Origin of the sequence: Klebsiella sp. LY, assembly GCF_004010915.1 — a bacterium.
GTDB lineage: Bacteria > Pseudomonadota > Gammaproteobacteria > Enterobacterales > Enterobacteriaceae > Klebsiella > Klebsiella quasipneumoniae.
Genome location: NZ_CP022444.1, coordinates 2837262 through 2952604, shown reverse-complemented (window position 1 = coordinate 2952604; position 115343 = coordinate 2837262). Strand labels below are relative to the sequence as shown.

Below are 115343 nucleotides of genomic sequence, written 5' to 3'. Positions count from 1 at the left end.
AAGCAGAAAGCGAGCGGCGCGCGCGACAAACGCGCCTTCACGGGCATCCTCCTGCCAGGCAAGATTATGCACCCGGTTCGCGCACAGCCCCTGCATCAGCAGGTGCCAGGCGGGGTGGAAGCGAACGTCGTCCAGTCGGGCGCCGGTGGCGTCATAGCGCAGCAGCTCCGGCGGGTTGCTGTTGGCCAGGCGTCCCAGCTCCAGCGATTCTGCGGTCCCCAGTTGCTGGCCAATGCTGGCGAGCAGATCGCCATCCCAGCCGGCACCTTCGCGGACCACCGCTTCACGTAGGGCGGTATCGGACAGGAACAGATTGCTGTTATTCAGCGGGGTCGGTTGATTAAAAACGGTGTGGGTTTGCCAGTGCATCATGTCTCCCTCCATCAATGGCGATAAGCCTAAGTATGGTTATCCGGGGGGATACTCGCCCGCGAGAGCGGTCACAAAAAAGCCATCCCGAAGGATGGCTTTTTAGTTTCGTCAGCGGGTCAGCTTAGCTGCGCTGGCGTACCGCCTCAAACAGGCAGATGCCGGTGGCCACCGAGACGTTCAGCGAAGAGACGCTGCCCGCCATCGGAATGCTGATCAGCTCATCGCAGTGCTCGCGGGTCAGGCGGCGCATGCCTTCGCCTTCCGCGCCCATCACCAGCGCCATCGGCCCGGTCATTTTGCTCTGGAACAGCGTATGGTCGGCTTCACCTGCGGTTCCAACGATCCAGACGTTCTCCTCCTGCAACAGACGCATGGTGCGCGCCAGGTTGGTGACTCGGATCAGCGGGACGTTCTCCGCCGCGCCGCAGGCCACTTTCTTCGCCGTCGCATTCAGCTGCGCGGAACGATCTTTTGGCACAATCACCGCGTGCACGCCGGCAGCATCGGCGCTGCGCAGGCAGGCGCCGAGGTTATGCGGATCGGTCACACCGTCAAGGATCAACAGGAACGGCTGATCGAGCTGCGCCAGCAGATCCGGCAGATCGTTCTCCTGATACTGACGCCCCGGCTTCACGCGGGCAATGATCCCCTGGTGTACCGCGCCTTCGCTCTTCTCATCGAGAAACTGGCGGTTGGCCAGCTGAATCACCACGCCCTGCGCTTCCAGAGCGTGGATCAGCGGCAGCAGGCGCTTATCCTCACGGCCTTTCAGAATATAAACTTCCTGAAAACGCTCAGGTGCGCGCTCCAGCAGTGCCTGCACCGCATGGATGCCGTAAATCATTTCACTCATTGATGTACTCGTTTTAGGTTCTGTTATCCGCCCTTCACCCCGTCCTGCGTCAGCAGACTTCAGAATGAAGGGTGGTCAATCACTCGGCGCTCTTCTTCTTTGCCGCGCGCTTGGCTTTGGTGGCGGCGGCGATTTTCTGCGTTTTCGCCGACGGTTTTTTCGCTTTCTTCTCGCCTTTCGGCTTCGCTTTCGCCTGGTCTTTTTCTTTGCGGAACGCGCTGTCTGGCTCGAAGTTCACCTGCTTACCGACCTGACGACGACGGCCGCCCGGTTTGCCGGAGGTGCTCTTTTTCGCTTTCTCACGGGCGGTTTTGCCGACATTACGCGGCGCGCGCTCGCTGGAGATTAGGGTAAAGTCGATTTTACGCTCGTCCATGTTGACCGCTTCCACACGGACTTCCACGCGGTCGCCCAGGCGATAAGTCTGCCCGCCGGACTCGCCGATCAGACGCTGCCCCACCTGGTCGAAACGATAGTAGTCGTTATCCAGAGAGGAAACATGCACCAGGCCGTCGATAAACAGATCGTTGAGACGGACGAAGAAGCCAAAGCCGGTCACGCTGGCGATAACCCCGGAGAAGATGTTGCCTACCTGATCCTGCATGAAGTCGCACCTCAGCCAGTCGGAGACTTCGCGCGTCGCTTCATCAGCGCGGCGTTCGGTCATCGAGCAGTGCTCGCCCAGCTGCAGCATCTCTTCCATGCTGTAGTGCCAGCCGCCGGTCTCCGTGCTGTTGCCTTTATGCCCCTGCTCTTTGGCCAGCAGATATTTGATGGCGCGGTGCAGAGACAGATCCGGGTAACGACGGATCGGCGAGGTGAAGTGGGCATAGGACTGCAGCGCGAGGCCAAAGTGGCCGCGGTTTTCCGGATCGTAGACCGCCTGCTTCATCGACCGCAGGAGCATCGTCTGAAGCATCTCCGCATCCGGGCGATCGGCGATGGAGGTCAGCAGTTCGGCGTAATCGCGCGGCTCCGGCTTGTTGCCGCCAGGCAGTTCCAGCCCCAGCTCCGCCAGCACGCTGCGGAACGCGGTAATCGCCTCGGTGCTCGGCTTATCGTGAATACGGAACAGCGCCGGCTCCTGCGCCTTCTCAACGAAGCGCGCGGCGGAGATGTTCGCCAGGATCATGCACTCTTCAATCAGCTTGTGCGCATCGTTCCGCTGGGTCTGTTCGATACGCTCGATACGGCGCTCGGCGTTGAAGATGAATTTAGCTTCTTCACTTTCAAATGAGATACCGCCGCGCTCTTCGCGGGCGCCATCCAGCACCTTGTAGAGGTTATGCAGTTCTTCAATATGCTTCACCAGCGGCGCGTAGTGCTCGCGCAGCTCCTGGTCGCCCTGCAGTATATGCCACACCTTGGTATAGGTCAGGCGAGCATGTGAACTCATCACCGCTTCATAGAATTTATAACCGGTCAGACGGCCTTTTGACGAAATCGTCATCTCGCATACCATGCACAGGCGATCGACCTGCGGGTTCAGCGAGCACAGACCGTTAGACAGCACTTCCGGCAGCATCGGCACCACCTGCGACGGGAAGTAGACCGAGGTTCCGCGGCTGCGCGCTTCCGCGTCCAGCGGCGTCCCTGGACGCACGTAGTAGCTGACGTCGGCAATGGCTACCCACAGGCGCCAGCCGCCGCCGCGTTTCTTCTCGCAGTACACCGCGTCATCGAAGTCGCGGGCATCTTCGCCGTCAATGGTGACCAGCGGCAGGGAGCGCAGATCGACGCGCCCGGCTTTCGCCTCTTCCGGCACCTGCTCTTTCAGGCCGGAAACCTGATTTTCCACCGCCGGCGGCCAAACGTACGGAATTTCATGGGTGCGCAGCGCCATATCGACAGCCATGCCGGTACCCATGTTGTCGCCCAGCACTTCGACGATTTTCCCCACGGCTTTGGTGCGGCGGGTCGGGCGCTGGGTCAGCTCGACCACCACCACGTAGCCCATCCGCGCGCCCATAATCTCTTCCGGCGGGATCAGGATATCGAAGCTGAGGCGACTGTCGTCCGGGACGACGAAACCGACGCCAGCGTCGGTAAAGTAGCGGCCAACAATCTGGCTGGTTTTCGGCACCAGGACGCGGACGATGCGCGCTTCGCGGCGGCCCTTGCGGTCCGCGCCCAGCGGTTGGGCCAGCACCTGGTCGCCATGAATACAGGTTTTCATCTGCTCTGACGACAGGTACAGATCGTCTTTGCGCCCTTCAACACGCAGGAAACCATAGCCATCACGGTGACCAATAACGGTTCCTTTGAGGAGATCAAGGCGCTCCGGCAGCGCATAGCACTGACGGCGGGTGAAGACCAGCTGACCGTCGCGTTCCATCGCGCGCAGGCGGCGGCGCAGCGCTTCGGTTTGCTCTTCGCCCTCGATATTTAACTCGATGGCCAGCTCATCGCGGCTGGCGGGCTTTTCCCGTTTGGTTAAATGTTCGAGGATAAATTCCCGGCTCGGGATTGGGTTCGCGTACTTCTCAGCTTCGCGTTCCTGGAATGGATCTTGTGACATATCGGTTCCTCCGTTGTCATCTCCGGCAGAGTGGCGTCACTCCACCAGCAATAATTTATAAAGCGGTTGATTCTTCTCAACCAAATCAGCCAGCGTATAGTTATCCAGTTCCTTGAGAAAACTCTGCGCGGCTTCAGCTAGTGCCTGTTTCAGACGACAGGCTGGTGTAATGTGGCAAAACTCGCTGCTGCAGTTGACCAGCGATAAGGGTTCCAGGTCGCGTACCACGTCACCGACGCGGATCTGTCCAGCTGGTTTGCCGAGGCGAATGCCCCCGTTCTTCCCCCGCACGGCAGTCACATAGCCCATGCGACTTAACTGATTGATTATTTTAACCATATGATTACGGGAGACGCCATAGACCTCGGTTACTTCCGAGATACTGGTCATCCGTCCTTCCGGCAGCGACGCCATATAAATCAGCGCCCGTAGTCCGTAATCGGTGAAACTCGTTAACTGCACATAAACCTCAGGGAAAAGAAAACAGGGTATGTCGAGCGACATCATTATTATTGATGATAAACCAGCCAGCGCTCAGGCCGCTAATTTATTTAAAATGGGGCGGGCGAACAGCAAAAACAAGGGCGCCTGAACGGCGCCCCTTGCGAGTGATTATGCGTCGAACGGGTCGCGCAGAATCATGGTCTCGGAACGGTCTGGACCAGTAGAGATGATATCAACCGGTACGCCGGTCAGCTCTTCAATACGCTGGATGTAGTTCAGCGCTGCCTGCGGCAGGCCGCTGCGCTCTTTCACGCCGAAGGTGGTTTCAGACCAGCCCGGCATGGTTTCGTAGATAGGCTCGATACCTTCCCAGTTGTCGGCTGCCAGCGGAGTGGTGGTCACTTCGCGGCCATCCGGCATACGGTAGCCGACGCAGATTTTCACTTCTTTCAGGCCGTCGAGGACGTCCAGTTTAGTCAGGCAGAAGCCGGACAGGGAGTTAATCTGCACCGCGCGACGAACCGCGACGGCGTCCAGCCAGCCGGTACGACGACGACGACCGGTGGTGGCGCCGAATTCGTTACCCTGCTTGCAGAGGAACTCGCCGGTCTCATCAAACAGCTCGGTCGGGAACGGACCCGCGCCGACGCGAGTCGAGTAAGCTTTGATGATACCCAGAACGTAATCTACGTAACGCGGGCCCAGGCCGGAGCCGGTCGCCACGCCACCCGCGGTGGTGTTGGAAGAGGTTACGTACGGATAGGTGCCGTGGTCGATATCCAGCAGCGTGCCCTGTGCGCCTTCGAACATTACGAAGTCGCCACGTTTACGCGCCTGATCCAGCAGGTCGGAAACGTCCACCACCATGCCGGTCAGGATGTCGGCAATCGCCATCACATCGTCCAGCACTTTCTGGTAGTCAACGGCTTCTGCTTTGTAGAAGTTCACCAGCTGGAAGTTGTGATATTCCATCACTTCTTTCAGTTTATCGGCGAAGGTTGCTTTATCGAACAGATCGCCAACGCGCAGACCGCGACGAGCGACTTTATCTTCGTAAGCCGGGCCGATGCCGCGACCGGTGGTGCCGATAGCCTTCGCGCCGCGCGCTTTTTCACGCGCCACGTCCAGCGCCACGTGATAGTCAAGGATAAGCGGGCAGGCTTCAGAGAGCAGCAGACGCTCGCGAACCGGGATACCACGGTCTTCCAGGCCCTTCATCTCTTTCATCAGCGCAGCCGGAGACAGCACGACGCCGTTACCGATGATGCTGGTGACGTTTTCACGCAGAATGCCTGATGGAATAAGATGGAGAACGGTTTTTTCACCGTTGATTACGAGAGTATGGCCGGCGTTGTGACCACCCTGGTAGCGCACAACATATTTAGCCCGTTCTGTCAGGAGATCGACGATCTTCCCTTTACCTTCGTCACCCCATTGGGTGCCCAGTACGACGACGTTGTTACCCATTTTTCAAAATCACCGTTTGCTTAAAAATGGATTCTACCATCGCTTTTTCAGAGTTACAGCACTTTTTGCATCCAAAATAAGGCAAATCCGACCACTTTTTGATCAGCCAATCGATTTCCTCAACATGTAGTAGATCACAATCCCAGCAACCACAAGTCCGCCGCCAAAGCGCCGCAATAAATTATCCGGGAGCTGGCTCAGGCTGGCGACCATCTTGCGCCAGGCGCGCGGATAAAGTAGCGGGCCAAGCCCTTCGAGTACTAAAACCAGCGCCAGCGCCAGCCAAATGGTGGAGTTCATCGTCAACCCTAATTGAAAAGTATCATCGCCGCCTTCGCAGGCGTCATCGGCCAGCATAGTGAATGCATTCACTCAATTCACATTGTCCCGTATTTCCTCTTCATTATGAACCGGAAAGGTGAAACAAAATTCATAACCAGTTGTATTGCTGTCTATTTTTTAAATTGCAACTATGCCGTCGCGTACTACAACCCGGTACGTCTACATAATCAGGAAGATTATCATGAGAGAATTAACCGCATTTGAAATCGAAAATGTGAGCGGCGCAGGCTGGTTACAGGATGGCCTGGCCTCCTTAGGTAGTAAGGTCGGCGCCGCCGTATGGACGATGGGCACCGATGCCCTGAGCATCAACCTGCCGCTGCTTGGCACCATTAATCTGGCCGATCTGGCGCCGGACCTGGGCAAAACCCTGGGCGAAAGCGTTGGCTCATCTATCGGCGCCACCATCGAGAGTACGCTGGCGAGCCTGCCGGTGATCGGTGGCCTGCTAAACAAGCTGCTCGGCAACTAATTCACGCCGTCGTAGCATAAAAAAAGGCGCCTGTCTCAGGCGCCTTTTTGCATTAACCACTGTAGGTTACTGTCATCTTCGACTTATTTACGCACCGAATCCGGTGAACGCATATAGCGGAAGAAATCGCTATCCGGGCTCAGGACCATGACATCCTGATTGCTCTGGAAGCTCTTCTCATAGGCGCGCAGGCTACGAATAAAGGAATAGAAGCCCGGATCCTGGCTGAACGCGTCGGCAAACAGTTTTGCCGATTCCGCATCGCCTTCACCACGCAGGATACGGCCCTGGCGCTCGGCTTCCGCCAGCGTCTTGGTGACTTCATAGTCCGCGGTCGCGCGCAGTTTTTCCGCCTCTTCCTGGCCCTGTGAACGGTGGCGACGAGCAACCGCTTCACGCTCCGCGCGCATACGGTTGTAGATCGCTTCCGACACTTCCGCCGGCAGGTTGATCTGCTTGATACGCACGTCGACGACTTCAATACCCAGCGCCGCCATACTGTTCGGGTTGATCACCTGCACTTTGCCGTTGGTTTCAGCTTCCACGCGCTCTGCCGCTTTGGCAATCGCGTCGTCAGCTGCCGGCGTGCTAACCTCGTCTTCCGTACCGGCCGACCCTGAGTTCAGCGCATCACGCACTTCCAGCGTCAGGCGGCCACGGGAGTCGGTGACGATGTCTTTCACATCCAGACGGCCGATTTCAGAACGCAGACGGTCCGAGAATTTACGCTTCAGCAGCACCTCTGCCTGGGAGACGTCGCCGCCGCCGGTGGCCAGGTAGTAACGGCTGAAGTCGCTGATGCGCCATTTAATATAGGAGTCGACGATCAGGTCTTTCTTCTCTTTGGTGACAAAACGGTCAGCCTGGTTATCCATGGTCTGAATACGCGCATCCAGCATCTTCACCGATTCGATAAACGGGATCTTGAAGTGCAGGCCTGGCGCATAAACCAGCGGCTTGTTTTCGTCGTCGCGCAGAACTTTACCGAAACGCAGCGTGATACCGCGCTCGCCTTCCTTTACGACAAAGACAGACATGTAGAGCACTACCAGCACGATGACAATGATCGCGATAACAGATTTACGCATCGTTATTCCCCCTGACGCTGGTAGTCGTTACGCTGCGCGTTAGCGCGGCGTTGGTCCATAATGCTACCCCCGGTTGAGCTCGAGGTTGATGAGGTGCTGGCGCTGCTTGAGCTGGATGCTGGCGGCAGGCGCAGCAGATCGCTGGCGTCACTGCTATCGCTCTTTGCTGCCGGCGCAGCGGCGCCTTTCAGCATCTGGTCCAGCGGCAGAACCATCAGATTGCCGTTTTTGCTGTCATTAACCAGCACTTTACGGGTGTGGCTCAGCACTTTTTCCATCGTTTCGATGTACAGACGCTCGCGGGTAATCTCCGGCGCGGCTTTGTATTCCGGCAGGATCTTAGCAAAGCGAGCCACTTCACCCTGGGCTTCCAGGACGGTCTGGGTCTTATAGGCGCGTGCCTCTTCGAGGATACGCTGCGCCTGACCATTCGCGCGCGGCTGGACTTCGTTGGTGTAAGCCTCCGCTTCACGAATGTACTGCTGTTCGTTCTCACGCGCGGCAATGGCATCGTCAAACGCGGCTTTCACCTCTTCCGGCGGACGTGCCGTCTGGAAGTTGACGTCCAGCAGAGTGATGCCCATGTTGTACGGGCGAATCGTCTCTTCCAGCTCACGCTGAGTATCGCTACGGATCACGGTACGGCCTTCGGTCAGAATGCGATCCATAGTGTATTTACCGATCACCCCGCGCAGCGCGCTGTCGGTGGCCTGACGCAGGCTGTCGTCCGCGCTGGTGACGCTAAACAGATAGCGCTCCGGATCGGTGACGCGGTACTGCACGTTCATCTCAACGCGCACCACGTTTTCGTCAGAGGTCAACATGACGCCGGACGCCGCCAGTTCACGTACCGACTCCACGTTTACTGCCTGCACGTTATCGATAAAGGTCGGCTTCCAGTTCAGGCCCGGCTCAACCAGATGGCTGAACTTACCAAAGCGGGTGACCACGCCGCGTTCGGCTTCTTTAATAGTATAGAAACCGCTGGCCGCCCAGATAATCACTGCCGCCGCGGCAACGATGCCGACAATACGCCCGCCCATCGGTCCGCGAGGTCCCTGCGCGCTATTGCCGCCGCCCAGTCCGCCCTTGCCGCCGCCGAGCCCGCCAAGTTTTTTACTTAACTTGCGGAAGATATCATCCAGATCCGGCGGCCCCTGCTCGCGACCGCCTTTGTTGCCATTTCCCTCAGAGTTGCCGCCAGGTTTGCTGCTCCCCCACGGGTCGCGGTCCTGTCCGTTATTACCGGGCTGATTCCACGCCATGTATATGCTCCATATTTGTTTTTGATATCCCCACAGGGGTCAATATCTTCAGGCAAGCTGCAAGGTCAAACCACATAGTCAACAAGCGTTGGCTCTTGCTTACAGAGGCGCCGCCAGTCAACGATCGGCATGCGCACCTGCAGACTCACGCTGCCGTCATCCTCCATCCACTCTTTTTCTATCGCCTGAAGCTGATAGAAACGGCTTCTCAGTCGCCCTTCTTTCGGCGGTAAGCGCAGCGTATGCTGGGCCACTTCACCGGAAAGGCGCTCCGTTAACGCCTGAAAAAGCAGTGGTACGCCAACCCCGGTCTGAGCGGAAAGCCAGACCCGAATCGGTTTATTTTCATCGTCGCGATCGATGCGCGGTTCAAAATCGTCCAGCATGTCGATTTTGTTCATCACCAGCAGCGCCGGGATCTCATCGGCCTCAATTTCAGCGAGAACCGTATTTACCGCATCAATGTTTTCCTGCACGCGGACATCCGCAGCGTCAATCACATGCAGCAGCAGCGTCGCCTGACGCGTCTCCTGCAACGTCGCTTTAAACGCGGCCACCAGATCGTGCGGCAGGTGGCGAATAAAGCCGACGGTATCGGCCAGCACCGTTTCGCCGACGTCAGGGACGTCAATGCGGCGCAGCGTCGGGTCCAGGGTCGCGAACAGCTGGTTCGCGGCATAGACCTCGGCGGCGGTGATCTGGTTAAAGAGCGTTGATTTTCCGGCGTTGGTGTAGCCCACCAGCGACACGGTTGGAATATCGGCTTTCGCGCGCGACCGCCGCCCCTGCTCACGCTGTTTTTCGACTTTTTCCAGCCGCGACAGGATCTGCATGATGCGGTTACGCAATAAACGACGGTCAGTTTCGAGCTGGGTTTCACCCGGGCCACGCAAACCGATCCCGCCCTTTTGTCTTTCAAGGTGGGTCCAGCCGCGGACAAGGCGGGTCGCCATATGGCGCAGCTGCGCCAGCTCGACCTGCAGTTTCCCTTCATGGGTGCGCGCGCGCTGAGCGAAAATATCTAAAATAAGACCGGTACGATCGATAACCCGGCATTCGCACAGGCGTTCCAGGTTGCGTTCTTGCGCCGGACTCAGGGCATGATCGAAGAGCACGACCGAAGCGCCGGTCGCTTTAACGGCTTCCGCAATTTCGACTGCCTTACCTTCACCAACAAAATACTTCGGGTGCGGTGCTTTACGGCTACCGGTAATCACCTGCATTGCTTCGACACCGGCGGAAGAGGCCAGAGTTTCAAACTCCTGGAGGTCTTCCATATCTTTGTCTTGCGAAAAATAGATGTGTACCAGTACCGCCTGCTCACCGGCGTCATAACGGTCAAACAAGCGTAAACCCCTTATAAAATACCAGCGGGGAACGCAGAAAACCTGGCTCCCCGGCGTGGAAAAACAGCACTAGCCTTATTCGGCGTCGTCGCTGTCTTGTTGTGGCGCAGAAGAGCCCTGCGCGCTACCACCGTGGTGATAGTTACTGGAACCGCCGCCAGCATTGTTGCTGTGGTGAGACACCGGGCGAGACGGGACAACAGTAGAAATTGCGTGCTTATAGACCATCTGGCTGACCGTGTTCTTCAACAGGATCACGAACTGATCGAAAGACTCAATTTGCCCTTGCAGCTTGATACCATTCACCAAATAAATAGAAACCGGAACGCGTTCCCGACGCAAAGCGTTCAGGAACGGATCTTGTAAAGATTGCCCCTTAGCCATTCTCTCTTTTCCTTATATGTATGCTTGTTTTGTACTCAGAACCTTACGATTCTCAAAAAAAATTACGCACGATACCGTTTAATTGTACACGTTCAGTTCTGGCTCGCACCAACAACCTGTAATACTTTGTTGAGCGCTTGTTCGGGTTGTTCACTGTCTAACCAGTGCACACCTTCCCAACCGCGCAGCCAGGTGACCTGACGTTTGGCTAACTGTCTCGTGGCGCAAACACCTCGATAAACCATCTCATCATACGGGATCTCGCCATTGAGATATGACCACATCTGGCGGTATCCGACACAACGGATGGAAGGCATATCCGTATGCAAATCTCCGCGGGCAAAAAGCGCCCGTACTTCTGCTTCAAAACCTGAAGCTAACATCTGATGAAAACGCTGTTCTATGCGTTGATGGAGCAGTTCACGGCTCGCCGGGGCGATGGCGAACTGATGCACCTGATATGGCAGAGCGTCTCCTGACGTTTGCGTCAGTTCCGTTAAAGTTTTACCCGAAATGAAAAAAACTTCCAGTGCCCGGGAAAGCCTTTGCGGATCATTTGGATGAATACGCGCAGCCGCTACGGGATCGATCTCCTGTAACTGCTGATGTAACGCGTTCCACCCCTGCTCTGCGGCCTGTTGCTCAATCCGCGCTCTGACCTCTGGGTCAGCGGACGGTAAGGGCGACAATCCTTCCAGCAACGCTTTGAAATACAACATCGTCCCGCCGACTAACAGCGGAATTCGCCCGGCGGCGACAATTTCCGCCATCGCCGCCAGCGCATCGCGGCGAAAATCCGCCGCGGAATAGGCCTCTGCAGGATCCAAAATATCCAGCAGCCGGTGCGGCGCGGCGCTCAGCTCTGCGGCATCCGGTTTGGCGGTGCCAATATCCATTCCCCGATAAATGAGGGCGGAATCAACACTAATCAACTCTACTGGCAAAACTTTACGTAAGGCTATCGCCAGCGCGGTTTTGCCGGAGGCCGTCGGGCCCATTAAAAAAATTGCCTTGGGCAGGCTCGCCTCGGTTACATCATTCATCTTTCAGGGCATTCATCGCCGAATGGAGATCTACAGGTTGTAACAGGCCACCCGGCGGCGTTCTCACCAGCTGCGGGCAAAGACGCTCAACGTCCGCCAGCAGCGCAATCGCCTGCGCCATATTCCATGACGTCTGTTCGCTCGTCAGATTACGCGCCATCCATTGGGCGATATTGCCGACGTCGAATGCGTTTTGCTGCGCCAGGTAGCCTATCAGTTCAGGAATCAAGATTTGTAAATTTTGTTGTCTTAAGGGTAAAGGGACCGCGCGCACCGTCACGTGCAGGGCATCGGTATGCATATCGATCCCCAGCTGCGTCAGCGCCGACTGCGCGGCGACCAGCGCCTGCTTTTCCCCTTCCGTCACTTTTAACCGCAGGGGGATCAACAGTGGCTGGGCACAGACGGCCTCTGCTCCCGGGGTCAACTGCGCCTGGCGCAGCCAGCGCTCGGCAACGGTCAACGACAGCAGCGCCAGGCCGCCCTCGCGCTCCAGCAGCGCGCAGTCGCGGCTAACAATCGTCAGCACTCTGCCAAAGCTCTGACTGTGCCCGGCCAGTTCCGCCGCGCCCGGGGTCTGTAACGCGGGCTTTGGCGCCGTCGGCGTGTCGAGCAACTGACGATAAAGCGCCCCTTGCTGCTTCTGGTAACCCGGCTGCGCGTGCGGCCAGCTCGCGCCGCCCGGCCTGCCGCTGGAGGCCGCAGACTCACGCGATGGCGTGATGCTGAAACGGGTTGCCGGTTCACGCGCTTCCGACGGCCGCGCAAACTGGTTGCCGCCCGCCGCGATCCGGTTCTCCGGCATCGCACGGGGCGCCGGCGGGTCGTCTTTTTCCGCCAGCGGCGCGTCAAGCTGCTGCTGCAGCACGCTCAGTACGCCCTGGTAGATAAAGTCATGCACCAGGCGCGACTGATGGAAACGCACCTCATGCTTGGCCGGGTGGACGTTCACATCCACCTGATGGGGATCGATCTCCAGATACAGCACAAACGCCGGCTGCTGATCGGCCCCCAGTTTGTCTTCACAGGCCTGGCGGATAGCGTGGTTGATCAGCCGGTCGCGCATCATCCGCCCGTTAACATAGCAATACTGAATTTCCGCCAGCGCAGGGGTGGTATGCAGCGGATCGGCGACCCATCCGCGCAGGGTCAGATCGCCATGCTGCCACTCGATCGCCAGGGCATGTTCAAGAAAGGCGGCGCCACAGATGGTTCCCAACCGCCGCTCCCGCTGGCCATCCTGAGCGACTGCCCGATACTGGCGCATCACCTTGCCGTTATGGCTGAGGTTGATGGTGACGTCGAATCGCGCCAGCGCAATGCGGCGGACCACCTCGTCAATGTGGCCGAACTCGGTCTTTTCGGTGCGCATAAATTTGCGCCGCGCCGGGGTGTTGTAGAACAGATCGAGGACTTCAAGGGTCGTACCGACCGGGTGCGCCGCCGGCTTCACCGTCACCGCCTGCTCGCGGCCTTCGGCATACGCCTGCCAGGCTTCCTGCTGTTCCGCCGTCCGCGAAGTGAGCGTCAGGCGCGCCACCGAACTGATACTGGCCAGCGCTTCGCCGCGAAAACCGAGGCTGATAATGGCTTCGAGATCGTCGAGCGAGGCGATCTTGCTGGTCGCGTGGCGAGCCAGGGCCAGCGCCAGCTCGTCTTTTTTGATGCCGCAGCCGTTATCGCGAATGCGAATAAGCTTCGCGCCGCCGCGTTCGATATCAATATCAATCCGCGTGGCGCCCGCATCAAGGCTGTTTTCAACCAGCTCTTTCACCACCGACGCGGGCCGTTCCACCACCTCGCCGGCGGCAATCTGGTTGGCGAGCTGCGGCGGCAGAACCTGAATCGGCATCCCCTGCTCCTTAGTTAATCAACATCCCGCCCGGCGAGGCGGCGCTGGCGGTCTGCGCCGCCTCGCCGCGAGGCGCCGACTGCAGCGGATGCTGCATAAAGTAGTTGCGCAGACCGTTATAAATCGCCTCCGCAATCTGCTCCTGGTAATCATCGCTGCCCAGCAGCCGTTCTTCCCCGTTGTTACTGATGAAGCCCGTTTCCACGAGGATCGACGGAATGTCCGGCGAGCGCAGTACGCCGAGGCTGGCATGCTCCGGACGGCGTTTATGCAGATTGCCAATCCGCTGCAGCTGGCTGAGCACGTTGGTCGCGACATCGTAGCCGACGCGTTGGGAGTGACCGAACTGCAGATCCAACACCGCCTGGCTCAGGTAGGGATCGGCCTGGCTGTTCGCCAGCACATCGCCCGCGCCGCCGAGCAGTTCAGACTGTTTCTCATGCTGTTCCAGCCAGCCGGCCATTTCACTGTTGGCGCGACGGTTAGAGAGCACCCATACCGAGGCGCCGGTAGCGTCGCGGTTTGGCGCGGCGTCAGCATGGATTGAGACGAGGAAGTTGGCATTTTGCTTACGCGCCACATCCGAGCGTCCCATTACCGAAATAAAGTAATCCCCGTCACGGGTCAGCACCGGTTTAAACTGCGGATCGGCGTTCAGCAGCGCCCGCAGCTTGCGCGCGATGGCGATAGTCACGTTCTTCTCTTTGGTGCCATTCGGGCCAATCGCGCCAGGATCCTGGCCGCCGTGCCCGGCATCAATGGCGATAATGACTTTGTCATCCGCCGACACCGTGCGGGCCGCCGGACGGGTCACGGTCTGATTGTTGGTCATCGCCGGCTGAGAGGAGGTCATCACCGTCTGCCGTTCATGACCCGACGAGCTGAACGGATTGCGTCCCGCCGTCACCGTCCGGGAAGGCATCACCGGCGACGGGTCGGCCCGTTTCACCACCACAGGTGGCGGCGGCGGCGGCGGCGCGTCGGCGTTGATGGTAAAGACCACCGTGTAATTCGCCCCGTTCTGTTGCTTCACCGCCCGGGTTTTGCCATCTTCCGTCAGATCCACCAACAGACGCAGCGTCTGCGAATCCTGCGGCGTACCGGCACGAATGCTCTTCACCAGGTTGCTGCCGCTAAATTTCAGCGGCAGTCCCTGCAATACGCCGGTCTGTTTGATATCCAGCGCCACCAGTCGTTTGCCCTGGGGGGTAAAAGAGTACTCCGGTTCACCGACAAAGCTAAGAGTAATACGGGCCTGCTGGTCTCCGTTGGAGACCTGGATATCGGATAAACTCGCCGCAGTGGCGTGAAGACTCGACAGCATCAGCGCAGCGGCAAGCCAGGTGGTTATGCGATACTTCATCCCGTCATCCTTCAGGCTAAATGGCTAAACGTGCCAGTAAAGACTCACCCCGTGAGGAGATCGCGGTAATGCGCGCCTCACGCCCTTGTGCCTGGTAATCAAGGTGAATTTCAACGTCCGGGTCAGGCAGGACACCTGCGCCTTGCTGCGGCCATTCCACCAGGCAGATGGCATCGTCGGCAAAATAATCGCGGATCCCCATAAATTCCAGCTCCTCAGGATCCGCCAGGCGGTAGAGATCGAAGTGATACACCATCAGCTTGTCGAGGGTATACGGTTCCACCAGGGTATAAGTTGGGCTTTTGACATTGCCGCGGTGACCGAGCGCCTGTAAAAAGCCGCGGCTAAAGGTGGTTTTTCCCGCGCCTAAGTCACCATAAAGGTAAATCACGGTGGCGCCGGTACAGGCCTGCGCAATACGGTCGCCCAGGGCCAGCGTGGCCTGCTCATCGGGTAAAGGAATCACTCGGTTAATCATGGTCTACGTCAATCACATCCGGGTTAACAACACGCTTGAGCGTGGAAAAGAGATCGGTCGCCAGCATGCCGCGGGTGCCCTCGCGGGCGGCCAGTCGGTCGGCGGCATCGCCATGAGCGACGCACCCGGCACAGGCAGCATCATACGGCGTCAGGTGCTGTCCTAACAATGCGGCGATGATGCCAGTGAGCACATCGCCCATGCCGCCGCTGGCCATCCCGGCATTGCCGGCGTCGATAATGCCCATCGCCCCGCTTTCACTGGCCACCACCGTGCCCGCGCCTTTCAGCACGACCACGCCGCCATACCGTTTTACCAGACGCTGCGCAGAAAGTAAGCGATCGCTTTCAATTTCTGCCACGCTGATATTCAGCAGACGGGCCGCTTCGCCGGGGTGCGGCGTCAGCACGCGATTGTGACGTTTATCGGGATTGAATGCCAGCAGGTTCAGCGCATCGGCGTCCCAGACCATCGGTTTGTTAACCCTTTCCACCATGCGCAGGGCGCTGCGTCCCCACTCGTTCTGCCCCAGACCTGGGCCAATCGCCACCACCTCCGCCCATTCCAGCGCGGCTTTCAGGGTCTGCGGCGTCAGCTCATCCACCATTAATTCCGGCCGGGCGGTGATAATAGGCGCCACGTTCTCCGGGTGAGTAAGTACTCGCACCAGCCCTGCGCCGGCGCGTAAAGCCGCTTCACCGCACATGCGAATCGCGCCTGCCGTGCCGCGATCGCCGCCGACGATCGCCAGCTTGCCGTGATCGCCCTTATGGGAGGTGGCCCGGCGCGGCGGCAGCCAGTCGGCAAGGTGGGCGGCGCAAAACCGCGTCAGGGGGGTACTTTGCCCGGCGAGCCAGCGCTCAAGCCCCAGCGCATGATGGTGGAGCTGCCCGACGACATCCCGCGCCTTGCCGGTCAGCAGCCCCGGTTTGAGCGCGATAAACGTCAGCGTATGGTCGGCCTGAATGACCGCCCCCGGCGTCGCGCCGGTCTGCGCGTTCAGGCCGGAAGGGATATCCAGAGCCAGCACCGGCGCAGGATGGTGGTTCGCCTGGTGAATGAGCACCGCGACGGATTCACGCGGCGCACTGCGCAACCCGGTGCCGAGCAGGCCATCAATAATCAGTGAGATATCGTCTGGCCAGGGGACAGTGGCCGCATGGATCACGCCGCCGGCGTTAAGCCATGCCTCCCGCGCCGCCTGCGCCTCTTCCGGCAGCGGGCTGTCACTCTCTACCGCCAGCAGCGTCACCCTCCGCCCGGCGGCCTGGGCCAGACGCGCGACGACATATCCGTCACCGCCGTTGTTGCCATGCCCGCAGAGGATCAGCCAGTGCGCGCTGTCAGGAAAAGCGCGGCTGGCCAGTTGGAACGCCGCCTCGCCCGCGCGCTGCATCAGTTCAAACAGCGTCAGTCCCAGGCTGTCCGCCGCCTCTCGTTCGGCCAGGCGCAGCGCCTCCGCAGGCCAAATGTTGTATGGTATACTGTCAGGGTTTTTCGTCATTGTATGGTCCATCATGTCACAGCCCCTCGATCTCGTTCAGTTAGCGCAACAAATCAAACAATGGGGCACAGAGCTCGGGTTCCAGCAGGTCGGTATCGCCGATACCGACCTCAGCGCCAGTGAACCCAAACTGCAGGCATGGCTGGATAAACAATACCACGGCGAAATGGAGTGGATGGCCCGTCACGGTATGATGCGCGCCCGCCCCCACGAACTGCTGCCCGGTACGTTACGCGTCATCAGCGTGCGGATGAATTATCTGCCCGCCAACGCCGCCTTTGCCCGCACCCTGAAAGATCCCGCGCTGGGTTACGTCAGCCGTTATGCCCTCGGGCGTGATTATCATAAGCTGCTACGTAATCGCCTGAAAAAACTGGGTGAGAAGATTCAGGAACAGTGTGCTTCGCTCAATTTTAGACCTTTTGTCGATTCCGCGCCTATCCTGGAACGGCCCATTGCAGAAAAAGCGGGCCTTGGCTGGACAGGTAAGCACTCACTTATCTTAAGCCGCGACGCCGGATCATTCTTTTTTCTCGGCGAACTGCTGATTGACCTGCCCCTGCCGGTCGACAGCCCGGTCGCGGAGGAGTGTGGACGCTGTGTCGCCTGCATGACTATCTGCCCCACCGGGGCCATCGTTGAGCCCTATACCGTCGACGCCCGCCGCTGCATCTCCTATCTCACCATCGAACTGGAAGGCGCTATTCCGGAGGAGTTCCGTCCGCTCATCGGCAACCGGATCTATGGCTGCGACGACTGCCAGCTTATCTGCCCGTGGAACCGTTTCTCACAGCTCACCGATGAAGAGGATTTCAGCCCGCGCCAGGCGCTGCATGCCCCGCCGCTGGTGGAGCTGTTCGCCTGGAGCGAAGCGTGGTTTCTGAAGGTGACCGAAGGGTCGGCGATTCGTCGCATTGGTCATCTGCGCTGGCTGCGTAATATCGCCGTCGCGCTGGGCAATGCGCCCTGGGATGAAGCCCATCTTCGCGCACTGGAGAGTCGCCTGGGCGAGCACCCGCTTCTCGACGAGCACATTGAGTGGGCGATTGCCCAGCAACTGAAAAAGCGCAGCGTCGACGCCGTCGAAGTACAGCTGCCGAAAAAATTACGTCTGGTCAGGGTGGTAGAGAAAGGCCTGCCGCGCGACGCCTGATTCATTCACAGGCTGTGAATAAAATCTAAAACACATTGAGTTTCAAGGCGCAGACCGAGGTCAAGTGATCGGATTAACATTTCGAAATGAAATTTAATTGTTAAATTTCAATTAGATATAAAGATATTATTTACAAAGCGAAGCATTTACGCCGTCAGAAGCGAAACGACAACCTGTGGATAACTCTGTTTACAGTATTTCTGCAGACCAAACGAAAATCATCCCCGGCGCTGGATTGCACTGTGGATAAATAAGAGATGGAAGAAAATTTGGAGCGGGAAACGAGACTCGAACTCGCGACCCCGACCTTGGCAAGGTCGTGCTCTACCAACTGAGCTATTCCCGCTTAATCATCGTCATTCAAGCTACCGTGTAGCAACCTGAAAACTGCGACTGGTGTGGTGTGTCATTCAAATTTTGGAGCGGGAAACGAGACTCGAACTCGCGACCCCGACCTTGGCAAGGTCGTGCTCTACCAACTGAGCTATTCCCGCTTAATCTTCGGCTTTCGCCCCGCATCTGCGAGATGAAATCCTTTGATCAGGATGGTGCTTTCAAATTTTGGAGCGGGAAACGAGACTCGAACTCGCGACCCCGACCTTGGCAAGGTCGTGCTCTACCAACTGAGCTATTCCCGCGTTACTGCATTTTTTGCCATATTTCGATGGCGCCGTAATTTGCATTTCTGCGTCGTTACGGGAGGCGCATTATACGAGAATTCGATGCCCCTGCAACCCCCTGCTCATCACTTTTTTGCGTTTTTTGTTTAAATGGATATTTTCTCGCCACCTACGCTGCTGAATTGTATAAATAAGCGTCATTTCGGGCAAAATCGCTTTTTCCGCCCGCCTGAATGACGCAAAATCGCTCGCATCATACCGCGGTGGCGCGACGTAAAACGAAGCCACCACGCCGCCAAACAGGGAATTAGCATGAGAAAAGTCCTCACCGTCCTGCTGCTGAGCACGCTGGCCATCGGAACCGCGTCAGCCGAGACGCTCCATTTTGGCACCAGCACGGCCAATCCGCCGTTTGTCACCGCCAACGGCAAAAATCAGCCTGTCGGCTTCGATATCGATCTTGCCCAGGCCCTGTGCCAGCAGATGCAGGCGCAGTGCCAGTTCACGGCGCAGCGTTTCGATACGCTGATCCCGGCTTTACGCTTCAAGAAATTTGACGCGGTGATTGCCGGCATGGAAGTGATCCCGATGCGTGAGAAGCAGGTCGCCTTCAGCCGCCCCTATCGCCAGGCGCTCTCCGGGGTGGTGATCGTCAACAAAGATGTCGCCCATACCTTTGCCGACCTGAAAGCCAAAAAAGTCGGCGTGGTGAAAGGCACACTGCATCAGCACTATCTGCGTGATAAGCAGAAAGCCGTACAGGCTGTTCCTTACGACGACGTCGCCAGCGCCCTGGCCGCGCTGAAAGCCGGGCAAATAACCGGCGTCATGGGCGACTTTGCCACCCTCGACGCCTGGCAGCAGGAGAACCCTGACTACGCCATCATGGATGAACGGGCCACCGACCCGGCTTATTACGGTAAGCAGTATGCGATTGCGGTGCGCAAAGACGACCCGGAGCTGCTGAATGCGATCAACGATGCCCTGACCGCGGTCATGGCGACGCCTGACTTCCAGCAGATGCAGCAGAAGTGGTTTAAATAACGCAGAAAGGTGTACCGGGCCGCGCACAGGGCCCGGTCGCGGTTTACAGCTTAATGAAGTGTTCGCGGTAGTAAGCCAGCTCGGCGACTGACTCGCGGATATCGTCCATCGCCTGGTGGGTACCCTGCTTTTTAAAGCCGTCGAGAATTTCCGGCTTCCAGCGGCGCGCCAGCTCTTTCAGCGTGCTAACGTCCAGATAGCGATAGTGGAAATAGGCTTCCAGTTGCGGCATGTACTTAAACAGGAAGCGACGATCCTGGCCGATGCTGTTGCCACAGATCGGCGACTTGCCCGCCGGCACCCACTGCTTAAGAAACTCAATGGTCGCCAGTTCGGCGTCGTGCTCGCTGACGGCGCTGGCCTTCACGCGATCCACCAGCCCGCTGCCGGTATGCGTCCGCACATTCCACTCGTCCATCAGCGCCAGCTGGGCATCCGATTGATGCACCGCGATGGTCGGCCCCTCGGCCAGAATGTTCAGGTTGGCATCGGTCACCAGGGTGGCGATTTCGATAATGCGATCGCGCTCCGGATCCAGCCCTGTCATCTCAAGATCGATCCAAATGAGGTTGTTTTCATTTGCACTCATGCTATTTTCCACCCTTCTTGCGTGACTATATTCATCTAAAATAGCGTGTATCATAGAGGTTTTGCCCCATCAGGGCGACCAGGAGCCAGTTCGATTGAGTAAAAATAAACTCTCCAAAGGCCAGCAGCGCCGCGTCAAAGCCAACCACCAGCGCCGTCTGAAAACCACTGCGGAGAAGGCCGACTACGATGACAACCTGTTTGGCGACCCGTCGGAAGGCATTGTCATCAGTCGCTTTGGCATGCATGCCGACGTCGAATCCGCTGACGGCAGCGTGCATCGCTGCAATATCCGCCGGACGATCCGTTCGCTGGTCACCGGCGACCGCGTGGTCTGGCGGCCGGGTAAAGACGCCGCCGACGGCGTAAGCGTCAAAGGGATCGTCGAAGCGGTTCACGATCGCGCCTCCGTCCTGACGCGCCCGGATTTTTACGACGGCGTGAAGCCTATCGCCGCCAATATCGACCAGATCGTGGTGGTTTCCGCGATCCTGCCTGAGCTGTCGCTGAATATTATCGATCGCTATCTGGTGGCCTGCGAGGCGCAGGATATCGAGCCGTTAATCGTCCTGAACAAAATCGATCTGCTGGATGACGATGGCCTGCGCTTCGTCAATGAACAAATGGACATCTACCGCCACATCGGTTACCGCGTGCTGCTGGTCTCCAGCCGTACTCAGGACGGCCTCAAGCCGCTGGAAGCGGCCCTGACCGACCGCATCAGCATCTTTGCCGGGCAGTCCGGGGTGGGTAAATCGAGCCTGCTGAACGCCCTGCTGGGGCTGAATGAGGATCAGATCCTCACTAATGATGTCTCGGACGTTTCCGGCTTAGGCCAGCACACCACCACCGCGGCGCGCCTCTACCACTTCCCGCACGGCGGTGATGTGATTGATTCACCGGGAGTACGTGAGTTCGGCCTGTGGCATCTGGAAGCGGAACAAATCACCAACGGCTTTGTCGAATTCCATGATTATTTAGGCCGTTGCAAATATCGCGACTGTAAACACGATACCGATCCTGGCTGTGCGCTTCGTGAAGCGGTAGAGAACGGCAAGATCGCCGAGAGCCGTTTCGAGAACTACCACCGCATCCTGGAAAGCATGGCGCAGGTACAGGTAAAAACGCGTAAAAACTTTTCCTCGTCCGATGACTGACCATTAAGCTGAGTGTCACGTCAGGCGCTGCCGGGCAGCGGTGATGACGCAGCTTACGCGGATGCCATTTAGCGAGTTTTACGTATAGAATCGTCCCCCTTTTTTCAGGTCCCCGCCCGCGGGCGGGGTCAGGAACGACATATCATGGCCTGGAGGCTACTTTGTTAAACGATCTTAAACTTTCACTGCAATACATTCTGCCTAAACTGTGGCTCACCCGCCTCGCAGGCTGGGGTGCGAGCAAACGCGCAGGTTGGCTGACGAAGCTGGTCATCGATCTGTTCGTGAAATACTACAAGGTCGATATGAAAGAGGCGCAGAAGCCGGATACCGCGGCCTATCGCACCTTCAACGATTTCTTTGTACGCCCGCTGCGCGACGACGTTCGCCCGCTGAATACCGATCCTAACGTGCTGGTGATGCCGGCCGACGGCGTAATCAGCCAGCTTGGCGCGATTGAAGACGACAAAATTCTGCAGGCCAAGGGCCACAACTACAGCCTGGAAGCCCTGCTGGCCGGCAACTATCAGATGGCCGACCTGTTCCGTAACGGCAGCTTCGCCACCACCTATCTGTCGCCGCGCGACTATCACCGCGTGCACATGCCGTGCAACGGCATCCTGCGCGAAATGATCTACGTTCCTGGCGACCTGTTCTCCGTTAACCATCTGACGGCGCAGAACGTGCCGAACCTGTTCGCCCGTAACGAGCGCGTCATCTGCCTGTTTGATACTGAGTTTGGCCCGATGGCGCAAATTCTGGTGGGCGCGACTATCGTCGGCAGCATCGAGACCGTGTGGTCCGGCACCGTAACCCCGCCGCGCGAAGGCATTATTAAACGCTGGACCTGGCCCGCTGGCGACAGCGAAGGCTCCGTCGCCCTGCTGAAAGGCCAGGAGATGGGCCGCTTCAAACTGGGCTCCACCGTGATCAACCTGTTTGCCCCGGGCCAGGTGAAGCTGGTCGACACGCTGCAAAGCCTGTCCGTGACTAAAATCGGCCAACCGCTGGCGACAACGGTGGAAGCAACCACCGCCGCTGAACCGGCGCCGTTACCGGAAGAAGAGATCCGCGCCGAACATCGCGCCAGCCCGCTGGTTGACGATAAACAAGACCAAGGTTAATTCTTCAGCAAAAGGGTTATGCCGTGCGCCTGATATACACTTTCCTGTTGGCCTTGAGCCTCAGTTTCGGGGCGTACGCTGCGACAGCCCCGGATGCTAAACAGATAACCCAGGAACTGGAACAGGCGAAGGCGGCAAAGCCCGCCCAGCCTGAAACCGTTGAAGTTCTGCAGTCCGCCCTGAACGCGCTTGAGGAGCGAAAATCGTCTCTCGAGCGCGCCCGTCAGTATCAGGACGTTATCGACAATTTCCCCAAACTGTTTCAAAGCCTGCGCGCCCAGCTCAACAATCTGAGCGAAGAGCCGCGCCAGGTGCCAGTCGGCCTGACCGCCGATGCGCTGAACCAGGAGATCCTCCAGGTCAGCAGCCAGCTGCTGGAGTCAAGCCGTCAGGCGCAACAGGAGCAGGATCGCGCGCGTGAAATCGCCGACTCCCTGAACCAGCTGCCGCAGCAGCAAACCGACGCCCGGCGTCAGCTCAATGAGGTTGAGCGCCGCATCGGCACGCAAACCGGCAACAATGCTCTCGCCCAGGCGCAAAATCTTGCCCTGCAGGCGGAATCGGCGCGCCTGAAGGCGCTGGTGGATGAACTCGACCTCGCCCAGCTCTCCGCCAATAACCGCCAGGAGCTGTCGCGCGCCCGTTCTGAACTGGCGCAAAAGCAGAGCGAGCAGCTGGATGCCTATCTGCAGGCGCTGCGTAATCTGCAGAACAGCCAGCGCCAGCGTGAGGCGGAAAAAGCACTGGAGAGTACCGAACTGCTGGCGGAGAACAGTGAAAACCTGCCGCCGGACATCACCGCCCAGTTTAAAGTCAACCGCGAACTCTCCCAGGCGCTGAACCAGCAGGCGCAGCGTATGGATCTGGTGGCGTCCCAGCAGCGGCAGGCGACGAATCAAACGCTGCAGGTGCGCCAGGCGTTAAACACCCTGCGCGAGCAGTCGCAGTGGCTGGGCTCCTCTAATCTGCTGGGCGAAGCCCTGCGCGCCCAGGTGGCGCGGCTGCCGGAGCGCCCTCGCCCGCAGCAGCTGGATACGGAGATGGCGCAGCTGCGCGTGCAGCGTCTGCGCTTTGAGGATTTACTCAGTAAGCAGCCGCAGCTGCGGCAGATCCGTCAGGCCGACGGCGAACCGCTGACCAGCGAGCAGAACAAGATCCTGCAGGCGCAGCTACGCACGCAGAACGAGCTGCTGAACTCGCTGCTGCGCGGCGGCGATACCCTGATGCTGGAGCTCACCAAGCTGAAGGTCGCCAACGGCCAGCTGGAAGACGCGCTGAAGGAGATCAACGAAGCCACCCACCGCTATCTGTTCTGGACTTCGGACGTCAGCCCCATCGGCTTCTCCTGGCCGCTGGAGATCGTCCAGGATCTGCGGCGCCTGATCTCCCTGGATACCATCAGCGAGCTGGGTAAAGCCAGCGCGATGATGCTCACCAGCAAAGAGACCCTGCTACCGCTGTTTGCCGCCCTGCTGCTGGTTGGCTTCAGCATCAGCTCCCGGCGCCATTTCACCCGCTTCCTTGAGCGCTCCAGCGCTCGGGTGGGGAAAGTCACCCAGGATCACTTCTGGCTGACGCTGCGCACGGTCTTCTGGTCGATACTAGTGGCTTCGCCGCTGCCGGTGCTGTGGATGACGCTCGGCTATGGTCTGCAGTCCGCCTGGCCCTTCCCGCTGGCGGTGGCGATTGGCGATGGGGTCACCGCGACGGTGCCTCTGTTGTGGGTGGTGATGATCTGCGCCACCTTCGCCCGGCCAAACGGGCTGTTTATCGCCCACTTCGGCTGGCCGCGTAACCGCGTGGCGAAAGCGATGCGCTACTACCTGATGAGCATCGGACTGATTGTGCCGCTGATTATGGCGCTGATCATGTTCGATAATCTTAACGACCGCGAGTTCTCCGCCTCGCTGGGCCGCCTGTGCTTCCTGCTGATCTGCGGCGCGCTGGCGGTGGTCACCCTCAGCCTTAAGCATGCCGGCATCCCGCTCTACCTGGATAAAGAGGGGAATGGCGACAACATGGTGAACCGCCTGCTGTGGAACCTGATGCTTGGCGCGCCGCTGGTGGCCATGCTGGCGGCGGCCGTCGGCTATCTCGCCACCGCCCAGGCGCTGCTGGCGCGTCTGGAAACCTCCGTCGCCATCTGGTTCCTGCTGCTGGTGGTCTATCACATTATCCGCCGCTGGATGCTGATCCAGCGCCGCCGGCTGGCCTTCGACCGGGCCCGCCATCGTCGCGCGGAAATTCTCGCCCAGCGCGCCCGCGGCGAAGATGAGCCTGTTCACGTCAGCAGCCCGGAAGGGTCGGTGGAGACGGAGGTCAGCGAGGTCGATCTCGATGCCATCAGTACCCAGTCGCTGCGCCTTGTGCGTTCCCTGCTGATGCTGATCGCGCTGCTGTCGGTCATCGTGCTGTGGTCGGAAATTCACTCGGCGTTTGGCTTCCTTGAGAATATCTCGCTGTGGGACGTTACCTCAACGGTACAAGGAGTGGAAAGCCTCGAGCCCATCACCCTTGGCGCGGTGCTGATTGCCATTCTGGTGCTGATCATCACCACTCAGCTGGTGCGCAACCTGCCGGCGCTGCTGGAGCTGGCGATCCTCCAGCACCTCGATTTAACGCCCGGCACCGGCTACGCCATCACCACCATCACCAAGTATTTGCTGATGCTGATCGGTGGGCTGGTGGGCTTCTCGATGATCGGCATTGAGTGGTCGAAGCTGCAGTGGCTGGTCGCCGCGCTGGGTGTGGGTCTCGGGTTTGGCCTGCAGGAGATCTTCGCTAACTTTATCTCCGGCCTGATTATCCTGTTTGAAAAACCGATCCGCATCGGCGATACGGTCACCATCCGCGATCTGACGGGCAGCGTCACCCGCATCAATACCCGCGCCACCACCATCAGCGACTGGGACCGGAAAGAGATTATCGTGCCGAACAAGGCGTTCATCACCGAACAGTTTATCAACTGGTCGCTGTCGGACTCGGTCACCCGCGTGGTGTTGACGGTGCCGGCTCCGGTGGACGCCGATACCGAAGAGGTGACCAAGATCCTCATCGCCGCGGCGCATCGCTGTTCGCTGGTCATCGATACCCCGGCGCCGGAGGCGTTTCTCGTCGACCTGCAGCAGGGGATCCAGATTTTCGAGCTGCGTATTTTTGCCGCCGAGATGGGGCACCGCATGCCGCTGCGCCATGAGATGCATCAGCTGATCCTGGCGGGCTTCCGCGAGCATGGCATTGATATGCCGTTCCCTCCGTTCCAGATGCGTCTGGAAAGTATTGACGGCAGGCAAAGCAGTAAAACCATGACCTCGGCCGGAAAAACCAGCCGACGTACGGCTGGCAGCCTTTAAGCCATAGCCTGCCCGGCGGCACTGCCGGGCAGGTTCTTTAACTCTCCATCACCAGCGCGCCGGACGCCAGGCGCCGACGGTAGCTTTCGTAAATTCCCCACGCCAGCAGCGAGAAGAAGATCGGCCCGCCGACCATCCACAGCGTGCTGCTCCAGTCCCCGCTGTCGATGACCGGCTGAATGATGGTGAAGATATTGGCGAAGGTCACCATCAGCAACACCACGCCGGTCGCCAACAGCGTCGCCTGGCCTCATAAAACGAGCGCGGATAGTAGCAAAAGCACCGAAGGAGATTGTGGATATTCGGGCGAAAGCCGGGATAGCATGAGGGAGGGGGGATCAGGGCAGACCTGTCACCTCCCTCGCCCGCAGGCGGCGGGAGGTGACAGCGCCATCAGGCGCGGTCGACCGTAAAGGCGATCACCTCGCCGATGCTTTCAGCGCCCAGCGCCAGCATCACCACGCGATCAACGCCCAGTGCCACGCCGGAGCAGTCCGGCAGCCCCGCCTCCAGCGCCGCCAGCAGGTTGTTATCGATGGGCTGCTGCGGGAGACCGCGCGCGGCACGCTTGCGGTTGTCCTGCTCAAAGCGCAGGCGCTGCTCATGGGCGTCGGTCAGCTCGTGGAAACCATTTGCCAGCTCAATCCCTTTGTAATAGACCTCGAAGCGCTCCGCGACCCGATGATCTTCCGGGCTGATCTGCGCTAAAGAGGCCTGAGTCGCCGGGAAATGATAAATGAACGTCGGCCGATCTTTGCCGATGTGCGGCTCCACGCCCATGGTGAACAGCAGTTGCAGCAGCGTGTCGCGATCTTCTTCAGTATCGGCGATATTGCTCAGATCCAGCTTCGCCGCGACTTCGCGCAGCTGCGCTTTATCGGCAGAGAGCGGGTCAATATCCAGATGACGCTGGAACGCCTGCTGATAGGAGAGGCTTTCCGCCGGCTGGCACTCCAGCACCTGCTGCAGCAGATCGTCCACCTCGTTGATCAGACGATACATGTCATAGCACGGACGATACCACTCCAGCATGGTGAATTCCGGATTGTGATGCCGCCCCATCTCTTCATTACGGAAGCTGCGGCAAAGCTGGAAAACCGGGCCGCAGCCCGCCGCCAGCAGGCGCTTCATATGGTATTCCGGACTGGTCATCAGGTACAGATTGAGTCCCTGTGAGTGGCCCGGGCCGACGAAACGGGTTTCAAACGGGAACAAATGGATATCCGTTACCGTCGCCTGACTCATGCAAGGCGTCTCCACCTCCAGCACGCCGCGATCGGTAAAGAACCGGCGGATTTCCGCCATCACCGCCGCGCGTTTCAACAGATTGGGAATGGGTGCGCTCGGCTGCCAGGTTGCCGTCTCGCTCATGGTACTTTCTCCGATTGCAAACAAGGGCACGAAGTCTACTCGCAACCGGCGAGTGAAACAAATTTTGTGCAATCCCCGGCAGATTACATGCCATTAATCTATCGTTAACCTAAATGCATAAATATCACTGATAAATAACCGCACATATCGATAAAAAAATCGAACACGTCAATTTTCCATACTGACCCTACGGCTATACTCCTGTACCTATAAAGGAGCAGTGATACTTTTTCGCCAGCCCGGCGGCGAAATACACTAAAACTGGAGGAATGTCGTGCACACTTTTCAAGCCGATCTCGCCGTAATTGGCGCCGGCGGGGCAGGCCTTCGCGCCGCTATCGCCGCCGCCCAGGCCAACCCCAATGCCAAAATCGCCCTGATTTCTAAAGTCTATCCGATGCGCAGCCATACGGTCGCTGCAGAAGGGGGGTCCGCAGCCGTTGCCCAGGATCACGATAGCTTTGAGTACCATTTTCACGACACCGTCGCCGGAGGCGACTGGCTGTGCGAGCAGGATGTCGTCGACTATTTCGTTCACCACTGCCCGACGGAAATGACCCAACTGGAACAGTGGGGATGCCCGTGGAGCCGCCGCCCTGACGGCAGCGTTAACGTCCGGCGCTTCGGTGGCATGAAGATCGAACGTACCTGGTTTGCCGCCGATAAAACCGGCTTCCACATGCTGCATACCCTCTTCCAGACCTCCCTTCAGTTTCCCCAAATTCAACGCTTTGATGAACATTTCGTCCTTGATCTGCTGGTCGATGACGGCCAGGCCCGCGGCCTGGTGGCGATGAATATGATGGAAGGCACGCTGGTGCAGATCCGCGCCAACGCGGTGGTGCTGGCCACCGGCGGCGCCGGACGCGTCTATCGCTACAACACCAACGGCGGCATCGTTACCGGTGACGGGATGGGTATGGCGCTGGGCCACGGCGTGCCGCTGCGCGATATGGAGTTCGTTCAGTATCACCCGACCGGTCTGCCGGGTTCCGGGATCCTGATGACCGAAGGCTGCCGCGGTGAAGGCGGGATTCTGGTCAACAAAAACGGCTATCGCTATCTGCAGGATTACGGCATGGGCCCGGAAACCCCGCTCGGCGAACCGAAGAACAAATATATGGAGCTGGGCCCGCGCGACAAAGTGTCCCAGGCCTTCTGGCACGAGTGGCGGAAAGGGAACACCATTCCCACGCCGCGCGGCGACGTGGTCTACCTCGATCTGCGCCACCTCGGCGAGAAAAAGCTGCTGGAGCGCCTGCCGTTTATCTGTGAGCTGGCGAAAGCCTACGTCGGCGTCGACCCGGTGAAAGAACCGATTCCGGTACGCCCGACCGCGCACTACACCATGGGCGGCATCGAAACCGATCAACAGTGCGAAACCCGCATCAAAGGGCTGTTTGCCGTGGGCGAATGCTCGTCCGTTGGTCTGCACGGCGCCAACCGCCTGGGCTCCAACTCGCTGGCCGAGCTGGTGGTCTTCGGCCGCCTGGCCGGGGAACAGGCCATGCGGCGCGCCGCACAAGCGGGCGAAATGAACGGCTCCGCCCTCGATGCGCAAGCTGCCGATGTGGAGCGTCGTCTGAAAGATCTCGTCAACCAGGAGGGTAACGAAAACTGGGCGAAAATCCGCGACGAAATGGGGCTCTCGATGGAGGAAGGCTGCGGCATCTACCGGACGCCAGAGCTGATGCAGAAAACTATCGACAAGCTGGCTGAGCTGCAGGAGCGCTTTAAGCGCGTGCGCATTACCGACAACTCCAGCGTATTCAACACCGATCTGCTTTACACCATTGAGCTGGGACACGGTTTAAACGTTGCCGAATGTATGGCGCACTCGGCCATCGCCCGTAAAGAATCGCGCGGTGCGCACCAGCGTCTGGATGAAGGCTGTACCGAACGCGACGACGTCAACTTCCTCAAACATACGCTCGCCTTCCGCGAGGCTGATGGCACCACCCGCCTGGAATATGGCGATGTGAAGATCACCACGCTGCCGCCGGCGAAACGTGTTTATGGCGCTGAGGCGGAAGCGGCTGAGAAGAAGGAGACCACCCATGGCTGAGATGAAAAACCTGAAAGTCGAAGTGGTGCGTTACAACCCGGAGGTCGACACTGCACCGCACAGCGCGTTCTATGACGTGCCTTATGATGAACAGACCTCGCTGTTGGACGCGCTGGGCTACATTAAAGACAACCTGGCGCCCGACCTGAGCTACCGCTGGTCCTGCCGAATGGCAATCTGCGGCTCCTGCGGCATGATGGTCAATAAGGTACCGAAGCTGGCCTGTAAAACCTTCCTGCGGGATTACACCAAAGGCATCAAGGTTGAAGCGCTGGCCAACTTCCCGATCGAGCGCGATCTGGTGGTGGATATGACCCACTTTATCGAAAGTCTGGAGGCCATTAAGCCGTACATCATCGGCAATAACCGCACCCCGGACCAGGGACCAAACAAGCAGACGCCGGCCCAGATGGCCAAATACCATCAGTTCTCCGGCTGTATCAACTGCGGACTGTGCTATGCCGCCTGTCCGCAGTTCGGCCTGAATCCGGAGTTTATCGGCCCGGCGGCGATCACCCTCGCCCACCGCTATAACGAAGACAGCCGCGACCACGGCAAAAAGGAACGCATGGCGCAGCTTAACGGCCAGAACGGCGTCTGGACCTGTACTTTCGTGGGCTACTGCTCGGAAGTGTGTCCGAAGCACGTCGACCCGGCGGCCGCGATCCAGCAGGGCAAGGTGGAAAGTTCGAAAGACTTTCTTATCGCCACCCTGAAACCACGCTAAGGAGTGCATTATGACGACGAAACGCAAACCCTACGTGCGGCCGATGACCTCCACCTGGTGGAAAAAGCTGCCGTTTTATCGCTTCTACATGGTGCGGGAAGGCACGGCGGTACCGACGGTCTGGTTTAGCATTGTGCTGATTTACGGGCTGTTTGCCCTCAAGCACGGCGCCGAAAGCTGGGCGGGATATATCGGATTCCTGCAAAATCCAGTGGTGGTGATCCTCAATCTGATCACCCTGGCGGCGGCGCTGCTGCACACCAAAACCTGGTTCGAGCTGGCGCCGAAAGCCGCCAACGTCATCATCAAAGGCGAAAAAATGGGGCCAGAGCCGGTGATTAAAGGTCTCTGGGTGGTGACGGCGGTGGTCACCGTGGTGATCCTGTTTGTCGCCCTGTTCTGGTAAGGAGGCTGAGATGATTAATCCCAATCCGAAACGTTCCGATGAACCCGTTTTCTGGGGGCTGTTTGGCGCTGGCGGCATGTGGGGCGCGATTGTCGCGCCGGTGATGGTGCTGCTGGTGGGCATTTTGCTGCCGCTGGGGCTCGCCCCCGCCGACGCCTTCAGCTATGAGCGCGTGCTGGCCTTTGCCCAAAGCTTTATCGGCCGCGCGTTCATCTTTCTGATGATTGTCCTGCCGCTGTGGTGTGGGCTGCATCGTATTCACCACGCCATGCACGACCTGAAAATCCATGTGCCAAACGGCAAATGGGTCTTCTACGGTCTGGCGGCGATCCTCAGCGTCATTACTCTGGTTGGCGTACTGTTTATCTGATCCTGCAAGAGCCCGGCAGCAATTCTGCTACCGGGCTCGCTTCATAGAAAAATCTTGCCGCCTTTGCCCTGCCGGACTCTACACTTAGCTTAAAAGCCAGCAAGGAGCATACCATGCGTATCCTGCCGATAATCACCGCGGTCGCCGTCTCGTTCCTGTCTGTCGCCTGCAGCACCCCTGCCCCGCCGCCAGGCGTCACCGTGGTCACCCCCTTCGACGTTCAGCGCTATCTGGGTACCTGGTACGAAATCGCCCGCTTCGACCATCCTTTTGAAAGCGGGCTGGAAAAGGTCACGATCGCCTGGCAGCCGCGCGATGACGGCGGTCTGGACGTGGTCAATAAAGGCTATAACCCCGACCGCGGCATGTGGCAGAAAACGGACGGGGTGGCGTATTTTACCGGCGAACCCAGCCGCGCCGCGCTGAAGATCTCCTTCTTCGGCCCCTTCTATGGCAGCTATAACGTCATTGCGCTGGATAAGGAGTATCGGTACGCGCTGGTCTGCGGCCCCGACCGCGACTATCTCTGGCTACTGGCGCGAGCCCCCACCATCGCCCCGGAAGTCAGGCAGCAGATGCTGGATATTGCCACCCGGCAGGGTTTTGATATCAGCAAACTGGTCTGGGTCAATCAGCGCTACAACTAGTGCGCGCTGATCTTCAGGCCAATGATGCCGACCACGATGCAGACAAGACTGGCGATACGCATAGCGCTGGCGGATTCACCTAACAGTACGATACCGGTCACAGCGGCGCCCACGGCGCCGATCCCCGTCCAGACGGCGTAAGCGGTACCCACCGGCAGGGTTTTCATCGCCCATGAAAGCAGCGCCATGCTGACGACCATCGCGACGATGGTGATGACGCTGGGAACCAGGCGGCTAAAGCCATGGGTATATTTCAGGCCGACGGCCCACACCACTTCCAGCAGGCCAGCGATAAATAAGACTATCCAGGACATAAGGCTCCTTTGCTGGGGCCGTCCCCGGATGAGAAACGCTTACGGGTCGTCCCGTAAGGTGGATGAAAAGTCGTAGTGAGTATATCCAACAGAATGGGGGAAGTGAAGAACGGTACGGCGCAAAACCGTACCGTCGAAGGCTGTTATTGCTGAGCTTTGGTTGCTGCGCCAGAGATTGCGCTGCCGCCCTCTGAAATATCCTGACCCACACCGCGCGTGGTGTTACAAGCGGTCAGTGCTGAAGAGAGGACCAAAACCGTAAAGAACGCTGCAATCGTTTTTTTCACCATAATGTCATCCTTAGTGTCAGTTTTGTTTTCATGCCCTATAAGCATAGACAAACCGTCCACAGATGAAGGGATCTTTGCGTTTTTTAAGAGAAAAGGAGTATTCGTGAAGGAAGCAGGCGCACCGGAAGGCGAGCGCGGCAGGCGAAACGGAAGGAAGTCAGCTTACAGCGCGAGAGATGGCGTGGCCCAGGCCCTGAATATCTTCACCGAAACCGCGGGCGGTATTGCAGCCAGACAGCAGTGCGCTGCTCAGAAACAGTAACGCCAGGAGTTTTACGCTGCGCTTCATGTGTCGTGCTCGTCGTGCCAGTACAGAAAGAGCGGCGCAGCACAGAGGCTGCGCCAGTCATCATGACGTGAAATTACTTCACGCGGGATACGTATTCGCCAGAGCGAGTATCCACTTTGATCACTTCGCCAATCTGGACGAACAGCGGCACTTTAACCACAGCGCCAGTAGACAGGGTCGCTGGTTTACCACCGGTACCCGCGGTGTCGCCTTTCAGACCTGGGTCGGTTTCAACGATTTCCAGCTCAACGAAGTTCGGCGGGGTGACCGCGATCGGCTGGCCGTTCCACAGGGTCACGATGCACTCAGCCTGATCCAGCAGCCATTTGGCATTGTCACCGATCGCTTTCGCGTCAGCAGACAGCTGTTCGAAGGTTTCGTTGTTCATGAAGTGCCAGAACTCACCGTCGTTATACAGGTAAGTCAGGTTCATATCGACAACGTCCGCGCCTTCTGCAGAATCAGTAGATTTGAAGGTTTTCTCAACGCGGGTGCCGGTCAGCAGACGGCGCAGCTTAACGCGCGCAAACGCCTGACCTTTACCTGGTTTAACGAATTCGCTGGCTTCTACCGCATAAGGTTCGCCATCTAACATGATTTTAAGACCAGCACGAAAATCGTTGCTATAGTAAGTCGCCATAAGGCCCTCTGAAATTGTTTAACTGGTAGCTAAGCCACAAAATGGCGCATATTGTAACCCTAAATACCCCATCCAGAGAAGATTGGATAACGCAACTTGCCAATGTTGTGACCAGTCCTGATGAACTGCTGCGTCTTTTAAATGTAGACGCTGATGAAAAACTGCTGGCCGGACATGAGGCCAGACGCCTGTTCCCGCTGCGAGTCCCGCGCGCGTTTATTGCCCGAATGGAGAAAGGCAACCCTGACGATCCGCTGCTTCGTCAGGTACTTACCGCCGAAGAGGAGTTTATCGTCGCCCCCGGCTACTCCACCGATCCGCTGGAAGAACAGCACAGCGTCGTGCCCGGCCTGTTGCACAAATATCGCAACCGGGCCCTGCTGTTGGTGAAAGGCGGTTGCGCGGTCAATTGCCGTTACTGCTTCCGCCGCCACTTTCCTTATGCCGAAAATCAGGGCACCAGGCGCAACTGGCAGACGGCAATGAACTATATCGCTGAGCATCCGCAGCTTGATGAAATCATCTTCTCCGGCGGCGACCCGTTGATGGCGAAGGACCATGAGCTTGACTGGCTAATGACCCAGCTGGAAGCCATTCCGCACGTTAAGCGTCTGCGTATTCACAGCCGCTTGCCGATCGTGATCCCGGCGCGCATCACCGAGATGCTGGCCAGCCGCTTCCACCGTTCGTCGCTGCAGGTGATCCTGGTTAACCACGTCAACCACGCTAATGAAATTGACGGCGAGTTTCGCGCGGCGATGGCCATGCTGCGTCAGGCGGGCGTCACGCTGCTTAACCAGAGCGTGCTGCTGCGCGGGGTGAACGATAACGCGCAAACCCTGGCCGATCTCAGCAATGCGCTGTTCAATGCCGGGGTAATGCCCTACTACCTGCACGTGCTGGACCGGGTACAAGGGGCGGCACACTTTATGGTCAGCGATGATGAAGCCCGTGAAATCATGCGTGAACTGTTGACCCTCATCTCCGGCTATATGGTGCCGAAGCTGGCGCGAGAGATCGGCGGCGAACCCAGCAAGACGCCGCTGGATTTAGGACTGAAGCAGCGTTAGCTCCCCTCCCTTGTCTGCCAGGTCGTGCTGGCAGACATCTTAATATGAATACACAGCCAGGTTGGGACTAACATACTCGGCAATCCACTTTACCGTTACCTTCTCGATATAAACCCCAGCGGCGGCGTATTATCGATGTAACACGATCAGTACGATAACATTGATAACTATCATCACGACAATCAGCGCGATTAACCAGGTGGGAACTTTAAAGGTTATATGTAATCGTTCCGATAGTTTCTCTGCCACCTTCACGCTATTTTCCCGCCTATCATTCTCCTGGATTGCTAAATTCACTGTTAGTGGAAGACTTAATTTATGGTCAATTTTCCCCGTATCATTGAAAATGACATCAGCAGTTTTACTACTGTGAAAATGCGTTAATCTTTCCCGATTCATATTCTCGCACTCTTCATCCGAGAGCGGGATAACTAAAGTATCCGGGGCGACGCTAAAGCCTTTTTGTCTGACGGTGATAATGATATCCTCAGATAGTCCGGCTTTGAGCAGCGATTTTCTCAACAAAGAGATATTTTGATAAAATGTATTTTGCGAAACTACCACACCCCGTGTTTCCCATACAGCCGCCAGAAATTCATCCCGAGAAATCACTTTGCCGCAATTCTGCAATAGCAGCAGCAAGCATCTGGAGGTAGGCGCATTGAGGCTGATGCTCTCCCCATTCCCGGCAAGCGGTCGCAGCTCATTCATATTGGCATTAAATATAATTTCCTGATTAATTATACAGCCATTAAATAATGCAATATCATCCATATCCTTGCCCCACGCAACCCTATTATCCATAACAAAAATAAATAATCCCAGCCAAACCATGGCGTGAACATTATCGCTTCAGACAGAAGCGGGGTCAGTTCACATTGAACTTCAGCTTTGAGGATACCGCATAAAAAATGACAAGCGATAGTTATCTTGTTTAAAAGCCACATTTTCAGATTAAATTTATCTCAACCTAACTCAATATCTCATTAGAAAAGGTCATTATTAAATTCACGTGTGCTTCATCAAGAATTCACAAGCATTTTTTGCACCAGACTTTTAAATTACCCCCGCTTCTCCATGGTTCGCTATGGCAAGTGATATTGTAGCGTCGTTCACAGGAGGGTAGGTTTCAGCACTATATAAGGAATGCTGGCGCTTATTTTCAATATCAATAGGAATGCATATTCCATTCCCATGATAACTGTTATCGATTCTACACAGGACTAAGTATCTATATATGGATTAATTAAATGAAAAAGACAATCGTAGCTGTAATGGTCGCTGCTTCTGCAGTTCTGAGTGCTCAGGTAATGGCAACCAACACCGCTCAGGTAACTGTACTGGGTGAAGTCTCTGATGCAGCTAACTCTTGCGTCGTGACTCCGACGGGTACCCTGAACAACGGTATCGTTCAGCTGATGACCGTGACCACTACCGAAGCGAATGCTGAAGCGGCTGGTGCTCTGTTTAAAACTCAGGACTTCGGTTTTGACGTGAAAGACTGCGTACAGGGTAGCGCCACTCCGGTTACTGCTGTAACCGTCAATGTGACCGGTGCCTCCAGCAACGCTAACATCCTGGACAACACCGCACCTGGCGGCGCTACCGGCATTGGTATCGGTATCCAGCGCGTACGTGATGCACACCGCGTAGGTTTCGACGGTTCTGACCTCATGACCGAAAGCTACACTGCAGCTGGCGGCACTCAGCTGAAGTACACCACTGGTTATGTGAAAGTGAACTCCGCGACTCCGGTTACCGAAGGTCCGGTTAAAGGTGTTGCGACCTTTACTATCGATTATACCCTCTAATTTTTCCCCGAAGGGGCTCCGCTTCACGGCGGGCCCTTTTTCGCATTCAGAGAAAAACCATGTTCAGGAACTTATTAAATATCACCGCATCCTGTGCATTACTCCTCAGTAGTATTGCCCATGCTGGTATTGTGATTGAGTCCACCCGCTACCTCTATAAAGAAGGTGCGCGTGAAATCACCGCGCAAATCGAAAATAAAGATGACATCCCTTATCTGATTAAATCCTGGGTTGAAGCGCAGGCAGGGAAAACGCCCTCTTTTATGGCTACACCTCCGTTATTCCGCCTTGAGGGTAAGCAGCAGAATACCGTGCGTCTATTTTCTACCGGAAACGTCAATGCCCCGAACGACCGGGAATCCATATACTATTTTAACGTGATGGCCATCCCGCCGGCGGACGATGAGAAAGCCAACGCCAATACTATTCAACTGGCGGTCCGCCACCGCATGCGTCTGGTCTATCGTCCAAAAGCACTTTTCGACCTTTCTCCAAACATTGAAGCCAAAAAACTCGAATGGCGGAAATCAGGCACAAAACTGACGATTAAAAATCCGACACCGTTTTTCTTCTATTTCCATAGTGTTCAGATTGGTAGCAAAGAAGTGAAGCCGGAAGTCAACTCGGTCGCTCCAATGACGACCAAAGAAGTGACATTAAAAGAAAATATTAATGCCTCCAGCGTCAACTGGAAAGTAGTTAATGATTATGGCGGAGCAGGATCGCTCTATTCCTCATCGCTGTAATAAGAATTTTATTTTATCATTATAGGGATGTGTCTATGCCAAATAAGAATAATGGATTATTCAAACTATCCGCGGTCTTCCTCGCAATGCTTCCGGCATTGCTTTCTGGTTTGAATAATAAAGCGCAAGCACGTGACTTTTTCGATCCCTCATTCATTAGCTCATTGAATGGTAGCGATCCATCAACCACTCCCGACTTATCTATTTTCCAGACGCAGAACGCACAGGCGCCAGGGGATTATCGGGTAGATATCATGTTTAATGGTCGCTATCTGGATACCAGGACAATGAAGTTTGTTGCGAATAGCCGTGCCACTGGGAATAATCGAGAGCCCGCCCTGGTGCCCTGTTTGAGCCTGAAAACATTGGCAGAGTATGGCGTACGGGTTAAAGCCTTTCCCGAACTGCTCGAGGATAAAAACGGCTGCGCCAATCTTTCAGTCATCCCGGATACCAAAGCGGATTTCGACTTTACCGTCCAGCGCTTGAATATATCCCGGCACTATCTACCACCGCGCAGGGATATATTCCACCGGATCAGTTTGATGACGGCATCAACGCCCTGCTGGTGAACTATCAGTTCAGCGGCTCAAACGACATGCAGGCCAATGACGAATACTACAGCCTGAACCTGCAGTCTGGCCTCAACGTTGGCCCATGGCGTATCCGTAACCTCAGCACCTGGAATAAAAACAACGGCGATGCGGGTGATTGGGACTCAGCCTATCTCTACATGCAGCGCAGCATTCGTCCCATCAACAGTAACCTGGTGATGGGTGAGAGCTCGTCACTCTCAGGCATCTTTGACAGTGTACCGTTTACCGGTATTCAACTGGCCACCGATACATCAATGTTGCCGGAAAGTATGCGCGGCTATGCGCCGATTATCCGTGGTATCGCCAAAACCAACGCCCGTGTCTTCATTAAACAAAACGGCTACCAGGTATACCAGACCTACGTGGCGCCTGGCGCGTTTGAAATCACCGATATGTACCCGAGCGGCGGTAGCGGCGACCTTTACGTCACCGTGGAAGAGTCCGACGGTTCTAAGCAGGAGTTCGTCGTACCGTTCGCTACGCTGCCGGTGATGGTCCGTGAAGATCAGCTGGAATATGAAATTACGTCTGGTAAATATCGTCCTTACGACGGCGGGGTCGATGAAACGCCCTTTACGCAAGCTACCGCGACCTACGGTGTCTCAAGCAGCCTGACGCTTTATGGCGGGGTGCAGGCCGCATCGCGCTATCAGGCCCTGTCAACAGGCCTCGGCTATAACCTCGGCGAGCTTGGCGCCGCCTCGGCAGACGTCACCCAGGCCTGGTCAAAAATGAAAGACGACGAAAAGACCTCAGGACAGTCATGGCGTGTCCGTTACGGGAAAAATATTATCGAAACCGGTACTAACGTGACTATCGCTGGCTACCGCTATTCCACCCGCGGATTTAATACGCTCTCTGAAGTGTTGGATAGCTATTCCAATGATGGCAACTACACTCCTCGCTCGCTACGCAACCGGACCAACCTGACGCTGAACCAAAGCCTGGGTAAAGGTCTTGGTAGCCTTTCGATAAGCGGATTGATTGAAGATTACTGGGACGATAAGCGCACCAACAAGTCGATCAGCGTGGGGTACAACGGCGGCTTCCGCAATGTGAACTATTACCTGGGTTATAGCTATAACCGCTATACCTGGAGTGGGGATAACTCCGGAAAAGACGCCCAGGACGATCAGCGCATCACTTTGACCGTAACCGTGCCGCTGAGCAACTGGCTACCGGGCACTTATACCAGCTATCAGTTAACCAACAGCAATCCGGGGTCTACCGATCAGTCCGTTTCCATCGGTGGTAACGCGCTTGAGAACGACAGCCTGGAGTGGAGCCTGCAGCAAGGGTATAGCAACCGGGAATACTACAGTGGCGATATGCGCGCGACCTATAACGGTTCCCGCGGTAGCGTCAATGCCGGCTACAGTTACGATCGCGATAGCGAACGCATTGACTACGGAGCCAACGGCAGCATCCTTTCCCATGCTGATGGCATCACACTAGGTCAGGACATCACCGACGCCGCCGTACTGGTTAAAGCGCCAGGACTGGATAACGTCAGACTCGCTAACGACAACACCATTTCCACTGACTATCGTGGCTACGCCATCGTCCCATACGTTACGCCTTACCGTCGTACTGATATTACGCTGGACAGCACCACGCTTGGCGAAGATATGGAGCTGCCGGAAACCACGCAAAGCGTCGTTCCGACGCGCGGCGCCATCGTGCGGGCCAATTATGCCGGTAATATCGGCCAGCGTGCATTTGTCCATCTGAAAACGGCCAGCGGCCAGGACGTGCCTTATGGCGCGATGGTCCTGCTCGCCGGCGACAGCAAGTCGCAGCCAGGCATCGTCAGCGACGCCGGTATGGTCTATATGTCCGGCCTGCAACAGACCGGGATCCTTAACGTCCAGTGGGGCAAAAGCGCGGCGCAGCAATGCAATGCTTCCTTTACTTTACCGGCCAGGGAAGGCAAAGCGTCTGGCATCAGTCAAATCGAAACGGTTTGCCGTTAGGCATCCATAGGGGAATATATTGATGAAAAGAATAATTATTCTAATAACATTATTAATGATTGGTGGCGAAGCTGCGGCGAAATGTACATACGGCGGTAGTACCAAACGCCAAACCTTAACGCTGAACAATGTCAAAATCCCAACGGATACTTCCATTCCGGTGGGCACGGTATTGTATAGCCGTAAGTTTGGTACTGGCGCGTATAAAACATTTATTTGTGATAAAAATACCGATGACCAATATATTATTGATATCGGGGCCGCCGCTGTTTCAGGCGTCACCGGTATTCAGGGCGGTACCGTATATGAAACGGGGATTGATGGTATTGGGTTTCAGGTCTCCGACATTTTACGAAGTAAAAATGGTTCTCTGGTCCCTGCCGAGGCAGGTTCAACCCTGGTGCCGATGACAAATTCATCAGTGTATAGCTATCAATTTATCACTGTATGGCTAATCAAAACTAAGACCATAATTGATACCAGCACTAAGTCTAGCTCAAACCCTTCTGTTTCTTTTTCGGCAGGAAATTTAAAAAGCAACCCGATCGCAAACGACAGGCTCTTATACGAAGCAATTTCTATTGAAATTAAAAACATCAATTATCGTACTACATCTTGTAACATCACTACGCCACGGTCGCAGGTGACACTGAATCGTATCGACAAAGGACAACTCATGTCACTGGCTCGCGGTGCAACAACGCCAGCGCAGAAAACCATTGCAATGGATATTAGTTGCCCGAATGATTCTGTAGGTAATACCGTCACCTACTGGTTTAATCCAGTAGGTGGGATAAGCGCCTCGGGGGATGGAATCGTGGACAATATGCTTACCGGTAGTGACGCTGCTAACAAAGTTGGAATTATATTCAAGCTGTCGAACAGTCCTGTAGTTTTCTATGACACTGACAGTTATAATTATAAAATAAACACCACTAACGACCTCAATAAAACCATTAATCTGACCGCTGATTATTATCGACAAAGTGATAGCAGCAGCGATGTAACAATGGGTCTAGTTAAAGGGATGATGGAGGTTGTGATTCAGGAAGATTAATTCACTCTCATTTCATGGGGATGATTAACTCCCCATGAAAAGTTCAAACCGAGCCCAACAAAAAAAACAAAAACAGCTTTATGCCCCCCAAAGAACCCCCAAGGAAACCCTACATGATCTTGCCACTTTATTTTTTGAGAAAAAAACACATGAAACAATATGAAATGGATTCTAAATCAAATGTTTCACATACAATTCATGATTATTGTATTGAACCTCGTAAAACATTCCCCTATATTTTTGCACCGGGCGATTAGTTCTCCCGGAACATTTAACATCTAATATTTATTTAAATTTAAGGGAATAATAGTAATGAAACAACTAACCGTTTTTGAAATGGAAGAAATCTCGGGTGGCTACTCTTGGGATTTTTCATCTCTCGGTTCTGCACTCACCTCAATTGTATCAAATGGAGCTGAGCTCACTCTCAGCGCTTTATTAGGTGGCGCCGTTTATGCTATGACAGGGTCCGTCATTGGTGGCGCCCATGGCGGCAATGGCGGTGGTTCCTTAGGTTTTGGTACTCTCGGTATGATGGTCGGGGGGGTTTGGGGACTGTTAGCGGGTGCGATCGGTGGTGCGATTACCGCCGCCATGCTAGGGTGGGACAAAACTGTGGAACTGACCACGGGATTGCTGGAAGGTTGGAATAACGGTACCTTCACACCTTGGGCTTAATAGGTCTCCCGAAGTAATTGATTTATAGTTAATCTGTTCATATTCGAAATGTTAACAAAGGTCTGATTATTCAGACCTTTTTTAAAATAAAAAGCGGTACACATGTCAAAAAACCTCTATCGCAAGGAAGCGGTCGATTACAAAAGGCATCACTGGAAAGGGAAAGCGTTATTACTCGCTGGCTTACCTTCCTGGTTAGTTCTTTCGTTATCGGCACTATTTCTCACTGCGCTTGTTTGCGCATTGATTTTCTGCAAATTCACCCAACGAGTTGATGTAAAGGGTGAAGTCATTACCCTTCCTCACTCTATTAACGTGTTTGCGCCTCAACAAGGATTTATTGTTAAGCAATTCGTCAAAATCGGTGATGTAGTTAAAAAAAACCAACCACTCTACGAAATTGATGTTTCCCGCAGCACCACCAGTGGTAATGTCAGCGCAGCACAAATAGAAGTCATCAATGAAAAGATTGCCAACTCTGATAATATCATCAAAAAGCTGGAAGATAATAAAAATCAGACATTAAGCGCGCTAAATGCGCAGTTAAAAACCACCACCGACTCCCTGAAAGAGACCAACCGTATGCTGGTCAATACTCAGGCTGGCCTGAAAAAAATGCACGATAATCTTTCCAGTTATGATAAATATCTTAACAATGGCCTGATAACGAAAGACCAATATAATTATCAGCACTCTTTGTATTTCCAGCAGCAGAGTGCCTACCAATCATTGGTTAGCCAAAAAATGCAACTGGAATCGCAAATCACTCAACTTAATAGTGATCGAATCACTAAAGCGGCTGATTTTGACAACCAAATTTCCAGTCAGTATAACCAATCCAATGATTATAAAAACCAGCTGGTCGAATCCAATGCTAACGGTAATATTATTGTCAAGTCTACCAGTGATGGCAGAATTGAGTCGCTTTCAGCTACACAAGGGCAGACGGTTGATAATGGCAGTAGTCTGGCCCAGATCAAGCCGACCGGTAATGTTGAATATTATCTCGTCCTATGGTTACCAAACAATACGATACCCTATTTAAGAACGGGGGATACCATCAATATTCGCTATGATGCATTTCCCTCAGATAAGTTTGGTCAATTCCCAGGCGAGATAGTATCCATATCTTCTATGCCTGCATCACGACAAGAAATGTCTGAATACACAAACGTCAATAACGCTGTCAACCAACAGCAAGAACTGGCGCTATACAAAGCAATTGTCAAAATTAAAGATAAACAGTTCGAATATGACGGTAAAAAGTTAAGTTTGTCTAATGGGCTCAAAGCTCAGGCCGTTGTATTCCTTGAAGAACGCCCTCTCTATATGTGGATGTTTACCCCAGTTTATAAGATTACTCAAAGCGTGAGCGGCCCGATCAATGACTAACGAACTTTTTGAAAAGATCATCGCAAAAATTAACTTTTCTCTCCTGAAGAAAACGCCTGTTATATTACAGTCGGAAGCCGCTGAGTGTGGGATCGCCTGTCTGGCCATGGTTTGCGGCCACTATGGCCTTGATATCGATCTGTTTAATTTCCGTCAGCGCTTTGGCAGTCCTTCGCAGGGCGTCACGCTGATGTCCTTGAGCAAAACGGCGGAACATGCTGGTTTAAAAAGCCGGGCGCTGTCGTTGGATCTGGATGAGATCCGCCAGCTTAAACTCCCCTGTGTCCTGCACTGGGGGATGAACCACTATGTGGTATTGACCAAAGTACGTAAATCCAGCTTTGTGGTGCACGACCCAGCGCTAGGCAAGCGCATCATTGGTAATCAGGAGATGTCCAATTATTTTACCGGTATCGCCCTGGAACTCTGGCCCGATCAAAACTTTCAGCAGGAAAAAGCTAAGTCCCGCCTACGCCTGTTGGATTTGATGCGTAATATTGTCGGATTAAAGTCAGCGCTACTGAAAATTTTTGCCTTCTCAGTGGTCGTTGAAGCGATTGGTTTACTGCTGCCGATAGGTACCCAGTTGGTTACCGACCATGTAATTATGGCGCACGACCAAAGTCTGCTATCAGTCATCTGTATCGGTCTGGTCTTTTTTACGCTGTTTCGCACTTTCATCAGTATGCTGCGTGCCTGGACCTCATTGACGCTGAATACGCTAACAAATATTCAGTGGAAAACCACCCTTTTCGATCATATGACCAGCCTGCCGCTATCGTTTTTCGAAAAGCGTCATCTTGGGGATATTCAGTCACGTTTCTCCTCCCTGGATACCATTCGCTCAACGTTTACTAACAGCATCGTCAGCGGCATTATTGACTCGATCATGACTATTGGCCTGCTGATCATGCTGACGCTGTACGGAGGCTGGCTAACATGGGTGGTCGTTGGCTTTACCCTATGCTATGCGATTATGCGTCTGGCAACTTATCATTTCTATCGTCGCGTGGCGGAAGAGCAGGTTATTAAGGGGGCGCGGTCCAGCTCGCACTTTATGGAGTCTCTGTACGGTATCTCGACCATCAAAGCGCTAAATCTCAAAGAGCGGCGCTCCCAGCACTGGCTCAATATTAATATTGAAGCCTGCAACGCCGGTATTAAACAAACCCGTTTCGATATGATGTTTGGAGGAGTGAACACCTTTATTACCACTATCGATCAGGTCGCAGTCCTCTGGTTGGGCGCCATCATGGTTATTGATAATAATATGACCCTCGGTATGTTTATGGCATTTAATGCCTACCGTGGTCAATTCTCACAGCGCGCCTCCAGCCTGGTCGATTTGTGTATGCAGCTGCGAATGCTCTCTTTACATAACGAACGTCTGTCAGAGATTGTTTTTAGTGAGCCGGAAAAAGAGCTCCCCGCGCGGGAAGTATTTTCCCCTGATTCAGGCGCCAGACTGGAGGTCAAAAACCTCTGTTATCAATATGATCCGTTTTCTCAGCCAATCTTCTCAAATTTAAATATTACGGTTGAGCCTGGTGAATCCGTGGCCCTGATCGGTCCTTCAGGCGTTGGTAAAACCACGCTGTTAAAAGTAATGTGCGGTTTGCTTTCACCAACCAGTGGCGATGTTTTAGCCGATAATCTTGATATCACTAAAATTGGTCTCAATAATTATCGACTTGGCACCGCCTGCGTACTGCAGGAGGATCGCCTTTTCTCCGGGTCGCTTATCGACAATATCAGCGGCTTTGAAGATAACGCCGATATTGATTTTGTCATGGAGTGTGCCAAACGCTGCAACATCCATGACGAGATTATAAAGATGCCGATGGGTTATGAAACCATCGTCGGCGAACTAGGCCTGGGGATCTCCGGCGGACAAAAACAACGTATTCTAATTGCCCGAGCGCTGTATCGTAAACCAAGCATTCTGTTTATGGATGAGGCCACCAGCCACCTCGACTTACAGAATGAATCTGTTATCAATCAGTCAATCTCAGCGTTAAGCATTACCCGGATTATTGTTGCCCACCGGCCATCCACGATTGCCTCCGCCGATCGCGTTATCGACCTGTCGCAGTCTAAAACCTTGGCGCCTGCTTAAAAAGGAAAAAATGATGCAAGGAACATTTATTGGATTTAATACTGCAGGTATTACCTTTGAAGATCGATTTCTGGCGCTGTTATTAAAAATAAAGCAGCAAAATGGGCTCTGTCAGCAATATTATCTGCAAGCGCCCATACTACTCGATCTTCTTCTCATACTTCAAAATCGTCTGCTTGTGACGTATAAGCGATTACACGAACAGGGGGAAACCTATAAAGAAGAGCTTATCGCTTATAATGAATCGCTGATCGCTAACATCCCTGCCGTAGAGATGGCGGAGATTCAGCAGCCGAATCCTGAGCGGCGTATTATGTCGATTACTCTTAAACCAGGCGAAACTGAATCGGCCCTCATTCTGGTTCTGCAGAATGAGCAAATTTGCACATTATGCATTGAAGACCGGCAGGTAGAGGCATTACTTACAGGCATTCAGCAAGCGTTAAAAACTATTGATGATCAAGAGCTTATGCGGTATTTAACTTCAAGTTTTGATTTTTTGATGTGCTACACCGTGGACTTAACCACCCAGCCCAATATTGATTACCAGCAGTATCCCCAGGAAGAATGGAAGCTAAACCTGTTTTCCCATTATCTGGGCGTGCTCTATTGCTGCGAGACGGACGAAGGCAAGAAAATTGTCTCCGGAGCGGTGGTAAAAACCAGTGCGCCACATTTATCTGAAATGGAAAACAGCGTGGTAGTACGCCTTATTGAGAAAAGCCCCAAGCTTAAGGCGATGCACACGGCGCTGGCGCCATGCCAAATCTTCAGTACCATTATTCCTTCCCAGCCAGGAAGAATGCTCAGCCTGGAAGAGTGTCTGCGTCCCCTGCATGCCTTCTATCTGGAGAAGAAAGCGGAGCTTAACGCCTGACCCTCTTCTACCGGTCACGCCTCTCTCTACGCTCGCAGAGAGAGGCATCGCGCATCAGTTCGGGCACTTATATACCTGGCCGTTCATCTCGCTGTCGGTGGGCACAAAGCTCGACAACAGATTTTGCGTCGGGCTGCTGACGCCATAAATCACGTTGCCGCCCATGGCTGCCGCCTGGTTACGCAGGGCGTTAGCCGCACCGCGCATGGAGCCACCCTCATCGCCATTCTGGCCGGAGAGCCAGTTACTCTGTTTACCCGTCGCGGTCCCTAACAGCTGACACTCTGCGCCCGGCTTCTCCTGTACAAAACGCACATTCTGGCCGGCAGAGGTTAATTCATTGCTGGAACTGCAACCTGCTAACAGTAAGGCTGCGCCGGCAATCCCTGCTAAATATTTTACCTGCATGTTATTCCCCATGATCGATGAGCTGGACGCACTGGCCCGGATGTAAACCTGTCATCCTTCAAACTGCGTCGGCATGAGCCGCTTTCATTCCTTACCCGGTCGCGCTTGTCAGTCGCTTCCGATACGAAGGTGCTTGCCGCTCTGATACAGCTTAAATGATTTTATGTATAAGCCTTATACTAAAAAGCGCACCAAAAGAAAAACCCCCAGCCATTGCTGGCCAGGGGTTTCTGCTTTTTTATGCTGTATAGCGCACGATTACATCATGCCGCCCATACCGCCCATGCCGCCCATGCCGCCAGCAGCACCTAAATCAGGCGCGTCGCCTTTCGGCAGGTCGGTCACCATGCACTCGGTGGTGATCATCAGGCCAGCCACGGAAGCCGCGTACTGCAGTGCAGAACGGGTTACTTTGGTTGGGTCCAGGATACCGAAGTCGATCATGTTGCCGTATTCTTCAGTTGCCGCGTTGTAACCGTAGTTACCGTCGCCTGCTTTCACGTTGTTCGCCACAACAGACGGCTCTTCACCGGCGTTGGACACGATCTGACGCAGCGGCGCTTCCATTGCGCGCAGCGCAACTTTGATACCGACGTTCTGATCTTCGTTCTGACCGGTCAGGCCAGCGAGTTTCGCAGCAACGCGAACCAGCGCTACGCCGCCGCCAGCCACCACGCCTTCTTCAACCGCAGCACGGGTTGCGTGCAGGGCGTCGTCGACGCGTGCTTTTTTCTCTTTCATTTCAACTTCGGTAGCTGCACCGACTTTGATTACTGCCACGCCGCCAGCCAGTTTAGCGACACGTTCCTGCAGTTTTTCACGGTCATAGTCGGAGGTTGCTTCTTCGATCTGCTTACGGATCTGAGCAACACGGCCCTGGATTGCGGACTCTTCGCCAACGCCATCGATGATGGTGGTGGTGTCTTTATTGATAACCACGCGTTTCGCCTGGCCCAGGTCTTCCAGAGTTGCTTTTTCCAGCTCCATACCGATCTCTTCAGAGATAACGGTACCTCCGGTCAGAGTAGCGATATCCTGCAGCATGGCTTTACGACGGTCGCCGAAGCCCGGCGCTTTCACCGCAGCCACTTTAACGATGCCGCGCATGGTGTTAACCACCAGGGTCGCCAGCGCTTCGCCTTCAACGTCTTCAGCGATGATAACCAGCGGTTTGCCCGCTTTCGCTACAGCTTCCAGAACCGGCAGCATTTCGCGGATGTTGGAGATTTTTTTGTCAGCCAGCAGGATGAACGGGCTTTCCAGCTCAACGGCGCCGGTGTCCGGCTTGTTGATGAAGTACGGGGACAGGTAGCCACGGTCGAACTGCATACCTTCAACCACGTCCAGTTCGTCTTCCAGGCCAGTACCGTCTTCAACGGTGATCACGCCTTCTTTACCGACTTTGTCCATCGCTTCCGCGATCAGTTTACCTACGGTTTCGTCAGAGTTAGCGGAGATGGTACCTACCTGAGCGATAGCTTTGGAGTCAGAGCACGGAACAGACAGCGCTTTCAGCTCTTCTACTGCAGCCAGTACCGCTTTATCGATACCGCGTTTCAGATCCATCGGGTTCATGCCTGCAGCAACAGCTTTCAGGCCTTCGTTCACAATGGCCTGCGCCAGCACGGTTGCGGTGGTGGTACCGTCGCCTGCCGCGTCGTTCGCTTTAGAGGCAACTTCTTTCACCATCTGCGCGCCCATGTTTTCAAACTTGTCTTCCAGTTCGATTTCACGAGCAACGGAAACGCCATCTTTGGTGATGGTCGGCGCGCCGAAGGATTTGTCCAGAACCACGTTACGGCCTTTCGGGCCCAGGGTCACTTTAACTGCATCTGCCAGTACGTTTACGCCGCGCAGCATTTTTACACGAGCGTCGTTACCGAATTTTACGTCTTTTGCTGCCATTTCTTATATTCCTCAAATTCGTTCAGGGTCGTGCGAATTAAGCTTCAACAATTGCCAGGATGTCGCTTTCGGACATGATCAGTACTTCTTCGTTGTCGATCTTTTCAGTCTTCACGCCGTAGCCATCGTTGAAAATCACGATGTCACCAACTTTAACGTCCAGCGGCTGCACGGTCCCGTTTTCCAGGATGCGGCCTTTACCGACAGCGATGATTTCGCCACGCGTTGACTTAGCTGCTGCAGAACCGGTCAGAACGATGCCGCCCGCAGATTTGGTTTCAACTTCTTTACGTTTGACGATCACACGATCATGTAACGGACGAATACTCATTGATAGCTCTCCTTCGAGAAAGTCATTATCAGTTATGGGTGACGCCGGGCCGAACGCGGTTTACCGGCTAGTGCAGAGAGAGATGGGGATGGCCATTTCCGGCTTCAAGGGCAAAATTAAAAAAAAATTTTTACCTTTGCGCTGGCACGCAAAAAGCGGCGTCACCGGGCAACCGGTCATAAGGAAAAGCGATTGTGATACTCTCTTTCTTTTTACTGGCGCAGGATGGAATCATGAGTGGTTTAAAACAGGAGTTAGGGCTGGGACAGGGAGTCGGGTTGCTTTCCACCTCACTGCTGGGCACTGGCGTTTTCGCCGTCCCGGCGCTTGCGGCGCTGGTCGCTGGCGATAACAGCCTGTGGGCATGGCCGTTGCTCATCCTCCTTGTTTTTCCGATTGCCATCGTCTTCGCCCTGCTGGGCCGCCATTTCCCCAGCGCGGGCGGCGTGGCCCACTTTGTCGATATGGCCTTTGGCCCACGTCTGGCTAGCGTCACCGGCTGGTTATTTTTATCGGTTATCCCGGTCGGGCTCCCCGCCGCGCTGCACATCGCCACTGGCTTCGGCCAGGCGCTGTTCGGCTGGCATGATGCGCAGCTGTTGCTGGCGGAGCTAGGTACCCTGGCCATCGTCTGGTGGGTCGGTTCACGCGGCGCCAGCTCCAGCGCCAACCTGCAGACCCTGGTTGCCGTGCTGATTGTCGCGCTGATCGTCGCCGTCTGGTGGCGCGGCGGAATAAGCCCGGCGCAAATCCCCTTCCCCGCCCCGGCGGCGATCGACCGCGGCCAGCTCTTCTCCGCGCTGTCGGTGATGTTCTGGTGCTTTGTCGGGCTGGAAGCCTTTGCCCATCTCGCCTCGGAGTTTAAACATCCCGAGCGCGATTTTCCCCGCGCGCTGATGATAGGCCTGCTGCTTGCCGGCTCGGTCTACTGGGCCTGTACCGTGCTGGTGTTGCACTTCCACGCGTTTGGCGAGGAGATGGCGGCGGCCGCGTCTTTACCGAATATCGTGGTCCGCCTGTTCGGCGTCGAAGCGCTGTGGGTGGCCTGCGTCATCGGCTATCTCGCCTGTTTCGCCAGCCTTAACATCTATATTCAGAGCTTCGCCCGCCTGGTCTGGTCGCAGGCGCAGCATAAGCCGCAGAGCTACCTCGCGAGGCTGTCGCCGCGGCAGATCCCGCGCAACGCCCTCAACGCCGTGCTGGGCTCCTGCGTGGTCAGCACCTTGTGTATCTATTTTCTCGATATCAATCTGGACGCGCTGATCGTCTATGCCAACGGCATTTTCATCATGATCTATCTGCTGTGCATGCTGGCGGGCTGTCGTTTGCTGCGCGGGCGCTATCGGCTGCTGGCGGCGGTGGGCAGCATTCTCTGTCTGCTGCTGCTGGCGATGGTCGGCTGGAAGAGTTTGTACGCGCTGGTGATGCTGGCGGCGCTGTGGTTGTTTTTACCGAGACGCAAGCTGGCGACAGGCAGCGTATAGGCGCAATAAGAAAGCGGCCCGGTCGCGTCTGCTGACCGGGCCGATAAAAGTTAATCGCGGCGATCGTCCTTATGGTCCAGACGGTCGCGCTGTTCGTCCTTGCGCTGGAATTCCCCTTCGAAGGTCTCTCCACCGCCAGTCCCGGCGCTGAAGCCGCCGCCCGGCATCCGGCTGAAGCGCAAATGCGGCATCAGCTTCATCGTCAGGTGCTTCTGCACCGGGGGCAAAAGCAGCAGCAGGCCGAGGAAATCGGTAAAGAACCCCGGGATCAACAGCAGCAGGCCAGCGATAATGAGCGAGACGCTTTTGATCATCTCCGCCGCCGGGCTCTCGCCCGCGGCCATCTTCTGCTGCATCAGCAGGAAGTTTTTGAAGCCCTGGTTACGCACCAGCGACATCCCCACCACCGAGCTAAAGATCACCAGGATCAGCGTCATAAAGACGCCCAGCACGTGCGCGACCTGGATAAAGATCGATATCTCAATGTACACGTAAAGAAAAAAGGCAATAAACGGAATCCAACGCACCGGCGTCTCCTTCATCGACAGGCACCGAGTTCGGCCCCCGTAGTTATCAATTTGCTGATTGCATCCCACTAAGATGGGGATGCTGAGCGGCTTTTCAATCAGCGGAAATGCTTATTTTTTCCAGGAATAGGAAAGCGGTGACCCATTTCACAGATTAATAAATCTTCTCACACCCGCGATGTAATAAGTGATCAAGCTTACTGATATTCGCTATCATCAGCATATGATCTTGGGCACCGGGCCGGTTAAGGAAATAATCGTCGGCCAGAAAATATACTGAATACTGGATATTCTGTGTATTTGGTGAATTCATTGGCAGCTTGAAAAGAAGGTTCACATGTTAAACAACATTCGTATCGAAGAAGATCTGTTGGGCACCAGGGAAGTTCCCGCGGACGCTTACTACGGCGTTCATACTCTGCGAGCGATTGAAAACTTCTACATTAGCAACAGCAAAATCAGCGACATACCAGAATTCGTGCGCGGCATGGTAATGGTGAAGAAAGCCGCGGCGCTGGCAAACAAGGAGCTGCAGACCATTCCCAAAAGCGCGGCAAATGCGATTATCGCCGCCTGTGACGAAGTCCTGAATAACGGCAAATGCATGGACCAGTTCCCGGTCGATGTCTTCCAGGGCGGGGCCGGCACTTCCGTAAACATGAACACCAACGAAGTCCTGGCGAACATCGGCCTCGAGCTGATGGGTCACCAGAAAGGTGAATACCAGTATCTGAACCCAAACGATCACGTTAACAAATGTCAGTCCACCAACGATGCCTACCCGACCGGGTTCCGCATCGCGGTGTATGCCTCCATCCTCAAACTAATCGATGCGATTAAGCAACTGGGCGAAGGTTTCCAGGCGAAAGCCGTAGAATTCCAGGACATCCTCAAGATGGGCCGCACTCAGCTGCAGGACGCGGTGCCGATGACCCTCGGCCAGGAGTTCCATGCCTTCAATGTGCTGCTCAATGAAGAGACCAAAAGCATTCTGCGCACCGCGGAGCTGCTGCTGGAGGTGAACCTTGGCGCAACCGCCATCGGCACACGTCTCAACACCCCGGACGGTTATCAACAGCTGGCGGTACAGAAGCTGGCGGAAGTGAGCAACCTCCCGGTCGTTCCGGCGGAAGACTTGATTGAAGCCACCTCGGACTGCGGGGCGTACGTCATGGTCCACAGCTCGCTGAAACGCCTGGCGGTGAAACTGTCCAAGATCTGTAACGACCTGCGCCTGCTCTCTTCCGGACCGCGCGCGGGCCTCAACGAAATCAACCTGCCTGAGCTGCAGGCTGGTTCTTCTATTATGCCGGCGAAGGTTAACCCTGTGGTGCCGGAGGTGGTCAACCAGGTCTGCTTTAAAGTGATCGGCAACGACACCACAGTAACCATGGCCTCCGAAGCCGGGCAGCTGCAGCTGAACGTAATGGAGCCAGTGATCGGCCAGGCGATGTTCGAATCTATCCATATTCTGACCAACGCCTGCTACAACCTGCTGGAGAAATGCGTCAACGGCATTACCGCCAACAAAGCGGTGTGCGAAGGTTACGTCTATAACTCCATCGGTATCGTTACTTACCTCAACCCGTTTATCGGCCACCACAATGGCGATATCGTCGGCAAGATCTGCGCCGAAACCGGGAAGAGCGTGCGGGAAGTGGTGCTGGAGCGTGGGCTGCTGACGGCGGCGGAGCTGGATGACATTTTCTCCGCGCAAAACCTGATGCATCCTGCTTATAAAGCGAAGCGTTATACCGATGAAAGCGAACAGTAATCTTTCCGGATAGTCATTCAAAGGCATGTCAGCGATGACATGCCTTTTTGCTTTTTAGTTTTACTAAAATACAACAATCCAATATCAACTTGTTAAAAAACAAGGAAGGCATATATGTTTGGTGCAGAACTGGTTATTGTCCTGCTGGCGATTTATCTCGGCGCCCGGCTCGGCGGCATCGGTATCGGCTTTGCCGGTGGCCTTGGCGTCCTTGTCCTGACGCTTATTTTTCAAATTAAACCGGGTGCGATCCCCTTCGACGTTATTGAAATCATTATGGCGGTGATTGCCGCTATCGCCGCCATGCAGGTCGCAGGCGGGATGGATTACCTCGTCAGCCTCGCCGAACGGATGCTGCGTCGCCACCCGAAATATATTACCTTCCTTGCCCCGCTGGTGACCTGGTTTATGACCGTGCTCGCCGGCACTGGCCATACCGCCTTCTCCACGCTGCCGGTGATCACCGAAGTGGCCAAAGAGCAAGGCATCCGTCCGTCCCGTCCGCTGTCGATTGCGGTGGTGGCCTCCCAGATAGCGATCACCGCTTCGCCTATCTCCGCCGCGGTGGTGTTCTTTGCCGGGATCCTGGAGCCGCTGGGCGTTAGCTACCTGATGCTGTTGGCCATCTGTATTCCGGTCACCCTGCTGGCGGTAATGCTCACCGCTATCGTCTGCAACTTCCTCGGCTGCGAGCTGAAAGACGATCCTGTTTACCAGGAGCGGCTGGCCAAGGGTGAAGTCAGTCTACGCGGCAGCCAGGTATTTGAACTGAAGCCGCACGCCAAACGTTCCGTTCTGCTGTTTCTGATCGGCATCGTGGCGGTGATGTTCTACGCTACGGCCATCAGCGATACCGTCGGCCTGATCAAAAACCCTGTACTACCGCGTAACGAGGCGATCGTGGTGTTTATGCTGACCATCGCCACCCTGATCAGCATCACCTGCAAAATCGACACCGGCGAAGTGCTCAATGCCAGTACCTTTAAGTCCGGGATGAGCGCTTGCGTCTGCGTGCTCGGCGTCGCCTGGCTGGGGGATACCTTCGTTAAAGCGCATATCAGCGACATCCAGGCCGTGGCCGGCGACTTGCTGCAAAACTACCCGTGGCTGCTGGCGGTGGTGCTGTTCTTCGCCGCCACGCTGCTCTACTCGCAGGCGGCCACCACCAAAGCGCTGATGCCCGCCGCGCTGCTGCTGGGCGTCAGCCCGCTGACGGCGATTGCCTCCTTTGCCGCGGTCTCGGCGCTGTTCGTCCTGCCCACCTACCCGACCCTGCTGGCGGCGGTGGAGATGGACGACACCGGCTCAACCCGCATTGGTAAATATGTCTTTAACCACGCCTTCCTGATCCCCGGCGTTATCGCTATCACCCTGTGCGTGATCCTGGGTTTCATCTTCGGCGGGATTATGCTGTAAATGCCGTCGGCAGCGGGCCCCGCGCGGGCCCGCTGCCCGTTTCCCTCCCATTCCCCGCTCGTGACGCTAATATCCCCGCATCTTGCATGCTATAGTGCCTCTTTTCGCTGATACGAGGTTCATGATGACTACGCCTGATGCTGTTGTTGTGCTCTGTACCGCGCCGGATGAAGCAACCGCCCAGGATCTGGCGGCGAAAGCGCTGGCGGAAAAGCTGGCCGCCTGCGCCACGCTCCTGCCGGGGGCCACCTCGCTCTATTACTGGGAAGGGAAGCTGGAGCAGGAGTATGAAGTTCAGATGCTGCTCAAAACCGATCTTGCCCATCAGCAGGCGCTGCTGGACTGCCTGAAGTCTCACCACCCGTATCAAACCCCTGAACTGCTGGTTCTGCCCGTCACGTATGGAGACAACGATTACCTCTCATGGCTTACCGCATCATTACGCTGATCCTGCTGCTGTGCAGCGCGTCAGCCACCGCCGGGTTATTCGACGCACCGGGGCGCTCGAACTTCGTGCCTGCTGACCAGGCCTTCGCCTTTGACTTTCAGCAGCAACAGCATGACCTCAACCTGAGCTGGCAAATCAAGGATGGTTATTATCTTTATCGTCAACAGTTTACCTTCCGCGCCGCCGGGGCGACTCTCGACGAACCGGCACTGCCGGCGGGCGAGTGGCACGAGGATGAGTTTTACGGCAAAAGCGAGATCTTTCGCCAGCGCCTGACCGTTCCGGTCACGGTGAAGCAGGCGGACAAAGACGCCACTCTCACCGTCACCTGGCAGGGCTGCGCCGATGCCGGATTCTGTTATCCGCCGGAGACCAAAGTGATCCCGCTGAGCGCCGTGCTGGCGGCTTCGGCAGATGGCCAGGTGTCCACCATTGACCCTGCGCCGCCGACGAGCAGTCGTCCGGTGTTCAACCCGCCGCTGCCGGTTGAGCCACGTCCGTCCCCGGAGATCGCCACTTCACCTGCGCCTGCCTCTGCGCCGCCAGCTGACGCCCCCGCCCGCCTGCCTTTCACCGCCCTGTGGGCGCTGCTGATAGGCATTGGTATCGCCTTCACCCCCTGCGTGCTGCCGATGTACCCGCTGATTTCCGGCATCGTGCTGGGCGGCAAACAGCGGCTTTCCACCGCGCGCGCCCTGCTGCTGGCCTTTATTTATGTCCAGGGGATGGCCTTAACCTACACCGCGCTGGGGCTGGTGGTGGCCGCCGCCGGGCTGCAGTTCCAGGCGGCCCTGCAGCACCCGTATGTGCTGGTGGGTCTGTCGGCGGTGTTTATACTGTTGGCCCTCTCCATGTTCGGCCTGTTTACGCTGCAGCTGCCCTCCTCGCTGCAGACGCGGCTGGCGCTGCTCAGCAATAAACGCCAGGGCGGATCGCCCGGCGGAGTCTTTGCGATGGGCGCTATTGCCGGGCTGATCTGCTCCCCCTGCACCACCGCGCCGCTGAGCGCCATCCTGTTATATATCGCCCAGAGCGGTAATCTGTGGCTGGGCGGCGGCACGTTGTACCTCTACGCGCTGGGCATGGGCCTGCCGTTGATCCTCGTCACCGTGTTTGGCAACCGTCTGCTGCCGAAGAGCGGGCCATGGATGGGCCATGTGAAGACCGCCTTCGGGTTCGTGATCCTGGCTCTGCCCGTTTTCCTGCTGGAGCGCATACTCGGCGACCAGTGGGGATTACGTCTGTGGTCAATGCTCGGTATCGCCTTCTTCAGCTGGGCGTTTATCACCTCGCTGGGCGCCACCCGGCCGTGGATGCGGCTGGTGCAAATCATTCTTCTTGCCGCCGCGCTGGTCAGCGCCCGTCCCCTGCAGGACTGGGCGTTTGGCGCCCCGGCGCTCGAGCAGCAGGCGCACCTGGCCTTCACCCGCGTCAGCTCGGTGGCCGAGCTTGACCGGGCGCTGGCGCAGGCAAAAGGTCAGCCGGTGATGCTCGATCTCTACGCCGACTGGTGCGTGGCCTGTAAAGAGTTTGAAAAATACACCTTTAGCTCACCTGACGTGCAGCAGGCGCTGAAAGGCGTCGTGTTATTACAGGTTGATGTGACGAAGAACAGTCCGCAAGACGCCGCGCTACTGAAGCGCCTGCAGGTGCTCGGTCTGCCGACGATCCTGTTCTTCAACGCGCAGGGTCAGGAACAGCCCGACCGGCGAGTCACCGGCTTTATGGATGCTGCGGCATTCAGCGCCCATTTGCGCGATTGGCAAGCGTGAGCGACACTTTAGGAGGAAAGATGGAGGAGAACACCGTGCTGCGTGAAGACGTCCTGGCAGAAGCCATTAAAATTCTTGAAATTGAAGGTATCGCCAACACGTCGCTGGAGATGGTCGCTGAGCGCGTGTCCTGTCCGACGAGCGACCTGAAACGCTTCTGGCCCGATCGTGAAGCGCTGCTGTATGACGCGCTTCGCTATCTGAGCCAACAGGTGGATGCCTGGCGCCGTCAGCTGCTGCTGGACGACACCTTAAGCGCAGAGCAAAAGCTGCTAGCACGCTATAGCGCACTCACCACCTGCGTCAGCAATCAGCGTTACCCCGGCTGTTTGTTTATCGCCGCCTGCACCTTCTATCCGGATGCCCAGCACCCGATTCACCAGCTGGCGGAACAGCAGAAGCAGGCTTCGCTGGCCTACACCCATGAGCTGCTGACCCAGCTGGAGGTGGATGATCCGGAAATGGTCGCCAAGCAGATGGAGCTGATTGTCGAGGGCTGTCTGAGCCGTCTGCTGATCAAACGTAGCCAGACGGATGTCGATACGGCGCGGCGGCTGGCAGAAGATATTCTGCGCTTCGCCCAGTGCCGTATGGGCGGGGCATTAACCTGATTCTGATATCCTAACCGCCATGTCGCGCCTATAATTTCCCCCTCACTGATTGCTGACAGGGATTGATATGCGCGCGTTCTTCTGGGCTGTCTGGCTGGGGCTGTGTTCTACGCCCCTGCTGGCGGCTCCCCTGCAAGGTTTTTCCTTTGCGCAAAAAGACTGGGAGCTCGCCTGCGATAACACCGGCACCTGCCGGGCGGCGGGTTACGGCGACCGCATGGGCGAGGTTAGCGTGCTGTTGACCCGCAACGCGGGCAGCGAACAGCATCCCACCGCCACGGTCACCTTCGCGCAGATCGAACACGATATCCCCGCCGACTCCACCGCCAGCCTGCTGATCGACGACCGGGACCTCGGCTCGCTGGATGCCGTGGATGACAGCCACTTCCGTCTGGACAGCGATCAGACATCCGCCGTGCTGCAGGCCCTGGCGAACCAGCGTAAAATCGAATTCGCCCTTAACGGCCAGCACATGCTGCTTTCCAGCGCTGGCAGCCGCGAAGTGCTGCGTAAAATGGATGCGTTTCAGCGACGAACCGGCACCGCCGATGCGCTGCTGGATAAAGGCGATGCGGGCGACGACGCCATTTTGCCCGCCGCCCCCGCCCCGGAAATCATCGCCGCGCCGGTGATCCACAACGCGCAGCCTGTACCGCTAAACATGCTCCAGCGCCAGAAGCTATTGCCCTCCCTGACGCCGCTGCTGAATCAGCGCTGTGAAGACTGGCAGAACCCGGCCATTCCGGCGGCAGAGCGCCAGATTACCCTTACCGCGCTGGATAAAACCCATTCGCTGGCGCAGGCGCTCTGCTGGCGAGCGCCCTATAACGACGGCTATGCCCTGTGGCTGGTCGATAACGCCCAGTTGAGCAAACCGCGGCTGCTCACTACCGAGGCCTCCAGCTACGCCAACGGCACGCTGGTCTTCCTGCATAAAGAGCGGGGCATGGCCGACTGCGTAACCGGCGAGACGCGGGTCTGGGAGGGTAAGACCTTCGTTCCCAGCCTGAAGTACAGCACCGGTATGTGCCGGGAAATCACCCCGGGCGGTACCTGGATGCTGCCGACCTTTGTCAGCCAGGTGATCCCGAAGCAGCAGAAAGAGGCGGATAACCTGGCCCTGCGAACGCTGTATAACGCGGTGCTGAAGGCGCAAAAAAGCGATCCCGAACTGGCGCTGAACCGGGTCGCCGAGCAGTTTCCGTTAACCGGCCATATTACCGACTTCACCCTCACTTACGCCGATGACAGCCTGGTGACGACCAGCAAACCGTCCCCGGATATCAGCGATGACGAGTGGCAGGCGTTTCTGCGCTCCGCAATTAGCGCAGATTCAGAAAACGGCAAAGTCAGCTTTACGCTTATCGACCTCGACGGCGACGGCAAACGCGATCTGATCATCGACAGCTACGTGGGCGGCACCGGGCTCTTCAGCTACACCGGGGTGCTCCGGCGCGGCGAGGATGATTTTGCCGCCGTCGACGGTAGCGACAGTGATAATGGCGACGATTTCGATGCCGGGGTGCCCGGCGCCCTCTTTTCCATTAATGGCCGCGGGGCTAACCAGTGGAACCACTGGGTCAAAATCAACGGCCAGGTGTATGCCCTGTGGTACAACGGCCAGTTTGGCGAAGATAATCTCTACCTGCTGCGCCCGTTCAGCACCGCCAGCCAGACGCCCGCGGTGACGGTTCGCTATCGCTATACGCTGAACAGCATCCGCTCCCCGGAGAAAGACCAACCGCTGACCCCCAGACTGAGCGACGGCGATAAAGCGGATCTGCTGCGCTCGCTGGAGGTTATGCAGGGCAACCTGCTGAAAGATAAGCCCGCCAGCGACAACGATGCACCGATCTGCCCCATTCCGCCCGGCACCTCCGCCGACGAGGCGGACAACTACTACAGCGGCGTTGCCGTCAACTATATCTATGAGACGGTGGCCTATATTCCGGTGTGGCTGAACGGAAAATGTTATATCGGCACCATTTTCAGCCATCATGGCGCCTATCGTCACGGCGTGGATGCGGAAATCACGCTGAGCTCGCCGCGGGAAGATGAAGAGGTGATTGGTGATTACCTGATTTCCGGGTTGCGTCACGTTATCTCCGTCACCAGCGGCTGGAAAAGCCGTCAAGGCGATAACGGCATGCAGTGATATTGAGTCAAAATGCGCCTTTGAGCGCGGAATTGCCGCAAAGATAAGCAATCGACAAGTAATTTAAGAAATTTGGTTGACGGGGTGGGCGGATTACGGTTTAATGCGCCCCGTTGCCCGGATAGCTCAGTCGGTAGAGCAGGGGATTGAAAATCCCCGTGTCCTTGGTTCGATTCCGAGTCCGGGCACCACTTATTCAGAGAACCCAGCCTATGGCTGGGTTTTTGCTTTTCTGTAGCCGGACTCTTCATCGAACTGCGTTCGATTATTCGCCGCACAGCGGCTCACCCCTTCGGGGCCAGCGCGACACGCGCGCTGTTCAACGCCTGCGGCGTTAGTCCGAGTACGGGCACCACTATTTAAAGAACCCGCCCACAAGGCGGTTTTTTGCTTTTCTACATCCGGACTTTTTCATCGAACTCCACTCTATGATCCCTGCCCGGCGGCGCTGCGCTTGCGCGGGCCTACGCTGTTTGAGCCTGCGGGAGGACCCGTAGGCCGGATAAGGCATTTATGCCGCCATCCGGCACAACCGCGGGTACGGCATCTGATGTATATCGCCAGGCGGCGCTGCGCTTGCGTGGGCCTACGCTGTTTGAGCCTGCGGGAGGACCCGTAGGCCGGATAAGGCATTTATGCCACCATCCGGCACAACCGCGGGTACGGCGTCTGATGCATATCGCCAGGCGGCGCTGCGCTTGCGTGGGCCTACGCTGTTTGAGCCTGCGGGAGGATCCGTAGGCCGGATAAGGCATTTATGCCGCCATCCGGCACAACCGCGGGTACGGCGTCTGATGCATATCGCCAGGCGGCGCTGCGCTTGCGTGGGCCTACGGACAATGAAACGCCTGCGCAAACGCAGGCCGTCAGGCAAACGCAATAAAGAAAGGTATTATTCGGCGGCGGTTTTCCCTTTGCCGGGTAGTCTGAACGCTTCGCCATAAGGCTTAGCAATGCCCATGCGATATTGCGTCTCTTTAGCCGCCTGGTGGAGATCGGCAAACTCCTCTTTCGGCGCCGGCGGACGTTGCGCCTTTTTCAGACACTGATTGCGATGGTGACGGATCCACTCTCGGTCCTCATCGTCCAGACAACGCTGCATCACCTCAATCCATCTGGATGCCGCCCGACGGTAGAGCCCGCAGGCTTCTAACCGCTCCGCAATACTGTCCCTTATTCTCATCCACCTCGCTCCTCTGATGCTTTCACGATATCTCATGGTATTCCGACACGTGAGCCGGAATACCATGGTAAAGTTAATTTATGACAAAACTATTCCTCTGCGGCGCAAGGAATATATTCATTATAATAATCGCTGTGCATAGCAAACCGCCATGGCGGTAATTACTTCCAAAGAGCTCCGGAATTATATGCCGGGCGCCACCCTGGATACCGACCGGTATCGACGGTTGTACCTATCAATATCTATTTAATTTATTACATTTCCATCATTACATACCTTGCGATATCACCCATTTCCTGTACAACCAGCCCTCATGGCGATCGACCGGACTGGTCCAGCAGTTTATTTTTGAAGATAAATAAGCAGGCTTCATTAAAATTATCTAACCCCAGTCGTTCATAAAGTGCGGTCCGCTTGCGGTAAAGGCTTTTTAGCGAAGTATTAAGATTCAACGCCACCTCCTCCATTGTCATCCCCGCCCCAAGAAAACGCAGCATCAGCTGCTCTGTCATACTTAAGCGCAGATTGTCGAACCACTCTTTGGTCAGCCGATTACTCTTCATCTCCAGGAAAAGCCCAAATAAGGTCGCCATATCGGCGGGTGATAATGACATGTTTAAAAACGATTTCAGGCTGAGTAAATGCTCTTCCCGATGGCGCATATCGAGGACAATACAGCATATTCGCTTTCTGGATTGTGCCGCCTCCATCACCAGATAATCATAATGACAAAGCGGCGAACGGCTATCAACCAGCAGAGAGAGTTCATCAACCTCATTATCTAAAATCGCTTTTCCGCTAGAATCTAACTGAATGATATCAGGGAAGAAATTCTTAACACCTTGAAAAAGATAGTGATCCTGGGTAACTAATATCATTGAATTTGCCACAAGTCGTCCCTTTAACATTTAATCAACAAATTCTCGTCAACCAGACATTATCCTTGCCCCTGAGGATCGCTCCGCATGGCGGTAAAAATAACGAGATCTGTGATTTATCATTAGCGCGGCATCTGAATCTGGCTGTGAAAAACCTCCCAGGGTTCGGACAGAAAATAAACGGATTAATTATAAATAAAAAAATCCCACAGAAAAGATGCTTTTTTTGCTATTAAGAATTTTTGTCAGAAATCATCTTAAATATCTATATAAAATCTTTCCCCTCACAGCAATATAAGCCACCAGGAAAATTTGAAACAAAATTCCAGCCAGCTTCATTTTTTATTTATTTCAGTAAGTTAAAGACATTGACTTCAACATGGCGATTCGAATTAAACCATTTTTACAGATTTATCTTAAAACTCAGCTCGTCATTTAACCATATTTATCCGCCGCGGTATCGGGTATAAATTATCCATTCAATTATCCACAGGAGATAGGTTTATTAGTTTGCAATAAGTCATTCACCCGCAGTGCCAGTCAGCTAAATGGGACCATCCTCATCCTTTAACTCACCGTCAAAGGACGGTCGTGTTGTGCAATGGATTCTTGATGAACATATGGCAAATAGAAATGGAAAGATCACCTTATTCAAATACGTTATTGTTTAATCGCAACACGAAACTCTCGCTATCAATCGGCGTGCTTTTGCTCTTCCCGACGCTGGTTCAGGGAGCGGACTCGCTCTATGACCAGCAGATCCTGCAAGCGCGTCAGGGCCAGTACGCCCCCTTTCTCTCATATCTTCAGCAGTACCAGCTACGGCATGCGTTAACCCCTTCTCAGGTAGCCGACTGGCTGCAGGTAGCCCTCTGGGCCGGCCAGGACGATGAGGTCGTGAAAATCTGGCGACGCTATCAGGTCTATATGCCGCTTCCCGCACGGGGCACCGCCGCCGCCGCGCAGGCTTTGCGCAACCAGAAACAGTGGCAAGCCTCGCTCCTCCTCTGGCAGCAGGCTCTCAGCCAGTCCCCTGACAGTGACGACTATCGTATCGGCTATATCAAGACGCTGGCCGATGCCCGCAAGGACGGCGAGGCGCTCAGCGAAGCGCGTCGCCTGGTGGCGGAGCAGGCGAGCGTGGCTCACCTGCAGACCCTCTCTTATGTCTACCTGCGGCTTGGCAAAAGCTGGGACCAGCTGCTGGTGGACACGCAGATCCTCGATCGCGAACCGCAGAACAAAGCCGCGCTGGCCAGCCTGATGGCGACCCTGACCCGCAACCGGATCGACTCACCCGCCTTCGGCCTCGCGAATAGCGTCGAACTGACGCCCGCGGAAAAGCGCAACCTGCAGCTGAACGCCGCCGCCGAGCTGGTGCGCCTTGCCGATACGCCTTCCCGTGAAGAAAATGCGCGTTACGCGCTGGCCCGCACGGCACTGGCGCAATACGACGCGATGATCGCCGCCTGGCGTCCCGATCCGCAGGCCGCCCCGGACATCACCCGGGCGCGCATTGACCGTCTGGGCGCGCTGTACGCCAACGCAGACTACGCGCAGATCATCCGCGAATACCAAAGCCTGCTCGCGCAGCAGCAGGTGGTTCCCGACTGGGCCATCGGCTGGGTCATCTCCTCTTATATCGCCCTTAAGCAGATTGAGCCTGCGTTGACGCTCATTCATCAGCATCCCTCGTGGTTGACGAGCCAACAGAATGAAGAACATGAGCTTTTCTACGCCCTGCTGGACACAGGTCAGTATCCGGCAGCGCAACGGTATGTCGCCCGCCTCACCCGGAATGCGCCCTACATCCGTCATCTCTACGGCTCGCCGACGCCCCAGCCGAACGACGACTGGCTCACCGCGCAGACGCTTAACGTGCACTATCTTTCCGCCACCAACGCCCTGCCGCAGGCCGAAGCCCGCATGCAGCGCCTGGCGGCGACGGCCCCCGGCAACCAGGGGCTGCAGATCGACTATGCCGCCGTGCTGCAGGACAGAGGGCTGCCGCGGGCTGCCGAACGCCAGTTGAAAGCGGCGGAAACCCTGGAGCCCGCCAGCCTGCAGCTGGAGCGCCAGCAGGCCTGGGTCGCTCTCGATCTGCAGGAGTGGCGGCAGATGGATCTGCTGACCGACGACGTTATCGCCCGCTCGCCACGGGATCTGAATACCCAACGCCTGGCCAAAGCCCGCGAAGTCCATCATTTCTCCGAGCTGCGCCTGAGCGTTGGCAAAGGGCTGCATTCCGACAACCCGGTGAGCGGTACCCACGACCTCAGTTTTGAGACGGCGATCTACAGCCCGCCGATAGCCGACAGCTGGCGGTTGTTTGGCGGCCACCGCTTTGCCAAAGGCAATTTTGAAGAGGGGACAGGCAGCCGTCGCCAGCTGTTCGCCGGTATTGAATGGCGCCCGCGCGACGCCTGGGGAGAACTTGAACTCTCCAGCGTCAATTTTCACGGCGAGAATAAGCCCGGCGTCCGCCTTTCCGCCGCGCACGACGTCAACGATCGCTGGCAGCTGGGCGGCGAGCTGGAGCGGATTTCGCAGCAGACGCCGCTGCGCGCGTTACGCAACGGCGTCAGCGCCAACCGCGGCGAAGGCTGGCTGCGATGGTATCAAAACGAGCGCCGGGAGTACCGCGTCAGCGTGGCCGCCAGCCGCTTTACCGACCACAACCGTCGTCAGGAGTACACCCTCTCTGGTAAAGAGCGCCTCTGGCAGACGCCGTGGTTAACGCTGGATCTGCAGCCCGGTCTGGCGGCCAGCGCCAATAGCCGCACTGACACCGCGTATTACAGTCCGGCCCGCGACCTCGCGGCCACCGCAGCGCTGACCGTCGATCACACGCTTTACCAGCGGTATGACACCGTCTGGAGTCAGCAGCTGCTCGCCGGCGGCGGCAGCTACTGGCAAAAAAATCACGCCGCCGGCGCGATAACGACGCTGGGCTACGGCCAGCGTCTGCGCTGGAACAACCTCGTCGACGCCGGGGTGATGCTGAACTGGGACAAACGCCCCTACGACGGTAAACGTGAAAACAACCTCGCCATCACTGTTGATGCAAACATACGGTTTTAAGGATGACCATGCTGAACACGACCCTGCGCAACGGCCTGATGCTTCTCGGCTGGCTGTGCCTTATCTTCAGCGTGCGTGCTGAGGAGGTCCCCTTCCTCGCCCCGCAGCAACGACCCCAGCTGGAGGCCAATAAACCCTGGCCGGCGGATCGCTTTCTGGTGCTGGCCTATCATGACGTCGAAGACGACGCCGCCGACCAGCGTTATCTTTCGGTGCGGACCAGCGCGCTTAATGAGCAGATCGCCTGGCTGCTGCATCATGGCTACCATGCCGTGAGCGTTCAGGACATTCTGGACGCGCATCATGGCCTTAAGTCGCTTCCGCCTAAGGCTTTTCTTCTCAGCTTCGACGATGGCTATAGCAGTTTTTATACCCGCGTCTGGCCGCTGCTTAAAGCCTGGAACGTTCCGGCGCTGTGGGCGCCGGTGGGCAGCTGGGTGGACACCCCCGCCAACCAGCCCGTTAATTTTGGTGGCCTGATGACGCCGCGCGATCGCTTCGCCACCTGGGAGATGGTGCGCGAGCTCAGCCGCTCGCCGCTGGTGGAGATCGGCGCGCACACCTGGGCCTCGCATTACGGCCTGCCGGCCAATCCGCAAGGCAGCCGCGAGCCCGCCGCCGCCAACCGAGGCTGGGATAAAACCACCGGCCGCTATGAAAGCGACGCGCAGTTTACCCGGCGAATGACCGATGACGTGCAGAAAGTAACGGCGAAAATCCACGACGTCGCCGGGAAAGCGCCGCGCGCCTGGGTGTGGCCCTACGGCGCCGCCAGCGGCAGCACTCTGGCCATCGCCAAACAGCAGGGGTATCAGCTGGCGTTTACGCTGAACGACGGCCTGGGCAACGTGAAGGATCTGGACAATATTCCGCGCATGCTGATCGCCGGTAACCCGTCGATCAAGGCCTTTGCCAACGCCGTAACCCAGATCCAGGAAGCCGATCCTGTTCGGGTGATGCATGTCGATCTGGACTATGTCTATGACCCCAATCCCGTCCAGCAGGCAAAGAATATCGATAAGCTGATACAGCGCGTCTATGACATGAAAATCAGCCACGTCTTTCTGCAGGCCTTCTCCGACCCGCAGGGCGACGGCACGGTCAAGTCGCTCTATTTCCCCAACCGCTGGCTGCCGATGCGCGCCGACCTGTTTAACTTCGTCTCCTGGCAGCTGCAGACCCGCGGCGGGGTGAAGGTTTATGCCTGGATGCCGGTGCTGGCCTTCGATCTCTCGTCCGATCTGCCGCGCGTTCAGCGCTGGGATCCGCAAACCGGGAAGGCGTTGCTTGCCCATCAGCCCTATGTTCGCCTGTCGCCCTGGGATCCGCGGGTTCGCCAGCAGATCACCGACATCTATGAGGATCTGGCCCGACACGCCAGCTTCAGCGGGATTCTGTTCCACGACGACGCCGTGCTGACCGATTTTGAAGACGTGAGCCCGGAGGCGGTCGCCGCCTGGCGGCAGAGTGGCCTGGCGCGCGATGCCGGCCCGGTGCCCCAGCGTCCGCAGGAGCGTGAAGCATGGATGCGTTTCAAAAGCCAAACCCTGACCCGCTTCACTCTGCAGCTGCGCCAGGCGGTGCAGGCCATCCGCGGCCCGCAGGTAAAAACGGCGCGTAATCTCTTCGCCCTGCCGATCCTGGAGCCGCAGAGCGAAGCCTGGTTTGCGCAAAATCTGGATGACTTCCTTGCCGCCTATGACTGGACGGTGCCCATGGCGATGCCGCTGATGGAGTCCGTGCCGATCGACGCCAGCCAGGCCTGGCTGACGCGGCTGGTGCAGACCGTCGCCCGCCACCCGGGCGCGCTGAAGAAAACCATCTTTGAGCTACAGGCCAGAGACTGGAGCCGACGCCAGCACAACGCCATTCCTGACCAACAGCTGGCGGACTGGATGCGTTTGCTGCGGCTAAACGGCGTCAAAAACTACGGCTACTACCCAGACGATTTCATTAACAATCAGCCTGATATCTCCCGTATCAGACCGCAATTCTCTTCCTGGTGGTACCCTGACCATGACTGATCGCATTATCGCATTGTGCATTTTATGCCTCGTATTCGGGCTACCGTTAGGCGTCGCAGCGGTATTTACCGGCGAGCTTATCCTCGACTTTGTCTTTTTCTGGCCGCTGTTTATGTCGGTGCTATGGATCACCGGGGGTCTGTACTTCTGGTTTCAGCTGGAGCGCCACTGGCCGTGGGGCGAGGATACCCCGCCGCCGACGCTGCCGGGCAATCCGCTGATCTCGATCCTGATCCCCTGCTTTAACGAGGAGAAAAACGCCCGGGAGACCATCAGCGCAGCGCTGGCCCAGCGTTACGCCAATCTCGAAGTGATCGCGATTAACGACGGCTCTTCCGACAACACCGCCCAGGTGCTGCAGCAGCTGGCGCAGGAGGAGCCGAGGCTGCGGGTGATCCACCTGGCCGCCAATCAGGGAAAAGCGGTGGCGCTCAAAGCGGGCGCCGCCGCCGCCCGCGGCGATTTGCTGGTCTGCATCGATGGCGACGCCCTGCTGGACCGGGATACCGCGGCATGGCTGGTCGCCCCGCTGATCCACTACCCGCACGTCGGGGCGGTCACCGGCAACCCGCGGATCCGCACCCGATCCACGCTGATCGGCCGCATTCAGGTCGGGGAGTTCTCGTCAATCATTGGCCTTATCAAGCGGACGCAGCGGATCTATGGCCGGGTCTTTACCGTCTCTGGCGTGATCGCCGCCTTCCGGCGCCAGGCCCTGGCGGACGTCGGCTACTGGAGCCCGGATATGATCACTGAAGATATTGATATCAGCTGGAAGCTTCAGCTCCGCCACTGGGACATCTTTTTCGAGCCGCGGGCGCTGTGCTGGATCCTGATGCCAGAGACCCTCAAAGGGTTATGGAAGCAGCGTCTGCGCTGGGCCCAGGGCGGGGCCGAAGTCTTTCTGGTCAACCTGCGCCGTCTGTTTCACTGGCAGCATCATCGGATGTGGCCGCTGTTTCTGGAGTATGCCTGCTCCACGCTGTGGGCCTTTGCCTACGCGGTCACCATCCTGCTGTTTATCCTCAGCCGCCTGATGCCATTGCCGGACAACCTGACCGTGCACAGTCTGTTTCCGCCTGAGTTCACCGGCATGCTGCTCGGCCTGATGTGCCTGCTGCAGTTCGTCGCCAGCCTGTATATCGAACGGCGCTATGAGAAAAAGGTGGCCAAATCCCTGTTCTGGGTGATCTGGTTCCCGATGGTTTACTGGATGATCGGCCTGCTGACCACGCTGGTCGCTTTTCCGAAGGTGATGTTGAAACGTCAACGTTCCCGCGCGCGCTGGGTGAGCCCGGACCGGGGAAAAGGAAGCCTGCGATGAATGAAAATACGCTCATCTTAACCGAACACCGCGTGCTGCCCCGGCTGGTGGACGCCGGCTTAACGCTGCTGGCCTGGCTCGGTTTTCTGTTCTTTCTTTACGCCAATTTGCTGATGCAGTTCATCGCGCCGCCCTCCCCGCGCTGGTCGTCGCTGATGGACTCCCTGAATACGGCGCTGGTGTATTTATTGCTTGCCGCGCTGAACGGCTGGCTGTTGATCCTCTGGTATCACTATAACCGACGCCGCGCCCACACCCGGCGTCACACCGCGGTGCTTACCCTGCGGGATGAGGAGCTGGCCAGCAGCTTTAACGTCGCCCCGCAGATCATCTCCGAAATGAGTCGCTATAATTTGCTGACCGTTTACCACGATCACATTGGTCAGATTATTGATTTAAAAAGCCACGCGCTGCCGCCGCCCGAGGAGAGGGATCATGAATGATAGCAGGGCCGCCCTCGGCGGCCCTGACCGGGTAACGACGCCGCCGATCAGCCGCCGGCTTTTTTAATCGCGGCTTCGAGCGAGGCTTTATCCGCCAGCCCCGGGAAGACGGTGATGCTGGCTTCCGTGGCGCCGGTGGTCGGCATCACGATCACGCCCGGCGTGCCGCTAAGACCAATCTCCTGCGCCAGGTCGTTAATGCTCTGCAGTACCGGTTCGACGTCGCTGGCCTTCTTCGCATCAAAGCCGGCTTTCTTCGCCTGCTGCTGGATATCCGCCGTCGTCAGCTTGCCTTCGTTATGTCCGGTGGCGTAGATCCCGTTATGGTAGGTCAGATAGGCATCCGCCCCTTTCTGCTGATAGATCTGCAGGCCGGTTTTCGCTGCTTCCAGCGAGCTTTCCCAGCGGCCGCCAAAGATAGGCCACTCTTTAAAAGCGAAGCGGGTCTGCGGATGCGCTTTAATCACCTGTTCCATCACCGGCGCCAGCCGGCTGCAGTAGACGCACTGGTAGTCAAAGAACTCAATCACCGTGACTTTGCCGTTGGCCGGGCCGTAAGTCGGGGTATTTTTATCCTGGGTCAGCAAGGCGGCATTCTTCAGCACCGCCTGGGTGGCCGCGCTGGCCTGTTGCTCAGCCTGAATTTGCTGCAGTTTCTGGCTTGCCTGCAGGAGAACTTCCGGGTGGGCGACCAGGTAATCGGCGGCGATTTTGCCGATTTGCGCCTCCTGTTCCGGGGTGAAGGTCGCCGGCGCGTCAGCGGCAGAGGCCATCGCCGGCAGTAAAGCAGCGCTCAGCAGGGCGACAGAGAGGTATTTCTTGTGGCCAGACATAGTGGGGATCCTTGCGATAAGTGAACGGCAGGTGTGTCTGTATGACAAAATATCACCCTTTTTCGCCGAAGCCTTGCCCGACGGCGCGTTGATTCGTAACTTTATTTTTCAGGCTCAGGTTCCACGCGCGTCGGCGCGGGCCGGCGCCAGCGGTCAACGCTCACCGGGCGGAGTCCCCTGCGCAGCGGCTTTTCGTGGTATTTATTTCAGGTGGTTTCTCTCAATATGTATGCGTTTCTTCAACAATGGGACATGGCAGTGATTATGCTGCAGATTGTCGCCATCGACTTACTGCTGGGCGGCGATAACGCCGTGGTGATCGCCATGGCCTGTCGCAAACTGCCGCCGCAAAAACGCACCAAAGCGATCGTCATCGGCACCGTAGGAGCCATCCTGGCGCGCATCCTGCTGCTGGCGATCGCCCTGTATCTCCTGTCGCTGCCGTGGCTGAAAATAGTCGGCGCGTTGCTCCTGCTGTGGATTGGCATCAAGCTGGTCAGTGATGAGGAGGACGAGAGCGAGGTTGCCAGCTCAGGCAGCCTGTGGCGCACCGCAGTCACCATCACCGTAGCGGATGTGATCATGTCGCTGGATAACGTGCTGGCGGTGGCTGCCGCAGGCAAAGGACACATTGCGCTGGTCGCCCTCGGCGTGGCGATCAGCATCCCGGTTATCGTCGCCGGCAGCAAACTGGTGCTAGCCCTGCTCACCCGCTTTCCCGCGGTGGTGCTGCTGGGCGGGATGCTCATCGGCTGGATTGCCGGCTCAATGCTGGTCAGCGACCCTACCCTCCGCCAGCTGTTTCCCACTGCCGGCGAGGGCATGGCGCGCCTGGCCGGCGCCATCGGCGCGCTGCTGGTGCTGTTCGCAGGCTGGCGCCGTCGTCAGCGGCCGCAGGCGAAAGACTAGCCTTGCCCAAGGCGCCGTTGACCCCGACGGCGTCAAGTTTCTGCCACTTTTCTTCCCCTTCAGGGCGCATTTGCCCTACGCTTTATACAGACGCCTGATCCAGGGAATATGTAACCACCGCACTGAGCATAGATGAGATAACAGCATGGAATTGAAGGATTATTATGCCATTCTCGGGGTGCAACCAACCGACGATCTGAAAACCATCAAGACCGCCTACCGCCGCCTGGCGCGCAAGTACCACCCCGACGTCAGTAAAGAAAACGATGCCGAAGCCAAATTTAAGGATCTCGCCGAAGCCTGGGAAGTCCTGAAAGATGAGCAACGGCGCGCGGAATACGATCAGCTCTGGCAGCATCGCAACGATCCCGGGTTCGGTCGCCAGCAGCAGACCCACGAGCAGAGCTACAGCCAGCAGGATTTCGACGACATCTTCTCCTCCATGTTTGGCCAGCAGGCGCATCAGCGTCGCCGCCAGCACGCGGCGCGCGGCCACGACCTGGAGATCGAGGTCGCAGTGTTCCTTGAAGAGACGCTGGCCGAGCAAACCCGCACCATCAGCTATAACCTGCCGGTGTATAACGTGTTCGGCATGATTGAAAGCGAAACGCCGAAGACGCTGAATGTGAAGATCCCCGCCGGGGTAGTCGATGGTCAGCGTATCCGCCTGAAAGGCCAGGGGACGCCGGGCGAAAACGGCGGCCCGAACGGCGATCTGTGGCTGGTGATCCACATCGCCCCGCACCCGCTGTTCGACATCGTGGGACATAACCTGGAGATCGTCCTGCCGCTGGCGCCGTGGGAGGCCGCGCTGGGCGCCAAAGTCACGGTGCCCACCCTGAAAGAGAGCATTCTGCTGACGGTGCCGCCGGGTAGCCAGGCAGGGCAGCGCCTGCGCATCAAGGGCAAAGGGCTGGTGAGCAAAACCCACACCGGCGATTTGTTCGCCGTTATTAAAATTGTGATGCCGCCAAAACCAGATGAAAAAGCGCGTGAGCTCTGGCAACAGCTGGCCACCGCCGAAGCCAGCTTCGATCCGCGTAAGACATGGGGGAAAGCCTGATGGCTACAGTAACAGTGACGTTTACCATTACCGAATTGTGCCTGCGTACCGGGGTGTCGGAAGAGGAGCTGACGGAGATTGTCGGCTTAGGCATGATTGAACCGCACCAGCCGCAGGCGGACGCCTGGCTGTTCGACGACAGCGCGGTGACGATTGTCCATCGCGCGGTGCGCCTGCGTAACGAGCTGGAGCTGGACTGGCCGGGGATCGCGGTAGCGCTGACCCTGCTGGATGAGAACGCGCGGCTGACCCGCGAAAATCGCCTGCTGCAGCAGCGCCTGGCCCGCTTTCTCGCCCACGGATAGGGGCGACATCCCGCCTAGCGGCGTTCCATCTTCGCGCCGGGTGGCGGCTACGCCTTACCCGGCCTACAAATGATACCGGCCCCACCCTTTGCACTGGATTTGTAGGCCCGCGCAAGCGCAGCGCCGCCGGGCATGGTCACTGAGATGGCACCGTCTTCGCGCCGGGTGGCGGCTACGCCTTACCCGGCCTACAAATGAGATCGGACCCACCCTTTGCACTGGATTTGTAGGCCCGCGCAAGCGCAGCGCCGCCGGGCATGGTCACCGAGATGGCACCGTCTTCGCGCCGGGTGGCGGCTACGCCTGACCCGGCCTACAAATGACATCGGGCCCACCCTTTGCACTGGATTTGTAGGCCCGCGCAAGCGCAGCGCCGTCGGGGAAAGCGCTTAATCCGGCAGCGAACCGGCGAGGTTGCGCGCCGAAACGCTCTCGCTCACCGGCGCGGGCGGCTCCGGCGCCTTAGCCGGGGCGGCCGCTGGTGCGGCTGTCGGGGCGGAAGAGGCCGGCTGGATCTCAAGGAACGAGGCCAGCATCTTGCGCAGCGTTTCCGGTTTCGTGTCTTCCGCCAGCAGCGCCGCCAGCATCGACGGCAAGCGGCTATCGACTTCCCCTAACGCCAGTCCCGCCAGCAGCGCCGTGCGCGACATATCGCCACGGTCGCCGCGATGGTGGGCCTCAATTTTTGCGTCCGCGAAGCGCTCGCTGGCGCTGATATCCGGGCGCAGGTAAATCAGCACTTTTCTGCGTTCCAGAGTCATAGACGCTCCTTAGCCAATAATTTTCAGACCACGCACCAGGGCGAACTGCGGCTCTTCAGCCACCACGAAACGGTCCTCACGCAGGCCCATACGTTCACGAATGGCATCGGCAACCAGCGGCGCGCCGCCGCCAATCACGATGGCATGCGAGTAGCCTTTAAAGCTATCGATAGCCGTCAGGACGCGGGTGGTCAGACGTTCGATGCTGTTATTGATCACCTTTTTCACCTCAGAAACCGCATCCGGATCGTTAATGTTATCGGTCAGATACTCTTCGTCGTGGCGATTGATAATGATCTGGTCGACGTTATAGCTTGAGGTATCGGTGTTAGCCCGCGCCAGCGCCAGCTTAACGGCGTCGGTCACCAGCGATACGCCCAGCTTCGGATCGCCGTAAATGCGCGAAACCGAGGTCATCTGCCCGGCTACCATCGAGATATCGAGCGTGGTGCCGCCGAGGTCGATAATCAACACCGAATGGGAGGGCTTGAGTTCATCACACAGGCTAATGCCCGCTGGAATCGATTCCGGGCGCACGGTGACTTTTGTGATGTTGAAGACCACGCCTTTATTCAGCTTAACGTCGCGCAGCAAGCTCTTTTTCTTGCGCTCAATGTTGTCGAGGCGATATTGCGCATCCTCGTCATAAAATTCAGTCAGCGGCAGCGTCACGACGATTTCGACGTCCTGCGGCTCAAGACCGCTGGTCAGCAGCGCGTGATGGACAGCGATGGAGTTCAACGGGCTGTACTGCCAGTCAATATTATTGGTCGGGAGCGCATCGGGGGTGATCAGGTCGAATGAGTACTTTTCATCATCCACGGTGTAGTTAAAAGGCTTCCCGGAACCGAAGGTGGCAGACCAGCCGCGTTTAAAACTGTTGGGGCTGATATGGGTGAAAGTTTCGCCATCTTGCTCCCACAGCATTTTGATATTGGTTGAACCATCATCGATAAAAATGCGCATCGCATTGCTCCATCACTGAGACAAATAAGAGAAAAATGTAACACCCAACAAGCGTAGCAAGAGTTAAAAAGCAGCGCAAGAGCACGAAAAAGAGACAATTCTGAGTTTTATTTGAGAACAAATGGAGCTAATGGCAACTCCGTGCGCATAAAAAGAGACCATTTTGAGATAAATTAGAGAAATACGTTTTTCTCTTTTTGCCCGTTTCGACGCTCATTTTTGTCCAAAAAGAGGGCATCCCTCCCCTCTTTCGTCAGCGGTTTTTGAACGCTTTTTACACCTGGTTGGGTACCACAATGGGCCGTTCCGGCTCAGCCACATTTTCCGGTACCCGGCGATATTTATCCAGCAGGTGAATCTGAATGCGACGCAGCATATCGCCGTTGAGCTTGTAATAGCGGAAATAGAGCAACAGCGTCAGGGCAAAAAAGAGCGTCGGCAGCGCAATCATAATCGCCTGCATCCCCAGCAGCGTCTGGGACGACTGGGCCACATTCGGCACGTAACCGATGATACCGAGCACAATGGCGATAAACCAGGCCGCGAACGCCGAGCCCGCTTTCACCACCAGCGTCTGCACCGAATAGGCGATACTTTCGCAGCGGATGTTCATCGTATATTCGCCGTAGTCGACGGTATCGGCCACCATAATAACCTGCAGCACCCAGAACAGCGCGGTACCGATATTCAACAGCACCCCAGCCAGCGAAATAAGCGCGATGTTATAGACCCCGCTCAGCGCCATCAGCAACAGCACACCACAGCCCAGCACCGGTATGATCGAAGCGCCCGCCCACAGAATGCGCCGCGACAGCCCTTTCACCAGCCGCGGAAACAGCACTAACGTCAGCAGGTTCGCCGCGCCGGCGTAGGACATGTAATACGGGAACATCTCTGCGCTGCCAATCACGTAGGTAAAGTAGTAAATCGCAAAGCCAGCGATAATATTCGCCGCCGTGTTATAAGCCAGCGCCATGCCCAACAGGCAGGCCAGCTGATCGTTTTTATAGATCAGCGCCACCATCTGGCGCAGTGAGAGATGGCTGGCATCCTCGCTCACGCCGCTATCCGAGGAGTAAACCTCGTGGACGTTGCGCAGCGTGACGAGGGTGGAAACCACGAAGAAGGCGATCAACACCAGGGTGAACATCTGGAAACCGAAACCGCGGTCGGCGCCGCCCACGGCGCTGACAAACGGCAGCGTGACGCCGGCAGTGACGAATCCCGCCAGGCTGGCGAAAAAGCGTGGATACGGCACCAGCTGTTCACGTTCGCGTTTATCAAGGGTAATGGTCGGCACCAGCGACCAGAACGGCACATCCATGATGGTGTAGGTGAACCCCCACAGCAGATAGGTCAGCCACACCCATGCCAGCAGCGCCCCGCCGGAGAAGTGATGGGCGCTGAACAGCATATACAGCACTACCGAGTTGGTTATCGTGCCAATCAGGATCCACGGTTTGAATTTCCCCCATCGCGATCGCGTACAGTTGACGATCCAACCCATGATCGGATCGGCTATCGCATCGAGGATCCGCGCCACCAGAAACAGGGTGCCGACCACCCCAACCGACAGTCCAACAATATCGGTGTAGTAATACATCAGATACATGTAGACGATACCGATAGCGAAATCTTTACCAAAGGCACCAAATCCGTAGCTGAGCTTTGTTGTCATTGAAATACTCATAGGGTACAGGTCGCTGTCGCCAGCGCCTCCTTCAGTGTTTGATAGAGCATGCAGGACGCCGCCGGGTCGTTGCCCCCGGCGGCATGAGAAGATTAACGATGCAGCCAGGCCGGCAGCCAGTCGCCGTGGCTGGCGATCAGATCGTCCACCAGCGCGTAGATCTCTTCGATCCCCAGCACCGCAGCGGTGTGCGGATCCATCATCGTGGCGTAATAGACGTAATCGCGATTTTCGGTGAGGATCGCCTCCGTAAGCAGCGTCTGCACGTTGATATTGGTCTGCATCAGCGCCGCCAGATGCGCCGGCAGCGCACCCATTTTGGTCGGCTGAATGCCGTTGGCGTCCACCAGGCAAGCCACTTCCACGCAGCAGCCCTGCGGCAGGTTATCGATAAGGCCGTCATTGCGTACGTTGCCATACACCACGCTTGGCTCGCCGGTCCAGATGGCGTTCATGATGGTGCTGGCATACTCGCGGGATGGCTTCACCTCGATGCGCTCGCCGCGCTGATAGCTCTCCAGCTCCTGATGCCAGTTGGCCAGTTGCTCGACGCAGCGTTTCGGGTATTCATCCAGCGGCACTTTATAGCGGGCGATAAGGTCCTCGCGGCCCGGCTTGATAAACCATGGCGTGTATTCGGCAAAATGCTCCGACGACTCGGTCACAAAGTAGCCGAGCTTTTTGAACATCTCATAGCGGACGATGTTTTCGCAGCGCGGGTTGCCGTGCAGGTTAGGCTTCGGCGCGCGCCCGTCAGCGTAGGCCTGCAGCAGGTCGGGATAAAGGTTGACATAGCTGCCGTCGGCGAGCTTTTTCTCCAGCGAGAGATAGAACGCCATATGGTTAATCCCGGCGCAGCGGTAGCGTAAATCCGCCGGGTTGAGGTCAAGATCGCGCGCCAGTTCTTCCGCCGTTCCCTGCACCGAGTGGCACAGGCCAACCTGTTTAATATGCGGGTAGCGGGCGTAGATGGCCCAGGTGTTCATCGCCATTGGGTTGACGTAGTTAAGCAGGGTGGCGTCCGGGCAGACCTCGGTCATGTCGTCGCAGATAGCCCATAGATGAGGTATGGTGCGCAGGGCGCGCATAATGCCCCCCGGACCCAGCGTATCGGCGATGGTCTGCTCCAGGCCATGGCGTTTACAGACCTCAAAATCAGTGACGGTACAGGGCTCATAGCCGCCAATCTGGAAGGCGACCACAACGAAATCAGCGCCCTGCAGGGCGGTTTTGCGATCGCGATGGCAGCTGATTTCGCCCTTCGCGCCGACGGAATCCATCAGCTTGCGCACCACGGTATGCGACTCTTCCAGCCGGGTGTCATCGATATCCATCAGCGCGACATGCGCCGATTTCAGCGCCGGGCGCTGGAAAACATCACCGAGAATATTTTTAACGAACACCGTCGAACCGGCGCCGATAAAGGTAATTTTTGGGGCGGTCATTACGCTCTCTCCATCAGGTCATTGAACCCTTGCAGAGTGGCACGCCGTTCAGCGTTGCGCTGCCCTGTTCCAACCGGAGCATTCCCGAAAGCTCAGATCGGCCATTAAGCGCCACAAAATCTGAGTTTTCGGGAACAGATTGCGCAAAAAGGAGAGAAAATGGGCCGATTCTTCCGCTAAGCTGTCGTCAGTTCTGGCGAAAAATGCAGCCACTCTGACAATTCAGGAATACGCTAACGATGGAATACCGCTTCACCTCCCTGCCCCCCGATCCCTTTATGTGCAGCAGCGATGAAAAGCAGAGCCGCAGCCCGCTGGCGCTCTACTCTGAGTATCAGCGTATGGATATCGAGCTGCGCCCGCCGCACGCCATGCCTACCAGCCACTGGCATGGCCAGGTGGAGGTCAACGTGCCGTTCGATGGCGACGTGGAATATTTGATTAATAACGAAGTGGTGCGCATAGAGAAAGGCTATATCACTCTGTTCTGGGCCTGTACGCCGCATCAGTTGACCCGCCCGGGGGATTGCCAGCAGATGGCGATCTTTAACCTGCCGATGCATCTGTTTCTCTCATGGCCGCTGGACCGGGAGCTGATCAACCACGTCACTCACGGGATGGTGATTAAATCCCTCGCCGCCCAGCAGCTGAGCGCCTTCGAGGTGCGCCGCTGGCAGCAGGAGCTGAACCACGACAATGAACAGATTCGCCAGCTGGCGATCGATGAAATCGCCCTGATGCTGAAGCGGCTGAGCCTCGCCGGCTGGCAGCCGATTCTGGTCAACAAAACCTCGCGCACCCATAAGAACAGCGTCTCGCGCCATGCGCAGTTTTATGTCAGCCAGATGCTGGAATTTATCGCCGCCCACTACGACCAGGCGCTGACCGTCAATGCCGTCGCCGAGCACGTTAAGCTCAACCCGAACTATGCGATGGGGGTATTCCAGAGAGTGATGCAGCAAACCATGAAGCAGTACATTACCGCCATGCGTATCAATCACGTGCGGGCGCTGCTGAGCGATACCGACAAGACCATCCTGGATATCGCCCTCACCGCCGGTTTCCGCTCCAGCAGCCGTTTCTACAGCACCTTTACCCGCTACGTGGGGATGCCGCCGCAGCAGTACCGTAAACTTAGCCAACAGCGTCGTCACGGTCTGGCCCTGCCGGAGGCATAAAAAATGCCGCCGGGGTTTCCCCAGGCGGCATGGTTTATCGTGAAAAACGGTTAGTCGTTGATACGCGGATGCTGCTGCACCAGTCGCGACCGTTTTGCCTGCAGATCGGCAATCTCCTGATCGATATCTTCGATTTTTTGTTCGATGTTATCGTAGTGCTCGCCAAGGATTTCTTTCGCTTCCTGGATGTCCGATGCCGCCGGGGTCGCTCCTTTCAGCGGACGGTTAGCGGTCTCTTTCATCGACAGGCCCGTGGCCATACCCACCATGGCGATCACCATCAGGTAGTACGCCGGCATCATCAGGTTCTGCGTGGTTTCCACCAGCCACGCCGCCAGGGTTGGCGTCAGACCGGCAATCAGCACCGAGATGTTAAAGGCGCTGGCCAGGGCGCTGAAGCGGATATGCGTCGGGAACATCGCCGGCAGCGAGGAGGCCATCACCCCGATAAAGCAGTTCAGCACCACCGCCAGCAGCAGCAGGCCGGCGAAGATCAGGCCAATCACGTTGCTGTTGATCATAATGAAGGCCGGGATCGACAGGGCAAACAGCGCCACGCTACCAATCAGGATAAACGGACGGCGGCCGAAACGGTCGCTGAGCATGCCGATAACCGGCTGCACAAACAGCATCCCGACCATGATGGCGATGATGATCAGCACCCCATGGTCTTCCGAGTAGTGCAGGTTATGCGACAGGTAGCTCGGCATGTAGGTCAGCAGCATGTAATAGGTCACGTTAGTGGAAATCACCAGACCGATACAGGTCAGCAGGCTGCGCCAGTGCTTCGTGGCAATCTCTTTAAAGGAGACCTTCGGCCCGTCCTGCAGACCTTCACGGTCGCCCTGCTCCATGGTGTCCACATGCTGCTGGAACGCCGGGGTTTCTTCCAGCGCATGGCGCAGATAGAGCCCGATGATGCCTAACGGCAGCGCCAGGAAGAACGGGATACGCCAACCCCACTCAAGGAAGTTCTGTTCCCCCACTACGCTGGAGATCAGGACCACCACGCCAGCCCCCATCACAAACCCGGCGATGGAGCCAAAGTCCAGCCAGCTGCCCATAAACCCGCGTTTACGGTCAGGGGAGTATTCCGCGACGAAGATCGATGCCCCGGTATATTCACCACCGACCGAGAAACCCTGCGCCATTTTACACAGCAGCAGCAGGATCGGCGCCCAGATACCTATCGTGGCATACGAAGGAATAAGGCCGATACAGAAAGTACTTATCGACATGATCACGATAGTTATCGCGAGAATTTTCTGCCGACCATATTTATCGCCCAGCATCCCGAAGAACAGGCCGCCCAGCGGACGTATTAAAAATGGAACGGAAAAGGTACCGAGTGCGGCAATCATCTGCACGCTTGGGTTGGCATCGGGGAAGAAGACTTTACCTAAGGCGTAGGCCACAAAGCCGTAGACGCCGAAATCGAACCACTCCATCGCGTTGCCCAGGGAGGCCGCGGTGATCGCCTTTTTCAGTTTACCATCGTCGATGATGGTCACATCCTTAAGGGTGATGGGCTTTATTTTTTTCCTTTTAAGCATATTTTTCCTCTGCTACTCCGCCTTGAGTGCACGCCTCTTCGCCGAATGGCAAAGCCATTCGCATCGTGCGTCAGGAGCGGTGAATTGCTGTGCTCCTCATTTCAAGCGTAGCAGGTTTGCCTGCACTGTCTGCTGACAGAATGTACAACCGAACCTGTTGACGCCTGCTCTGGCTACTGGTGAATAAATAGAGCGGCTCATCGTGATAATTGATGAAATTGACCTGCTCCCCTTTTTTACCCTAACAGTGTTTATATCTGCGATCAACTTCACATAAATTTACCGCCTAATTACAGAGTGCCGGAAAATAAATAAGTTCATTTCCTGCCGATCGCCCGGAAATTATTTCGTCGATTTTGCTCCACCTCGGGCGGTTAATTTCAGCGTTTATTCGCTTCTTCCCGGAATAACACCACGGCTATTTTTTAGCAAAAAAACACCCGACAAAAGTGGGTGATTGCGCTATAATCACACCCACTTTCGGCTCTCAGCCGCTGTTTAAAGGACCAACGTCCTGTTTTTCGACGACATCACGAGGAACGTCATGCAACTGCCACACTGCCCAAAATGCGATTCGACTTACACTTATGAAGACAACGGCATGTACATCTGCCCGGAATGCGCCCATGAGTGGAACCCTGCCGAAGCCACGGAAGAAACCGACGTTCTGATCGTTAAAGATGCCAACGGCAATTTACTGGCCGATGGCGACAGCGTCACGGTAGTGAAGGATCTGAAGGTTAAAGGCAGCTCTTCAATGCTGAAAATCGGCACCAAAGTGAAGAATATCCGCCTGGTCGAAGGCGATCACAATATTGACTGCAAAATTGACGGTTTTGGCCCGATGAAGCTGAAATCTGAATTCGTCAAAAAGAACTGATTTATTTCCGGGCAGGCGACGCGATTATTTTCCCCTATCGCCGTCGCCGCTCCCGATATCCTGACGGTCCCTCGCCTCCCTGCGTATCCGGTTATTTATCCGGCCAGCCGCCGCTATTTATGCAGCCCCCTGCAGCGGTATTCCCACCCCATTTTCGCGCTGCCGTCTGGCTCAATCCCGCTGCGGGCGACTACGCTTTACGGGTTACGGTCACTGAGGTATTCACCATGTCCTTAAGTCCCTACCTTGCCTTTGCGGGCAACTGCGCCGAGGCGATCGCTTTCTATCAGCAGACGCTGGGCGCGGAGCTGATGTTTAAAATGACCTTTGGCGAAATGCCGCCTTCGGCGCAGGAAGCCTCTGACGGCTGCCCGTCTGGCCAGAAGATGGCGAATGACGCCATCGCCCACGCCAGCCTGCGCATCGGCAACGGCGAGCTGATGCTAAGCGACAGCGCCTTCGGGCCCGATGTACACTACGCCGGCTTCACCCTCGTCCTCGATCCCAGGGATGTCGCTGAAGGTCAGCGCTGGTTCGAAGCGCTGGCGGTCGGCGGACGCATTGAGATGGCCTGGCAGGAAACCTTCTGGGCCCACGGCTTCGGCAAAGTCGTGGATCGCTTTGGCGTTCCCTGGATGATCAACGTGGTCAAACAAGGCTGACCCCGCCAGGGCGGCCTGGCCGCCCTGTCATCCGTCTGGCATTAACTCTTCATCCTTTAGTCATCATCACTTAACCGAACTGCAACATAAACCGGTCAGGATCGGCTCACAACGCGAGGAAGCTCCTCGCCTATGCTGTGTGAGGCTTGATGACCATGCACCTGTCCAGACATCCGACCAGTTATCCCACGCGCTATCAGGAAATCGCCGCCCGGCTTGAGCAGGAGTTGCGCCACCACTATCGCTGCGGTGACTATCTGCCCGCCGAGCAGCAGCTGGCGACGCGCTTCGACGTTAACCGCCACACCCTGCGCCGGGCGATCGACCAGCTGGTTGAGCGCGGCTGGGTACAACGCCGTCAGGGCGTGGGCGTGCTGGTGCTGATGCGGCCGATCGATTACCCGCTCAACGCCCAGGCGCGTTTCAGCCAAAACCTGCTGGAACAAGGCAGCGATCCCACCAGCGAAAAACTGCTGTCGGTACTGCGCCCCGCCAGCGCGCACGTTGCCGAAGCCTTTGGTATTAGCGAGGGCGAGAACGTCATTCATCTGCGCACCCTGCGCCGGGTCAATGGCGTCGCCCTGTGCCTGATTGACCACTACTTCGCCGACCTGCGCTTCTGGCCGGTGTTACAGACCTTCAGCCACGGCTCGCTGCACGACCTGCTGCGCGATCGGCTTGACGTCGAACTGACCCGGGTGCGCACCAAAATCAGCGCCCGTCGCGCACAGGCGAAAGAGAGCAAACTGCTGGAGATCCCCAATATGGCGCCGCTGCTCTGCGTCCGCACCCTCAACAGCCGCCAGGGCGAGCAGGCCGCCACCGAATACTCCGTCAGCCTCACCCGCGCCGACATGATTGAATTCACCATGGAGCACTGAATGCACTTCGATACCGCCACCCGCCAGCGCTGGATGTCCGTGCTGGCCCACAGTGAACCGCAAGATCTTCTGGCGCGCATGCACTCCCTGCAGCTGGCGCCGGAGTATGAACTGATCCGCACTCCCGAGACTGGCCTGGTGCAGCTTCAGGCCCGGATGGGCGGTATCGGCGACCGTTTCTTCGCCGGCGACGCCACGCTCACCCGCGCCGCGGTACGTCTGGCCGACGGAACGCTCGGCTACAGCTGGATCTTAGGCCGCGACCGCCCGCACGCCGAACGCTGCGCGGCCATCGACGCCCTGCTGCAGTCACCCCGCCATTTTCACAATTTAATGGAAACCCTGATAACCCCGCTGGAAGCGCTACGCAGCGCGCGCATTGAAGCCCGACGCGCCGAAGTCAACGCCAGCCGGGTCGACTTCTTTACCCTGGTTCGCGGAGATAACGCATGACCTTACAACCCGCTTTTTCCCTGGCTGTGCAGGATGCCCAACACAGTTTTCGTCGCCTGCTGAAAGCGATGAGCGAGCCGGGGGTGATTGTCTCCCTGCAGCAGTTACAGCACGGCTGGCAGCCGCTGAACGTCGCTTCCACCAGCCTGCTATTGACCCTTGCCGATCACGAAACGCCGGTCTGGCTCGCCAGCGCTCTGCATAACGATCTGGTGGGACAGAATCTGCGCTTTCATACCGGCGCGCCGCTGGTGGACCAGCCGCAGCAGGCGGTCTTTGCCGTCGCCAATGACGGCATCAGCGCCGAGCAGCTCAACGTCCTCTCCGCTGGCACCGTCACCGCCCCGGAGACCGGCGTCACGCTGATCGTTCAGCTCGCCAGCCTTAGCGGCGGACGCATGCTGCGCCTGACCGGGGCGGGCATTGCCGAAGAGCGAATGATCGCCCCTCAGCTGCCGGACTGCATCATTGACGAACTGACGGAGCGCCCACACCCGTTCCCGCTGGGCATTGATCTGATCCTCACCTGCGGCGAGCGCCTGCTGGCGATCCCGCGCACCACTCACGTGGAGGTTTGCTAAATGTACGTTGCCGTCAAGGGCGGCGAGAAGGCGATCCGCGCCGCTCACGCCTTACAGGAACAGAAACGACGGGGCGATGGACGGCTTCCCGAACTGAGCGTTGACCAGATAGGCGAACAGCTCAATCTGGCGGTGGACCGGGTGATGACCGAGGGCGGCATCGCCGACCGCGAACTGGCGGCGCTGGCGCTCAAACAGGCCAGCGGCGATAACGTCGAAGCGATCTTCCTGCTGCGCGCCTACCGCACCACCCTGCCGCGGCTGGCGGTTAGCGAACCGATCGACACCGCCAAAATGCGTCTCGAACGCCGCATCTCGGCAGTGTACAAAGATATCCCCGGCGGCCAGCTGCTGGGCCCCACTTACGACTACACCCACCGCCTGCTCGATTTTACCCTGCTGGCAAACGGCGAAGCGCCTTCTGTGCAGCAAGCCGAGTGCGACACGCAGCCGACGCCGCACGTCTTTAGCCTGCTCACGCAGCAGGGTCTGGCGAAGGCCGAGGAAGATCGCGGCACACCGCCCGACGATATCACCCGCACCCCGCCGGTCTACCCCTGCTCACGTTCTTCGCGCCTGCAGCAGCTAATGCGCGGCGATGAAGGCTACCTGCTGGCGCTGGCCTATTCGACTCAGCGCGGCTATGGCCGCAACCATCCGTTTGCCGGCGAGATCCGCAGCGGCTACGTGCAGGTGGAGATTGTCCCGGAAGAGCTGGGCTTTAGCGTCAATATTGGCGAGCTGCTGCTCACCGAATGCGAAATGGTCAACGGCTTCGTCGCCCCGCAGGATGAGCCGCCGCACTTCACCCGCGGCTACGGTCTGACCTTCGGCATGAGCGAGCGCAAAGCGATGGCCATGGCCCTCGTCGACCGCGCCCTGCAGGCGGCGGACTATGACGAAGAGATTGCCGGTCCCGCCCAGGATGAAGAGTTTGTGCTGGCCCACGCCGATAACGTTGAAGCCGCCGGCTTCGTCTCGCATCTGAAGCTGCCGCACTATGTCGATTTCCAGGCCGAACTGGCGCTGCTGAAACGCCTGCAACGGGAGAACGAACGTGGCTAACCCACTGACTGGCTATAACTTTGCTTATCTCGACGAGCAAACCAAGCGCATGATCCGCCGGGCTATTCTCAAAGCGGTAGCCATTCCCGGCTACCAGGTGCCGTTCGGCGGTCGCGAAATGCCGATGCCCTACGGCTGGGGCACTGGCGGCATCCAGTTGACCGCCAGCGTCATCGGCGAGAACGACGTGCTGAAGGTGATTGACCAGGGCGCCGATGACACCACCAACGCGGTGTCGATTCGTCAGTTCTTTAAGCGTGTTACCGGCGTCGCCACCACCGAGCGTACCGAAGACGCCACCCTGATCCAGACCCGCCATCGCATCCCGGAGACGCCGCTGGTGGAGGATCAGATCCTGATCTACCAGGTGCCGATCCCGGAGCCGCTGCGCTTTATCGAGCCGCGTGAAACCGAAACCCGCACCATGCACGCCCTGGAAGAGTACGGCGTGATGCAGGTGAAACTGTATGAAGATATCGCCCGCTTCGGCCATATCGCCACCACCTACGCCTACCCGGTGAAGGTCAATGGCCGCTACGTGATGGATCCCTCGCCGATCCCGAAATTCGATAACCCGAAAATGCATATGATGCCGGCGCTGCAGCTGTTCGGCGCCGGGCGCGAAAAGCGGATCTACGCCGTGCCGCCCTATACCCCGGTGGAGAGTCTCGATTTCGACGACCACCCATTTACCGTCCAGGAGTGGGATGAACCCTGCGCCATCTGCGGCTCGCGCCACAGCTACCTCGACGAAGTGGCGCTGGATGACAGCGGCCAGCGGATGTTTGTCTGCTCCGATACCGACTATTGCCGCCAGCAGAGCGAGGGGCAGAAAAAATGAACCAGCCATTACTTGCTGTGAATAACCTGACCCATCTCTACGCCCCGGATAAAGGTTTTCGCGATGTCTCCTTCGAGCTGTGGCCGGGAGAAGTGCTCGGCATCGTCGGCGAGTCCGGCTCCGGTAAAACCACCCTGCTGAAGGCAATCTCCGCCCGCCTGACGCCGCAGCGGGGCGAGGTGCTGTACCAGCAGCGCTCGCTGTACGCCATGAGCGAAGCCGAACGCCGCCGCCTGCTGCGCACCGAATGGGGGGTGGTGCATCAGCACCCAATGGACGGTCTGCGTCGCCAGGTCTCCGCCGGGGGCAACATCGGCGAACGGCTGATGGCCACCGGCGCCCGCCACTACGGCAACATTCGCGCCACCGCTGAAAAGTGGCTGCAGGAGGTGGAGATCCCGCCCTCGCGCATCGACGACCTGCCCACCACCTTCTCCGGCGGCATGCAGCAGCGTCTGCAGATTGCCCGCAATCTGGTCACCCAGCCGAAGCTGGTGTTTATGGATGAACCCACCGGCGGGCTGGATGTGTCCGTGCAGGCGCGGCTGCTTGATCTGCTGCGTGGCCTGGCGGTGGAGCTGAATCTGGCGGTAGTGATTGTTACCCACGATCTCGGCGTCGCCCGCCTGCTGGCGAACCGACTGCTGGTGATGAAGCAGGGCCAGGTGGTGGAAAGTGGCTTAACCGACCGGGTGCTCGACGATCCGCACCATCCTTATACCCAGCTGCTGGTGTCGTCGGTGTTGCAGAATTAATGCTGTTTTGCCGGGTGGCGGCTGCGCCTTACCCGGCCCACAGGTGCGTTATTCGTAGGCCGGGTAAGCGAAGCGCCACCCGGCAACCCAACCTCGTGAGAGCTAACATGATCCGCGTTGAAAACGTCCATAAAACCTTTGTTCTGCACCAGCAGCACGGCGTGCGTCTGCCGGTGCTGGCCGACGCCTCGCTGACCGTTAACGCCGGGGAGTGCGTGGTGCTCCACGGTCACTCCGGCAGCGGCAAATCGACCCTGCTGCGTTCGCTGTACGCCAACTATCTGCCGGACAGCGGCCATATTCATATCCGCCACGGCGACGAATGGGTGGACCTGGTCACCGCCACGCCGCGCAAGGTGCTGGAAGTGCGCAAAACCACCATCGGCTGGGTCAGCCAGTTTCTACGGGTGATCCCGCGTATTTCGGCGCTGGAGGTGGTGATGCAGCCGCTGCTCGATCTCGGGACGCCGCGTGAAGCGAGCGCCGCCAAAGCCGCCCAGCTGCTGACCCGCCTCAACGTTCCGCAACGTCTGTGGCACCTTGCGCCGTCGACCTTTTCCGGCGGCGAACAGCAACGGGTCAATATCGCCCGCGGTTTTGCGGTCGACTATCCGATCCTGCTCCTCGATGAACCCACCGCCTCACTGGATGGCAAAAACAGTGCTGCCGTGGTCGACCTGATCCACGATGCCAAAGCGCGCGGCGCGGCCATCGTCGGGATTTTCCATGACGAAGGGGTACGCCGTCAGGTCGCCGACCGGCTGCACCCCATGGGAATAACAGCATGATTATCAATAACGTAAAACTGGTTCTCGACGATGACGTGGTCCACGGTTCGCTGGAAGTCCAGGACGGTCGCATTCTCGCCTTCGCTGAAAGCCAGAGCCGGCTGCCGCAGGCGCTGGATGGGGAAGGCGGCTGGCTGCTGCCGGGCCTTATCGAGCTGCATACCGATAACCTCGACAAGTTCTTTACCCCGCGGCCGAAGGTAGACTGGCCGGCCCACTCGGCGATGAGCAGCCACGACGCAATGATGGTCGCCAGCGGCATCACCACCGTGCTGGACGCCGTGGCGATTGGCGACGTGCGCGATGGCGGCGATCGTCTTGAGAATCTGGAGAAGATGGTCAATGCGGTGGAAGAGACGCAAAAGCGCGGTCTTAACCGCGCAGAGCACCGTCTGCACCTGCGCTGCGAGCTGCCGCATCACACCACGCTGCCGCTGTTTGAAAAGCTGATCGACCGCGAGTCGGTGAGCATGGTCTCTCTGATGGACCACTCGCCCGGCCAGCGTCAGTACGCCGATCGCAGCAAGTACCGCGATTACTATCAGGGAAAATATCATCTGACGCATGACGAAATGGACCGTTTTGAAGCCGAGCAGATGGCTCTGGCCGCCACCTGGTCGCAGCCCAATCGCCAGACCATCGCCGCCATGTGCCGCGCCCGCCGTATCGCCCTCGCCAGCCACGACGACGCCACCGAGGCGCATGTGGCTGAATCCCACCAGCTGGGTAGCGTCATCGCCGAGTTTCCCACCACCCTGGCCGCGGCGCAGGCTTCACGTCAGCACGGGATGCACGTCCTGATGGGGGCGCCGAATATCGTGCGCGGCGGTTCCCACTCCGGCAACGTCGCCGCCCACCTGCTGGCGAACCACGGTTTGCTCGACATTCTCTCTTCCGACTACTATCCCGCCAGCCTGCTGGATGCCGCATTCCGCATCGCCGACGCCGAGGATAACGCCTTCACCCTGGCGCAGGCGATCCATCTGGTCAGCAAACATCCGGCGCAGGCGCTGGGCCTTGACGATCGCGGCGTCATCGCCGAGGGGAAACGCGCCGACCTGGTGCTGGCGCACCGTCGCGGCGAGCATGTCCACATCGACCATGTCTGGCGCCAGGGAAGGAGGGTCTTTTAATGCCGGGAAAACTGATCTGGCTGGTGGGCCCCTCCGGCTCCGGGAAAGACAGCCTGCTGGCGGCGCTGCGCCAGCGCGAGCACCCGCAGCTGCTGGTGGCGCATCGTTACATTACCCGGCCCTTTAACGCCGGTAACGAAAACCATATCGCCCTCAGCGAACATGAATTTTTTACCCGCGCCGAGCAGCATCTCTTTGCCCTCAGCTGGCACGCCAACCATACTTACTATGGCATTGGCGTGGAGATCGACCTGTGGCTGCACGCCGGCTTCGACGTGGTGGCCAATGGCTCCCGCGCCCATCTGGCGCTGGCGCGGGAACGCTACGGCGAGGTGCTGGTGCCGATCTGTCTCGCCGTCTCGCCGCCGGTGCTGCGCCAGCGGCTGGAACAGCGCGGCCGGGAAAATGCGGTGGATATCGCCCAGCGTCTGGACCGCGCCGCGCGCTATAAGCCGGACGATTGCCTGACGCTGAATAACGACGGCAGTCTCCGACAATCGGTCGATGAATTTTTCCGCCTGCTGCGCAGCCACGCGGTGCGCGAAGCGGATCCGCTGGTATAAACCAAAGGTGACACGATGAGCCTGACCCTCCGCTTAACCGGCACCGGCGGCGCTCAGCTGGTGCCGGCCTTTGGCTGCGATTGCGCGGCCTGCCGCCGCGCCCGCCGCGAGGAAAGCCATCGCCGACGCCCCTGTAGCGGGGTGGTGACGTTCAACAGCGCAGTGACGCTGCTGGACGCCGGCAGACCGGATCTGATGGAACATCATCCCGCCGGCAGCTTTCAGCAGGTGCTGCTAACCCACTATCACCTGGATCATGTGCAGGGGCTGTTTCCGCTGCGCTGGGGCGTGGGCGCGCCGATCCCGGTCTACGGCCCGCCGGACGACGCCGGCTGCGACGATCTGCTCAAGCACCCCGGCCTGCTCGACTTCAGCCATACCGTCACGCCGTTTGTGGTGTTTGAGCTGCAGGGCCTGCGGGTAACGCCCCTGCCGCTCAACCATTCGAAGCTCACCTTCGGTTATCTGCTGGAGTCGGCCCACAGTCGGGTAGCCTGGCTCTCGGATACCGCCGGGCTGCCAGACAAGACGCTGAAGTTTTTACTCAGCAACCGCCCGCAGGCGATGATCATCGACTGCAGCCATGAGCCGCGGGCGCAGACCCCGCGTAACCATAACGATTTCAATACCGTTCGCGCCCTTAACCAGGCGATAGGCTGTCCGCGGGTGATCCTCACCCATATCAGCCATCAGTTTGACGTCTGGATGATGGATAACCCGCTACCGGAAGGTTTCGAAGCGGGTTATGACGGGATGGAAATCGTGCTGGATTAGGCGTCGGTCTGCTGCGGGGCGATCAATAGTCATCGTCCAGACGACGCTGATCGCTTTCTAACTGACGGCGATCGCGATCGAGCTGGCGCTGGCGTTCATCCAGCTGACGGCGGCGATCGTCCAGCTGGCGTTGCCGATCGTCATGCTGACGCTGGCTGTCACGGCTCTGCTGGCGACTTCCCTGATAGCGCCCGTCATCATACCGGCCATCGTCATCGTATCTGTCGTCGTCATCAGAGCGACTGCTACCCGGGTTATAGGCGTCGTTAATGGCTTGCTGAATATTGCCGATCGCGTCATCGATAATATCGGCGCGGGCGGCCAGGCTGGTCAGCGACAGAGTGCAAAAGAGCAGTGCGATTGCGTAACGTTTCATCGGGGCCAATCTCATCAGAGTCCTGCCGCTACCTTAATCATCGGCATGCCGCCCGGGTAGCGGAGGAATCTCAAATCCTCGCGTACGCTGCACTCAGCGCCTGCGCCAGTTGAGCGCGGGTAAAGGGCTTACGCAGCCACTCCACCTCCGGCAGGGCCGGGTTCTGCGCCGGGCGCAAATCCTGACCGCTGATCAGCAGCACCGGCAGCGCCGGAAAGCGGCGGCGCGCGGTATGGATCACATCGGCGCCGCTCAGCCCGCCGGGCAGCATCAGATCGCTAATCAACAGGGCAATATCCGGCGAGGCCTCCAGCAGCTGCAGCGCCTCTTCCCCGCTGGCGGTTTCCAGCGTCAGCCAGCCCAGCTGATGCAGCTGTTCGCACAGCGTCTGGCGAACATCCTCTTCATCTTCCAGCACCAGCGCCAGCCGTTCTCCCGCCGGGATTGGCTCGTCTTCCACCGGCGCCACCGCCTTCTCTACCTCGGTCATCGCCCGCGGCAGCTGCAGCCGCACCGTCGTCCCCTGCCCCGGCGCGCTCTCCAGCGCCACCCGGCCGCCCGACTGGCGCACAAAGCCATACACCATCGACAGCCCCAGGCCGCTGCCGCTGCCGGTGGCTTTAGTGGTAAAGAAGGGTTCAAACACCCGGGCTTTCACCGCCTGCGACATGCCGCAGCCGTGATCGATCACCTCCAGAGCCACCATATCCTGCCGCTGGCCGCTGCTGCGGGTGACCCGCTGATTCCAGGTACGAATTTTAATGACGCCCGCGCGCCCGGCCATGGCGTCGCGGGCGTTCATCACCAGGTTAATCAGGGCGTTTTCCAGCTGGCCGACGTCTATCCATGCCGGCCACGCCGGCGACTGCGCCTCAATCTCCAGGCTCAAGGTCGCCGGCAGGGAGTGACGCATTAGCTCGCTGAGGTTCTCCAGCAACGGCGCCATCGCCACCGCCTGGGGATGCAGCGCCTGCTTACGCGAAAAGGCCAGCAGCCGCTGGGTCAGAAGCGCCCCGCGTTCCGCCGCCTTCAGCGCCCTGGTGAGGCGTGGCGCATCCTGCGCATTCGGCTCCACCAGCTCAAGGCTGCCGATGATCACCGCCAGCAGGTTGTTAAAATCATGCGCCAGGCCTCCGGTCAGTTGGCCGACGGCCTTCATCTTCTGGCTGTGCAACAGCGCCTCCTCCAGCTCCTGACGCTTAATCCTATCGATCTCCATCTGGGTGGTCTTCTCTTTCAGCAGCCGGGTGGTGTGCTCCAGCGACGCCGTATTGCGCGCGAAAACGTTAAAGGCGCGCGCCAGTTCGCCCAGCTCGTCGCGCCGCTGCAGGGCCGGCACCGAGACGTTCGGCTCTCCCTGAGCCAGCCGCGACATCGCCCGCGAGATAGCGGTCAGGTTAGAGCCCAGGTTACGGTAGATGTACCACCCGGCGCAGCCGGTGATCGCCAGCGCCAGCAGCGCGGAAAGCAGAATAAACATGCTGATGGAGCGCAGCTCCCGATGGCTCTGCGCCGCCCGCTGTTCGGAGGCTTCCGCCACCCGGGTCACGTACTGATTGATGTCGTCGTTAAGCAGCGCGACCAGCGCTTTGATGTGGTACATGTACCAGCTGATCGTCAGGTCGCTCTCCTCCAGCTGGGCCGACAGCGGGGCCAGCTTCGCCAGCTCCCGGGTGACGTCGGGGAGAACAAACGCCAGCGCGGGATCGGCGCTTTGAGCCGGCAGGTCGCCGCGCAGCTGGTCGAGCTGCAGAACGATCGACCGCGGCGTGACGGTATGGATCGCGGCGGCGATCAGCCGGTCCATCTCGGCTAGCCGACGAGGATCGATCGCCCGGTCCCCGCCGCGCTCGTTAAGATCGGCGAGATGGCGCAGGTTGCTCTGATTCTGGTAAAGCGAACTCAGCAGCGCATTGCGCTGCAGATGACGACGCTGGCCGCGCTCCAGCATCTCCGCCACGCTCCGCTGCAGCGCGTTGCTGCGGCGAATAATACTGGCCACCAGCGCCTCCTCCTGCTGCGCCAGCGGAGCCGCTGCCAGCTGAGCCAGCGAGTGCTTCAGCGCCTGCTGCGTCGCCAGCAGCCGTTCCGCTTCGCTTTTGTACTCCAGCGCGCCCACCACCTGCGACAGGCGCACCGCGGCCGTGGCGACATTCGCCGTGTCCCGCGCCAGATCCATACTGCCGCGCATATCGTTGAGGGTCTGGCGCTGCACCTGCTCCTGCAGCTGGCTGGCGTGGTGAAAGCCGAACACCGCCACGCCGCTCACCAGCAGGGTGACGACCACCATCAGCAGATTAAAGGAGAGCAGGCGGCCACGGGCGCTGGTGAAAAACGGGTGTCGGCGAGCGGTCATAGCAACTCCGGTGAAGGAACGGTCGGCATATAGGCGTGACGGTGCAGAAAATGACGCCGCGTAACTGTGATCGCGGTTAACTATTTATCACTATGACAAATATGAATGGATTCTGACATCCTGCATTTATTTTCCGGTGGTGGACTGCTGCTATTGTTCTCGCAGACAGGAGCGCCGTGATGACCGCCACCCCGGTACTGGAAATGCGCCATATCGCCAAAGCTTTTGGCAAATTCTACGCGCTAAAGGGCGTCGACCTGACGGTCTGGCCCGGCGAGATCCACGCCCTGATGGGGGAGAACGGCGCCGGAAAAAGCACGCTGATGAAGATCCTCGCCGGCGCCTATACCGCCACCAGCGGCGAGATCCTGATCGACGGAAAACCGCAAACGATCCGCGGCCCCAAGGACGCGCTGGCCGCCGGGATCACGTTGATCTACCAGGAGATGCAGCTGGCGCCGAACCTGACCGTCGCGGAAAACATTTTCCTCGGCAGCGAGCTGGCACGTGGTGGCCTGGTGCAGCGCAAAGCCATGTTCAGCCAGGCGCAGGCGGTGATCGACCGTCTCGGCGCCCAGTTCAGGGCCAGCGACCGGGTGATGACCCTGACCATCGCCGAGCAGCAGCAAGTGGAGATCGCCCGCGCCCTGCACCGTCAAAGCCGCATTCTGGTGATGGATGAACCCACCGCCGCCCTCTCCTCGCGGGAAACCCAGCGCCTGTTCGACCTCATCCTGCGCCTGCGCGATGAGGGGATGGCGATTATCTATATCAGCCACCGCATGGCGGAAGTGTATGAGCTCTCCGACCGGGTCAGCGTCCTGCGCGACGGGCAGTATGTCGGCAGCCTGGTGCGCGACAAGCTCAACGCACCGGAGCTGGTGCGCATGATGGTCGGCCGTCCGCTCAGCGATCTGTTCAATAAAGAGCGCGATATTCCCCGCGGCCAGCCGCGCCTGCGGGTCGAGGATCTGACCGATGGCGGTAAGGTTAAGCCCAGCAGCCTGGTGGTGCATGCCGGCGAAATCGTCGGCCTCGCCGGGCTGGTCGGCGCCGGACGCTCCGAACTGGCGCAGCTGATCTTTGGCGTGCGCAAAGCCACCGGCGGGGTGATCGAGATCGACGGCGAGCCGGTGGTGATCCACTCGCCGCGCGAAGCCATCGACCATGGCATCGGCTTTCTGACCGAAAACCGCAAAGAGCAGGGCCTGTTTCTCGAACTGGCGGCCCAGGAAAACATCACCATGGCGACGCTGGAGCGCGACGCGACCTGGGGAATGCTCAACCGCCGGAAGGCGCAAACCATCTCCGATGATGCCATCCAGCTGCTGAACATCCGCGTACCGCACGCCCAGGTGCGCGCCGGCGGGCTGTCCGGCGGCAACCAGCAGAAATTATTGATTTCACGCTGGGTGGCGATTGGCCCGCGCATTCTGATCCTTGATGAACCCACCCGCGGCGTCGACGTCGGCGCGAAAAGCGAGATTTACCGCATCATGAACGACATGGCGCGCCAGGGCGTCGCCATTCTGATGATCTCCAGCGAACTGCCCGAAGTGGTGGGCATGAGCGACCGGGTCTATGTGATGCGCGAAGGGACTATCGCCGGCGAGCTGCAGTCCGGCGATATCAGCCAGGAACAGATCATGACGCTGGCCACCGGCGTGAACGATTCTCACCTTAAGGCAGGGCAACTATGAGCATACCGAAAGAGACCTCCGCGCCGGTCGCGAAATCCGCTTCGGCGAAAAAAATGCTGATGGGCGACCTGATGCAGACCGTCGGCATTCTGCCGATCCTCATCCTGATCGTCGCCGTCTTCGGCTTTATCGCCCCCAACTTCTTCACGGAAAGCAATCTGCTGAATATCACCCGCCAGGCCTCGATCAACATTGTGCTGGCGGCGGGAATGACCTTCATCATCCTCACCGGCGGCATTGACCTTTCCGTCGGCTCCATTCTCGGCACCACCGCGGTGGCGGCAATGGTGGTCTCGCTGATCCCGGAGCTGGCGTTGCTGTCGATTCCGGCGGCGCTGATGCTCGGCCTGCTGCTCGGCCTGTTCAACGGCGCGCTGGTGGCCTTCGCCGGGCTACCGCCGTTTATTGTCACTCTCGGCACCTATACGGCGCTGCGCGGCGCCGCCTATCTGCTGGCCGACGGCACCACGGTGATCAACTCCGATATCAGCTTCGAGTGGATCGGCAATGACTACCTCGGCCCGGTGCCGTGGCTGGTGGTCATCGCCCTGGCGGTTATCGCGGTGTGCTGGTTTATCCTGCGCCGAACCACCCTTGGGGTGCATATCTACGCGGTGGGCGGCAACATGCAGGCGGCGCGGCTGACCGGCATTAAAGTCTGGCTGGTGCTGTTGTTTGTCTATGGCATGAGCGGCCTGCTCTCCGGCCTTGGCGGAGTGATGAGCGCCTCCCGGCTGTACAGCGCCAACGGTAACCTCGGGGTCGGCTACGAGCTGGACGCCATCGCCGCGGTCATTCTTGGCGGCACCAGCTTCGTCGGCGGGATCGGCACCATCACCGGTACGCTGGTGGGGGCGCTGATTATCGCCACCCTCAATAACGGTATGACCCTGATGGGGGTCTCCTACTTCTGGCAACTGGTGATCAAAGGGGCGGTGATCATCATTGCGGTGCTGATCGACAAATACCGTACCCGACATCATCAAAGTGCATAACAACACCATCTTACCTGCGAGGAAAAGCGAATGCGTTTAAAACCGATAGTCACCGCGCTGTGTGCTGGCGCGCTGCTGGCCGCCTCCCCTTTTGCGTCGGCCAAAGAGCTGAAAGCGATTGGCGTGACGGTGGGCGACCTTGCCAACCCGTTCTTTGTGCAGATCACCAAGGGCGCGGAGCTGGAGGCCCGCAAGCTGGCGGGGGATAACGTCAAAGTGACGCTGGTCTCCAGCGGCTACGATCTGGGCCAGCAGGTGGCGCAGATCGATAACTTTATCGCCGCCAAAGTCGATATGATTATCCTCAACGCCGCCGATTCGAAAGGCATTGGCCCGGCGGTGAAACGGGCCAAAGAGGCCGGGATCGTGGTGGTGGCGGTTGACGTTGCCGCCGAAGGGGCCGACGCCACCATCACCTCCGATAACACCCAGGCGGGCGAGCTGGCCTGTAAATACATTAGCGATCGTCTGAACAACAAAGGCAACGTGGTGATCATCAACGGGCCGCCGGTCTCCGCCGTACAAAACCGCGTCGAAGGCTGCGAAACGGAGTTCAAAAAACACCCGGATATAAAAATTCTGTCCTCCAACCAGAACGCCAAAGGCAGCCGGGAAGGCGGACTGGAGGTGATGACCTCCCTGCTGGCGGCCAATCCGAAGATTGACGGCGTGTTCGCGATCAACGATCCGACAGCGATTGGCGCCGATCTGGCAGCGAAACAGGCGCAGCGCAGCGAGTTCTTCATCGTCGGCGTCGACGGCAGCCCGGACGGCGAAGAGGCGCTGAAGCGTAAGAACTCCTTGTTTGTCGCAACGCCGGCGCAGGATCCGCAGGTGATGGCGGCGAAGGCGGTGGAAATTGGCTACAACATCCTGCAGGGCAAACCGGCCCCAACCGCGCCGGTGCTGATCCCGGTGACCATGATCGACAAAAACAACGTCAGCTCTTACAAAGGCTGGACCGTGAAATAAGCGCAACCGGGCGCACGATCGTTCCGCCGATTGTGCGCTACGCTTAACAAGTATGACGGCGCGGAGTAGCGATCATGGAACGTAAAGGCATTATTGCCGCAGGCAACATGCTGGTCGATCATGTCCACCAGATCAGACAGTGGCCGGAGCGCGGCTGGCTGGTGGAGATTATGCATAGCGAACGCGCCACCGGCGGCGCGCCGCTGAACGTCCTGCTGACCCTGGCCAAAATGCACGCCGGCCTGCCGCTGCAGGCGGTCGGCCTGATTGGCGAGGATAACGATGGCGACTACATTACCGCCATGCTCGATCAGTACCATATCAATCGCCAGCTCGTGCAGCGCACCAGCTCTGCCCCCACCTCGATGACTCAGGTGATGACCGACGCTGACGGTCAGCGTACCTTTTTTCACTCCCCCGGCGCCAACCGCCTGCTTGACCTTCCGGCCTTTGAGCCGCTGGATGCGCCGCTGAAAATTTTCCATCTCGGCTATCTGCTGCTGCTTGAGAGTCTCGATCGCCCCGACGAAGTGTACGGCACCCGCAGCGCGCGACTGCTGGCGCAGATGCGCGAGCGAGGCTATGAGGTTTCCCTCGATCTGGTGTCGCGCAAGGGCGACCCGCGCTACCGCCCGCTGGTCCTGCCGGCGCTGGCGCATCTTGACTACCTGACCATCAATGAACTGGAAGCCAGCGAGTTTAGCGGGCTGGAGATTCGGCTACCCAACGGCGAGCCGCACGTCGCCAATATCGCCAGCGCCGCCAGCGCATTGCTTGACGCCGGCGTGCGCCAACGGGTGGTGATCCACTGCCCGGAGGGGGCATGGGGCGTCTCACGTACCGAAGCCGGGCGCTGGGTGCCGTCATGGCGGCTGCCGCCGGAGGAGATTGTCGGCAGCGTCGGCGCCGGGGATGCCTTCTGCGCCGGCCTGCTGTACGGCAGCCACGAACGCTGGCCGTTAACCGACAGTCTGCAGCTGGCCCACGCCTGCGCCCGCGCCAGCCTGCAGGCTGCCAATGCGATCGACGGCGCCAAAACGCTCACTGAGCTACAGACGTTTATTCAGTTGCAAAATAATTAGAAGGGTTGACTCCCCCAGCAATGGCCAGGCCGGTTAGACAGCTTCCCGCCCTATGCCGCCTTCTCGCTGTGGGTCACGTCGGCGGAAAAGACATAGCCCAGGCCGCGCAGCGTTTTAATCAGCGTCGGCTGATGCGGGTTCAGCTCGATTTTGCGCCGCAGGCGCATGATCAGCACATCGATGGTGCGGTCGAACACCTCGGTGCTTTCGGTATGGGTCAGCGCCAGCAACTGTTCGCGGTTCAGTACCCGGCGGGCGTTCTGCGCCAGCGCCAGCAGCAAACCGTATTCTCCCTGGGTCAGCGGGATCGCCTGCTGCTGCGGGTTATACAGCTCACAGCGGGTGGTATCCAGCCGCCAGCCGTTGAACGTCAGGCCGGCGGCGACGCCCGGCGCCTCGCTGGCCAGCGCCCCGCTGCGCCGCAGCACCGCCTTCACCCGGGCGACCACCACCCGCGAACTGAACGGTTTGGCGATGTAATCATCGGCGCCCATCTCCAGGCCCACCACCACATCGGACTCACTGCCCAGGCCGGAGAGCATCACCACCGGCAGCTCCGGCCGGGTGCGCTGCAGCTGCTGAAGCACCTGCAGGCCATTGGTATCCGGCAGGATCATATCCAGCAAAACCAGCGCGATGTCCGCCCGCTGCGCCACCGTCGCCAGCGCATCGCCGCCGGTCTGGCAGACCAGCACCTCAAACGCGTGCGCGCCGAGCACATCTCTGAGCAGCTCGCCCATCGCTATGTCGTCATCGACCACTAAAATGACCGGTTTCATCTTTGCCTCTGCCCGCGGGGAGTTAGTGTCAGTCTGATCGATTCTGCAAGGCTGCGCCGACAAATTCCTCTCCCGGTGACATTTTTTCAAGCGCCGTCACATCTCCAGGGTATCGACACGTCAAATCTGTCGACAGGCTGTTTTTCGTCAGCATTTCGCCCAAAAAAGCCGCGTATCATCAAGGAATACCCACAATGAAAATATGGCATAGAAGATGCATAGTGACGGCGCGATAGCGCAAACGCGCCCATTGAATAACTGGAGCAAGACCGATGAAAAAAGTCGTCACGGTTTGCCCGTATTGCGCATCAGGTTGCAAAATCAATCTGGTGGTCGATAACGGCAAAATCGTTCGGGCTGAAGCGGCGCAGGGGAAAACCAACCAGGGAACCCTGTGCCTGAAAGGCTATTATGGCTGGGACTTTATTAACGATACCCAGATCCTGACGCCGCGCCTGAAAACCCCCATGATCCGTCGTCAACGCGGCGGCAAGCTGGAAGCTGTCTCCTGGGATGAGGCGCTGGATTACGTCGCCACTCGCCTCAGCGCCATTAAAGCCAAATATGGCCCGGATGCGATCCAAACCACCGGCTCCTCCCGCGGCACCGGTAATGAAACCAACTATGTGATGCAAAAATTCGCGCGCGCCGTTATTGGTACCAATAACGTCGACTGCTGCGCTCGCGTCTGACACGGCCCTTCGGTTGCAGGTCTGCACCAGTCGGTCGGTAACGGCGCCATGAGTAATGCCATCACGGAGATTGATAACACCGATCTGGTGTTTATCTTCGGTTACAACCCGGCGGATTCCCACCCTATCGTGGCGAATCACGTCATTAACGCTAAACGCAACGGGGCGAAAATTATCGTCTGCGACCCGCGCAAAATTGAAACCGCGCGCATCGCCGATATGCACATTGCGCTGAAGAACGGCTCGAACATCGCGCTGCTCAACGCCATTGGCCACGTGATTATTGAAGAGGATCTGTACGATAAATCCTTCGTCGCCAGCCGTTCCGAAGGCTTCGAGGAGTATCGCAAAATCGTTGAAGGCTATACGCCGGAGTCGGTGGAGGAGATCACCGGGGTCAGCGCCCAGGAGATCCGCGCCTGCGCCCGGATGTACGCCAGCGCCAAATCCGCCGCCATTCTGTGGGGCATGGGCGTGACCCAGTTCTACCAGGGCGTGGAGACCGTACGTTCCCTGACCAGCCTGGCGATCCTCACCGGCAACCTCGGCAAACCGAGCGTCGGCGTCAACCCGGTGCGTGGCCAGAACAACGTCCAGGGCGCCTGCGATATGGGTGCGCTGCCGGATACCTATCCAGGCTACCAGTACGTTAAGTTCCCGGAAAACCGCGAGAAGTTCGCCAAAGCCTGGGGCGTCGACAGCCTGCCGGCGCATACCGGCTATCGCATCAGCGAGCTGCCGCACCGCGCGGCGCACGGTGAAGTGCGGGCGGCGTACATTATGGGTGAAGATCCGCTGCAGACCGATGCTGAACTGTCAGCGGTGCGCAAAGCGTTCGACGATCTGGAACTGGTGATCGTCCAGGACATTTTCATGACCAAAACCGCCTCCGCGGCCGACGTCATCCTGCCGTCCACGTCGTGGGGCGAGCACGAAGGCGTGTACACCGCAGCGGACCGCGGCTTCCAGCGCTTCTTTAAAGCCGTGGAGCCGAAGTGGGATCTGAAAACCGACTGGCAGATCATCAGCGAAATCGCTACCCGGATGGGTTATCCGATGCACTACAACAACACCCAGGAGATCTGGGACGAGTTGCGGCATTTGTGCCCGGACTTCTACGGCGCCACCTACGAGAAAATGGGTGAGCTCGGCTATGTGATGTGGCCGTGCCGCGATGAGTCCGACGCCGATCAGGGGACGTCGTATCTGTTTAAAGAGAAGTTCGATACCCCGAACGGGCTGGCGCAGTTCTTCACCTGCGACTGGGTCGCGCCGATCGATAAGCTCACCGACGAGTACCCGATGGTGCTGTCGACGGTGCGCGAAGTCGGCCACTACTCGTGCCGTTCAATGACCGGTAACTGCGCGGCGCTGGCGGCGCTGGCGGATGAGCCTGGCTATGCGCAAATCAACACCGCCGACGCCGAACGGTTAGGCATTGAGGATGAAGCGCTGGTGTGGGTGAATTCGCGCAAGGGTCGGATCATCACCCGCGCGCAGGTCAGCGACCGGCCGAATAAAGGCGCGGTGTATATGACCTACCAGTGGTGGATTGGCGCCTGTAACGAGCTGGTGTCGGAGAACCTGAGCCCAATAACCAAAACGCCGGAGTACAAGTACTGCGCGGTCAACGTTGAGCGGATTGCCGATCAGCGCGCGGCGGAACAGTACGTGATCGACGAGTACAACAAGCTGAAATCCCGCCTGCGCGAAAGCGCGATGGGTTAAGGTTCGACGGCCATCCCCGATATCCGGGAACCCTCCCCGGTGGCGCTTACGCTTACCGGGGCTACCAACCGAATACCGAACCGTAGCCCGGATAAGGCGCTACGCGCCGCTATCCGGGTATTCACCCCGCTAATTCCCGCCATTTTCTTCTTTTTCGCCTCCCTTTATACTGCGCGCTATGTTCCTTGCTGATAATAAATACAAATGAAATACCTCTTTTTATTTTTACTGGTTTTCACCAGCGGCGCAGCGGTGGCCACCGAACCCGGCAGTCAGTATCAACAGCAGGCGGAAGCCGGCGATCGTCGCGCGCAATATTACCTTGCGGATACCTGGGTCAGCTCCGGCGATTATCAGAAAGCCGAATTCTGGGCCCAGAAAGCAGCGGCGCAAGGCGATGGTGACGCGCTGGCCCTGCTGGCGCAGCTCAAAATTCGCAATCCGCAGCAGGTGGACTATCCGCAGGCCCGCCAGCTGGCGGAAAAAGCCGTTAAGGCCGGCAGTAAATCCGGGGAAATCGTCCTCGCGCGGGTGCTGGTGAACCGTCAGGCCGGTCCCACCGACGTGGCGCACGCCATCACGCTCCTGCAGGATGCCGCCCAGGACAGCGAAAGCGATGCGGCGGTAGACGCCCAGATGCTGCTCGGGCTGATCTACGCCAGCGGTGTGCACGGCCCGGAAGATGATGTGAAAGCGAGCGAATACTTCAAAGGCAGCTCAGCGCTCTCGCGGACCGGCTATGCCGAATACTGGGCCGGGATGATGTTCCAGCAGGGGGAGAAAGGCTTTATCGAACCGAATAAGCAGAAGGCGCTGCACTGGCTGAACGTTAGCTGTCTTGAGGGATTTGATACCGGCTGCGAAGAGTTTGACAGGATCAGTAAAGGATAAGAAAAAGCCCGGCACTCGCGCCGGGCTTTGTGTTTTATTGGGCGGTTTTATCAAACTTGCCCAGCACTTCGCGTTCATACGCCAGCGCTTTTTTACGGTCGAACTTATGCTCCCACTTGGCGATAACCAGCACCGCCAGCGCATTACCCACCACGTTCAGCGCGGTACGCGCCATGTCGAGGATACGGTCAACGCCGGCGATAAAGGCGAGACCTTCCAGCGGGATCCCGACGCTGCCCAGGGTGGCCAGCAGCACGACAAAGGAGACGCCCGGCACGCCAGCGATCCCCTTCGAGGTCACCATCAGGGTCAGCACCAGGGTGATCTCCTGCCAGATGGAGAGGTCGATGCCGTAGAGCTGGGCGATAAAGATCGCCGCAATGCTCTGATACAGCGTTGAGCCATCGAGGTTAAAGGAGTAGCCGGTCGGCACCACGAAGCTGGTGATCGACGCCGGCGCGCCATAGGCTTCCATTTTCTCGATAATTCGCGGCAGCACACTCTCGGAGCTGGCGGTGGAGTAAGCCAGAATCAGCTCATCTTTTAGGATGCGGATCAGGATCCAGATGCTCAGGCCGCACAGGCGGGCGACAATCCCCAGCACCACCAGCGCGAAAAACAGGATCGCGAAGTAAACCAGCAGCACCAGCTTGGCCAACGGCCACAGCGAGGCGAACCCGAAGGTGGCGACGGTCACTGAAATCAGGGCGAACACCCCGATCGGCGCATAGCGCATCACCATATGGGTGACTTTGAACATGGTTTCGGAGATGGAGCGGAAGACCGTCACCAGCGGTTCACGGTGCGTCGCCGGCAGCGAGGAGAGCCCCAGACCAAACAGCACCGAGAAGAAAATAATCGGCAGCATATCGCCTTTCGCCATCGACGCCACGATGTTGGTTGGCACCAGCGACAGGATGGTGCCCATCAGGCCATGCGCATGGCTCTGCACCTCAGCGGTGGTATTCTGGTATTTCGAAATATCAACCGCCGCCAGCTGCGACATATCAATGCCCGTTCCCGGCTGAAAGACGTTGGCCAGGGTGATACCCAGCACGATCGCCACCGTGGTGATCACTTCGAAATAGATAATCGTTTTGGCGCCGATCCGGCCTAACTGTTTGGCATCGCCCACGCCGGCAATCCCGACCACCAGGGTCGAAATAACAATCGGGACCACGATCATTTTAATCAGATGGATAAAGATATCGCCCGCCGGTGTCAGCAAATTGCTAATCAACCAATCGCGACTTTCGGCGTGGTAATGCAGATAACTGCCCAGAAGGATACCCAGCACCAGGGCTAGCAAAATTTGCCAGGCCAGACTGACTTTTTTTGTTTTCTTCACTACTGACTTCCTCAATGAAAGGCACCATTCCTTTTCGTCATGGTACCCACTGCAGGGGGTATGAATTGTGTTGCGTTGCTTTGTGGGGTTATTTAACGCGCAATATCAGTATCATTTGCACGGCATGCTGCGCAAGCCTTTAAGAACAGGGCTTTCCTCTGCTTTTCTGCATAAAGCAGCGAATTTCCCCCAGTTACCTTGCATAAGTATTTGTAATAAAAAATATTTCACACCATCCATTTCTATAAATTCATTTGCGTAATTATTTCACTTCAAAGTTTCATTTGACGAAATTTCACTCAGTTGAATCATTGCGTGATCTGCCCCCCAATTAACAAACAAAGCTGTCAAAACCCCTACTCTTAACGTTTGTTTGACATATATTTAACAAGTTCAAAGGAGAAAAAAAGCCATGAGCCAAATACACAAACACCCTATTCCCGCTAACATTGCGGAACGTTGCCTGATTAACCCGGATCAGTACAAGGCGCAGTATCAACAATCCATAACCGACCCTGATACATTCTGGGGCGAGCAGGGGAAAATCCTTGACTGGATGCGCCCCTACACCCGCGTGAAGAATACCTCCTTCGCGCCAGGTAACATTTCCATCAAATGGTATGAAGACGGCACCCTGAACCTCGCCGCCAACTGCCTCGACCGCCACCTCGCCGAGCGCGGCGATCAAACCGCCATCATCTGGGAAGGCGACGACGCCAGCCAGAGCAAGCACATCACCTACCGTGAACTGCATGCGGACGTGTGCCGCTTCGCCAATGTGCTGCTCGGCCTCGGGATTAAAAAAGGCGACGTGGTCGCCATCTATATGCCGATGGTGCCGGAAGCCGCGGTGGCGATGCTGGCCTGCGCCCGCATCGGCGCCATCCACTCGGTGATTTTCGGTGGCTTCTCGCCGGAGGCAGTGGCCGGACGCATTATCGACTCCAGCTCGCGCCTGGTGATCACCGCGGATGAAGGGCTGCGCGCCGGTCGCGCCATCCCGCTGAAGAAAAACGTCGATGACGCGCTGAAAAACCCGAACGTAAACAGCATTGAACACGTCGTGGTCCTGAAACGTACCGGCGGTAAAATCGACTGGCAGGAAGGCCGCGATCTGTGGTGGAGCGATCTGATGGCGAACGCCAGCGCCGAACACCGCCCCGTCGAGATGAACGCCGAAGATCCGCTGTTCATCCTCTATACCTCTGGCTCCACCGGTAAACCGAAAGGGGTGTTGCACACCACCGGCGGCTATCTGGTCTACGCGGCCACCACCTTTAAATACGTTTTCGATTACCACCCGGGCGATATTTACTGGTGCACCGCCGATGTCGGCTGGGTCACCGGCCACAGCTATCTGCTGTACGGCCCGCTGGCCTGCGGCGCCACCACTCTGATGTTCGAAGGGGTGCCGAACTGGCCAACCCCGGCGCGTATGTGCCAGGTCGTCGATAAGCATAAGGTCAGCATTCTGTATACCGCTCCGACGGCGATCCGTGCCCTGATGGCGGAAGGCGACAAGGCTATCGAAGGCACAGACCGCTCCTCGCTGCGCATTCTCGGCTCGGTCGGCGAACCCATTAACCCGGAAGCCTGGGAGTGGTACTGGAAGAAGATCGGTAACGAGAAGTGCCCGGTGATGGACACCTGGTGGCAGACCGAAACCGGCGGCTTTATGATCACCCCGCTGCCGGGGGCGATTGAGCTGAAGGCTGGCTCCGCTACCCGCCCGTTCTTCGGCGTTCAGCCGGTGCTGGTGGATAACGAAGGGCTGCCGCTGGATGGCGCCACCGAGGGCAATCTTGCCATCGCCGACTCCTGGCCCGGCCAGGCGCGTACCCTGTTCGGGGATCATGAGCGCTTTGAGCAAACCTACTTCTCCACCTTCAGAAATATGTACTTTAGCGGCGACGGCGCGCGCCGAGATGAAGATGGCTATTACTGGATCACCGGCCGCGTGGATGACGTACTGAACGTCTCCGGCCACCGTCTGGGTACTGCCGAGATCGAATCGGCGCTGGTGTCGCACCCGAAAATCGCCGAAGCGGCAGTGGTCGGTATTCCGCACAACATCAAGGGCCAGGCTATCTACGCCTACGTGACGCTCAATCACGGTGAAGAACCGACGCCGGAGCTGTATGCGGAAGTACGTAACTGGGTGCGTAAAGAGATTGGCCCGCTGGCGACGCCGGATGTTCTGCACTGGACCGATTCGTTGCCAAAAACCCGCTCGGGCAAAATCATGCGCCGCATTCTGCGCAAGATCGCCGCGGGCGACACCAGCAACCTCGGCGATACCTCGACTCTCGCCGATCCTGGCGTAGTGGAAAAACTGCTCGAAGAGAAGCAGGCCATTACCATGCCTTCTTAAGTAAGGACCGATTCCCTACACCCTCTCCCCCACCGGGGAGAGGATAAAAATAAGTCCCTCCCACAGGATTTCACTCGCAGGAACGCCGTCAGCGAACCGTATCCCGGCCTTTAACGCCGGAGGGGTTGCTGTCGCCAGCGTCCGCTGCGTGGATGACGAAAGGGAGACCTCTGGAGACGCTAAGATGAATGAACAACTTTGTCAGCGGATAGAAAATAGTGCGCATTTCAGGGAGCTGGTAGCATCACGGCAACGGTTTGCCGCCATTCTGTCAGTGATTATGTTAGTGATCTATGTGGGCTTTATTCTGCTTATCGCCTTCGCGCCAGGCTGGCTCGGCACGCCGCTGCACGCCGGGACCAGCGTCACCCGCGGGATCCCGCTGGGCATCGGGGTGATCGTCATTTCGTTTGTTCTCACCGGTATTTATGTCTGGCGGGCCAACGGTGAATTTGACCGTTTGACCAAGAGCGTTCTCAACGAGGTAAAAGCATGATCAAGAGAGTCCTGACGGCGCTCGCCGCCACGCTGCTGCCCCTCGGCGTTCAGGCCGCAGACGCCATTACCGGCGCGGTACAGCGCCAGCCGACCAACTGGCAAGCGATTGTCATGTTCCTGATTTTCGTCGCCCTGACCCTGTACATCACTTACTGGGCGTCAAAACGGGTGCGTTCGCGCAGCGATTACTACACCGCCGGCGGCAATATCACCGGTTTCCAGAACGGGCTGGCGATTGCCGGCGACTTTATGTCGGCAGCGTCGTTCCTTGGTATCTCCGCGCTGGTGTATACCTCCGGTTACGACGGTCTGATCTACTCGCTGGGCTTCCTTGTCGGCTGGCCGATTATCCTGTTTCTGATTGCCGAACGTCTGCGCAACCTTGGCCGCTACACCTTTGCCGACGTGGCGTCCTATCGTCTCAAACAGGGACCGATCCGCACCCTCTCCGCCTGCGGCTCGCTGGTGGTGGTGGCCCTCTATCTGATCGCCCAAATGGTTGGCGCCGGCAAGCTGATCCAGCTGCTGTTCGGCCTTAACTATCACGTTGCGGTGGTGCTGGTGGGCGTCCTGATGGTGCTCTATGTCCTGTTCGGCGGCATGCTGGCGACCACCTGGGTGCAGATTATCAAAGCGGTTCTGCTGCTGTTCGGCGCCAGCTTTATGGCCTTTATGGTGATGAAGCACGTCGGCTTCAGCTTCAATAATCTGTTTACCGAAGCGATGGCCGTCCACCCGAAAGGCGCGGCGATTATGAGCCCAGGCGGGCTGGTGAAAGATCCGATATCCGCGCTCTCCCTTGGCCTCGGTCTGATGTTTGGTACCGCCGGCCTGCCGCATATCCTGATGCGTTTCTTTACCGTGAGCGACGCCAAAGAAGCGCGTAAAAGCGTGTTCTACGCCACCGGTTTTATGGGCTACTTCTATATTCTGACCTTTATCATCGGCTTCGGCGCCATCATGCTGGTCGGCGCGAACCCAGTGTTCAAAGACGCGGCCGGGCAGCTTATCGGCGGCAATAATATGGCGGCGGTGCATCTGGCGGATGCGGTGGGCGGCAACCTGTTCCTCGGCTTTATCTCCGCGGTCGCCTTCGCCACTATTCTGGCGGTGGTCGCTGGCTTGACGCTGGCGGGCGCCTCGGCGGTGTCGCACGACCTGTACGCCAACGTCTTCCGTAAAGGGGCGACCGAGCGTCAGGAGCTGAAGGTCTCCAAAATTACGGTGCTGATCCTCGGCGTGGTGGCCATTCTGCTGGGCATCCTGTTCGAAAATCAGAATATCGCTTTCATGGTCGGCCTGGCGTTCTCTATTGCCGCCAGCTGTAACTTCCCGATTATCCTGCTGTCGATGTACTGGTCGAAGCTGACCACCCGCGGGGCGATGATCGGCGGCTGGCTGGGTCTGCTGACGGCGGTGATTCTGATGATCCTCGGCCCGACCATTTGGGTGCAGATCCTCGGTCATGAGAAAGCGCTGTTCCCGTATGAATACCCAGCGCTGTTCTCCATCGCGATCGCCTTTATCGGCATCTGGCTCTTCTCCGCGACCGATAACTCACCGGAAGGGATGCGCGAGCGCGAGCAGTTCCGCGCCCAGTTTATCCGTTCGCAGACAGGGATTGGCATCGAGAAAGGTCAGGCGCATTAAGCTCGCTTCCCCGGCCTGCTGGCCGGGGAAGCAACCCGCGGCATTTAGGTTAATTGTAGGTAAAGTTCAGGGTTCCGTTGGCGTTCGCCTGCCCAGCCTTCACCTCGGAACCGGTTTTATAATAGTTAGTCGTAAAGGAAAGTCTCTCTGTACCTGAAGCCCCTCCCGGGTTGTCCGGATTGCTGAATACGCGGTAACTGGCCTCTGCACCCGAATTCAAAACTGTCGTTCTGCTGGATGAAAACAATGTGAGATCCGTATTCAAGGGTAATGCCTTCCCATTAAGATTCAATTGCACGCCGACACCTGTTGCCGCATCAGGAGCCCATCCCAGGGATATCACGCTATTGTCTGGATTATCTCCTTGAGCTGAAGAGGCCGAGACCTTCAGTGTGACGTTCGTTCCTGGTTCGCAAGTCAGCGTCAGATTTTGTTGTGCAGAACCGACTTTTGTCGCCTTATTAAATTCAGAGGCGCTGACGTTGCCCATCTGAAATAGCAGACTTGTCACGTCAACATCGCACCCCATCGGCACCAGCTGGATTTGCGTGGAACCAGTGACGCGCAAACTGGAAGCTGCCATCGTGCCATCGCCATCTTTGATGGACACCGTTGAGGTTGGGTTACCCAAGGTCAGAGCACTACCGCTGGCGATAGCGCCGCCAGTGGCTATCAATTGCAATTGATAGACAGGGTTGTAGTGAGAGTGGTTATAAAAATAAAACAAGCTCCCCTGCCCCAATAGAAAATTCGCATCTCCTATATAATGTTCGCTATAGTCAGGTTTGATTTGGGTATTGTAACCCTCCATTTGCCCTGTGACATTAAGCCACACTTTTATTCTGATACCGATCCCCGGGACTGAAGTCGTATAGATATGATCGCTGGTGTGAGAACCCACCATTGAGGAAGCCCATTTAAACTGTGCGTAAATACCACCATTACAATTATTCATCGAAGTTTGCGGCCCGGTGATTTTCCCGGAGTCATAGAGAATGGTCCCAGCCGTATAGTTATTCGCACTCAGCAATATTCTTGGCGGCAGGTTGGCAATGGTGACATCCCCGCCATTTATATAGTTGCTGCAGGCCCAGCCACAAACTGGAGACAGCCACAGCAGCAGTAAAAAAACACGTTTCATACTAACTCCATTTATATGTTTTTATGCGCACTATTATTTGTAGGTCACGTTGAAAGTAACGGTAAAAGCCACCTTTCCCGCTGTTACTTTCCCGTCAGGGGTGTACATTCTGGCAATCATATTAAAAACGCGTTCAGCGCCCTCAGGGAGGGCATAGGTATAAGTATCATTTGGCCCCAGGCTTTTCTGATCCACCGCACTTAGCAGCTGTAACCCTACGTTCTTGGCACCATAAATAAGCTCATCCTGATAAATACTGGGATAGGTACTACTATATGAATTACCGTTAAATGTTATCGTCACCGAGGTCATCCCCGTTGAGCAATGTTCAAAGGCAATGGCAACGGCCGTGGCATCACTACTCGCGCCTGGTTTACCGGTCAGACGTTGAAGGGAAACCGTTCCCAGATCGATAGTACTGGAGGGCTTTACCGACACTTCACATACGGGTTCTTCAATCTTACCGCTGACATTAAAATTAACTACACTATTGGCGTTAAAGGGCCAGGCAGGTCTTGCGAAAATGAATAAAACCCCAATGCTAATAATAAGCAATAAGCATGGTTTTATGGATAGCCGGCCATTCCCCCTCTTCATCGCCGCTATCCTGAGATTATGAATTAAAGCCTTTACCCTGGTATTCATCATCGGCAATTCTCTGCATAAAAAACGATATCATCCACTGACTGATCAGATGAAAAATCATAATTGAGATAACACTGGCTATTTTGCGTATCACCCCACTTCACAAATAGCCGGCCTTTTTTGGGTAACCCGGTAATATAGACTTGCCCGGCATCGCCGACAATCGAACTACGACGCTCTTTATCATTCAGATTTTCATCCTCAAGCGTCACTACGGCGCCAAAAGGCACCGCTTTATTTTTGTAGTTGATGGTGACCATGGCCTTATAGCCGATCCAGGTATCATATTTGACTTTAACAATCGCATTTCGCGTCGGGACTACCTTTCTGACAATGTTATCAATTTCCGCACCAGAGACCTGCTGCTCATCAAGAGAGAGATTGTTTTCATGGTAGGGGCGTACAAAAGGCACAACGGCGTATCCAAAAGCATCGGTCGTAATATTCGTCTGCCCCCGAACTGCCACATCGCTGACGCCCGGCGCTTCGACCAGCGCCACGCTCTCGCCCAGATAGCGAGAAAGGGTTACCCCGCCAGAATGGGCAACCATCCCGCCGCGAAGCGAGTAATTGTAGTGCGAGCTATAGCTGTCATACCCGTATCCGGCGGCGACTTCGCCCCGGGAACCCTGATAGTTCAGATTGACGTTTCCAGAGATACTTTTATCGCTGGCGTTGTAGCCTTCCTGCACGTTCCAGTTCAGAGAACGGTCCGCAAACGCAGAACCGCTCAACCCCAGGCTATGGGTCGTGTCGCCCGTCCGGCTGCTGTTCAGGTTGTAGTTAGCCGATATATCCGCGCCAAAAGGCATGCTCATCGTAAGCGATATCATATTATCGCTGGTCGGAGAGCTATCGCTGTTCTGGCCTGTGCTCTGCACATTTCGGCTGTAGGAGTAGTTAATGAAGTAAGAAATGCGACCCAGGGTATTGCTATAGCTCACCCCCAGCGACTCCATACGTGAATTATCCCAATAAGATTCACTGACCAGCGAGAGGGCGAGAGAACCGAACCCGGAGAAAATCTGGGAGGCCGAAGCGTCAAAACGATCTTTAGTCCGCCCCGTTAATGAACAACACCCGCTATGAGCATTTGCCCGGTCAATGAAATTCTGCAGAGAATAATAGCCATGGGTTGAATACCGATATCCGGCAACGGAGAAGTTGGTACCCGTTAATGGAAAATCTTTACTAAAACGCACGCGATAAGACTGCCCCTCGCTGGCAGTGGTATTATCCGCGGTTGGATTTTCTTTTATATCAGCCCAGGACTGAGAAGCATCCAATGAGAGTGCGCCAACAGATCCCAGATTAAACCCAGCTCCCAACAGCGCATTGCTATATTTATCTTCCAGTTGCTGAAAACCGCCGTACAGCGTAACGTTACTCAATGCACCCCAGGCAAGGGTGGATTGCAGAAAATGGTATTCCTTTCCGCCTGAGCTCGCCGAGCGAGTTTTACCGCTGCTGAAAGCATAGTCTATCTGCCCTTCCCGCTGGAGAATCGCCAGCGAGGCAAAAGGCACCACGAAGCTCTGCTCGCCGCCATCAGACTCTTTCACCGTAACATAGAGATCGCCCGCACTCCCCGTTGGATAAAGATCATTTATTTCGAATGCCCCGGGAGAGACCGTGGTTTTATAGATGCTGTATCCATTCTGATATACCGTTACGTCTGCAGTCGTCCGGGCAATGCCTTTGATCACCGGAGCAAAGCCATTCATGCTGTCCGGTAGCATCTCCCTGTCTGCATTCATCTGCACACCGGTGAAGCTGAAGCTGTCAAAGATGCCAGGATAGGTGTAAGTCTGCCCCAGTATCAGCTGGCCTTTCAGAGCATGGATATCGCGCGAAATATAGCTATAGACGGAGTCCCACTGGTTGCCATCATTATCATGATTAAAGGTGCTGTAATTACGTAAACGCCATGGCCCAACGTTCAACCCAGGCTGCAGACTAAGAAACTGACTGGATGTCGATGCGCCTCCGTGCCGCGGATCGTTTTTTTGCCCCGAAAGATTATAGTTAAGCAGCCCGGCGGTAATGCCCTGCTGCCATTGATTCTCGGGGACATAGCCCTGAGGGTGACGCAGCATCGCGACCTGCGGCACGGTAAAATCGACTCGCTGCTGTGAAAGTAAAACCGCCGTTTCCCATCCTGGTATTGCAGGCAGTTTTGCACACTCGGAGCCCTCTATCGTGAGCTCAGGATAATCCTGCGTTTTTATTGACCACTCTTTTAGTTGCGCAACGCTAATACACGGCTCAGCAGACGAATCACTACCTTCCTTTTGTGGCTTAAAGACGATAGTGTCAGAAGCGATAAACTTGTCGTTAATATAAATATCAAGATTATACTGACCAGGAGGTACGGCTTCGCGAGAAATATAAGATAAATCTACGCTTGTCGCACTAGTTTCATTAACTTCAAGTAAATGTGGGTTAAAATACTCCCCAGCGAAAGACGTTAAGGGGATAGCGCCAAGACTGCAAAGTATGGCGATATAGCTACTTTTCAATGAGAATGCATCATTCCATCCAGCGCTATTGAATGATGGCCTTATATTTTGGTCCCGACATACCATAATCATTGATCACACTCCATGTGATTTCTTTTTTCCCAGCTGGAGAGGCATTAGCTACCGGTATTCTTATCTTTGAATAGGGTGCAACAAACCACGCCTCGGGTACTGCTTTACCATTAATAAAAATCTCAGAGAAATTCATATAGAGAGGAGAATCATTTTTTACCTTAATGGCTCTGCCATCATTTGACCATTGCAGTTTTTGAGCAAATTCTTCCGGAATAGCATTTTTTAAAGCTGCTGGCCGATAAATGAGTTTAATCCTTGAGTTAATCGCAAATTGCACTATATTTTTATCTGATACGTCATCCGTTGCAGGAATTCCTTTAATATTGAGCCACAACATAGACTCTCGATCTTCCGGCATCGGTTTGCCTGTACGAAGAATGCGTACAAATCCTTTTTCTCCTGCCTTCAAGCGAAAAAGAGGCGGGGTGGTAATAAAGGAGTCTTTCGCGGGTGATGTCTCATCAACGATGGCTAACCATGACTGGACGATATTTGTAACATTATCTTTATTCTGAACAGAGACGGTGGTTGTCTTTTTTGTTCCATCAAAGATAACGCGCGTTCCGCCAACAACTACGCTAGCCTGCGAAACTGAAATAGAGAAAAAAAAACACACTAAACATAATAATCTGTTCATAGCCTTGTCCAAACAGGGAAAGCAAACTGCTTTCCCTTGATATAGTGATTAATTAATAATAGGTTACGTTATAGGTTACGGTCGTCTTCACTGGGCCTTTAGTTGGAGCAGAGGAACCTGACTTAGCCATTTTTACGATAAACGGAATGGTCGCTTCCCCAGAAGAAATATCGACATCAGAACCTTCAGTATTGTTCTTTTGCAATACGCCAGCGCCATCAAAAATAGCAACAGCAACATTGGTTGCTGGTGTTCCTGTAGCCTGGTTTCGAAAATAATCACTATTAAATTTATCTGCTTCACCACCAAAGGTAATTCGGGCTTTGGTCAGAGCACCTTCGCCCGTAGGGCAACCGGCCAGTGTGAAAGAGAAGTTCTTCGCGGCGCTATAGACGTTCGCTGTTAAATCTGCTACCGAGACAGTCCCCATTTCAATAGATGAAGCATTATTATCAATACTGGCGGAACATGTGGTTTCGGCCACCGTCCCCGTGAAGTCGATAGTATTATTCGCATGAGACATTGCCACCAAAGAGCAGCCAGAAGATAAAGCTAAAATCTTAGCTAACGTTTTGAAATTTGCTTTCATTTGTATTCCCCTATTTATTCAGAATAACAATCAATCCATCAATTGTTTATGGCAAGCTATTAGCGAATGAGATTGGATACCAACGTTCTTAACTGCTGGTATATTTCTTAGGGAAATGTATGGCTTGCATTTAACATTAGTTCAAATGCAAGAGCTTTAATTCCACTTGAATCCATTCAATAATAAAAGCTCACGCAAACAAGATAACGGAAACCAGGAGTATTCTCAACAATAGAAGAAAGGCTAATTCAAAGTCATAAATGTCTGTCATTAATAACCATCATATATGCATTAAAAATATGCAAATAAAATCATTGAGTTATAATATCAAAATATTCATTATTAAAATATTCAAACACATACAAATAAATATAGTAAATAAAACAATATTCAAATAGAAACATTTGGTTACAAACTATCGATAAATAATTAAGAATAATCATGGCGGATTAAAGAAAAACCAGACAAGGGTTATCAATAAATAATATTAGAACTAAGACTAATTAAGGATTATTTTCCCTGGCAACAATCAGAGATAGTGATAAATCCCCAATCAAGTTGTTCCATTAATCACCATGCCACCAGGTTAATCCGTAAAAAATAGCTGAAATGAGCGCGGAGTGACTTTTAAAACAGTGCCCAGCGCACCAAAGGCGCGGCCAGCACCATCACGACTCCGGAAAGCATCATCACCAGGCTGGCGACGACGCCCTCCTGTGGGCCAAGCTCATAAGATCGTGCGGTACCAGCGCCATGTGATGCTGCGCCAAACCCCGCTCCTTTCGCCATTCCTGCGCGAATAGAAAGTCGCAGAAACAGTACATCACCTATCGTCATACCGAATACCCCGGTGACAACAACAAACAGAGCGACTAAATCAGGCTGGCCGCCCAGCGGCTTCGCTGCGGCAAGGGCAAAGGGCGTCGTTACCGAGCGCACAGCCAGGCTCCGCTGGATCTCATCAGGCAGCATCAACCATCTCGCCAGCCAGACCGAACTGGTCACCGCAACAACCGACGCGGTGATCACCCCGGCGGTGAGTGACATCCAGTGGCGCTTAATAATCGCCAGGTTGTCATATACCGGCACGGCGAAAGCAATCGTTGCCGGGCCCAGCAGCCACAGAAGCCAGTGGGTCTCTCCCAGATAGCTTTTATAGGAGATATGGCCAAATACCAGAATCATCACCAACAGGATCGGGGTTAACACCAGCGGCATCAATGGGAGTTTATGGAAGCGGCGATATAGCCGCTTGTTGGCAAAATAAAGCCCCAGTGTGACCAGAAGGCACAGGACGCTCAGCTGAAAATCACTCATGTTTCATCCTGCTAACTTCATAGCGATACACTTTATCAACCACCCAGGCGGTTGCGCCCAGCACCATCATGGTACTTAAACCAATCACCAGAAAAATACGCCAACCATCAACCATCAGCAGCTGCACATAGTTAACGACCGCCACCACTGCCGGCACGAAAAACAGCAGCATTTCCGCCAGCAGCCAGCGGGCGCCGGCCCGCACCCAGTTTAAAGGAATCACCCGGCAGACAATCAGCGCCAGCATGATCAGCATCCCGACCAGATTCGCCGGAAGCGGCAGGCGTAGCCAGCTAACCAAATATTCAGCGCAGACGAACAGTCCGGCATAGATAAGTACCTGAACGGGTACCAGAAGACGTTGCATGACCATGGGCGTCACGCGAGCTGGCGCGAAGGCCATGAGCGATAGTCCTGAAAAAAAGAAGTCAGGCATGCAGTATAGAGAGCCGCCGACGCGGACAGAAATGAATTAAAATCATCGCAGGTATAGTCTCAGGGAATAATTATGGATATCCGAACGCTGCGCTATTTCGTTGAAGTGGTTCGTCAGCAGAGTTTTACTCGCGCGGCGGAAAAGCTGTTTGTCACGCAGCCCACCATCAGCAAGATGCTTAAAAATCTCGAAGATGAACTGAACTGCACGCTGTTGATCCGCGACGGCCGCAAACTGCTGCTTACCGATACCGGGCGCGTGGTTTTTGAACGCGGCCAGGCGATCCTCGGCGAGTTCAGCCAGCTGGAGTCAGAGCTGAGCGATATCAATCACCTGCATAAGGGGGTGCTGCGTCTTGGCATTCCGCCGATGGTCGGGATGCTGATGGCGGAGCCGATCAGCCGTTTCCGCCAGCGCTACCCGGGCGTCGAGCTGAAAATCGCCGAGTTTGGCGGCCTGACGGTCCAGCAGGCGGTCAGCAACGGCGAGCTTGATATGGCGATGACCGCCCTGCCCATCGAAGAGGGTAGCAGCCTCACCACCCTGCCGTTGTTCAACCACCCACTGTGCGTCCTGACGCCCAGGACCGCGGCGTGGGAAGGCAAAACGTCGCTCTCGCCGGCGGAGCTGGCGGCGCATCCGCTGGTTATCTACAACGAGGAATTTGCCCTCAGCCAGCAGCTGATGCGCCTGTTTAGCGAGCACGACGTGAAGCCGCGGATCGCCGTGCGCAGCGGCCAGTGGGATTTTCTCGCCGCCATGGTGCAGGCCGGCATTGGCGTGGCGATCCTGCCGGAGCCGATTTGCCAGCGTCTCGACCCGCAGAACTTTTGCTGGATCCCATTGCAAAGCGAGCTGCGCTGGGAGCTGGGGATGATTTGGCGGGAAGGGGTGTATATGTCGCGCAGCGCTGAGGCCTGGCTGGCGTGCAGTAAAGCGTTCTGGCTGGAATAAATCCCTGGTGACAACGCGTTTCGGAGAGGAATGGGTAGCCCGGGTCAGACGCTTGCGCCGCTGCCCGGGTTTCCCCGGTCGCGCTAACGCTTACCGGGGCTACACATTTACTGCGGTCTCGCCGGTAGCCCGAATGAATGTCGCGCTATCCGGATGACAGGTTATTGATCTTCGATTAACAGCGCTTCCAGCAGGTCGAGGTCGTGCAGCAGCTTCTGCAGCGTCTCGTTGCTGATCTGCCGGGTGGCGCGCAGATGGTACAGCTCGCCACGTTCAGAGCGCAGCGCCGCCAGGCGGAAGCGGCGTTCCAGACTCTCTTCGAGCATGGAGGTCTCCACGTCGTTACGCCCATCGGCGCGGCGGCGCAGGTTACCGATCACCCGTGAACTGACTTCGGTCAGCAGCTGGTTATCGATATTCTCTTTGGTGTCCGCCGCCAGCCGCTCTTCCATCTTCTGGATCGCCACAATCGCCACGTCCGCCGTCGCCGCCCGCGCCAGACGCTCCTCTTTCCGCTGCTGCACATTATCGCTCGATTCAATGTGACGCAGCAGGATCGGCAGCGCAATCACCCCAACGAACAACGAGAACAGGATCACCCCGGCGGCGAGGAAAATCAGCTCATAGCGCGCCGGAAAGACATTCCCGTCCGGCAGCAACAGCGGAATAGAGAGCACACCGGCGAGGGTAATCGCCCCGCGCACCCCGGCAACGGAGGAGATCAGCAGCTCGCGCGTGGTCCAGGAGCCAAACTCCATCGGTTTCTTCTTCAGGAAGCGCTGGCTAAGCTTACGCATCGACCACAGCCAGCCAAAACGCACCAGCATCAGCGCGGCATAGATCAGGATGATGTCGGTAAACAGCATCCAGGTCTCGACGTTGGGGTCGGCTTCCGCCGCCACCAGCGAGCTGGAGAGGATATCCGGCAGCTGCAGGCCCAACAGCAGAAACACCATGCCGTTAAAGACAAACTCCAGCATCGCCCAGGTGCTGTTGGCGCGCAGGCGCATCGCCAGCGGCGCGGTACGCATCACGCCGGAACGGGTGATGGTCATCCCTGCCGCCACCGCCGCCAGAATGCCGGAGACGCCGATATGTTCGGCAATCAGATAGGAGGCAAACGGCAGCAGGAACAGCAGGACGATCTGCGTGGCGGGCTCGTCACCGCCCCAGCGGCTGAGGAAGCGCATCGAGCGGCCATACGACCAGCTCACCACAAACCCGGCCAGCACGCCGCCAATCGCCACCTTCAGAAACTCAACGGTGGCGCCGCCGACGGTAAAGACCATGGTGCCCATCGCCACCGCGACGGCAAACTTGAGCGAGACCAGGCCGGAGGCGTCGTTCATTAGCGCCTCACCCTGCAGAATACCCATGATTTTTTTCGGTATCCGCCCTTCCCCGACGATACCCGAGAGCGCCACGGCATCAGTCGGCGACAGTACGGCCGCCAGCGCGAACGCCGGGATAAGCGGAATGCCCGGCACAATCCAGTAGATCAGAAAGCCGATGCCGACCACCGTCACGACCACCAGCGCCAGCGCCAGGCCAAGGATCTCGCGCCCGTGCTCAATGAATTCGCGGGTCGGCGTTTTCCAGCCGTCGGCGAACAGCAGCGGCGGGATAAACAGGACCAGAAACAGCTCTGGATCAAATTCAACGTGCAAACCAAAGGTCGGCCACGCCAGAAGCGCGCCAATGGCGATTTGCATCAGTGGGAGTGGAACCTGAAAGGGCAGTACGCGCGTCACTACCCCGGAGAGTGAGACCACAAGGGTCATGATGAGGATGGTAAAGAATATTTCCATGTGTTCCCTGTTTGCTGCGTTTTCTTTTATACCTGTGAGGCGTCTTGCCTGTGAATCATACGCTACCCAGATTAACGCAAATGGAAACAGGATGTGGCTTAAAAATAAAACGGGCGGCCTGAGCCGCCCGAGAGGAGCACAAAGGGTTTAAATCGCCCACCCGCCGGCGTAGAAGACCACCAGCGCCACCGCGATAATCACCGTGCCGAGGTTCAGCTTACGCCACTCGCCGGAGACCAGGCGGCCGATCACCAGGGTCGCGAAACCGATCATAATGCCGGTCACGATGTTACAGGTCAGCACGATAAACACCGCGGTGATCAGGCCGGCCATCGCGTCGACGAAGTCGTTGAAATCGATTTTCGCCACGTTGCTCAGCATCAGCAGGCCGACGTACATCAGCGCCGGTGCCGTCGCGTAAGGTGGTACCAGATACGAGAGCGGAGAGAGGAACAGGATCAGCAGGAACAGGACACCGACCGTCACCGCGGTCAGCCCGGTTTTACCGCCGGCCGCGGTACCCGCCGCCGATTCGATATACACCGCCGCTGGCGCCGCCCCGACTAAACCGGAGAAGACGCTGCTCAGGGAGTCGGTGGTCAGCGCTTTACCGCCGTTAATGATCTGCCCATCTTTGTCCAGCAGGTTTGCCTGGCCGGCCACCGCGCGGATAGTA

103 protein-coding genes, 4 tRNA genes and 4 pseudogenes (2 of these 111 cut by a window edge) are annotated in these 115343 nt (G+C 57.1%); 59 read left to right on the top strand and 52 right to left on the bottom strand.

Annotated elements, in window-relative coordinates:
- The 6 genes from CE636_RS17330 to CE636_RS17305 all read right to left on the bottom strand — a co-directional run.
- On the bottom strand, positions 1–369 hold the 5' end (the start) of the coding sequence (locus CE636_RS17330; RefSeq protein ID WP_025999272.1) for an isovaleryl-CoA dehydrogenase. Its footprint begins 1269 nt before the window's first position; only the first 369 of its 1638 coding nucleotides appear in the window; it begins with the start codon at positions 367–369; the stop codon falls past the left edge of the window.
- Between the two features lie 124 nt (positions 370–493).
- Entirely contained in the window at positions 494–1225 is a 732-nt protein-coding gene (gene rlmB / locus CE636_RS17325; protein WP_002885669.1) for a 23S rRNA (guanosine(2251)-2'-O)-methyltransferase RlmB, read from the bottom strand.
- 79 nt (positions 1226–1304) lie between these two features.
- Complete coding sequence (gene rnr / locus CE636_RS17320; protein WP_017900596.1) at positions 1305–3743, bottom strand: ribonuclease R; 2439 nt, start codon at positions 3741–3743, stop codon at positions 1305–1307.
- A gap of 36 nt (positions 3744–3779) precedes the next feature.
- Positions 3780–4205 carry a nitric oxide-sensing transcriptional repressor NsrR gene (gene nsrR / locus CE636_RS17315; protein WP_002885667.1) on the bottom strand — a complete coding sequence of 142 codons (426 nt, stop codon included), beginning with the start codon at positions 4203–4205 and terminating at the stop codon, positions 3780–3782.
- A 150-nt stretch (positions 4206–4355) separates the two neighbouring features.
- A complete protein-coding gene (locus tag CE636_RS17310; protein ID WP_004206445.1) occupies positions 4356–5654 on the bottom strand; it encodes an adenylosuccinate synthase in 1299 nt (432 codons plus the stop codon).
- A gap of 102 nt (positions 5655–5756) precedes the next feature.
- Positions 5757–5954, bottom strand: coding sequence for a DUF2065 domain-containing protein (locus CE636_RS17305; RefSeq protein WP_002885664.1), 198 nt, complete (start codon positions 5952–5954; stop codon positions 5757–5759).
- 223 nt (positions 5955–6177) lie between these two features.
- Between CE636_RS17305 and CE636_RS17295 the strand changes: the two genes are divergently transcribed.
- Positions 6178–6468: a hypothetical protein gene (locus tag CE636_RS17295; protein ID WP_017900599.1), complete on the top strand. Its 291-nt coding sequence runs from the start codon at positions 6178–6180 to the stop codon at positions 6466–6468.
- Positions 6469–6551: 83 nt separating this feature from the next.
- Here the strand turns inward: CE636_RS17295 and hflC are convergent, their stop codons facing one another.
- From hflC to nnr, 9 genes are all read right to left on the bottom strand, one after another.
- A complete protein-coding gene (gene hflC / locus CE636_RS17290; RefSeq protein ID WP_004192484.1) occupies positions 6552–7556 on the bottom strand; it encodes a protease modulator HflC in 1005 nt (334 codons plus the stop codon).
- A 2-nt stretch (positions 7557–7558) separates the two neighbouring features.
- Complete coding sequence (hflK, locus tag CE636_RS17285; RefSeq protein ID WP_004146726.1) at positions 7559–8821, bottom strand: FtsH protease activity modulator HflK; 1263 nt, start codon at positions 8819–8821, stop codon at positions 7559–7561.
- A 65-nt stretch (positions 8822–8886) separates the two neighbouring features.
- Positions 8887–10167, bottom strand: a complete 1281-nt coding sequence (gene hflX, locus CE636_RS17280) for a ribosome rescue GTPase HflX (protein ID WP_004146725.1) — start codon at positions 10165–10167, stop codon at positions 8887–8889.
- 75 nt (positions 10168–10242) lie between these two features.
- The gene (gene hfq / locus CE636_RS17275; protein WP_002885659.1) at positions 10243–10551 is read right to left on the bottom strand and encodes an RNA chaperone Hfq; all 309 of its coding nucleotides are present in this window, start codon (positions 10549–10551) and stop codon (positions 10243–10245) included.
- A gap of 92 nt (positions 10552–10643) precedes the next feature.
- On the bottom strand, positions 10644–11594 hold the full coding sequence (miaA, locus tag CE636_RS17270) for a tRNA (adenosine(37)-N6)-dimethylallyltransferase MiaA (RefSeq protein WP_004206442.1): 951 nt from the start codon (positions 11592–11594) through the stop codon (positions 10644–10646).
- Positions 11587–13446, bottom strand: a complete 1860-nt coding sequence (gene mutL, locus CE636_RS17265) for a DNA mismatch repair endonuclease MutL (protein WP_017900600.1) — start codon at positions 13444–13446, stop codon at positions 11587–11589. Before mutL ends, miaA begins: the two co-directional genes overlap by 8 nt.
- Before the next feature lie 10 nt (positions 13447–13456).
- Positions 13457–14809, bottom strand: a complete 1353-nt coding sequence (gene amiB / locus CE636_RS17260) for an N-acetylmuramoyl-L-alanine amidase AmiB (RefSeq protein ID WP_004206440.1) — start codon at positions 14807–14809, stop codon at positions 13457–13459.
- 16 nt (positions 14810–14825) lie between these two features.
- Positions 14826–15287, bottom strand: coding sequence for a tRNA (adenosine(37)-N6)-threonylcarbamoyltransferase complex ATPase subunit type 1 TsaE (tsaE, locus tag CE636_RS17255; RefSeq protein ID WP_004206439.1), 462 nt, complete (start codon positions 15285–15287; stop codon positions 14826–14828).
- Positions 15280–16791: a bifunctional ADP-dependent NAD(P)H-hydrate dehydratase/NAD(P)H-hydrate epimerase gene (nnr, locus tag CE636_RS17250; RefSeq protein ID WP_025999274.1), complete on the bottom strand. Its 1512-nt coding sequence runs from the start codon at positions 16789–16791 to the stop codon at positions 15280–15282. The genes tsaE and nnr overlap by 8 nt, the downstream gene beginning before the upstream one ends.
- A gap of 13 nt (positions 16792–16804) precedes the next feature.
- Between nnr and queG the strand changes: the two genes are divergently transcribed.
- The gene (gene queG, locus CE636_RS17245) at positions 16805–17944 is read left to right on the top strand and encodes a tRNA epoxyqueuosine(34) reductase QueG (protein WP_017900602.1); all 1140 of its coding nucleotides are present in this window, start codon (positions 16805–16807) and stop codon (positions 17942–17944) included.
- Between the two features lie 270 nt (positions 17945–18214).
- Here the strand turns inward: queG and CE636_RS17240 are convergent.
- The 3 genes from CE636_RS17240 to CE636_RS17230 all read right to left on the bottom strand — a co-directional run bounded on the left by CE636_RS17240 (position 18215) and on the right by CE636_RS17230 (position 18582).
- Positions 18215–18290: transfer RNA gene (locus CE636_RS17240), tRNA-Gly, on the bottom strand.
- Positions 18291–18362: 72 nt separating this feature from the next.
- Positions 18363–18438 (bottom strand) — tRNA-Gly (locus CE636_RS17235).
- A gap of 68 nt (positions 18439–18506) precedes the next feature.
- A tRNA-Gly gene (locus CE636_RS17230) sits at positions 18507–18582 on the bottom strand.
- A 294-nt stretch (positions 18583–18876) separates the two neighbouring features.
- Here CE636_RS17230 and CE636_RS17220 point away from each other — a divergent pair.
- Complete coding sequence (locus CE636_RS17220; RefSeq protein WP_004206436.1) at positions 18877–19608, top strand: transporter substrate-binding domain-containing protein; 732 nt, start codon at positions 18877–18879, stop codon at positions 19606–19608.
- A gap of 43 nt (positions 19609–19651) precedes the next feature.
- Here the strand turns inward: CE636_RS17220 and orn are convergent, their stop codons facing one another.
- On the bottom strand, positions 19652–20197 hold the full coding sequence (gene orn, locus CE636_RS17215; protein ID WP_004206435.1) for an oligoribonuclease: 546 nt from the start codon (positions 20195–20197) through the stop codon (positions 19652–19654).
- Positions 20198–20291: 94 nt separating this feature from the next.
- Here orn and rsgA point away from each other — a divergent pair, with 94 nt between their 5' ends.
- From rsgA to mscM, 3 genes are all read left to right on the top strand, one after another.
- Positions 20292–21353 carry a small ribosomal subunit biogenesis GTPase RsgA gene (gene rsgA / locus CE636_RS17205; RefSeq protein ID WP_017900927.1) on the top strand — a complete coding sequence of 354 codons (1062 nt, stop codon included), beginning with the start codon at positions 20292–20294 and terminating at the stop codon, positions 21351–21353.
- A gap of 161 nt (positions 21354–21514) precedes the next feature.
- Positions 21515–22477 (top strand): archaetidylserine decarboxylase, encoded by a 963-nt coding sequence (gene asd, locus CE636_RS17200; protein ID WP_017900928.1) that lies wholly within the window; start codon positions 21515–21517, stop codon positions 22475–22477.
- Between the two features lie 23 nt (positions 22478–22500).
- Complete coding sequence (mscM, locus tag CE636_RS17195) at positions 22501–25830, top strand: miniconductance mechanosensitive channel MscM (RefSeq protein ID WP_017900929.1); 3330 nt, start codon at positions 22501–22503, stop codon at positions 25828–25830.
- Positions 25831–25867: 37 nt separating this feature from the next.
- Here mscM and CE636_RS17190 read toward each other — a convergent pair.
- Positions 25868–26074: pseudogene (locus CE636_RS17190) on the bottom strand (glutamate/gamma-aminobutyrate family transporter YjeM); the annotation flags it as partial.
- A 149-nt stretch (positions 26075–26223) separates the two neighbouring features.
- Positions 26224–27201: an elongation factor P--(R)-beta-lysine ligase gene (gene epmA / locus CE636_RS17185; protein ID WP_004206428.1), complete on the bottom strand. Its 978-nt coding sequence runs from the start codon at positions 27199–27201 to the stop codon at positions 26224–26226.
- A gap of 274 nt (positions 27202–27475) precedes the next feature.
- Between epmA and frdA the strand changes: the two genes are divergently transcribed.
- From frdA to CE636_RS17160, 5 genes are all read left to right on the top strand, one after another.
- Positions 27476–29266, top strand: coding sequence for a fumarate reductase (quinol) flavoprotein subunit (frdA, locus tag CE636_RS17180; RefSeq protein WP_017900930.1), 1791 nt, complete (start codon positions 27476–27478; stop codon positions 29264–29266).
- A complete protein-coding gene (frdB, locus tag CE636_RS17175) occupies positions 29259–29993 on the top strand; it encodes a fumarate reductase iron-sulfur protein (protein WP_004177729.1) in 735 nt (244 codons plus the stop codon). The genes frdA and frdB overlap by 8 nt, the downstream gene beginning before the upstream one ends.
- 10 nt (positions 29994–30003) lie before the next feature.
- Positions 30004–30399 carry a fumarate reductase subunit FrdC gene (frdC, locus tag CE636_RS17170; RefSeq protein ID WP_002885530.1) on the top strand — a complete coding sequence of 132 codons (396 nt, stop codon included), beginning with the start codon at positions 30004–30006 and terminating at the stop codon, positions 30397–30399.
- A gap of 10 nt (positions 30400–30409) precedes the next feature.
- A complete protein-coding gene (gene frdD, locus CE636_RS17165; protein ID WP_002885526.1) occupies positions 30410–30769 on the top strand; it encodes a fumarate reductase subunit FrdD in 360 nt (119 codons plus the stop codon).
- A gap of 113 nt (positions 30770–30882) precedes the next feature.
- Positions 30883–31416: a lipocalin family protein gene (locus CE636_RS17160; protein WP_004206426.1), complete on the top strand. Its 534-nt coding sequence runs from the start codon at positions 30883–30885 to the stop codon at positions 31414–31416.
- On the opposite strand, the gene sugE is transcribed toward CE636_RS17160, so the two are convergent.
- From sugE to efp, 4 genes are all read right to left on the bottom strand, one after another.
- Positions 31413–31730, bottom strand: a complete 318-nt coding sequence (gene sugE, locus CE636_RS17155; RefSeq protein WP_004206425.1) for a quaternary ammonium compound efflux SMR transporter SugE — start codon at positions 31728–31730, stop codon at positions 31413–31415. The two genes, CE636_RS17160 and sugE, sit on opposite strands and share 4 nt — an antisense overlap.
- 143 nt (positions 31731–31873) lie before the next feature.
- Positions 31874–32020 (bottom strand): lipoprotein toxin entericidin B, encoded by a 147-nt coding sequence (gene ecnB / locus CE636_RS17150; RefSeq protein WP_004206423.1) that lies wholly within the window; start codon positions 32018–32020, stop codon positions 31874–31876.
- A gap of 157 nt (positions 32021–32177) precedes the next feature.
- Positions 32178–32309: an entericidin A/B family lipoprotein gene (locus tag CE636_RS17145; RefSeq protein ID WP_004206422.1), complete on the bottom strand. Its 132-nt coding sequence runs from the start codon at positions 32307–32309 to the stop codon at positions 32178–32180.
- A gap of 73 nt (positions 32310–32382) precedes the next feature.
- On the bottom strand, positions 32383–32949 hold the full coding sequence (efp, locus tag CE636_RS17140; RefSeq protein ID WP_004206421.1) for an elongation factor P: 567 nt from the start codon (positions 32947–32949) through the stop codon (positions 32383–32385).
- A 41-nt stretch (positions 32950–32990) separates the two neighbouring features.
- On the opposite strand from efp, the gene epmB reads away from it, so the two are divergent.
- Positions 32991–34019: an EF-P beta-lysylation protein EpmB gene (gene epmB / locus CE636_RS17135; protein ID WP_004206420.1), complete on the top strand. Its 1029-nt coding sequence runs from the start codon at positions 32991–32993 to the stop codon at positions 34017–34019.
- Between the two features lie 129 nt (positions 34020–34148).
- On the opposite strand, the gene CE636_RS17130 is transcribed toward epmB, so the two are convergent.
- Positions 34149–34793, bottom strand: coding sequence for a winged helix-turn-helix domain-containing protein (locus CE636_RS17130; protein ID WP_025999312.1), 645 nt, complete (start codon positions 34791–34793; stop codon positions 34149–34151).
- A gap of 476 nt (positions 34794–35269) precedes the next feature.
- Here CE636_RS17130 and CE636_RS17125 point away from each other — a divergent pair, with 476 nt between their 5' ends.
- The 8 genes and pseudogenes from CE636_RS17125 to yjeJ all read left to right on the top strand — a co-directional run bounded on the left by CE636_RS17125 (position 35270) and on the right by yjeJ (position 45265).
- The gene (locus tag CE636_RS17125) at positions 35270–35830 is read left to right on the top strand and encodes a fimbrial protein (protein ID WP_017900933.1); all 561 of its coding nucleotides are present in this window, start codon (positions 35270–35272) and stop codon (positions 35828–35830) included.
- A gap of 59 nt (positions 35831–35889) precedes the next feature.
- Positions 35890–36576: a molecular chaperone gene (locus CE636_RS17120; protein WP_017900934.1), complete on the top strand. Its 687-nt coding sequence runs from the start codon at positions 35890–35892 to the stop codon at positions 36574–36576.
- Positions 36577–36611: 35 nt separating this feature from the next.
- Positions 36612–39145 (top strand): annotated as a pseudogene (locus CE636_RS17115) (fimbria/pilus outer membrane usher protein).
- Between the two features lie 22 nt (positions 39146–39167).
- A complete protein-coding gene (locus tag CE636_RS17110) occupies positions 39168–40202 on the top strand; it encodes a fimbrial protein (RefSeq protein WP_017900067.1) in 1035 nt (344 codons plus the stop codon).
- A gap of 312 nt (positions 40203–40514) precedes the next feature.
- Entirely contained in the window at positions 40515–40880 is a 366-nt protein-coding gene (locus CE636_RS17105; RefSeq protein WP_017900068.1) for a hypothetical protein, read from the top strand.
- A 102-nt stretch (positions 40881–40982) separates the two neighbouring features.
- A complete protein-coding gene (locus CE636_RS17100; RefSeq protein WP_017900069.1) occupies positions 40983–42272 on the top strand; it encodes an HlyD family secretion protein in 1290 nt (429 codons plus the stop codon).
- Positions 42265–44388 carry a peptidase domain-containing ABC transporter gene (locus CE636_RS17095; protein ID WP_017900070.1) on the top strand — a complete coding sequence of 708 codons (2124 nt, stop codon included), beginning with the start codon at positions 42265–42267 and terminating at the stop codon, positions 44386–44388. Before CE636_RS17100 ends, CE636_RS17095 begins: the two co-directional genes overlap by 8 nt.
- Before the next feature lie 13 nt (positions 44389–44401).
- Positions 44402–45265 carry a YjeJ family protein gene (gene yjeJ / locus CE636_RS17090; protein WP_017900071.1) on the top strand — a complete coding sequence of 288 codons (864 nt, stop codon included), beginning with the start codon at positions 44402–44404 and terminating at the stop codon, positions 45263–45265.
- Positions 45266–45319: 54 nt separating this feature from the next.
- Here the strand turns inward: yjeJ and CE636_RS17085 are convergent, their stop codons facing one another.
- From CE636_RS17085 to CE636_RS17075, 3 genes are all read right to left on the bottom strand, one after another.
- Complete coding sequence (locus CE636_RS17085) at positions 45320–45673, bottom strand: DUF4156 domain-containing protein (RefSeq protein ID WP_004206410.1); 354 nt, start codon at positions 45671–45673, stop codon at positions 45320–45322.
- 258 nt (positions 45674–45931) lie between these two features.
- On the bottom strand, positions 45932–47578 hold the full coding sequence (gene groL, locus CE636_RS17080) for a chaperonin GroEL (protein WP_002885441.1): 1647 nt from the start codon (positions 47576–47578) through the stop codon (positions 45932–45934).
- Between the two features lie 37 nt (positions 47579–47615).
- Positions 47616–47909, bottom strand: a complete 294-nt coding sequence (locus tag CE636_RS17075; protein WP_004152420.1) for a co-chaperone GroES — start codon at positions 47907–47909, stop codon at positions 47616–47618.
- Between the two features lie 233 nt (positions 47910–48142).
- Here CE636_RS17075 and yjeH point away from each other — a divergent pair, with 233 nt between their 5' ends.
- On the top strand, positions 48143–49393 hold the full coding sequence (gene yjeH, locus CE636_RS17070; RefSeq protein ID WP_004206408.1) for an L-methionine/branched-chain amino acid transporter: 1251 nt from the start codon (positions 48143–48145) through the stop codon (positions 49391–49393).
- 50 nt (positions 49394–49443) lie between these two features.
- On the opposite strand, the gene CE636_RS17065 is transcribed toward yjeH, so the two are convergent.
- Entirely contained in the window at positions 49444–49920 is a 477-nt protein-coding gene (locus tag CE636_RS17065; protein WP_004206407.1) for an FxsA family protein, read from the bottom strand.
- Between the two features lie 337 nt (positions 49921–50257).
- Here CE636_RS17065 and aspA point away from each other — a divergent pair, with 337 nt between their 5' ends.
- The 7 genes from aspA to CE636_RS17025 all read left to right on the top strand — a co-directional run bounded on the left by aspA (position 50258) and on the right by CE636_RS17025 (position 58287).
- Complete coding sequence (gene aspA / locus CE636_RS17055; protein ID WP_002885424.1) at positions 50258–51694, top strand: aspartate ammonia-lyase; 1437 nt, start codon at positions 50258–50260, stop codon at positions 51692–51694.
- Positions 51695–51808: 114 nt separating this feature from the next.
- Positions 51809–53110 carry an anaerobic C4-dicarboxylate transporter gene (locus CE636_RS17050; protein WP_017900073.1) on the top strand — a complete coding sequence of 434 codons (1302 nt, stop codon included), beginning with the start codon at positions 51809–51811 and terminating at the stop codon, positions 53108–53110.
- Positions 53111–53234: 124 nt separating this feature from the next.
- On the top strand, positions 53235–53558 hold the full coding sequence (cutA, locus tag CE636_RS17045) for a divalent cation tolerance protein CutA (protein ID WP_004206404.1): 324 nt from the start codon (positions 53235–53237) through the stop codon (positions 53556–53558).
- Positions 53534–55330, top strand: coding sequence for a protein-disulfide reductase DsbD (locus CE636_RS17040; RefSeq protein WP_017900075.1), 1797 nt, complete (start codon positions 53534–53536; stop codon positions 55328–55330). The genes cutA and CE636_RS17040 overlap by 25 nt, the downstream gene beginning before the upstream one ends.
- Positions 55331–55365: 35 nt before the next feature.
- Positions 55366–55941 carry a transcriptional regulator gene (locus tag CE636_RS17035; protein WP_032426201.1) on the top strand — a complete coding sequence of 192 codons (576 nt, stop codon included), beginning with the start codon at positions 55366–55368 and terminating at the stop codon, positions 55939–55941.
- A 67-nt stretch (positions 55942–56008) separates the two neighbouring features.
- Positions 56009–58096, top strand: coding sequence for a DUF1176 domain-containing protein (locus CE636_RS17030; RefSeq protein WP_017900076.1), 2088 nt, complete (start codon positions 56009–56011; stop codon positions 58094–58096).
- Positions 58097–58211: 115 nt separating this feature from the next.
- Positions 58212–58287 (top strand) — tRNA-Phe (locus CE636_RS17025).
- A 701-nt stretch (positions 58288–58988) separates the two neighbouring features.
- Here CE636_RS17025 and CE636_RS17015 read toward each other — a convergent pair.
- Positions 58989–59279, bottom strand: a complete 291-nt coding sequence (locus tag CE636_RS17015) for a PerC family transcriptional regulator (protein WP_004153693.1) — start codon at positions 59277–59279, stop codon at positions 58989–58991.
- Between the two features lie 311 nt (positions 59280–59590).
- Positions 59591–60157 carry a helix-turn-helix transcriptional regulator gene (locus tag CE636_RS17010; RefSeq protein ID WP_004206400.1) on the bottom strand — a complete coding sequence of 189 codons (567 nt, stop codon included), beginning with the start codon at positions 60155–60157 and terminating at the stop codon, positions 59591–59593.
- Positions 60158–60790: 633 nt separating this feature from the next.
- Here CE636_RS17010 and pgaA point away from each other — a divergent pair.
- The 4 genes from pgaA to pgaD are packed head-to-tail and all read left to right on the top strand — an operon-like array spanning position 60791 to position 67029.
- Entirely contained in the window at positions 60791–63238 is a 2448-nt protein-coding gene (gene pgaA, locus CE636_RS17005; protein WP_164852364.1) for a poly-beta-1,6 N-acetyl-D-glucosamine export porin PgaA, read from the top strand.
- 8 nt (positions 63239–63246) lie between these two features.
- On the top strand, positions 63247–65262 hold the full coding sequence (gene pgaB, locus CE636_RS17000; protein WP_017900079.1) for a poly-beta-1,6-N-acetyl-D-glucosamine N-deacetylase PgaB: 2016 nt from the start codon (positions 63247–63249) through the stop codon (positions 65260–65262).
- Positions 65255–66586 carry a poly-beta-1,6-N-acetyl-D-glucosamine synthase gene (gene pgaC / locus CE636_RS16995; RefSeq protein WP_017900080.1) on the top strand — a complete coding sequence of 444 codons (1332 nt, stop codon included), beginning with the start codon at positions 65255–65257 and terminating at the stop codon, positions 66584–66586. Before pgaB ends, pgaC begins: the two co-directional genes overlap by 8 nt.
- On the top strand, positions 66583–67029 hold the full coding sequence (pgaD, locus tag CE636_RS16990; protein WP_017900081.1) for a poly-beta-1,6-N-acetyl-D-glucosamine biosynthesis protein PgaD: 447 nt from the start codon (positions 66583–66585) through the stop codon (positions 67027–67029). Before pgaC ends, pgaD begins: the two co-directional genes overlap by 4 nt.
- A 47-nt stretch (positions 67030–67076) precedes the next feature.
- On the opposite strand, the gene CE636_RS16985 is transcribed toward pgaD, so the two are convergent.
- Positions 67077–67862, bottom strand: a complete 786-nt coding sequence (locus tag CE636_RS16985; RefSeq protein WP_017900082.1) for a DsbA family protein — start codon at positions 67860–67862, stop codon at positions 67077–67079.
- Positions 67863–68087: 225 nt separating this feature from the next.
- On the opposite strand from CE636_RS16985, the gene CE636_RS16975 reads away from it, so the two are divergent.
- The 3 genes from CE636_RS16975 to cbpM all read left to right on the top strand — a co-directional run bounded on the left by CE636_RS16975 (position 68088) and on the right by cbpM (position 70139).
- On the top strand, positions 68088–68771 hold the full coding sequence (locus CE636_RS16975) for a TerC family protein (RefSeq protein WP_017900084.1): 684 nt from the start codon (positions 68088–68090) through the stop codon (positions 68769–68771).
- Positions 68772–68916: 145 nt separating this feature from the next.
- Positions 68917–69834 carry a curved DNA-binding protein gene (gene cbpA, locus CE636_RS16970; protein WP_017900085.1) on the top strand — a complete coding sequence of 306 codons (918 nt, stop codon included), beginning with the start codon at positions 68917–68919 and terminating at the stop codon, positions 69832–69834.
- A complete protein-coding gene (gene cbpM, locus CE636_RS16965) occupies positions 69834–70139 on the top strand; it encodes a chaperone modulator CbpM (RefSeq protein WP_020481009.1) in 306 nt (101 codons plus the stop codon). The genes cbpA and cbpM overlap by 1 nt, the downstream gene beginning before the upstream one ends.
- Positions 70140–70528: 389 nt before the next feature.
- Here the strand turns inward: cbpM and CE636_RS16960 are convergent, their stop codons facing one another.
- From CE636_RS16960 to CE636_RS16945, 4 genes are all read right to left on the bottom strand, one after another.
- Positions 70529–70900, bottom strand: coding sequence for a plasmid partitioning/stability family protein (locus CE636_RS16960; RefSeq protein WP_017900087.1), 372 nt, complete (start codon positions 70898–70900; stop codon positions 70529–70531).
- A 9-nt stretch (positions 70901–70909) separates the two neighbouring features.
- Complete coding sequence (gene parM / locus CE636_RS16955; protein WP_004146678.1) at positions 70910–71866, bottom strand: plasmid segregation protein ParM domain-containing protein; 957 nt, start codon at positions 71864–71866, stop codon at positions 70910–70912.
- A 274-nt stretch (positions 71867–72140) separates the two neighbouring features.
- A complete protein-coding gene (melB, locus tag CE636_RS16950; protein ID WP_017900088.1) occupies positions 72141–73556 on the bottom strand; it encodes a melibiose:sodium transporter MelB in 1416 nt (471 codons plus the stop codon).
- 92 nt (positions 73557–73648) lie between these two features.
- Positions 73649–75001, bottom strand: coding sequence for an alpha-glucosidase/alpha-galactosidase (locus CE636_RS16945; RefSeq protein ID WP_004206386.1), 1353 nt, complete (start codon positions 74999–75001; stop codon positions 73649–73651).
- A 239-nt stretch (positions 75002–75240) separates the two neighbouring features.
- Between CE636_RS16945 and melR the strand changes: the two genes are divergently transcribed.
- Positions 75241–76179, top strand: coding sequence for a transcriptional regulator MelR (gene melR, locus CE636_RS16940; RefSeq protein ID WP_004206385.1), 939 nt, complete (start codon positions 75241–75243; stop codon positions 76177–76179).
- Positions 76180–76229: 50 nt separating this feature from the next.
- On the opposite strand, the gene proP is transcribed toward melR, so the two are convergent.
- On the bottom strand, positions 76230–77732 hold the full coding sequence (proP, locus tag CE636_RS16935; protein ID WP_004206383.1) for a glycine betaine/L-proline transporter ProP: 1503 nt from the start codon (positions 77730–77732) through the stop codon (positions 76230–76232).
- A gap of 187 nt (positions 77733–77919) precedes the next feature.
- On the opposite strand from proP, the pseudogene CE636_RS29580 reads away from it, so the two are divergent.
- From CE636_RS29580 to phnP, 13 genes and pseudogenes are all read left to right on the top strand, one after another.
- Positions 77920–78189: pseudogene (locus tag CE636_RS29580) on the top strand (hypothetical protein).
- A gap of 87 nt (positions 78190–78276) precedes the next feature.
- Positions 78277–78612 (top strand): zinc ribbon domain-containing protein YjdM, encoded by a 336-nt coding sequence (locus CE636_RS16925; protein WP_004206382.1) that lies wholly within the window; start codon positions 78277–78279, stop codon positions 78610–78612.
- A gap of 227 nt (positions 78613–78839) precedes the next feature.
- Complete coding sequence (yjdN, locus tag CE636_RS16920) at positions 78840–79274, top strand: VOC family metalloprotein YjdN (RefSeq protein WP_004206380.1); 435 nt, start codon at positions 78840–78842, stop codon at positions 79272–79274.
- Between the two features lie 155 nt (positions 79275–79429).
- Positions 79430–80155: a phosphonate metabolism transcriptional regulator PhnF gene (phnF, locus tag CE636_RS16915; protein WP_004206378.1), complete on the top strand. Its 726-nt coding sequence runs from the start codon at positions 79430–79432 to the stop codon at positions 80153–80155.
- Positions 80156–80608: a phosphonate C-P lyase system protein PhnG gene (gene phnG, locus CE636_RS16910; RefSeq protein WP_004206376.1), complete on the top strand. Its 453-nt coding sequence runs from the start codon at positions 80156–80158 to the stop codon at positions 80606–80608.
- Positions 80605–81189, top strand: a complete 585-nt coding sequence (gene phnH / locus CE636_RS16905) for a phosphonate C-P lyase system protein PhnH (RefSeq protein WP_004206375.1) — start codon at positions 80605–80607, stop codon at positions 81187–81189. The genes phnG and phnH overlap by 4 nt, the downstream gene beginning before the upstream one ends.
- Positions 81190–82254, top strand: a complete 1065-nt coding sequence (locus CE636_RS16900; RefSeq protein ID WP_017900090.1) for a carbon-phosphorus lyase complex subunit PhnI — start codon at positions 81190–81192, stop codon at positions 82252–82254.
- Positions 82247–83095: an alpha-D-ribose 1-methylphosphonate 5-phosphate C-P-lyase PhnJ gene (locus CE636_RS16895; protein WP_017900091.1), complete on the top strand. Its 849-nt coding sequence runs from the start codon at positions 82247–82249 to the stop codon at positions 83093–83095. The genes CE636_RS16900 and CE636_RS16895 overlap by 8 nt, the downstream gene beginning before the upstream one ends.
- Positions 83092–83850: a phosphonate C-P lyase system protein PhnK gene (gene phnK / locus CE636_RS16890; protein ID WP_004206373.1), complete on the top strand. Its 759-nt coding sequence runs from the start codon at positions 83092–83094 to the stop codon at positions 83848–83850. The genes CE636_RS16895 and phnK overlap by 4 nt, the downstream gene beginning before the upstream one ends.
- 107 nt (positions 83851–83957) lie before the next feature.
- Positions 83958–84638: a phosphonate C-P lyase system protein PhnL gene (gene phnL / locus CE636_RS16885; RefSeq protein WP_004206372.1), complete on the top strand. Its 681-nt coding sequence runs from the start codon at positions 83958–83960 to the stop codon at positions 84636–84638.
- Positions 84635–85771, top strand: a complete 1137-nt coding sequence (gene phnM, locus CE636_RS16880) for an alpha-D-ribose 1-methylphosphonate 5-triphosphate diphosphatase (RefSeq protein ID WP_017900092.1) — start codon at positions 84635–84637, stop codon at positions 85769–85771. The genes phnL and phnM overlap by 4 nt, the downstream gene beginning before the upstream one ends.
- Positions 85771–86334, top strand: a complete 564-nt coding sequence (gene phnN, locus CE636_RS16875) for a ribose 1,5-bisphosphokinase (RefSeq protein ID WP_004206368.1) — start codon at positions 85771–85773, stop codon at positions 86332–86334. Before phnM ends, phnN begins: the two co-directional genes overlap by 1 nt.
- 15 nt (positions 86335–86349) lie before the next feature.
- Positions 86350–87108, top strand: a complete 759-nt coding sequence (gene phnP, locus CE636_RS16870; protein ID WP_004206367.1) for a phosphonate metabolism protein PhnP — start codon at positions 86350–86352, stop codon at positions 87106–87108.
- Positions 87109–87130: 22 nt separating this feature from the next.
- Here the strand turns inward: phnP and yjdP are convergent, their stop codons facing one another.
- Positions 87131–87484, bottom strand: a complete 354-nt coding sequence (gene yjdP / locus CE636_RS16865; RefSeq protein WP_004206366.1) for a DDRRRQL repeat protein YjdP — start codon at positions 87482–87484, stop codon at positions 87131–87133.
- A 70-nt stretch (positions 87485–87554) separates the two neighbouring features.
- Complete coding sequence (locus CE636_RS16860) at positions 87555–89840, bottom strand: ATP-binding protein (protein ID WP_017900093.1); 2286 nt, start codon at positions 89838–89840, stop codon at positions 87555–87557.
- Positions 89841–90019: 179 nt separating this feature from the next.
- Between CE636_RS16860 and CE636_RS16855 the strand changes: the two genes are divergently transcribed.
- From CE636_RS16855 to CE636_RS16840, 4 genes are all read left to right on the top strand, one after another.
- A complete protein-coding gene (locus CE636_RS16855) occupies positions 90020–91540 on the top strand; it encodes a sugar ABC transporter ATP-binding protein (RefSeq protein ID WP_017900094.1) in 1521 nt (506 codons plus the stop codon).
- Entirely contained in the window at positions 91537–92535 is a 999-nt protein-coding gene (locus CE636_RS16850) for an ABC transporter permease subunit (RefSeq protein ID WP_004206363.1), read from the top strand. The genes CE636_RS16855 and CE636_RS16850 overlap by 4 nt, the downstream gene beginning before the upstream one ends.
- A 30-nt stretch (positions 92536–92565) precedes the next feature.
- Positions 92566–93507 (top strand): ABC transporter substrate-binding protein, encoded by a 942-nt coding sequence (locus tag CE636_RS16845; protein WP_004206362.1) that lies wholly within the window; start codon positions 92566–92568, stop codon positions 93505–93507.
- A 74-nt stretch (positions 93508–93581) separates the two neighbouring features.
- Entirely contained in the window at positions 93582–94589 is a 1008-nt protein-coding gene (locus tag CE636_RS16840; protein WP_017900095.1) for a carbohydrate kinase family protein, read from the top strand.
- 50 nt (positions 94590–94639) lie between these two features.
- Here the strand turns inward: CE636_RS16840 and CE636_RS16835 are convergent, their stop codons facing one another.
- On the bottom strand, positions 94640–95368 hold the full coding sequence (locus CE636_RS16835; RefSeq protein ID WP_004206359.1) for a response regulator: 729 nt from the start codon (positions 95366–95368) through the stop codon (positions 94640–94642).
- A 272-nt stretch (positions 95369–95640) separates the two neighbouring features.
- On the opposite strand from CE636_RS16835, the gene fdhF reads away from it, so the two are divergent.
- Both fdhF and CE636_RS16820 read left to right on the top strand, forming a co-directional pair.
- The gene (fdhF, locus tag CE636_RS16830) at positions 95641–97788 is read left to right on the top strand and encodes a formate dehydrogenase subunit alpha (protein WP_077598907.1); all 2148 of its coding nucleotides are present in this window, start codon (positions 95641–95643) and stop codon (positions 97786–97788) included.
- 204 nt (positions 97789–97992) lie between these two features.
- Positions 97993–98679, top strand: a complete 687-nt coding sequence (locus tag CE636_RS16820) for a tetratricopeptide repeat protein (protein ID WP_017900096.1) — start codon at positions 97993–97995, stop codon at positions 98677–98679.
- 34 nt (positions 98680–98713) lie between these two features.
- Here the strand turns inward: CE636_RS16820 and gltP are convergent, their stop codons facing one another.
- Both gltP and CE636_RS16810 read right to left on the bottom strand, forming a co-directional pair.
- Positions 98714–100027, bottom strand: a complete 1314-nt coding sequence (gltP, locus tag CE636_RS16815; RefSeq protein ID WP_004206354.1) for a glutamate/aspartate:proton symporter GltP — start codon at positions 100025–100027, stop codon at positions 98714–98716.
- Positions 100028–100138: 111 nt separating this feature from the next.
- Positions 100139–100339, bottom strand: a pseudogene (locus CE636_RS16810) (hypothetical protein).
- 100 nt (positions 100340–100439) lie between these two features.
- Here CE636_RS16810 and acs point away from each other — a divergent pair.
- The 3 genes from acs (at position 100440) to actP (ending at position 104546) form a co-directional block, all read left to right on the top strand.
- Positions 100440–102398 carry an acetate--CoA ligase gene (gene acs, locus CE636_RS16805; RefSeq protein WP_017900097.1) on the top strand — a complete coding sequence of 653 codons (1959 nt, stop codon included), beginning with the start codon at positions 100440–100442 and terminating at the stop codon, positions 102396–102398.
- Positions 102399–102582: 184 nt separating this feature from the next.
- Positions 102583–102894 carry a DUF485 domain-containing protein gene (locus tag CE636_RS16795; protein WP_004206350.1) on the top strand — a complete coding sequence of 104 codons (312 nt, stop codon included), beginning with the start codon at positions 102583–102585 and terminating at the stop codon, positions 102892–102894.
- On the top strand, positions 102894–104546 hold the full coding sequence (actP, locus tag CE636_RS16790) for a cation/acetate symporter ActP (RefSeq protein WP_025999225.1): 1653 nt from the start codon (positions 102894–102896) through the stop codon (positions 104544–104546). Before CE636_RS16795 ends, actP begins: the two co-directional genes overlap by 1 nt.
- A gap of 49 nt (positions 104547–104595) precedes the next feature.
- Here the strand turns inward: actP and CE636_RS16785 are convergent, their stop codons facing one another.
- From CE636_RS16785 to CE636_RS16755, 7 genes are all read right to left on the bottom strand, one after another.
- Positions 104596–105687, bottom strand: a complete 1092-nt coding sequence (locus CE636_RS16785; protein WP_017900098.1) for a type 1 fimbrial protein — start codon at positions 105685–105687, stop codon at positions 104596–104598.
- A gap of 33 nt (positions 105688–105720) precedes the next feature.
- Complete coding sequence (locus tag CE636_RS16780; protein WP_017900099.1) at positions 105721–106335, bottom strand: fimbrial protein; 615 nt, start codon at positions 106333–106335, stop codon at positions 105721–105723.
- Positions 106332–108923, bottom strand: a complete 2592-nt coding sequence (locus tag CE636_RS16775) for a fimbria/pilus outer membrane usher protein (RefSeq protein ID WP_025999227.1) — start codon at positions 108921–108923, stop codon at positions 106332–106334. The genes CE636_RS16780 and CE636_RS16775 overlap by 4 nt, the downstream gene beginning before the upstream one ends.
- Complete coding sequence (locus tag CE636_RS16770; protein WP_017900101.1) at positions 108877–109563, bottom strand: fimbrial assembly chaperone; 687 nt, start codon at positions 109561–109563, stop codon at positions 108877–108879. Before CE636_RS16770 ends, CE636_RS16775 begins: the two co-directional genes overlap by 47 nt.
- Before the next feature lie 52 nt (positions 109564–109615).
- Positions 109616–110152, bottom strand: coding sequence for a fimbrial protein (locus CE636_RS16765; protein ID WP_017900102.1), 537 nt, complete (start codon positions 110150–110152; stop codon positions 109616–109618).
- A gap of 627 nt (positions 110153–110779) precedes the next feature.
- A complete protein-coding gene (locus CE636_RS16760) occupies positions 110780–111469 on the bottom strand; it encodes an LrgB family protein (RefSeq protein WP_017900103.1) in 690 nt (229 codons plus the stop codon).
- A complete protein-coding gene (locus CE636_RS16755; protein ID WP_017900104.1) occupies positions 111462–111872 on the bottom strand; it encodes a CidA/LrgA family protein in 411 nt (136 codons plus the stop codon). Before CE636_RS16755 ends, CE636_RS16760 begins: the two co-directional genes overlap by 8 nt.
- A 105-nt stretch (positions 111873–111977) precedes the next feature.
- Here CE636_RS16755 and CE636_RS16750 point away from each other — a divergent pair, with 105 nt between their 5' ends.
- Positions 111978–112859 (top strand): LysR family transcriptional regulator, encoded by an 882-nt coding sequence (locus CE636_RS16750; RefSeq protein WP_017900105.1) that lies wholly within the window; start codon positions 111978–111980, stop codon positions 112857–112859.
- A 161-nt stretch (positions 112860–113020) separates the two neighbouring features.
- Here the strand turns inward: CE636_RS16750 and CE636_RS16745 are convergent, their stop codons facing one another.
- Together CE636_RS16745 and CE636_RS16740 are read right to left on the bottom strand one after the other, a co-directional pair.
- Positions 113021–114667 (bottom strand): Na+/H+ antiporter, encoded by a 1647-nt coding sequence (locus CE636_RS16745; RefSeq protein WP_004206334.1) that lies wholly within the window; start codon positions 114665–114667, stop codon positions 113021–113023.
- Positions 114668–114814: 147 nt separating this feature from the next.
- Positions 114815–115343, bottom strand: partial view of an NCS2 family permease gene (locus tag CE636_RS16740; RefSeq protein ID WP_017900106.1) — the 3' end only. It continues 821 nt past the right edge of the window; only the last 529 of its 1350 coding nucleotides appear in the window; its start codon lies beyond the right edge, outside the window — the gene reads right to left on this strand; it ends in the stop codon at positions 114815–114817.

Coding starts and splice junctions, on each gene's coding strand:
- rlmB (WP_002885669.1), bottom strand. CDS start 1,225: ATGAGTGAAATGATTTACGGCATCCATGCGGTGCAGGCACTGCTGGAG.
- rnr (WP_017900596.1), bottom strand. CDS start 3,743: ATGTCACAAGATCCATTCCAGGAACGCGAAGCTGAGAAGTACGCGAAC.
- CE636_RS17310 (WP_004206445.1), bottom strand. CDS start 5,654: ATGGGTAACAACGTCGTCGTACTGGGCACCCAATGGGGTGACGAAGGT.
- CE636_RS17305 (WP_002885664.1), bottom strand. CDS start 5,954: ATGAACTCCACCATTTGGCTGGCGCTGGCGCTGGTTTTAGTACTCGAA.
- CE636_RS17295 (WP_017900599.1), top strand. CDS start 6,178: ATGAGAGAATTAACCGCATTTGAAATCGAAAATGTGAGCGGCGCAGGC.
- hflC (WP_004192484.1), bottom strand. CDS start 7,556: ATGCGTAAATCTGTTATCGCGATCATTGTCATCGTGCTGGTAGTGCTC.
- hflK (WP_004146726.1), bottom strand. CDS start 8,821: ATGGCGTGGAATCAGCCCGGTAATAACGGACAGGACCGCGACCCGTGG.
- hfq (WP_002885659.1), bottom strand. CDS start 10,551: ATGGCTAAGGGGCAATCTTTACAAGATCCGTTCCTGAACGCTTTGCGT.
- miaA (WP_004206442.1), bottom strand. CDS start 11,594: ATGAATGATGTAACCGAGGCGAGCCTGCCCAAGGCAATTTTTTTAATG.
- mutL (WP_017900600.1), bottom strand. CDS start 13,446: ATGCCGATTCAGGTTCTGCCGCCGCAGCTCGCCAACCAGATTGCCGCC.
- amiB (WP_004206440.1), bottom strand. CDS start 14,809: ATGAAGTATCGCATAACCACCTGGCTTGCCGCTGCGCTGATGCTGTCG.
- tsaE (WP_004206439.1), bottom strand. CDS start 15,287: ATGATTAACCGAGTGATTCCTTTACCCGATGAGCAGGCCACGCTGGCC.
- nnr (WP_025999274.1), bottom strand. CDS start 16,791: ATGACGAAAAACCCTGACAGTATACCATACAACATTTGGCCTGCGGAG.
- queG (WP_017900602.1), top strand. CDS start 16,805: ATGTCACAGCCCCTCGATCTCGTTCAGTTAGCGCAACAAATCAAACAA.
- CE636_RS17220 (WP_004206436.1), top strand. CDS start 18,877: ATGAGAAAAGTCCTCACCGTCCTGCTGCTGAGCACGCTGGCCATCGGA.
- orn (WP_004206435.1), bottom strand. CDS start 20,197: ATGAGTGCAAATGAAAACAACCTCATTTGGATCGATCTTGAGATGACA.
- epmA (WP_004206428.1), bottom strand. CDS start 27,201: ATGAGCGAGACGGCAACCTGGCAGCCGAGCGCACCCATTCCCAATCTG.
- frdB (WP_004177729.1), top strand. CDS start 29,259: ATGGCTGAGATGAAAAACCTGAAAGTCGAAGTGGTGCGTTACAACCCG.
- frdC (WP_002885530.1), top strand. CDS start 30,004: ATGACGACGAAACGCAAACCCTACGTGCGGCCGATGACCTCCACCTGG.
- frdD (WP_002885526.1), top strand. CDS start 30,410: ATGATTAATCCCAATCCGAAACGTTCCGATGAACCCGTTTTCTGGGGG.
- CE636_RS17160 (WP_004206426.1), top strand. CDS start 30,883: ATGCGTATCCTGCCGATAATCACCGCGGTCGCCGTCTCGTTCCTGTCT.
- sugE (WP_004206425.1), bottom strand. CDS start 31,730: ATGTCCTGGATAGTCTTATTTATCGCTGGCCTGCTGGAAGTGGTGTGG.
- ecnB (WP_004206423.1), bottom strand. CDS start 32,020: ATGGTGAAAAAAACGATTGCAGCGTTCTTTACGGTTTTGGTCCTCTCT.
- CE636_RS17145 (WP_004206422.1), bottom strand. CDS start 32,309: ATGAAGCGCAGCGTAAAACTCCTGGCGTTACTGTTTCTGAGCAGCGCA.
- efp (WP_004206421.1), bottom strand. CDS start 32,949: ATGGCGACTTACTATAGCAACGATTTTCGTGCTGGTCTTAAAATCATG.
- epmB (WP_004206420.1), top strand. CDS start 32,991: ATGGCGCATATTGTAACCCTAAATACCCCATCCAGAGAAGATTGGATA.
- CE636_RS17130 (WP_025999312.1), bottom strand. CDS start 34,793: ATGGATGATATTGCATTATTTAATGGCTGTATAATTAATCAGGAAATT.
- CE636_RS17125 (WP_017900933.1), top strand. CDS start 35,270: ATGAAAAAGACAATCGTAGCTGTAATGGTCGCTGCTTCTGCAGTTCTG.
- CE636_RS17120 (WP_017900934.1), top strand. CDS start 35,890: ATGTTCAGGAACTTATTAAATATCACCGCATCCTGTGCATTACTCCTC.
- CE636_RS17110 (WP_017900067.1), top strand. CDS start 39,168: ATGAAAAGAATAATTATTCTAATAACATTATTAATGATTGGTGGCGAA.
- CE636_RS17105 (WP_017900068.1), top strand. CDS start 40,515: ATGAAACAACTAACCGTTTTTGAAATGGAAGAAATCTCGGGTGGCTAC.
- CE636_RS17100 (WP_017900069.1), top strand. CDS start 40,983: ATGTCAAAAAACCTCTATCGCAAGGAAGCGGTCGATTACAAAAGGCAT.
- CE636_RS17095 (WP_017900070.1), top strand. CDS start 42,265: ATGACTAACGAACTTTTTGAAAAGATCATCGCAAAAATTAACTTTTCT.
- yjeJ (WP_017900071.1), top strand. CDS start 44,402: ATGCAAGGAACATTTATTGGATTTAATACTGCAGGTATTACCTTTGAA.
- CE636_RS17085 (WP_004206410.1), bottom strand. CDS start 45,673: ATGCAGGTAAAATATTTAGCAGGGATTGCCGGCGCAGCCTTACTGTTA.
- groL (WP_002885441.1), bottom strand. CDS start 47,578: ATGGCAGCAAAAGACGTAAAATTCGGTAACGACGCTCGTGTAAAAATG.
- CE636_RS17075 (WP_004152420.1), bottom strand. CDS start 47,909: ATGAGTATTCGTCCGTTACATGATCGTGTGATCGTCAAACGTAAAGAA.
- yjeH (WP_004206408.1), top strand. CDS start 48,143: ATGAGTGGTTTAAAACAGGAGTTAGGGCTGGGACAGGGAGTCGGGTTG.
- aspA (WP_002885424.1), top strand. CDS start 50,258: ATGTTAAACAACATTCGTATCGAAGAAGATCTGTTGGGCACCAGGGAA.
- CE636_RS17050 (WP_017900073.1), top strand. CDS start 51,809: ATGTTTGGTGCAGAACTGGTTATTGTCCTGCTGGCGATTTATCTCGGC.
- cutA (WP_004206404.1), top strand. CDS start 53,235: ATGACTACGCCTGATGCTGTTGTTGTGCTCTGTACCGCGCCGGATGAA.
- CE636_RS17040 (WP_017900075.1), top strand. CDS start 53,534: ATGGCTTACCGCATCATTACGCTGATCCTGCTGCTGTGCAGCGCGTCA.
- CE636_RS17030 (WP_017900076.1), top strand. CDS start 56,009: ATGCGCGCGTTCTTCTGGGCTGTCTGGCTGGGGCTGTGTTCTACGCCC.
- CE636_RS17015 (WP_004153693.1), bottom strand. CDS start 59,279: ATGAGAATAAGGGACAGTATTGCGGAGCGGTTAGAAGCCTGCGGGCTC.
- CE636_RS17010 (WP_004206400.1), bottom strand. CDS start 60,157: ATGATATTAGTTACCCAGGATCACTATCTTTTTCAAGGTGTTAAGAAT.
- pgaA (WP_164852364.1), top strand. CDS start 60,791: ATGGAAAGATCACCTTATTCAAATACGTTATTGTTTAATCGCAACACG.
- pgaB (WP_017900079.1), top strand. CDS start 63,247: ATGCTGAACACGACCCTGCGCAACGGCCTGATGCTTCTCGGCTGGCTG.
- pgaC (WP_017900080.1), top strand. CDS start 65,255: ATGACTGATCGCATTATCGCATTGTGCATTTTATGCCTCGTATTCGGG.
- pgaD (WP_017900081.1), top strand. CDS start 66,583: ATGAATGAAAATACGCTCATCTTAACCGAACACCGCGTGCTGCCCCGG.
- CE636_RS16985 (WP_017900082.1), bottom strand. CDS start 67,862: ATGTCTGGCCACAAGAAATACCTCTCTGTCGCCCTGCTGAGCGCTGCT.
- CE636_RS16975 (WP_017900084.1), top strand. CDS start 68,088: ATGTATGCGTTTCTTCAACAATGGGACATGGCAGTGATTATGCTGCAG.
- cbpA (WP_017900085.1), top strand. CDS start 68,917: ATGGAATTGAAGGATTATTATGCCATTCTCGGGGTGCAACCAACCGAC.
- cbpM (WP_020481009.1), top strand. CDS start 69,834: ATGGCTACAGTAACAGTGACGTTTACCATTACCGAATTGTGCCTGCGT.
- CE636_RS16960 (WP_017900087.1), bottom strand. CDS start 70,900: ATGACTCTGGAACGCAGAAAAGTGCTGATTTACCTGCGCCCGGATATC.
- parM (WP_004146678.1), bottom strand. CDS start 71,866: ATGCGCATTTTTATCGATGATGGTTCAACCAATATCAAAATGCTGTGG.
- melB (WP_017900088.1), bottom strand. CDS start 73,556: ATGAGTATTTCAATGACAACAAAGCTCAGCTACGGATTTGGTGCCTTT.
- CE636_RS16945 (WP_004206386.1), bottom strand. CDS start 75,001: ATGACCGCCCCAAAAATTACCTTTATCGGCGCCGGTTCGACGGTGTTC.
- melR (WP_004206385.1), top strand. CDS start 75,241: ATGGAATACCGCTTCACCTCCCTGCCCCCCGATCCCTTTATGTGCAGC.
- proP (WP_004206383.1), bottom strand. CDS start 77,732: ATGCTTAAAAGGAAAAAAATAAAGCCCATCACCCTTAAGGATGTGACC.
- CE636_RS16925 (WP_004206382.1), top strand. CDS start 78,277: ATGCAACTGCCACACTGCCCAAAATGCGATTCGACTTACACTTATGAA.
- yjdN (WP_004206380.1), top strand. CDS start 78,840: ATGTCCTTAAGTCCCTACCTTGCCTTTGCGGGCAACTGCGCCGAGGCG.
- phnF (WP_004206378.1), top strand. CDS start 79,430: ATGCACCTGTCCAGACATCCGACCAGTTATCCCACGCGCTATCAGGAA.
- phnG (WP_004206376.1), top strand. CDS start 80,156: ATGCACTTCGATACCGCCACCCGCCAGCGCTGGATGTCCGTGCTGGCC.
- phnH (WP_004206375.1), top strand. CDS start 80,605: ATGACCTTACAACCCGCTTTTTCCCTGGCTGTGCAGGATGCCCAACAC.
- CE636_RS16900 (WP_017900090.1), top strand. CDS start 81,190: ATGTACGTTGCCGTCAAGGGCGGCGAGAAGGCGATCCGCGCCGCTCAC.
- phnK (WP_004206373.1), top strand. CDS start 83,092: ATGAACCAGCCATTACTTGCTGTGAATAACCTGACCCATCTCTACGCC.
- phnL (WP_004206372.1), top strand. CDS start 83,958: ATGATCCGCGTTGAAAACGTCCATAAAACCTTTGTTCTGCACCAGCAG.
- phnM (WP_017900092.1), top strand. CDS start 84,635: ATGATTATCAATAACGTAAAACTGGTTCTCGACGATGACGTGGTCCAC.
- phnN (WP_004206368.1), top strand. CDS start 85,771: ATGCCGGGAAAACTGATCTGGCTGGTGGGCCCCTCCGGCTCCGGGAAA.
- phnP (WP_004206367.1), top strand. CDS start 86,350: ATGAGCCTGACCCTCCGCTTAACCGGCACCGGCGGCGCTCAGCTGGTG.
- yjdP (WP_004206366.1), bottom strand. CDS start 87,484: ATGAAACGTTACGCAATCGCACTGCTCTTTTGCACTCTGTCGCTGACC.
- CE636_RS16860 (WP_017900093.1), bottom strand. CDS start 89,840: ATGACCGCTCGCCGACACCCGTTTTTCACCAGCGCCCGTGGCCGCCTG.
- CE636_RS16855 (WP_017900094.1), top strand. CDS start 90,020: ATGACCGCCACCCCGGTACTGGAAATGCGCCATATCGCCAAAGCTTTT.
- CE636_RS16850 (WP_004206363.1), top strand. CDS start 91,537: ATGAGCATACCGAAAGAGACCTCCGCGCCGGTCGCGAAATCCGCTTCG.
- CE636_RS16845 (WP_004206362.1), top strand. CDS start 92,566: ATGCGTTTAAAACCGATAGTCACCGCGCTGTGTGCTGGCGCGCTGCTG.
- CE636_RS16840 (WP_017900095.1), top strand. CDS start 93,582: ATGGAACGTAAAGGCATTATTGCCGCAGGCAACATGCTGGTCGATCAT.
- CE636_RS16835 (WP_004206359.1), bottom strand. CDS start 95,368: ATGAAACCGGTCATTTTAGTGGTCGATGACGACATAGCGATGGGCGAG.
- CE636_RS16820 (WP_017900096.1), top strand. CDS start 97,993: ATGAAATACCTCTTTTTATTTTTACTGGTTTTCACCAGCGGCGCAGCG.
- acs (WP_017900097.1), top strand. CDS start 100,440: ATGAGCCAAATACACAAACACCCTATTCCCGCTAACATTGCGGAACGT.
- CE636_RS16795 (WP_004206350.1), top strand. CDS start 102,583: ATGAATGAACAACTTTGTCAGCGGATAGAAAATAGTGCGCATTTCAGG.
- CE636_RS16785 (WP_017900098.1), bottom strand. CDS start 105,687: ATGAAACGTGTTTTTTTACTGCTGCTGTGGCTGTCTCCAGTTTGTGGC.
- CE636_RS16780 (WP_017900099.1), bottom strand. CDS start 106,335: ATGATGAATACCAGGGTAAAGGCTTTAATTCATAATCTCAGGATAGCG.
- CE636_RS16775 (WP_025999227.1), bottom strand. CDS start 108,923: ATGATTATGGTATGTCGGGACCAAAATATAAGGCCATCATTCAATAGC.
- CE636_RS16770 (WP_017900101.1), bottom strand. CDS start 109,563: ATGAACAGATTATTATGTTTAGTGTGTTTTTTTTTCTCTATTTCAGTT.
- CE636_RS16765 (WP_017900102.1), bottom strand. CDS start 110,152: ATGAAAGCAAATTTCAAAACGTTAGCTAAGATTTTAGCTTTATCTTCT.
- CE636_RS16760 (WP_017900103.1), bottom strand. CDS start 111,469: ATGAGTGATTTTCAGCTGAGCGTCCTGTGCCTTCTGGTCACACTGGGG.
- CE636_RS16755 (WP_017900104.1), bottom strand. CDS start 111,872: ATGGCCTTCGCGCCAGCTCGCGTGACGCCCATGGTCATGCAACGTCTT.
- CE636_RS16750 (WP_017900105.1), top strand. CDS start 111,978: ATGGATATCCGAACGCTGCGCTATTTCGTTGAAGTGGTTCGTCAGCAG.
- CE636_RS16745 (WP_004206334.1), bottom strand. CDS start 114,667: ATGGAAATATTCTTTACCATCCTCATCATGACCCTTGTGGTCTCACTC.